At 51.2% G+C, this 115,343-nt stretch carries 106 protein-coding genes and 1 pseudogene (2 of these 107 only partly in view); 49 read left to right on the forward strand and 58 right to left on the reverse strand.

All coding sequences use genetic code 11. From position 1 onward, the window contains the following. Window positions 1-1,340: the 5' portion of a BamA/OMP85 family outer membrane protein gene (locus B0I18_RS01940; protein WP_181358300.1), read on the reverse strand. The gene continues 1,249 nt to the left of window position 1, outside the view; only the first 1,340 of its 2,589 coding nucleotides appear in the window; it begins with the start codon at window positions 1,338-1,340; its stop codon lies off the left edge, out of view. 95 nt (window positions 1,341-1,435) lie between these two features. Then, window positions 1,436-2,182, reverse strand: a complete 747-nt coding sequence (locus tag B0I18_RS01945; protein ID WP_106520959.1) for an undecaprenyl pyrophosphate synthase — start codon at window positions 2,180-2,182, stop codon at window positions 1,436-1,438. 291 nt (window positions 2,183-2,473) lie between these two features. Between B0I18_RS01945 and B0I18_RS01950 the strand changes: the two genes are divergently transcribed. From B0I18_RS01950 to B0I18_RS01960, 3 genes are all read left to right on the forward strand, one after another. Further along, a complete protein-coding gene (locus B0I18_RS01950) occupies window positions 2,474-4,006 on the forward strand; it encodes a helicase HerA-like domain-containing protein (RefSeq protein ID WP_106520960.1) in 1,533 nt (510 codons plus the stop codon). 164 nt (window positions 4,007-4,170) lie between these two features. Then, the gene (locus B0I18_RS01955; RefSeq protein ID WP_106520961.1) at window positions 4,171-5,613 is read left to right on the forward strand and encodes a DEAD/DEAH box helicase; all 1,443 of its coding nucleotides are present in this window, start codon (window positions 4,171-4,173) and stop codon (window positions 5,611-5,613) included. A gap of 235 nt (window positions 5,614-5,848) precedes the next feature. Next, entirely contained in the window at window positions 5,849-6,394 is a 546-nt protein-coding gene (locus B0I18_RS01960; RefSeq protein WP_106520962.1) for a GNAT family N-acetyltransferase, read from the forward strand. Here B0I18_RS01960 and porZ read toward each other — a convergent pair. The 5 genes from porZ to rny form a co-directional block, all read right to left on the reverse strand. Continuing rightward, window positions 6,391-8,691 carry a type IX secretion system anionic LPS delivery protein PorZ gene (gene porZ, locus B0I18_RS01965; RefSeq protein ID WP_181358301.1) on the reverse strand — a complete coding sequence of 767 codons (2,301 nt, stop codon included), beginning with the start codon at window positions 8,689-8,691 and terminating at the stop codon, window positions 6,391-6,393. The genes B0I18_RS01960 and porZ overlap by 4 nt on opposite strands. 66 nt (window positions 8,692-8,757) lie before the next feature. Further along, window positions 8,758-10,566: a pseudouridine synthase gene (locus B0I18_RS25275; protein ID WP_245882028.1), complete on the reverse strand. Its 1,809-nt coding sequence runs from the start codon at window positions 10,564-10,566 to the stop codon at window positions 8,758-8,760. A gap of 80 nt (window positions 10,567-10,646) precedes the next feature. After that, a complete protein-coding gene (gene rlmN, locus B0I18_RS01975; RefSeq protein ID WP_106520964.1) occupies window positions 10,647-11,687 on the reverse strand; it encodes a dual-specificity RNA methyltransferase RlmN in 1,041 nt (346 codons plus the stop codon). Between the two features lie 132 nt (window positions 11,688-11,819). Beyond that, complete coding sequence (locus B0I18_RS01980) at window positions 11,820-12,839, reverse strand: DUF1028 domain-containing protein (protein WP_146146628.1); 1,020 nt, start codon at window positions 12,837-12,839, stop codon at window positions 11,820-11,822. 153 nt (window positions 12,840-12,992) lie between these two features. Next, complete coding sequence (gene rny / locus B0I18_RS01985; protein WP_106520966.1) at window positions 12,993-14,591, reverse strand: ribonuclease Y; 1,599 nt, start codon at window positions 14,589-14,591, stop codon at window positions 12,993-12,995. A gap of 238 nt (window positions 14,592-14,829) precedes the next feature. Here rny and B0I18_RS01990 point away from each other — a divergent pair, with 238 nt between their 5' ends. After that, window positions 14,830-16,281 carry an ArnT family glycosyltransferase gene (locus B0I18_RS01990; RefSeq protein WP_106520967.1) on the forward strand — a complete coding sequence of 484 codons (1,452 nt, stop codon included), beginning with the start codon at window positions 14,830-14,832 and terminating at the stop codon, window positions 16,279-16,281. Between the two features lie 68 nt (window positions 16,282-16,349). Here the strand turns inward: B0I18_RS01990 and B0I18_RS01995 are convergent, their stop codons facing one another. After that, on the reverse strand, window positions 16,350-18,008 hold the full coding sequence (locus tag B0I18_RS01995) for a glutamine--tRNA ligase/YqeY domain fusion protein (protein ID WP_106520968.1): 1,659 nt from the start codon (window positions 18,006-18,008) through the stop codon (window positions 16,350-16,352). Between the two features lie 503 nt (window positions 18,009-18,511). Between B0I18_RS01995 and B0I18_RS02000 the strand changes: the two genes are divergently transcribed. From B0I18_RS02000 to argH, 8 genes are read left to right on the forward strand one after another with little or no spacing between them, the layout of a single operon-like run. Beyond that, the gene (locus tag B0I18_RS02000) at window positions 18,512-19,186 is read left to right on the forward strand and encodes a GNAT family N-acetyltransferase (RefSeq protein ID WP_245882029.1); all 675 of its coding nucleotides are present in this window, start codon (window positions 18,512-18,514) and stop codon (window positions 19,184-19,186) included. A gap of 27 nt (window positions 19,187-19,213) precedes the next feature. After that, complete coding sequence (locus B0I18_RS02005) at window positions 19,214-20,413, forward strand: argininosuccinate synthase (RefSeq protein WP_106520969.1); 1,200 nt, start codon at window positions 19,214-19,216, stop codon at window positions 20,411-20,413. Beyond that, on the forward strand, window positions 20,406-21,383 hold the full coding sequence (gene argC / locus B0I18_RS02010; RefSeq protein WP_106520970.1) for an N-acetyl-gamma-glutamyl-phosphate reductase: 978 nt from the start codon (window positions 20,406-20,408) through the stop codon (window positions 21,381-21,383). Before B0I18_RS02005 ends, argC begins: the two co-directional genes overlap by 8 nt. Window positions 21,384-21,402: 19 nt before the next feature. Beyond that, a complete protein-coding gene (locus B0I18_RS02015; RefSeq protein ID WP_106520971.1) occupies window positions 21,403-22,548 on the forward strand; it encodes an aspartate aminotransferase family protein in 1,146 nt (381 codons plus the stop codon). Between the two features lie 11 nt (window positions 22,549-22,559). Continuing rightward, a complete protein-coding gene (locus B0I18_RS02020) occupies window positions 22,560-23,513 on the forward strand; it encodes a Rossmann-fold NAD(P)-binding domain-containing protein (RefSeq protein WP_106520972.1) in 954 nt (317 codons plus the stop codon). Window positions 23,514-23,528: 15 nt separating this feature from the next. After that, complete coding sequence (argB, locus tag B0I18_RS02025; RefSeq protein WP_106520973.1) at window positions 23,529-24,317, forward strand: acetylglutamate kinase; 789 nt, start codon at window positions 23,529-23,531, stop codon at window positions 24,315-24,317. Continuing rightward, entirely contained in the window at window positions 24,310-25,383 is a 1,074-nt protein-coding gene (locus tag B0I18_RS02030) for a M20 family metallo-hydrolase (RefSeq protein WP_106520974.1), read from the forward strand. Before argB ends, B0I18_RS02030 begins: the two co-directional genes overlap by 8 nt. A 25-nt stretch (window positions 25,384-25,408) precedes the next feature. Then, window positions 25,409-26,710: an argininosuccinate lyase gene (gene argH, locus B0I18_RS02035; protein ID WP_106520975.1), complete on the forward strand. Its 1,302-nt coding sequence runs from the start codon at window positions 25,409-25,411 to the stop codon at window positions 26,708-26,710. On the opposite strand, the gene B0I18_RS02040 is transcribed toward argH, so the two are convergent. The 9 genes from B0I18_RS02040 to B0I18_RS02080 all read right to left on the reverse strand — a co-directional run bounded on the left by B0I18_RS02040 (window position 26,707) and on the right by B0I18_RS02080 (window position 35,811). Further along, window positions 26,707-27,072, reverse strand: a complete 366-nt coding sequence (locus tag B0I18_RS02040) for a response regulator transcription factor (protein WP_106520976.1) — start codon at window positions 27,070-27,072, stop codon at window positions 26,707-26,709. The genes argH and B0I18_RS02040 overlap by 4 nt on opposite strands. 46 nt (window positions 27,073-27,118) lie before the next feature. Further along, window positions 27,119-29,824 carry a sensor histidine kinase gene (locus B0I18_RS02045; RefSeq protein WP_106520977.1) on the reverse strand — a complete coding sequence of 902 codons (2,706 nt, stop codon included), beginning with the start codon at window positions 29,822-29,824 and terminating at the stop codon, window positions 27,119-27,121. 6 nt (window positions 29,825-29,830) lie between these two features. Next, window positions 29,831-30,028 (reverse strand): hypothetical protein, encoded by a 198-nt coding sequence (locus tag B0I18_RS02050; RefSeq protein WP_106520978.1) that lies wholly within the window; start codon window positions 30,026-30,028, stop codon window positions 29,831-29,833. Between the two features lie 94 nt (window positions 30,029-30,122). Continuing rightward, on the reverse strand, window positions 30,123-30,356 hold the full coding sequence (locus tag B0I18_RS02055) for a DUF6814 family protein (protein WP_106520979.1): 234 nt from the start codon (window positions 30,354-30,356) through the stop codon (window positions 30,123-30,125). Window positions 30,357-30,410: 54 nt separating this feature from the next. Further along, on the reverse strand, window positions 30,411-31,937 hold the full coding sequence (locus tag B0I18_RS02060) for an MFS transporter (protein WP_106520980.1): 1,527 nt from the start codon (window positions 31,935-31,937) through the stop codon (window positions 30,411-30,413). A 38-nt stretch (window positions 31,938-31,975) separates the two neighbouring features. Next, complete coding sequence (locus tag B0I18_RS02065) at window positions 31,976-33,370, reverse strand: porin (protein ID WP_106520981.1); 1,395 nt, start codon at window positions 33,368-33,370, stop codon at window positions 31,976-31,978. Window positions 33,371-33,492: 122 nt separating this feature from the next. Then, complete coding sequence (locus B0I18_RS02070; RefSeq protein ID WP_106520982.1) at window positions 33,493-33,915, reverse strand: IS1/IS1595 family N-terminal zinc-binding domain-containing protein; 423 nt, start codon at window positions 33,913-33,915, stop codon at window positions 33,493-33,495. 500 nt (window positions 33,916-34,415) lie between these two features. Continuing rightward, a complete protein-coding gene (locus B0I18_RS02075; RefSeq protein ID WP_106520983.1) occupies window positions 34,416-35,015 on the reverse strand; it encodes a Crp/Fnr family transcriptional regulator in 600 nt (199 codons plus the stop codon). A gap of 7 nt (window positions 35,016-35,022) precedes the next feature. Beyond that, entirely contained in the window at window positions 35,023-35,811 is a 789-nt protein-coding gene (locus tag B0I18_RS02080; protein ID WP_106520984.1) for a DUF3050 domain-containing protein, read from the reverse strand. Between the two features lie 163 nt (window positions 35,812-35,974). Between B0I18_RS02080 and folD the strand changes: the two genes are divergently transcribed. Genes folD through B0I18_RS02095 form a run of 3 tightly spaced genes read left to right on the forward strand, consistent with a single transcriptional unit; the run spans window position 35,975 to window position 38,341 of the window. Continuing rightward, the gene (gene folD / locus B0I18_RS02085) at window positions 35,975-36,850 is read left to right on the forward strand and encodes a bifunctional methylenetetrahydrofolate dehydrogenase/methenyltetrahydrofolate cyclohydrolase FolD (protein WP_342749494.1); all 876 of its coding nucleotides are present in this window, start codon (window positions 35,975-35,977) and stop codon (window positions 36,848-36,850) included. Next, a complete protein-coding gene (locus B0I18_RS02090; RefSeq protein WP_245882030.1) occupies window positions 36,850-37,479 on the forward strand; it encodes a 7-carboxy-7-deazaguanine synthase QueE in 630 nt (209 codons plus the stop codon). The genes folD and B0I18_RS02090 overlap by 1 nt, the downstream gene beginning before the upstream one ends. A gap of 43 nt (window positions 37,480-37,522) precedes the next feature. Beyond that, entirely contained in the window at window positions 37,523-38,341 is an 819-nt protein-coding gene (locus tag B0I18_RS02095; RefSeq protein ID WP_106520986.1) for an undecaprenyl-diphosphate phosphatase, read from the forward strand. A gap of 90 nt (window positions 38,342-38,431) precedes the next feature. Here B0I18_RS02095 and trxA read toward each other — a convergent pair whose 3' ends face one another. After that, window positions 38,432-38,752, reverse strand: a complete 321-nt coding sequence (gene trxA, locus B0I18_RS02100) for a thioredoxin (protein ID WP_106520987.1) — start codon at window positions 38,750-38,752, stop codon at window positions 38,432-38,434. Window positions 38,753-38,891: 139 nt separating this feature from the next. Here trxA and B0I18_RS02105 point away from each other — a divergent pair, with 139 nt between their 5' ends. The 3 genes from B0I18_RS02105 (at window position 38,892) to B0I18_RS02115 (ending at window position 40,764) form a co-directional block, all read left to right on the forward strand. Beyond that, entirely contained in the window at window positions 38,892-39,449 is a 558-nt protein-coding gene (locus tag B0I18_RS02105; protein ID WP_106520988.1) for a J domain-containing protein, read from the forward strand. Window positions 39,450-39,534: 85 nt separating this feature from the next. Next, window positions 39,535-39,747 carry a hypothetical protein gene (locus tag B0I18_RS02110; protein ID WP_106520989.1) on the forward strand — a complete coding sequence of 71 codons (213 nt, stop codon included), beginning with the start codon at window positions 39,535-39,537 and terminating at the stop codon, window positions 39,745-39,747. 195 nt (window positions 39,748-39,942) lie between these two features. Continuing rightward, entirely contained in the window at window positions 39,943-40,764 is an 822-nt protein-coding gene (locus B0I18_RS02115; protein ID WP_106520990.1) for a T9SS type A sorting domain-containing protein, read from the forward strand. 207 nt (window positions 40,765-40,971) lie between these two features. Here B0I18_RS02115 and dnaE read toward each other — a convergent pair whose 3' ends face one another. Continuing rightward, a complete protein-coding gene (dnaE, locus tag B0I18_RS02120) occupies window positions 40,972-44,601 on the reverse strand; it encodes a DNA polymerase III subunit alpha (RefSeq protein WP_181358302.1) in 3,630 nt (1,209 codons plus the stop codon). A gap of 180 nt (window positions 44,602-44,781) precedes the next feature. On the opposite strand from dnaE, the gene B0I18_RS02125 reads away from it, so the two are divergent. Continuing rightward, the gene (locus tag B0I18_RS02125; protein WP_106520992.1) at window positions 44,782-46,863 is read left to right on the forward strand and encodes a M48 family metallopeptidase; all 2,082 of its coding nucleotides are present in this window, start codon (window positions 44,782-44,784) and stop codon (window positions 46,861-46,863) included. Between the two features lie 350 nt (window positions 46,864-47,213). On the opposite strand, the gene rho is transcribed toward B0I18_RS02125, so the two are convergent. Next, window positions 47,214-48,962 carry a transcription termination factor Rho gene (gene rho / locus B0I18_RS02130; protein ID WP_106520993.1) on the reverse strand — a complete coding sequence of 583 codons (1,749 nt, stop codon included), beginning with the start codon at window positions 48,960-48,962 and terminating at the stop codon, window positions 47,214-47,216. Window positions 48,963-49,289: 327 nt separating this feature from the next. Here rho and B0I18_RS02135 point away from each other — a divergent pair, with 327 nt between their 5' ends. Then, on the forward strand, window positions 49,290-49,943 hold the full coding sequence (locus B0I18_RS02135; RefSeq protein ID WP_106520994.1) for a DsbA family protein: 654 nt from the start codon (window positions 49,290-49,292) through the stop codon (window positions 49,941-49,943). A 204-nt stretch (window positions 49,944-50,147) separates the two neighbouring features. On the opposite strand, the gene B0I18_RS02140 is transcribed toward B0I18_RS02135, so the two are convergent. The 6 genes from B0I18_RS02140 to B0I18_RS02165 form a co-directional block, all read right to left on the reverse strand. Beyond that, window positions 50,148-50,870 carry an RluA family pseudouridine synthase gene (locus B0I18_RS02140; RefSeq protein WP_106520995.1) on the reverse strand — a complete coding sequence of 241 codons (723 nt, stop codon included), beginning with the start codon at window positions 50,868-50,870 and terminating at the stop codon, window positions 50,148-50,150. Next, on the reverse strand, window positions 50,867-51,298 hold the full coding sequence (gene ybeY, locus B0I18_RS02145) for an rRNA maturation RNase YbeY (protein WP_106520996.1): 432 nt from the start codon (window positions 51,296-51,298) through the stop codon (window positions 50,867-50,869). Before ybeY ends, B0I18_RS02140 begins: the two co-directional genes overlap by 4 nt. A gap of 22 nt (window positions 51,299-51,320) precedes the next feature. Further along, window positions 51,321-51,560: a hypothetical protein gene (locus B0I18_RS02150; RefSeq protein ID WP_106520997.1), complete on the reverse strand. Its 240-nt coding sequence runs from the start codon at window positions 51,558-51,560 to the stop codon at window positions 51,321-51,323. A 102-nt stretch (window positions 51,561-51,662) separates the two neighbouring features. After that, window positions 51,663-52,499: a translation elongation factor Ts gene (gene tsf / locus B0I18_RS02155; RefSeq protein ID WP_106520998.1), complete on the reverse strand. Its 837-nt coding sequence runs from the start codon at window positions 52,497-52,499 to the stop codon at window positions 51,663-51,665. Window positions 52,500-52,748: 249 nt separating this feature from the next. Further along, window positions 52,749-53,741, reverse strand: coding sequence for an HmuY family protein (locus tag B0I18_RS02160; protein ID WP_106520999.1), 993 nt, complete (start codon window positions 53,739-53,741; stop codon window positions 52,749-52,751). Between the two features lie 63 nt (window positions 53,742-53,804). Continuing rightward, window positions 53,805-55,049, reverse strand: a complete 1,245-nt coding sequence (locus B0I18_RS02165; protein WP_106521000.1) for a hypothetical protein — start codon at window positions 55,047-55,049, stop codon at window positions 53,805-53,807. A 169-nt stretch (window positions 55,050-55,218) separates the two neighbouring features. Between B0I18_RS02165 and B0I18_RS02170 the strand changes: the two genes are divergently transcribed. The 5 genes from B0I18_RS02170 (at window position 55,219) to B0I18_RS02190 (ending at window position 60,927) form a co-directional block, all read left to right on the forward strand. After that, complete coding sequence (locus tag B0I18_RS02170; RefSeq protein WP_106521001.1) at window positions 55,219-56,238, forward strand: PorP/SprF family type IX secretion system membrane protein; 1,020 nt, start codon at window positions 55,219-55,221, stop codon at window positions 56,236-56,238. Between the two features lie 70 nt (window positions 56,239-56,308). Next, window positions 56,309-57,013 (forward strand): response regulator transcription factor, encoded by a 705-nt coding sequence (locus tag B0I18_RS02175; protein ID WP_106521002.1) that lies wholly within the window; start codon window positions 56,309-56,311, stop codon window positions 57,011-57,013. A gap of 515 nt (window positions 57,014-57,528) precedes the next feature. Continuing rightward, entirely contained in the window at window positions 57,529-57,750 is a 222-nt protein-coding gene (locus tag B0I18_RS02180; RefSeq protein ID WP_106521003.1) for a bacteriocin, read from the forward strand. 132 nt (window positions 57,751-57,882) lie between these two features. Further along, entirely contained in the window at window positions 57,883-59,346 is a 1,464-nt protein-coding gene (locus B0I18_RS02185) for a TlpA family protein disulfide reductase (protein ID WP_106521004.1), read from the forward strand. 6 nt (window positions 59,347-59,352) lie between these two features. Next, window positions 59,353-60,927, forward strand: coding sequence for a vitamin K epoxide reductase family protein (locus B0I18_RS02190; protein WP_106521005.1), 1,575 nt, complete (start codon window positions 59,353-59,355; stop codon window positions 60,925-60,927). Window positions 60,928-61,025: 98 nt separating this feature from the next. Here B0I18_RS02190 and B0I18_RS02195 read toward each other — a convergent pair whose 3' ends face one another. Continuing rightward, window positions 61,026-61,988, reverse strand: a complete 963-nt coding sequence (locus B0I18_RS02195) for a hypothetical protein (protein ID WP_106521006.1) — start codon at window positions 61,986-61,988, stop codon at window positions 61,026-61,028. 268 nt (window positions 61,989-62,256) lie between these two features. On the opposite strand from B0I18_RS02195, the gene B0I18_RS02200 reads away from it, so the two are divergent. The 5 genes from B0I18_RS02200 to B0I18_RS02220 all read left to right on the forward strand — a co-directional run bounded on the left by B0I18_RS02200 (window position 62,257) and on the right by B0I18_RS02220 (window position 66,746). Beyond that, a complete protein-coding gene (locus tag B0I18_RS02200) occupies window positions 62,257-62,820 on the forward strand; it encodes a LemA family protein (RefSeq protein WP_106521007.1) in 564 nt (187 codons plus the stop codon). A 65-nt stretch (window positions 62,821-62,885) separates the two neighbouring features. Continuing rightward, entirely contained in the window at window positions 62,886-63,812 is a 927-nt protein-coding gene (locus B0I18_RS02205; protein WP_106521008.1) for a M48 family metallopeptidase, read from the forward strand. Window positions 63,813-63,880: 68 nt separating this feature from the next. After that, window positions 63,881-64,699, forward strand: coding sequence for a porin family protein (locus B0I18_RS02210; protein ID WP_106521009.1), 819 nt, complete (start codon window positions 63,881-63,883; stop codon window positions 64,697-64,699). An 86-nt stretch (window positions 64,700-64,785) separates the two neighbouring features. Beyond that, window positions 64,786-66,120 carry a dihydroorotase gene (locus B0I18_RS02215; RefSeq protein ID WP_106521010.1) on the forward strand — a complete coding sequence of 445 codons (1,335 nt, stop codon included), beginning with the start codon at window positions 64,786-64,788 and terminating at the stop codon, window positions 66,118-66,120. A 119-nt stretch (window positions 66,121-66,239) separates the two neighbouring features. Further along, the gene (locus B0I18_RS02220; protein ID WP_106521011.1) at window positions 66,240-66,746 is read left to right on the forward strand and encodes a GNAT family N-acetyltransferase; all 507 of its coding nucleotides are present in this window, start codon (window positions 66,240-66,242) and stop codon (window positions 66,744-66,746) included. 67 nt (window positions 66,747-66,813) lie between these two features. On the opposite strand, the gene B0I18_RS02225 is transcribed toward B0I18_RS02220, so the two are convergent. From B0I18_RS02225 to B0I18_RS02250, 6 genes are all read right to left on the reverse strand, one after another. Next, the gene (locus B0I18_RS02225; RefSeq protein ID WP_106521012.1) at window positions 66,814-67,980 is read right to left on the reverse strand and encodes a proline dehydrogenase family protein; all 1,167 of its coding nucleotides are present in this window, start codon (window positions 67,978-67,980) and stop codon (window positions 66,814-66,816) included. 96 nt (window positions 67,981-68,076) lie between these two features. Then, complete coding sequence (locus B0I18_RS02230; protein ID WP_106521013.1) at window positions 68,077-70,962, reverse strand: M16 family metallopeptidase; 2,886 nt, start codon at window positions 70,960-70,962, stop codon at window positions 68,077-68,079. A 139-nt stretch (window positions 70,963-71,101) separates the two neighbouring features. Next, window positions 71,102-72,082 carry an NAD-dependent epimerase/dehydratase family protein gene (locus tag B0I18_RS02235; RefSeq protein WP_106522025.1) on the reverse strand — a complete coding sequence of 327 codons (981 nt, stop codon included), beginning with the start codon at window positions 72,080-72,082 and terminating at the stop codon, window positions 71,102-71,104. Window positions 72,083-72,204: 122 nt separating this feature from the next. After that, window positions 72,205-73,233, reverse strand: a complete 1,029-nt coding sequence (gene pheS / locus B0I18_RS02240) for a phenylalanine--tRNA ligase subunit alpha (protein WP_106521014.1) — start codon at window positions 73,231-73,233, stop codon at window positions 72,205-72,207. A 98-nt stretch (window positions 73,234-73,331) separates the two neighbouring features. Further along, on the reverse strand, window positions 73,332-73,652 hold the full coding sequence (locus B0I18_RS02245; RefSeq protein WP_146146629.1) for a hypothetical protein: 321 nt from the start codon (window positions 73,650-73,652) through the stop codon (window positions 73,332-73,334). Between the two features lie 186 nt (window positions 73,653-73,838). Continuing rightward, window positions 73,839-74,591 carry an NYN domain-containing protein gene (locus tag B0I18_RS02250; RefSeq protein WP_106521016.1) on the reverse strand — a complete coding sequence of 251 codons (753 nt, stop codon included), beginning with the start codon at window positions 74,589-74,591 and terminating at the stop codon, window positions 73,839-73,841. Between the two features lie 232 nt (window positions 74,592-74,823). On the opposite strand from B0I18_RS02250, the gene B0I18_RS02255 reads away from it, so the two are divergent. Then, entirely contained in the window at window positions 74,824-76,152 is a 1,329-nt protein-coding gene (locus B0I18_RS02255; RefSeq protein ID WP_106521017.1) for a DEAD/DEAH box helicase, read from the forward strand. Window positions 76,153-76,306: 154 nt separating this feature from the next. On the opposite strand, the gene B0I18_RS02260 is transcribed toward B0I18_RS02255, so the two are convergent. Both B0I18_RS02260 and B0I18_RS02265 read right to left on the reverse strand, forming a co-directional pair. Continuing rightward, window positions 76,307-77,461 carry a T9SS type A sorting domain-containing protein gene (locus B0I18_RS02260; RefSeq protein WP_106521018.1) on the reverse strand — a complete coding sequence of 385 codons (1,155 nt, stop codon included), beginning with the start codon at window positions 77,459-77,461 and terminating at the stop codon, window positions 76,307-76,309. A gap of 67 nt (window positions 77,462-77,528) precedes the next feature. After that, a complete protein-coding gene (locus B0I18_RS02265) occupies window positions 77,529-79,625 on the reverse strand; it encodes a hypothetical protein (RefSeq protein WP_146146630.1) in 2,097 nt (698 codons plus the stop codon). Between the two features lie 514 nt (window positions 79,626-80,139). On the opposite strand from B0I18_RS02265, the gene B0I18_RS02270 reads away from it, so the two are divergent. Next, window positions 80,140-80,799 (forward strand): response regulator transcription factor, encoded by a 660-nt coding sequence (locus tag B0I18_RS02270; protein WP_106521020.1) that lies wholly within the window; start codon window positions 80,140-80,142, stop codon window positions 80,797-80,799. 85 nt (window positions 80,800-80,884) lie between these two features. Here B0I18_RS02270 and B0I18_RS02275 read toward each other — a convergent pair whose 3' ends face one another. Further along, window positions 80,885-82,867, reverse strand: a complete 1,983-nt coding sequence (locus B0I18_RS02275) for an FG-GAP-like repeat-containing protein (protein ID WP_106521021.1) — start codon at window positions 82,865-82,867, stop codon at window positions 80,885-80,887. 466 nt (window positions 82,868-83,333) lie between these two features. Between B0I18_RS02275 and B0I18_RS02280 the strand changes: the two genes are divergently transcribed. Further along, window positions 83,334-83,972 (forward strand): LuxR C-terminal-related transcriptional regulator, encoded by a 639-nt coding sequence (locus B0I18_RS02280; protein WP_106521022.1) that lies wholly within the window; start codon window positions 83,334-83,336, stop codon window positions 83,970-83,972. A 40-nt stretch (window positions 83,973-84,012) separates the two neighbouring features. Here B0I18_RS02280 and B0I18_RS02285 read toward each other — a convergent pair whose 3' ends face one another. Together B0I18_RS02285 and B0I18_RS02290 are read right to left on the reverse strand one after the other, a co-directional pair. Then, window positions 84,013-85,269 carry a DEAD/DEAH box helicase gene (locus B0I18_RS02285; RefSeq protein ID WP_245882031.1) on the reverse strand — a complete coding sequence of 419 codons (1,257 nt, stop codon included), beginning with the start codon at window positions 85,267-85,269 and terminating at the stop codon, window positions 84,013-84,015. Between the two features lie 141 nt (window positions 85,270-85,410). After that, window positions 85,411-86,103, reverse strand: a complete 693-nt coding sequence (locus B0I18_RS02290; RefSeq protein WP_106521023.1) for an autotransporter domain-containing protein — start codon at window positions 86,101-86,103, stop codon at window positions 85,411-85,413. 242 nt (window positions 86,104-86,345) lie between these two features. Here B0I18_RS02290 and B0I18_RS02295 point away from each other — a divergent pair, with 242 nt between their 5' ends. The 13 genes and pseudogenes from B0I18_RS02295 (at window position 86,346) to B0I18_RS02355 (ending at window position 95,596) form a co-directional block, all read left to right on the forward strand. Beyond that, a complete protein-coding gene (locus B0I18_RS02295; RefSeq protein ID WP_106521024.1) occupies window positions 86,346-87,032 on the forward strand; it encodes an NUDIX hydrolase in 687 nt (228 codons plus the stop codon). Further along, window positions 87,032-88,513 (forward strand): nicotinate phosphoribosyltransferase, encoded by a 1,482-nt coding sequence (locus B0I18_RS02300; RefSeq protein WP_219905896.1) that lies wholly within the window; start codon window positions 87,032-87,034, stop codon window positions 88,511-88,513. Before B0I18_RS02295 ends, B0I18_RS02300 begins: the two co-directional genes overlap by 1 nt. Before the next feature lie 60 nt (window positions 88,514-88,573). Beyond that, window positions 88,574-89,422 carry a TIGR02452 family protein gene (locus B0I18_RS02305; RefSeq protein WP_181358303.1) on the forward strand — a complete coding sequence of 283 codons (849 nt, stop codon included), beginning with the start codon at window positions 88,574-88,576 and terminating at the stop codon, window positions 89,420-89,422. A 22-nt stretch (window positions 89,423-89,444) separates the two neighbouring features. After that, window positions 89,445-90,074 (forward strand): DUF4291 domain-containing protein, encoded by a 630-nt coding sequence (locus tag B0I18_RS02310; RefSeq protein ID WP_106521026.1) that lies wholly within the window; start codon window positions 89,445-89,447, stop codon window positions 90,072-90,074. 11 nt (window positions 90,075-90,085) lie between these two features. Beyond that, window positions 90,086-90,499: an ADP-ribosylation/crystallin J1 gene (locus B0I18_RS02315; RefSeq protein WP_106521027.1), complete on the forward strand. Its 414-nt coding sequence runs from the start codon at window positions 90,086-90,088 to the stop codon at window positions 90,497-90,499. Then, a complete protein-coding gene (locus B0I18_RS02320) occupies window positions 90,496-91,050 on the forward strand; it encodes a riboflavin biosynthesis intermediates N-glycosidase (protein ID WP_106521028.1) in 555 nt (184 codons plus the stop codon). Before B0I18_RS02315 ends, B0I18_RS02320 begins: the two co-directional genes overlap by 4 nt. Window positions 91,051-91,074: 24 nt before the next feature. Further along, window positions 91,075-91,590: an O-acetyl-ADP-ribose deacetylase gene (locus tag B0I18_RS02325; RefSeq protein WP_106521029.1), complete on the forward strand. Its 516-nt coding sequence runs from the start codon at window positions 91,075-91,077 to the stop codon at window positions 91,588-91,590. A gap of 100 nt (window positions 91,591-91,690) precedes the next feature. Further along, a complete protein-coding gene (locus tag B0I18_RS02330; RefSeq protein ID WP_106521030.1) occupies window positions 91,691-92,164 on the forward strand; it encodes a macro domain-containing protein in 474 nt (157 codons plus the stop codon). A 40-nt stretch (window positions 92,165-92,204) separates the two neighbouring features. After that, a complete protein-coding gene (locus B0I18_RS02335; protein ID WP_181358304.1) occupies window positions 92,205-92,339 on the forward strand; it encodes an RNA 2'-phosphotransferase in 135 nt (44 codons plus the stop codon). Window positions 92,340-92,395: 56 nt separating this feature from the next. Next, window positions 92,396-92,944, forward strand: a complete 549-nt coding sequence (locus tag B0I18_RS02340) for a prolyl hydroxylase family protein (RefSeq protein ID WP_106521031.1) — start codon at window positions 92,396-92,398, stop codon at window positions 92,942-92,944. A 2-nt stretch (window positions 92,945-92,946) separates the two neighbouring features. After that, window positions 92,947-93,915, forward strand: a pseudogene (locus B0I18_RS02345) (ADP-ribosylglycohydrolase family protein). A 2-nt stretch (window positions 93,916-93,917) separates the two neighbouring features. Continuing rightward, window positions 93,918-94,649, forward strand: a complete 732-nt coding sequence (locus B0I18_RS02350) for a metallophosphoesterase family protein (protein ID WP_106521032.1) — start codon at window positions 93,918-93,920, stop codon at window positions 94,647-94,649. 104 nt (window positions 94,650-94,753) lie between these two features. Continuing rightward, complete coding sequence (locus B0I18_RS02355; protein ID WP_146146631.1) at window positions 94,754-95,596, forward strand: phosphoribosyltransferase family protein; 843 nt, start codon at window positions 94,754-94,756, stop codon at window positions 95,594-95,596. Window positions 95,597-95,604: 8 nt separating this feature from the next. Here B0I18_RS02355 and B0I18_RS25020 read toward each other — a convergent pair whose 3' ends face one another. From B0I18_RS25020 to B0I18_RS02440, 17 genes are all read right to left on the reverse strand, one after another. Next, window positions 95,605-95,766 carry a hypothetical protein gene (locus B0I18_RS25020; protein ID WP_181358305.1) on the reverse strand — a complete coding sequence of 54 codons (162 nt, stop codon included), beginning with the start codon at window positions 95,764-95,766 and terminating at the stop codon, window positions 95,605-95,607. Between the two features lie 42 nt (window positions 95,767-95,808). Next, window positions 95,809-96,114 (reverse strand): hypothetical protein, encoded by a 306-nt coding sequence (locus tag B0I18_RS02360; RefSeq protein WP_106521034.1) that lies wholly within the window; start codon window positions 96,112-96,114, stop codon window positions 95,809-95,811. Between the two features lie 45 nt (window positions 96,115-96,159). Beyond that, window positions 96,160-96,465, reverse strand: coding sequence for a hypothetical protein (locus B0I18_RS02365; protein ID WP_106521035.1), 306 nt, complete (start codon window positions 96,463-96,465; stop codon window positions 96,160-96,162). Window positions 96,466-96,513: 48 nt separating this feature from the next. Continuing rightward, entirely contained in the window at window positions 96,514-96,819 is a 306-nt protein-coding gene (locus B0I18_RS02370; protein ID WP_106521036.1) for a hypothetical protein, read from the reverse strand. Between the two features lie 315 nt (window positions 96,820-97,134). After that, on the reverse strand, window positions 97,135-98,052 hold the full coding sequence (locus B0I18_RS02380; RefSeq protein ID WP_106522028.1) for a phosphatase domain-containing protein: 918 nt from the start codon (window positions 98,050-98,052) through the stop codon (window positions 97,135-97,137). A gap of 22 nt (window positions 98,053-98,074) precedes the next feature. Further along, the gene (locus tag B0I18_RS02385; protein WP_106521038.1) at window positions 98,075-99,280 is read right to left on the reverse strand and encodes a DNA ligase-like domain-containing protein; all 1,206 of its coding nucleotides are present in this window, start codon (window positions 99,278-99,280) and stop codon (window positions 98,075-98,077) included. Between the two features lie 7 nt (window positions 99,281-99,287). Beyond that, window positions 99,288-100,616: a class I SAM-dependent methyltransferase gene (locus B0I18_RS02390; protein ID WP_106521039.1), complete on the reverse strand. Its 1,329-nt coding sequence runs from the start codon at window positions 100,614-100,616 to the stop codon at window positions 99,288-99,290. A gap of 146 nt (window positions 100,617-100,762) precedes the next feature. Continuing rightward, window positions 100,763-101,635 (reverse strand): phosphatase domain-containing protein, encoded by an 873-nt coding sequence (locus B0I18_RS02395; RefSeq protein WP_106521040.1) that lies wholly within the window; start codon window positions 101,633-101,635, stop codon window positions 100,763-100,765. A 4-nt stretch (window positions 101,636-101,639) separates the two neighbouring features. After that, window positions 101,640-102,293, reverse strand: coding sequence for a hypothetical protein (locus B0I18_RS02400; protein WP_106521041.1), 654 nt, complete (start codon window positions 102,291-102,293; stop codon window positions 101,640-101,642). Then, complete coding sequence (locus tag B0I18_RS02405; RefSeq protein ID WP_106521042.1) at window positions 102,290-102,997, reverse strand: nucleotidyltransferase domain-containing protein; 708 nt, start codon at window positions 102,995-102,997, stop codon at window positions 102,290-102,292. Before B0I18_RS02405 ends, B0I18_RS02400 begins: the two co-directional genes overlap by 4 nt. A 13-nt stretch (window positions 102,998-103,010) precedes the next feature. Beyond that, window positions 103,011-104,036 carry a T4 RnlA family RNA ligase gene (locus tag B0I18_RS02410; protein ID WP_106521043.1) on the reverse strand — a complete coding sequence of 342 codons (1,026 nt, stop codon included), beginning with the start codon at window positions 104,034-104,036 and terminating at the stop codon, window positions 103,011-103,013. Window positions 104,037-104,046: 10 nt separating this feature from the next. Beyond that, entirely contained in the window at window positions 104,047-105,111 is a 1,065-nt protein-coding gene (locus B0I18_RS02415) for a DNA polymerase beta superfamily protein (RefSeq protein ID WP_245882032.1), read from the reverse strand. Next, window positions 105,095-105,859: a nucleotidyltransferase domain-containing protein gene (locus B0I18_RS02420; protein WP_106521045.1), complete on the reverse strand. Its 765-nt coding sequence runs from the start codon at window positions 105,857-105,859 to the stop codon at window positions 105,095-105,097. The genes B0I18_RS02415 and B0I18_RS02420 overlap by 17 nt, the downstream gene beginning before the upstream one ends. 33 nt (window positions 105,860-105,892) lie before the next feature. Next, window positions 105,893-106,600, reverse strand: a complete 708-nt coding sequence (locus tag B0I18_RS02425) for a hypothetical protein (protein WP_106521046.1) — start codon at window positions 106,598-106,600, stop codon at window positions 105,893-105,895. Between the two features lie 12 nt (window positions 106,601-106,612). Then, window positions 106,613-107,158, reverse strand: a complete 546-nt coding sequence (locus tag B0I18_RS02430) for a 3'-5' exonuclease (protein WP_106521047.1) — start codon at window positions 107,156-107,158, stop codon at window positions 106,613-106,615. Further along, entirely contained in the window at window positions 107,155-107,487 is a 333-nt protein-coding gene (locus tag B0I18_RS02435) for a S24 family peptidase (protein ID WP_106521048.1), read from the reverse strand. The genes B0I18_RS02430 and B0I18_RS02435 overlap by 4 nt, the downstream gene beginning before the upstream one ends. A gap of 64 nt (window positions 107,488-107,551) precedes the next feature. Next, window positions 107,552-108,649, reverse strand: coding sequence for a slipin family protein (locus B0I18_RS02440; RefSeq protein ID WP_106521049.1), 1,098 nt, complete (start codon window positions 108,647-108,649; stop codon window positions 107,552-107,554). A gap of 877 nt (window positions 108,650-109,526) precedes the next feature. Here B0I18_RS02440 and B0I18_RS02445 point away from each other — a divergent pair. Together B0I18_RS02445 and B0I18_RS02450 are read left to right on the forward strand one after the other, a co-directional pair. After that, window positions 109,527-110,306, forward strand: coding sequence for a hypothetical protein (locus B0I18_RS02445; protein ID WP_106521050.1), 780 nt, complete (start codon window positions 109,527-109,529; stop codon window positions 110,304-110,306). A gap of 53 nt (window positions 110,307-110,359) precedes the next feature. Then, window positions 110,360-110,722, forward strand: a complete 363-nt coding sequence (locus tag B0I18_RS02450; RefSeq protein WP_106521051.1) for a DUF4180 domain-containing protein — start codon at window positions 110,360-110,362, stop codon at window positions 110,720-110,722. Between the two features lie 379 nt (window positions 110,723-111,101). Here B0I18_RS02450 and B0I18_RS02455 read toward each other — a convergent pair whose 3' ends face one another. Continuing rightward, window positions 111,102-112,679 (reverse strand): TROVE domain-containing protein, encoded by a 1,578-nt coding sequence (locus B0I18_RS02455; RefSeq protein ID WP_181358306.1) that lies wholly within the window; start codon window positions 112,677-112,679, stop codon window positions 111,102-111,104. A 249-nt stretch (window positions 112,680-112,928) separates the two neighbouring features. Between B0I18_RS02455 and B0I18_RS02460 the strand changes: the two genes are divergently transcribed. Further along, window positions 112,929-113,960 carry a helix-turn-helix transcriptional regulator gene (locus tag B0I18_RS02460; protein ID WP_106521053.1) on the forward strand — a complete coding sequence of 344 codons (1,032 nt, stop codon included), beginning with the start codon at window positions 112,929-112,931 and terminating at the stop codon, window positions 113,958-113,960. On the opposite strand, the gene B0I18_RS02465 is transcribed toward B0I18_RS02460, so the two are convergent. Both B0I18_RS02465 and B0I18_RS02470 read right to left on the reverse strand, forming a co-directional pair. Next, window positions 113,955-115,271, reverse strand: a complete 1,317-nt coding sequence (locus B0I18_RS02465; RefSeq protein ID WP_106521054.1) for a hypothetical protein — start codon at window positions 115,269-115,271, stop codon at window positions 113,955-113,957. The genes B0I18_RS02460 and B0I18_RS02465 overlap by 6 nt on opposite strands. 3 nt (window positions 115,272-115,274) lie before the next feature. Continuing rightward, window positions 115,275-115,343, reverse strand: the 3' portion of a protein-coding gene (locus B0I18_RS02470; RefSeq protein ID WP_106521055.1) for a hypothetical protein. Its footprint extends 1,959 nt past the window's final position; the window shows 69 of its 2,028 coding nt (coding positions 1,960-2,028); the start codon falls outside the window, past its right edge; the stop codon is at window positions 115,275-115,277.

A 115,343-nucleotide genomic window follows, 5' to 3' on the forward strand; every position in this document is an offset into this window, starting at 1 on the left:
CGGATAGAACGGATAATGTCGGTACGGCTGAACTTGTTGCCCGGCAGGGTAAAGAGTTCCCTGCGGATAACGTGATCGTTGGTACGGTCATTACCGAAGATGCTGATATTTTTGATGGTAGCCTGCGGCCCTTCGCGTACGGCGATCTCGTAATTGATCGTATCGCCTACAATCGACTTTTCGGTAGGATCTACCTGGAAGAACAGGTAGCCGTCGTCCATATAGATACTGCCGATGTCTTCGCCGCCATCCATGCTCGGCGCCGCGCCCAGGCGGTTGTCCAGCAGTTCCTGGTTAAATACGTCGCCCTTTTTGATACCGAGCACACGGCTCAGTACAGAATCGGAGTATTTGGTATTGCCCCGCCATACGATATCGCCGAAGTAGTATTTGTGTCCTTCGTTTACTTTGATATCGATATTAAGGTGGCCATTCCTGGTTACGTATGTGGTATCTTTTTCGATCCTGGCATCGCGGTAACCCTGGGAGTTATAATAGGCAAGAATGCTGTTTTTATCTTCTTCGTATTTTTTGCGGTTAAATTTAGAACCGGCAAAAATGTTCCAGCGGAAGTAAGGATCAAGCGCATCGAGCGTTTTGCTGAGCGACAGGTATCCCTGGTTACGCATATAAGCTTTAAAGGACCGGTCTTTATGTTCGAATACGGAAGAATTATCGGCCGGGTGCAGGGAGATGCGGGCCATCTCTTTCGATCCTTTCATACTTTTCTTCAGGCGGCCATCGCTTACGTGTTCGTTACCGGCATAGCTGATCTGGTTGATGTGTACCTTGCCGCCTTTGTCCACTTTGATCAGTAACGCTACCGAGTGCGTTGCACCGGTATCCCGCTGTTCTACGATGTCGACATGGGTATTCATAAAACCCTTTTCGCCAAAGTATTTTTTGATCCGCTCTTCAATATCCTTTTTCATCGCCTCGGTTACCATACGGTTCGAAACGATAGATAATTTTTCCTTGATTTCTGTTTCCTGGCTTTTGCTTACGCCTTTCATGGAAAAGCGGCTAAGCCTGGGACGTTCTACGATAGCGATATTGAGAAAAACCTTGTTGTCTACAACTTTGGTTACCGTAATGCTTACATCGGAAAACAGCTGCTGCTGCCACAGGTTGCGTATCGCTTTGGATATCGCCGGATCGTCCTGCAGCTTTATGGTTTCACCTACGGTAAGCCCGGAAACTGTTTTAATGAGGTCGGCATCCAGGTATTCGTCGCCGCTTATTGTAACCCCTCCAATAACATAGGGAGCGGACTTCGAAAAGCTGCTGCCCGTACCGGCCAGGCTCTGTGCATGCACGGCAGTTCCCCCGACTTGGAGCATTAAAAGTGTGCTAAGGAAATAGCGAAATTTTAAATTAGGCATTGAAGTTATTGCACTATTTTATCTAAAACCCGGGCGCGCCGGCCTTTTAGGTGTTATTGGGGTTTTACTTGTTCACTTGTTTGGCCGAACCTTCTTTCCCGTTGCTGGTAATTAAGAATGGCATCGAATAAATGGTTTTTCCTGAAATCAGGCCAGTGTATATCGGTAAAGTATAATTCGGTATAGGCCATCTGGTACAGCAGGAAATTGCTGATCCGGTGTTCGCCACCGGTACGGATCATCAGCTCCGGATCGGGGTAGGGCGCCGTACACAGGAATTGCTCAAATTGTTTGGCATCCATGCCGGCAACATCCAGCTTACCCGCGGCAGCCTCAGCGGCTATTTTTTTAACGGCATCAAGAATTTCCCAGCGCGCGCTGTAGCTCAATGCCAGAACAAGATTCAGCCCCGTGCCCGAAGCAGTCATTTCCATACCTTCCTTCAGTTCCTTCTGGCAGATCTCGGGCAGCGAAGCAAAGTCGCCGATAACATGCAGGCGTACATTATTCTTCTTAAGGTCGTCTACCTCCCTGCGTATCGTACTCACCAGCAGTTCCATCAGCGCATCGACCTCGTACTTGGGCCGGTTCCAGTTCTCGGTGGAAAAAGCGTACAGGGTCAGGTATTCCACACCTATTTCACCGCAGCCTTCTACAACTTCGCGCACACTGATTACCCCTTGCTGATGGCCGTGAATACGGTCTTCGCCTTTTTCTTTAGCCCAGCGGCCGTTGCCATCCATAATAATAGCAACATGCCTCGGCAAATGTGCAATGTCGATCAAAGATTTGCTGTCCATTTTAGGTTTTCCTGATTCCAAAAGTGTGCAAAGTTACAAAAATAGCTTCATCAAGTTACTACGAAAGCTTACGTATTTATTTTTTAGCTATCCCGGGGAAACCTAAACCGCCGGGTAGATGGGGATAAACGCGTTATTGCGGCAAAAATTGCACGAAGCCGGAAGATTTTTAACTTTCTGCAAGACATCCCGGAGCCTGTTTACCCTTATCGAATATTTAATTGTGCCTTTAAACGATAAAATATAATTTTGAAAACAATACCTGTAAAATATAAAAATCTATTTCACGCTATGGCCGACACAGCGCAGTTTACAAGCCAGATTCAAAACGGATACACATTTAAGGGAGAAAGCCTGAAACTTGGCGTCGCCATGCTCGACGGGCAGGTGGTACCGGGTTGCGACATCCGCATACCCCTGCGGACCATGAACCGCCACGGACTGATTGCCGGCGCCACAGGTACCGGCAAGACCAAAACCCTGCAGGTAATTGCCGAAGCATTGAGCGATGCCAGCATACCCGTGCTCCTGCTGGATATAAAAGGCGACCTGAGCGGTATCGCCGCTCCGGGCGCCGAAAACGACAAGATCCGGGAGCGCTACCAACTGTTGCAGGAAACCTACAGCCCGGCGGCCTACCCGGTCGAACTGCTTTCGCTGAGTAAGGAAAAAGGTGTGCGCCTGCGGGCCACCGTAGCCGAATTCGGCCCCGTGCTGCTCGCCAAAGTACTGGAACTCAACGATACGCAGGAAGGATTTGTAGCCATGCTGTTTAAATACTGCGACGACAAAGGCCTGCCCATCCTGGACCTTAAAGACCTGAGCAAAATACTGCAATATGCCGGCAACGAAGGCAAGGCAGAGATCGAAAAGGAATACGGCAAGATATCGACAACCTCTACCGGTACCATCCTGCGTAAGGTGATCGAATTGCAGCAACAGGGCGCCGATCATTTTTTCGGAGAAACCTCCTTCGACGTCAACGACCTGATGCATATCAGCAGCGACGGCCGGGGCATGATCAATATCCTGCGGGTAACCGATATGCAGGACCGGCCCAAACTGTTTTCGACCTTTATGCTGCAAATGCTGGCCGAAATGTACGCCACCCTGCCCGAAGAGGGCGACCTGGACAAACCCAAACTGGTATTGTTTATCGACGAAGCCCACCTCATCTTTAAAGAGGCCAGCAAAGTACTGCTGCAGCAGATCGAAACCATGGTAAAACTGATCAGGAGTAAAGGTGTAGGCGTATTTTTCTGTACGCAGAACCCCCAGGACGTACCGGCCCCGGTGCTGAGCCAGCTGGGCCTGAAAGTGCAGCACGCGCTCCGTGCCTTTACGGCCGGCGACCGCAAGGATATTAAACAAACGGCGGAGAACTACCCCGAAAGCGATTTCTACAAAACGGAAGACCTGCTGACCCAGCTGGGTATAGGCGAAGCCCTGGTAACGCTGCTGAACGAGAAGGGCGTACCTACGCCGCTGGCGCATACCTACCTGGTATCGCCACGTTCGCGTATGGACATCCTGAGCGAGGTAGAGCTGGACGCGCTGGTGGCCAACTCCCGGCTTACCGCCAAATACAACCAGGACATCGACCGCGAAAGCGCCTACGAGATCCTGGCCAGCCGGTTGGAGCAAACGGCAGCACCGGCAGCCGGTTCGCAACCCGCAGGCGGCCCGGCCCGCACAGCCGCCCCTAAGCCGGCCAAAGCGGAGCAATCGTGGGTGGAACAAGCCCTCAACAGCTCGGCAGGCAAACAGGTACAACGGTCTATCGTGCGTACCCTGTTCGGCGTTATTCAAAAGATGTTTAAATAATCGTATCTTTGCCGTCCGGGAAGGCAATATTACAGTTCCCGGCCCCGCGCTTGATTACTGAAACTTTCCTTTTATAACCCTTGTTATTTGACAGAAGCACCGGTAACGATGAATCGGTAACGGATCGAGTGCGCTGATAGTATGTACCGTTATTCATTTCGTAAATGACCCCAAAACAATTTAATCAGCTTGGCCTGATTGACCCGATACTCAAAGCCCTCGAAGCCGAGGGATATACCCACCCCACACCCATCCAGGAGCAGGCCATACCCATAGTACTGCAGGAAAAAGACCTGCTGGGCTGCGCCCAGACGGGCACGGGTAAAACGGCAGCCTTCGCGATACCGATGCTGCAACTGCTGAGCGCCAAACCGGCGACCCGTGGCCCGAAAAAGATACAGGCCCTTATTCTTACGCCTACCCGCGAACTGGCCATCCAGATCGGCGAGAGTTTTACGGCTTACGGCCGCAACCTGAGCGTGAGCAACCTGGTAATATTCGGCGGTGTGCCGCAAGGCCCGCAGGTAAAGGCGCTGCGCAGCGGCGTCGACATCCTGGTAGCCACACCCGGCCGCCTGCTCGACCTGATCGGCCAGGGCTTTATCTCCCTGCAGGACATCAATATTTTTGTACTGGACGAGGCTGACCGGATGCTCGATATGGGCTTTATACACGATGTAAAAAAAGTGGTGCAAAGACTTCCGGCCCAACGCCAGAGCCTGTTTTTCTCCGCCACTATGCCACCCGAGATCCAGAAGCTGGCCAACACCATCCTGGTAAAACCGGAAAAAGTAGAAGTTACCCCCGTTTCTTCTACCGCAGAAACCATTACCCAATCCCTTTATTTTGTAGACCAGAAGGAGAAAAAGAAACTGCTGGTCCACATTCTCCAGGATAAGAAAATAGACCGCGTACTGGTATTTACCCGGACCAAACACGGCGCCGACCGCCTGGTAAAGGACTTGCATAAAGCCGGCATCAGCGCAGAGGCCATACACGGCAATAAGTCGCAGAATGCCCGCCAGCGTGCCCTGAGCAATTTCAAGAACGGCGCTACCCGGGTACTGCTTGCTACCGATATTGCTGCACGCGGTATCGATATCGACGACCTGGCCTATGTTATTAACTACGAACTGGGCGATGTGCCCGAAACCTATGTGCACCGTATCGGCCGTACCGGCCGCGCGGGCAATAGCGGTACAGCCATCGCTTTCTGCGATGTCGAGGAGCTCGATAACCTGAAAGGTATCCAGAAGCTGATCGGCTTTAAAATACCGGTAGTGGAGGCACACCCCTTCCTGCCGGCCGACTCGGACGTAGTACAATTCCGCGCACCTAAAAACAAAGAGGTAGTACCACGTGCCAATGCCATACCGGCTCCGGTACAGGGCAACAACAACAGGCGTAATCATCAAAAAAAGAAAAAACCGCAACAGCAGCAGGCAGCAATGGCGACAGCAGGCAGCGATAAGCCCCGTCAGGAGCAGAACCGGCCGGCAAAGCAGCAGGGACAAAAACCCCATAAGCCCGCCACGGAACAGGCCGAGCCCATGCAACAGCAGGCCGGCCGCAGGAAGCCCGATCCCAGGAACGACCTGGATTGGTAACCCCGCCACCGCCACACCGGCAGCAATATTTCCCGCAGCTCGTTAAAAAACATAGATCGCCGGCTCCCGATATAAACGGGAGCCGGCGTTTTTTTGCCCTGCCCTGCCTGTTACCTTATTGTACCTGTTTTTATTTTTAAGTAGCAACCGCTATCTTGCGATAGCCCTTACCCTGCCCATTCCAGCAGGAACGGGTAAGGAAAGACCGCTAACTACAAAAAAATAAAGACCGGCTATGCTCAAACTCGAAGTATCTGCAGCGACCGAATTAAGGACGTACCAGGCCGAAGACGCCGCCATGCTGTATCGTACCGTAGATGCAAACCGGGCACACCTGCGGCAATGGCTGATGTGGGTGGACGCTACCCGCCGCGAGGAAGACTCGCTGGCCTTTATACGGCAGGCGCAACAGGACCGCTACGACCAGAAAGGCCTGGCCCTGGGCATATTCCGGGATACGACGCTGATCGGCGGCATCGGTATGAGCGAATGGAACCACAACCTGAAGAAAGCCAGTATCGGTTACTGGCTGGTAAAAGATGCGGTGGGCAAAGGCGTGATGCAGGCTTGCGCCCGGGTGTTTATCGGCTTCCTCTTCGAAAGCGTGCAGCTCAACAAGATCGAGTTGCACCACCTGCCGGGCAATAAACGCAGCGCAGCGGTTGCCGGCCGGCTGGGTTTCCGTACCGAAGGCATTCTGCGCGACAGCACGCTGTTGCACGGCGGCTACCAGGACCTGGTCATTACCGGCCTGCTGCGCAGCGAATGGAGGGGAGCTTAGTTGTGAATAATGAATTTACCGGTCGCCTTCTGCGTGCCGTCTTTATTAACGACAAATACCAGGTATACACCGCTCTGTACTTTATGGCCGGTATAGTCCTTGCCATTCCATACGGCCTGGCCGCCCAGGGCCTGGGTACGGTATACCATCTGGCCTGCGATATCGGTAAAGCGTACATCGGCATTGTCGGCCACACCCCTTACGGCGATCATGCCGTTAAAGCCAGCCGGTACGGGATTGGGATAGATAACAAGCGGGTCGTCGTTTTGCGCTTTGCCATCTGTTGCCGTACTGCGGAAGGCCACCACACCTTTTGAGGTAGAGAAGTAAACATCACCCGTAACCGGGTCGATATTGATACGTTCGATATAACTGGAGGGAAGCGGGCTATTGTCTTCGTTGAAACGGTAGATGATCTTCTCGGCATCTTCGGAGATCAGCCATACCCCGTTGGTAGTACCAATCCATTTGCGGTTGGCGCCATCCACGGCCATAGCCTTTACGGCCTGGTTCTGGAAGAGGTAACCACCGATCTGGTCGCCAAAGGTTACGACTTTAAGCGATGCTTCGGCAGTACCGGCAAAAGCCCCGTCGGGATCGTTAACGATAGCGATACCATTGGATGTGCCGATCCAGATCACGCCGTCTTTATCTTTTACCATCGACAGGGTATTGTTATCGGGCAGGTTGCCACTGCCGCCGCCCATTCTTAACCAGCGGTAGCGGTCGTCGGACGAATTGTCGAGTGTACCGTTATCATCATACACCACGGCTCCGCGACTGTATAAGGTAATAAACCATTTCCGGCCATTGTCATCCACCAGTACATCGGCTGCGGAGTGTTCCTGGTTTTCTACGATACTTCTCCCGTTGTACCAGTTACCTTCAGGCGTTCTTACACTCAGTTCGTTAGGCGTACCGGAATTGCTGACCCAAAGGTTGCCGTTGGCATCCTGGGCCAGGCCGGAAACTGGGAAAAGCTTGCCCTCGCTGTTGACAGAAGGCAATACGCCTTTGTTATAAACATTCGTTGCACCACCCGGATCGATAATGGCAACCCCGCCGGAATAAGAGCCCATGTATACTTTGCCGGTACTCTGGTCGCGCAGCACCCGGATAAAGTCCTGTACCCACTCATCGTCGGAGACATAGGGATAATTGGTCCATTTGTCGTCGTGGAAATGAGAGTACATCGCGCGGCTTTTGGTAGAGCCCCAGCCCTCCGTTTTACCGCCATGCGCCATCCACAGGTCACTGTCGTACGCCGATATATCGAATGAAGACGCCGTTACCGGTCCGTCCGGGAAATAAGGATCGGCATGCGTTACATCTACTTTTTTACGCAATCCGCGTTGATTGGGAAAACTGTAATTGCTGTTGTCGGTAAACCACACTTCCCCGTTGCCCAGTTCTATGATCTGGGTGGGCGATACGGTGCCGAAAGAGTCCGTTACCATGCCATCGGAATTTATCCGTTTGCCATATCCTTTAAAAGAATCGGTATTGGCAGCACTTACCCACAGTCCGCCTGGGCCCGCATCGAGTGCGGTAACGGGATAGGTGGTTTTGCGGAAAAGGCTGAGCGCCCCGTTGGAAAACCGGTACAGGCTATCGGCATTGGCCGTATATAAAGTGCCGCCGGCATAACATACATAACGAAAAACACGGTCGTCCAGTTTTTTCCAGGTAGCATAGTTCAGGATAAAGCTGTTGTTGACCGAAGTACCGTAAAGCCCCATGCCGGTTACGGCATATACCGAATCGTTGGCAATGGCCGAAGCATACACGGGCATCGTCAGGCCATTATCGGTAAAGGTTACGGTTTCTTTTATTTCCCTTTTGGTAAGATTGAGGATAAACAGGCCGATCGTAGAGCTCAGGTAGGCTTTACCTCCGCCCGCGGTAATGTGGTGCACCGTTTTATCGCCACCCACATTGGTCCGTTTCACTTCGGGAATATTGTAGAAGGCAAGGTCTTTGAAGAGATCGATATTACTATTGGTATAGACCAGGATGGCCGTTTGGGTCAGCCCGTCGTAGGCTACGCCCGAAAGCCCCACATCGCTCATACCATTGGCCTTACTGTAAGGCGTCAGGGTACCCTCGTTGCGGTTATAGGTAAAAAAGCCGGAGGAAGTGGCACAGAAAAAAGTGGTTCCGTCCGAGGCAACACCTTCACCCTGGTTATAGGGCAAAAAAGATTTCCATTGCTCAACAGCGGGACCTCCGTGTTGGGCAATGGAATCAGTTGTATAAAAAATCGCCGAAAGCGATAAAAAAAGCGCTGCTGTCTTCATGTTAAGCTTATTCATACCTTCTTCAAAAGTACTAATAAAACGTAATTCAGGGACAGATTAGTATGGCTATTTTAAATGCTTGATATTGATAACTTCCTGCTTGGTAAGGAAACGCCATTTGCCGCGCAGGACGTGTTTTTTGGTCAATCCCGCATACATAACACGGTCCAGTTTAACCACTTCGTAGCCCAGCGATTCGAAGATACGGCGCACGATACGGTTTTTGCCGCTGTGGATCTCCATACCGACCTCGTTCTTGGTCTCGAGGTATTCCAGCTCGTCCACTTTAGCTTGCCCGTCTTCCAGGATCACACCTTCCAGGATCTTGTCAAAGTCTGCTTTAGACAGGTTTTTGTCGAGGGTGGCTTTGTACACCTTGCGCACTTCATATTTAGGATGAGCCAGTTTCTGTGCCAGTTCGCCATCATTGGTCAGCAGCAGCAGACCGGTTGTATTGCGATCGAGCCTGCCCACCGGGAATACGCGCTCTTCGATATGGTTCTCGAGCATCTCCATTACCGTACGCCTTCCTTTCGGATCGTCGGTGGTCGTGATAAAGCCTTTGGGCTTATTCATCAGGATATAGACCAGGTTTTTCTGAACCACTAACTGTTTGCCGTTCAGTGCAATAATATCTTCGAGGGTTACTTTAAAGCCGGGTTCGGTTATCAGTTCGCCATTTACCGTTACTTTACCTTCTTTAATCAGGGTTACGGCATCTCTGCGGCTGCATACATCGCAATGTGCAATGTATTTGTTCAGCGGCATGGGTTTGCTGGCATCCAGATTTTCGGGAGCCGTCTGGTTGGCCTCGTCGTGGTTGCCTTCCGACCAGGTTGCATAAGCTTTCTCCTGTTCTTTTTCGTTGTCGAAATGCTTTTTGAACCTGGATTTAGGTTCGCGCGGTTCGTCTTTATCCCGCTTCTTCGGTTTGATATCGCTCTTGCCAAATACGCGTTCCACCGGCTCATCCGACCATTTGTCCAGCTCCCTGGAGAACGTGATCTCGTCGCCCTGGCTTTCCTGCTCGCGTTTCTGCTGCATTTTGCGCTGGTGCTGGATCAGCTCTTCGTCATCCAGTTTGCCAAAGGTATTTTTATAACGGTCGACAGGTTTGTCCTCTTTCTTTTTAAAATCGCGGTCGCCTCTGTCCTCGAAAGATTTTTTGAAGGGTTTATCCCCTTTATCAAAAGATTTTTTAAAAGGGCGGTCTTCTTTATCTCCGAACGACTTTTTAAAGGGACGGTCTTCGTGGTTACCAAATGACTTGCGGAAAGGACGGTCTTCCTTGCCTTCAAACGATTTCCGGAAAGGACGCTCTTCTTTGTTGTCAAATGATTTTTTGAAAGGACGGTCTTCTCTGTTGTCAAACGACTTCTTGAAAGGGCGGTCTTCTTTATTATCAAAAGATTTGCGGAAAGGGCGGTCTTCTTTGTTGTCAAACGACTTTTTAAAAGGACGCTCTTCTTTATTATCGAAAGATTTACGGAAAGGGCGGTCTTCTTTGTTGTCAAATGACTTTTTAAAAGGACGCTCTTCTTTATTATCGAAAGATTTACGGAAAGGGCGGTCTTCCTTGCCTTCAAATGATTTTTTAAAAGGGCGGTCGCCTTTGTCGTCGAATTTCTTTTTGAAGGGACGATCCTCATCGTGGCGGAACGGCTTTTTAAACGGCCGGTCTTCCGGCTTGCCGGACGCCTTACGGAAAGGGCGGTCTTCGTCGTTACCAAACTGCTTCCGGAAAGGCTTATCATCCTTATCGCCGGTTTTCTGCCTGAAAGGCCGGTCTTCTTTCCTGTCTGAAGATTTCCTGTAAGGCGCATCATCATTGTTGCCGAAAGCCTTTTTACCGGAATGGAATGGTTTCTTGTGCATCAGTATATTAATAAAATAGGTTGTGGAATAAATTGAAAAAAAGGCCGGCAATAGCTGCGGCCTGCAGGATCGCTCCTGTATTATGCTGTGCGGGTAACATTGGCCAGCTGGCCGCATGCCGCATCGATATCTTTACCGCGGCTCCGGCGCAATCTCGCATTCACACGATTGGCAGCGAGGTATTCCATAAACTGGTCCACCACGTTTTCTTCCGGCTTTTCGAAGTCGGCATCATCGATAGCATTATATTCGATGATATTGACCAGGTCGGCCGGTACCTGGCGGTATATTTTCACCAGTTCTTCGGCGTCCTTGCGGCTGTCATTAAAATTCTTGAAGAGGATGTATTCGAAGGTGATCTCGTTGCCGGTTTTCTGGTAGAAGTAAAGCAGCGATTCGATCAGCGTCTTGAGGTTATTGCTTTCGTTGATGGGCATAATCTCGTTACGCTTCTGGTCGTTGGCCGCATGCAGCGACAGTGCCAGTTTGAACCGTACTTCATCGTCGCCCAGCTGTTTGATCATTTTAGCCACCCCTGCGGTAGACAGGGTAATACGGCGCGGGCTCATGCCCAGTCCCTCGGGCGAGGTAATGCGCTCGATGGCTTTGAGTACGTTTTTATAATTGAGCAGGGGTTCGCCCATACCCATAAAAACGATATTGCTGAGATGCCGGCCGAAGTGGGTTTCGGCCTGCTGGTTGATCAGGGTTACTTCATCTACGATTTCGTCGAACTCCAGGTTACGTGCACGGGGCAGGTAACCGGTAGCGCAGAATTTGCAGCTGAGGCTACAACCCACCTGCGAGGATACACAAGCGGTCATGCGCTTTTCGGTAGGGATCAGCACCCCTTCGATAAAGCGGTTATCATGCAGTTTCAGCCGGCTTTTAATGGTACCGTCGTTACTGAACTGGCTGTGGTCGATCGTGACTTTGGGAATCTGGTAAACTTCGAGCAGTTGCTCGCGAAGTTTTTTGGAGAGGTTGCTCATCTCATCGATCGAGCTGGCGTGCTTCTTCCAGATCCAGTCGTGGATCTGTGCGGCACGGAATTTGGGTTCGCCCAATTCTTTCATCAACTGTTCTATCTCCGCTAGAGGGGCATGTCTCAGATTTTTCATCTGTGAATAAATTTTTGCAAAGGTAATGTTTTTACCCGCTTAGTGGCATAGGTTTTTTCAATCATGCGTTTCAGCGGCAAATTGCACAGCCCATACCTCATTCCAAAGCGAAGGTTCCGCCCCGCTATCCCCTTATTGCCTGTGCTTTACCACAAACCGGCTCCGGATGCTCTTTTGCCTGCCCTGCAGGTATATTTCTGCAATATACAGGCCGTCGGGCAAATGTTGTACCCCTATCGACCTGGCCTTACCGCTACGGATCACCACACGGCCCAGCGTATTCCAGACCAATACCCGGGTAACCGGGTAACCGGTATTATTGACCAGGGTTACCTCGTGGGAAGCCGGGTTGGGCACGATCCGGATGTTTTGCCCGCCTGGCGGCTCGTCGATACCGGTTGTAGTACAGATTCCTTTGGCGGTCGCGATCTTTTGCAACGAATCTATCGGTTCGATACCATCGTTGTTCCGGGTGCGTACGCTTATGTTCAGGTAGGGGCTGTTATATGGGTCTGTAGGTTTTGATACCTTCAGGAAAGCAAAAAGCGAAGAAGTATTGTTGGTTGCGCAGCGGCTGTCGGCGCCAACCATTTTAGCGCCCTGCATGGCGGCCATCAGTTTACAGGCAAGCGACCCCGGCGTGTTGTTGAAGCGGGCTTCCATAGAATCCAGCACTTTCTTCCCCAGCAGGATATTGCCCTGTATGCTGTAATTTTTCCCGGTAATGTGGTTGGCATAACTCATATTGCCGCTCCCGGTATGCGCTGCGGTCTGCGGTACCTTATCGACCAGTGCGGCAATACCGTACTGCCGGGAGCCGAAGAGTTGCGCGCTTTCGCTGTTGCCCAGCCAGGTAATGATCTGTTGCGGCGTATCGCCGGCCAGCATCCGGGCACGGGCATTGGCCTGGTTGGTCTCCAGGTAAAAGGCCTGGGTATTGATCGCTCCTTTACCCGGAATCAGGTCGCCCAGGAATGAGGGGTCATTGATAGCGGACATAAACAGGTCGACACAGGAGGCGCCGGCGCTGCCTACTTCGCCGCTGGCGCTGTCTACAGCTACGATAGAGAAAGTGTCCTGGGCATGGGAGCGGGCAGGAAGCAGGAAAGCAGGACTGGTCAACAGCAATATGCTCATGATCTTCGTTTTCACAGGCAAAAAATTTAAAAAATTATACTTTAAAAATATATACAAAATACCCGTTTCTTTATTTGCAGCATACCATTCCGCGTTAATTTGTGCAAATGAGGCACAAAAAAGCCAGCCCCGTTGGAGGCTGGCTTTGCAGGAGATATACCGGTTGGATTAGCGGGCTACATTCACCGCACGTTTTTCGCGGATAACGGTTACCTTGATCTGTCCGGGGTATTGCATTTCTTTCTGGATCTTGTCGGCGATCTCGAAGCTTAAGCGGTCGCTGTCGGAGTCGCTTACTTTATCGGCTTCAACAATTACACGCAGTTCCCTGCCTGCCTGGATCGCGTAAGCTTTTTCCACACCGTCGTAGGCAACGGCCAGGTTTTCCAGGTCTTTGATACGCTGCAGGTAGCTTTGCATAATCTCGCGACGGGCACCGGGACGGGCGCCGCTGATCGCATCGCAGGCCTGGATGATCGGGGAGATGATATAGGTCATTTCCATTTCATCGTGGTGCGCACCGATAGCGTTGATGATGGCAGGATGCTCGCCACATTTCTCGGCCAGCCTCGCGCCCAGCAGTGCGTGGCTCAGTTCGGTTTCCTCATCTGGCACTTTACCGATATCATGCAGCAGGCCGGCACGTTTTGCCAGTTTTACCACTTTCTGTCCCAGGCCCAGTTCTGCCGCCATAATACCGCAAAGGTTCGCGGTCTCTTTGGAGTGCATCAGCAGGTTCTGACCATAAGAGGAGCGGAAACGCATTTTACCGACCATACGTACCAGGTCTTTGTGCAGGCCGTGGATACCCAGCTCGATAATGGTGCGTTCGCCGATTTCCATCACCTGGTCTTCGATCTGTTTCTTGGTTTTTTCCACAATTTCTTCGATACGTGCCGGATGTATACGGCCATCCTGTACGAGGCGTTGCAGGGAGAGGCGGGCAATTTCGCGGCGCAGCGGATCGAAACAGCTCAGTACGATCGCTTCGGGAGTATCGTCGATAATCAGGTCCACACCGGTAGCGGCTTCCAGGGCCCTGATATTACGGCCTTCACGACCAATGATCTGGCCTTTGATTTCGTCGCTTTCCAGGTTGAATACGGTGATGGCGTTCTCGATCGTTTGTTCGGCGGCTACACGCTGTATGCTCTGGATCACGATCTTTTTGGCCTCTTTGGAAGCGTTCAGTTTTGCTTCTTCCACGATCTCCTGGATGTGGGCCATAGCGCCGGTACGGGCTTCCTCCTTCATGGCGTCGATCAGCTGGTTTTTAGCTTCTTCGGCGCTCAGGTTCGATATTTTTTCGAGTTGTTTGATGTGCTCTTCCTGGTGTTTTTCAAGCTCCTGGCGTTTCTGATCCAGTTCCTGGCGTTTTTCCAGGGTAATTTCCAGTTGTTTATCCAGGTTGGCCTTATGCTGTGTATTCTCGTTGATCTGTTTCTGTAAAATCTGGTTCTTGTCGCTCAGCGATTGTTCTTTCTGGCGCAGTTTATTTTCGGCATCCTGTACTTTCTGGTTACGCTGCGATATTTCCTTTTCGTTTTCCGACTTCATCTGGAGGAATTTCTCTTTAGCCTCCAACAGCTTTTTTTCTTTTAAGGTTTCTGCAACTATTTTGGCATCTTCGGCAATCTTGGCAGCCTGCATTTCTGCATCTTTGATCTTTTGTTCGGTGTTCTTGGCAAATATTGCTTTGCCCAGGAAGATTCCGATTACTAATGCCGCCACTGCCACCAGCGCGGAAACGATCATTGCTAAATCCATAATATATACTGTATTATCATTTTTGTTTGTGAATAAATAAAAACCTCCCGCCCCCTGCCCTGAGGAGGGGGTGCGACATTAACCGGCGAAGTTAGTATTTATTCCTGTAAATCCTACGAGGGCGAAAAAGCACTTCTTTTTTATATAAGTTTGCAGCAATCCCGCGTTTCTAATATTTTACCCGGGGTCTTTCATCTTTTTACAAACAACGGAATTCTATACTTTTCCCCGTTTACCTATGAACCGCAACAAATACCTGCCCTTCTGGCTGATCACCCTGGCCGTTATGATCGGGTTGCCCTTAGTCACACTCATCCAGGATGGTATGTTTATGGATGCGATGTTGTATACCAGTGTGGCGCATAACCAGGCGCATGGCTTCGGCACCTTTTGGTTTCCCCAGTTCAGCAAGCTCAACCTCGACCTGCCGGGCTTCAATTCCTTCCACGAACAGCCGCCGCTTGCATTCGGCATCGAATCGTTGTTTTTCCGGGTACTGGGCAACAGTATGTATGTAGAACGCTTTTATGTGCTGGTAACGATGTGTTTAACCGCCTGGCTTATTTACCGGCTGTGGCAGGAAGTTTATAAAAACGAGGTTACGTTGCGCCGGTTGGGCTGGCTGCCCCTCCTGCTCTGGATTACCATTCCGACCGTTTTCTGGGGCTGTTCCAATAATGTGAACGAGAATACGATGGGCATTTTCACCCTGGCTTCCGTACTGGTTTCGTTCCGGCTGCTGCAGCGCGATGCCCGCAACCTGTTTGCATGGATGCTGGTGGGCTTGCTTATTTTCCTGGCCACCTTCACCAAAGGATTTCCCGGCTTTTTCCCCATTGTTGTCCCCGTGGTGTACTGGTTCGCTACGCGCCGCATCTCCGCAGGCCGCGCTTTCGGCTATAGCACCCTCCTGCTGGCGGTACCCTTGGCCATCTACGGTATCCTGTTCCTGGTACCGGAGAGCAGGGACAGCCTCTCTATTTACCTGTTTAAAAGAGCCCTGCTGCGTATAACCTCCGATCCTACTACCAGCAACCGTTTTGCTTCGCTGGTCAACCTGTTTATGGACCTGCTGCCCCAGTTGGGCCTGTTGCTGATTATCGTGCTGGTGGCCAGGGCTAAAAAAATAAAAGCGGCCTATACCGGCGGACAGGGCGGGCTTATCCTCTTTTTCCTGCTTACCGGGCTTTCGGCCACGGCGCCGCTTATGCTCACTATGGTACAAAAGGCGTTTTACCTGCTGCCCGGCTTCCCGTTTTTCGCAATCGGCACGGGTATGCTGCTGGCGCCCTATATATCGCGTTTTACGGAAAAGATGCAGACCGGCAGCAAGGGTTTCCGCATCTTCAGGGGCATCAGCGTGCTGCTGCTCTGCAGCGCCATAACCGTGGTAGGCCTGCAAGCGGGCAAGGTAGGCCGCGAAAAAGATGTGCTTCACGATGTGTATGCGATCGGCAAACTGCTGCCGGAACATTCGGTTATCGGTATCAACCAGCGGGATTTTTATATCGACTGGGAATTGCAATGTTACCTGATGCGCTATTTCTTTATCAGCGTGGATTTTAAACCGGGGAAACCACTGACCTATTTTATCCTCGACAAATCGCTGAAGACCGATACGGACCTCAGCCGCTATAAAAAAATGGAACTGGGTCTTGAAAAATACGACCTGTACAAACTGGAACCTTAACGAACAGGGGCCGGAAGTTAAAACTTCCGGCCCCTGTTGCATTATCACCAGGCAGCGGACTGCCTCATTTATTTTTTAGCTTCTTTAGCCCAGCTGTCTTTCAGGCCTACCGTACGGTTAAACACCAGGTGTCCGGGTGTACTGTCTTTATCGGCGCAGAAGTATCCTTTGCGCAGGAACTGGAAGCGGTCGCCCGGCTGCGCCTGGGTCAGCGCCGGCTCGATATATGCGTTTGCTACTACCTGCAGGGAATCGGGGTTGATATAATCTTTAAAATCGCCGTCTTCGTTGGCGGGGTTCTCCACGCGGAACAAGCGGTCGTACAGACGCACTTCCGCAGTTTGCGCATGCGGCACGCTTACCCAGTGGATGGTACCTTTTACCTTAAGCCCGCTGGTATCGTTACCGCTTTTGCTTTCGGGCAGGTAGCTGCAGTAGATCTCGGTCACTACACCCTGCTCATCTTTTTTAAAGTCGTCGCACCGTACAATGTAAGCGTACTTAAGACGTACCATCAGGCCGGGGGCCAGGCGGAAGAATTTCTTGGTCGCTTGTTCCTGGAAGTCCTCGCGCTCGATCCAGATCTCGCGGCTGAAAGGCACTTTACGGCTACCACCCTGTTCGTCTTCCGGATTATTTTCGGCATCGAACTCCTCGGTCTGACCTTCGGGGTAATTGGTGATTACCAATTTCACCGGGTCCAGCACCGCCATCACCCGGTTGGCTACCTTGTTCAGGTTTTCGCGGATGCAGAATTCGAGCAGGCTTACGTCGGTAATATTATCGCGCTTGGCAATACCGATCGTATCGGCAAAGTTGCGAATGCTCTCGGGCGTGTAGCCCCTGCGGCGCAGGCCGCTGATGGTAGGCATACGCGGATCGTCCCAGCCGGCTACATGTTTTTCATTAACCAGTTGCAGCAATTTACGCTTGCTCATTACCGTATAGGTCAGGTTGCGGCGTGCAAACTCGTACTGGTGCGAGGGGAAAATGCCCAGCTTCTGGATAAACCAGTCGTACAGGGGACGGTGGTGTATAAACTCCAGGGTACAGATCGAGTGGGTGATCTGTTCGATGCTGTCGCTCTGCCCATGGGCAAAATCGTACATCGGGTAGATGCACCAGGCGTCGCCGGTACGGTGGTGGTGTGCATGTTTGATCCGGTAGATAATGGGGTCGCGCATCAGCAGGTTGGGATGCGCCATATCCACCTTGGCACGCAATACCTTGGCGCCATCGGGATATTTGCCGGCACGCATCTCTTCAAACAGTGCCAGGTTTTCGTCTATGCTGCGCGAACGCCAGGCACTGTCGGTGCCCGGTTTGTTGATATCGCCCTTGGTAGCCGCCATCTGCTCGGCAGTACTGTCGTCCACATAGGCATCGCCCTGCCGGATCAGTTGTACGGCATAGGCATACAGTTGTTCGAAATAGTCGGAGGTATAACGCAGCTCGTCCCAGTTAAAGCCCAGCCATTTCACATCGTTCATGATACTCTCTACATATTCGGTCTCTTCGGTTACGGGGTTGGTATCGTCGAAGCGCAGGTTGCATTTTCCCTGGTATTTGATCGCCAATCCGAAGTTGAGGCATATAGAGGCCGCGTGGCCGATATGCAGGTAGCCGTTGGGCTCCGGTGGAAAGCGGGTATAGATACTTTTGTATTTACCCTCGGCGAGGTCTTTCTCAATGATCTCTTCTAAAAAATTAAGGGAACGTTCTTCCATTTTATAATGATATAAATAGCTGTATTTACTTGCGTTATAGCCTGTATTACTTTCGTTTGAAAGCATACGGGAGGGGCAAAGTTACGGAGAAATAGAGAGTTCTATTTATTCCCTTTATGAATTGATAATATAATCTTTACAAAAATTTACAATCACTATTGGCTTTATTCTGTAGTTTTGCCCCAAAATGTTTATACAAGACTCCGGATATATTTCCGGAAACCAATTTCATTATTAACTGAAATGACAAAAAAAACTAACCTATGGTCAGCTCCGGTTACCGCTATTACGCGGTATGCTGACGGCGTTTTTTTTACTGCACCTCCTGCGGTTTTTTGCCCGGTCCCGGTACACACTCCTTTTATAGTACGACGTTGAGACCGGATAGGGTTTACCTTGATTGGTAAATGATACTCCGGCAAATTCCATTCCTACAGACTATCATTTTATTTTGACAGAACGCATACCGCGTTCCTGTTTCACATGCTAATTGTCTTTTGAAAATGAACAACCATTTTCAGATAATGGTAGCTGATGCTACGCATTATAGCTTCGCGCAGATTATCTGCGACGAAATGGCCTCTTCTGCCAAAGTAAGAGGCACAGGCATTGCCAAGCGCTCGCCCGAATACATCGTTCAAAAAATGCTGGAAGGCAAAGCTGTTATCGCTTTCAGCCCCGATGGCATATGGGCCGGCTTCTGTTACGTAGAAAGCTGGAGCCACGGCGGCTATGTAGCCAACTCCGGTCTTATCGTGGCGCCACCCTTCCGTAAGTTCGGTATTGCCAAGGCCATCAAAACCCGTGTATTCGAACTGAGCCGCGAACTGTACCCTGAGGCCAAGATCTTTGGCCTGACCACCGGCCTCGCCGTAATGAAGATCAATTCGGACCTGGGTTACGAGCCGGTTACCTATTCGGAGCTCACCCAGGACGAAGCCTTCTGGGCCGGTTGCAAAAGCTGCGTCAACTTCGACATCCTTACCGCCAAAGAGCGGAAGAACTGCCTGTGTACCGCCATGCTGTACGATCCGGCCGAGCACCAGGACCAGCAGGCCCTGCCGGCAACAACACAGGCTATGGCCCCGGCCCCCGCTCCTGAAAAGCCGGACAGCCCGGCCAAACAGGGTTTCAGACCACTGCGTTTTCTTCGAAAACGTCCTGGCAAAACTGCGTAATCATCTTAAAAAACATCCAACCAAAAAATGAAAAAAGTAGTGCTTGCGTACAGTGGCGGTCTCGATACCACCTATTGCGCTTTATACCTGAGTAAAATACAAAACCTCGAAGTACATGCCGTAACCGTAAACACCGGCGGCTTCGATGAAGCAGAAATAAAACAGATCGAAGCAAGGGCGCATACCCTGGGCATTGCTTCGTACCGGAGCATCGACGTAACCGAAGCTTATTACGACGATTGTGTGAAATACCTCATCTTCGGTAATATGCTGAAAAACGGCACCTATCCCTTAAGCGTAAGCGCCGAAAGACTGGTGCAGGCCATGACCATAGCCCGTGCGGCCCTGGAGATCGGCGCCGACGCTATCGCCCACGGCAGCACCGGGGCCGGCAACGACCAGGTACGCTTCGACGGCGTATTCCGCACCATGGCGCCCGACCTGGAAATACTTACGCCTATACGCGACCTGCAACTGAGCCGCGAAGCGGAGATCAGCTTCCTGAAGGAACACGGCGTGGATATGAATTTTGAAAAAGCGCAATACAGCATCAATAAAGGTCTCTGGGGTACCTCGGTGGGTGGTAAAGAAACCCTGACCTCCGGCCAGTACCTGCCCGAGGCGGCATGGCCTACGCCCATTACCGCCACCGGTACCCGCACCATCGAACTGCGTTTCGAAAAAGGCGAACCGGTAGCCCTCGATGGTGAGCACTTTGCCCACCCGGCGCAACTGATACAAGCGCTGCAGGCGCTGGCCCAGCCCTACGGCATTGGCCGCGATATCCATGTAGGCGATACCATTATCGGTATCAAGGGCAGGGTAGGCTTCGAAGCCGCTGCCCCCCTGATCCTGATCAAAGCCCACCACCTGCTGGAAAAACATACCCTTACCAAATGGCAGATCTACTGGAAAGACCAGCTGAGCACCTGGTACGCCAACTGGCTGCATGAAGGCCAGTTGCTCGACCCGGTTATGCGCCATATCGAAGGCTTCCTCGACGATGCCCAGCAAACCGTAAGCGGTACCGTAAGCATACAGCTCGAGCCCAAACTGTTTACCCTCCTGGGTATCGAAAGCCCGCACGACCTTATGAGCAATGCCTTTGGCAGCTACGGCGAAATGAATAAAGGATGGAGCGGAGACGATGTAAAAGGATTTACCAAAATATTCGGCAACCAGACCTCTATTTTCCACCAGGTCAATAAAGCAGTACAACATGATTAAAGCAGGCATAACCGGGGCGGCGGGTTATACGGGCGGCGAACTGATACGCCTGTTGCTGCGTCACCCCGAAGTAACCATCAGCTGCGTACACAGCAATAGCCAGGCCGGCAAACCCATATCATCCATACACCAGGACCTCTATGGCGATACCGACCTGCGTTTTGATGCCGCATTAAACGAAGATATCGATGTGCTGTTTCTTTGTGTCGGTCATGGCGATGCCCGTACCTTCCTGGAAAAACGGCCGTTAAAAGATACGGTAAAGGTGATCGACCTTTCCCAGGATTTCCGGCTTGGCGCACAAAACAGCATCGGCGACCGGCAGTTTGTATACGGGCTGCCCGAGTGCAACCGGGATCAGATCCGGACCGCTGCGAACATTGCCAACCCCGGCTGTTTTGCTACAGCATTGCAACTGGGCCTGCTACCCCTCGTGGCTGCAGGTTTCGCGGGCGAGGTGTACACCACGGGCATTACCGGCGCTACCGGCGCAGGACAGGCCCTGGCCCCAAGTTCGCATTTTGCCTGGCGCAGCAACAATATCCAGGCCTATAAAAGCCTTACGCACCAGCACCTGAAGGAAGTGGGCGAGCACCTGGGCCACAATAACCCCGGGCAGCAGCAACCCCATATCCGTTTCATACCCTGGCGCGGCGATTTTGCAAGAGGCATTTTCGTATCGCAGCAGTTACAGACCGACCTCAGCTTATCGCAGCTCGAAGACCTGTATACCGCCTTTTATAAGGACCATCCTTTTACGCACCTGTCGCAGGAGGCCATACACCTGAAACAGGTGGTGAATACCAATAAGTGTATGATCCAGATCGAGCAGCAGGACGGGCAAACCGTGATCCACAGCGCGATCGACAACCTGCTGAAAGGCGCATCGGGACAGGCCGTACAAAATATGAACCTGGCATTTGGACTGGACGAGCAGGCTGGCCTGGACCTGAAAGCCTCCTTCTTTTAAACCACAAGAAAAATCGAACATGAAACTATTTGATGTATATCCCCTGCAGCAGGTGAGCCTGGAAAAAGCGGCCGGCTCCTTCCTCTGGGACAGCGAAGGCCAGCGTTACCTGGACATGTACGGCGGCCATGCCGTTATCTCTATCGGGCATAGTCATCCGCATTATATCCACCGCATTACAGAACAGCTGCAGCAGATCGGCTTCTACAGCAACTCCATACAGATGCCGCTCCAGGAAGAGCTTGCAGCCCTGCTGGGCGAGGTAAGCGGCAAACAGGATTACCAGCTTTTCCTGTGCAACTCGGGGGCCGAAGCCAACGAGAATGCGCTGAAGCTGGCCTCCTTCCATACCGGCAGGAAACAGGTCGTAGCCTTTACAGGCGCCTTTCACGGCAGGACCTCGCTGGCCGTAGCCGCCACCGACAATCCATCAATCATAGCGCCGGTTAACGAAAGCGGCAATATCGTATTCCTGCCCTTCAACGATGAGGCTGCATTGGAAGCCCATTTTAAACAACACGGCGACCAGGTGGCCGCGGTGATCATCGAAGGCATACAGGGCGTTGGCGGTATCCGTATGGCCAGTGACGCCTTTCTGCAAAGTATACGCAGGCTGTGCGACCAGTACGGTGCCGTATTTGTAGCCGACAGCGTACAATGCGGGTATGGCCGTACGGGCAGGTTCTTTTCGCACGATCATGCCGGTGTACAGGCCGATATCTATAGCATGGCCAAAGGCATGGGCAATGGCTTCCCTATAGGCGGTATTATTATCGCACCGCATATACAACCGAAGAAAGGCATGCTGGGCACCACTTTCGGCGGTAACCACCTCGCTTGCGCCGCGGCGCTGGCTGTGCTGGAAGTGATCCGCGATGAAAACCTGTTGCAACATGCAGCCGATATGGGCACTTACCTGATGGATGCCCTGCAGGCTACCGGCGCATTGGAAAATGTACGCGGCCGCGGTTTAATGATCGGCTTCGATGTACCGGAGCAGCATAAAAACCTGCGCAAGGACCTGCTGGAACGCTATCGCGTATTTACCGGCGAGGCCAAACCCAATGTTATCCGGCTGTTGCCTTCGCTGGCTTTACCCAAAGCCGAAGCCGGTCTTTTTCTAAGTGCATTACAGGAAGCGCTGGCGCTTCCCGTTGTGGTATAAAAAATATAATCTTGAAACAGTTTATCTCCGCCCTTGATGTGCCCGGTATCCCGGCACTGGTACAAGAGGCTTTACACTATAAAAACAACCCGCTGGCCGACCGGCAGCTCGGCCAGGGCAAGAGGCTGGGTCTTATGTTCTTTAACCCCAGCCTGCGTACACGGCTCAGTACACAGATCGCAGCGCAGCAGCTGGGTATGGAAAGCATCGTGTTCAATGCCGGCCAGGATGGCTGGGCATTCGAGTTTGCCGACGGCGCCGTTATGAACGGTAGCACCGTAGAACATATCAAAGACGCAGCGCCGGTACTGAGCAGCTATTTCGACATCCTCTGTATCCGCACCTTCCCCGGCCTTGTTGACCGGGACCAGGACTATGCCGAGTTTGTGCTGCAGCAGTTTATAAAACATATCCGTATACCCGTAGTAAGCCTGGAGAGCGCTACGCTGCATCCGTTACAGTCGCTGGCCGACATTATTACCCTCGAAGAACATAAGCCCGCCGCACGCCGGCCCAAAGTCGTGCTGAGCTGGGCCCCGCATATCAAATCCATTCCGCAGTGTGTGAGCAACAGTTTTGCCCAGTGGGTTAATGCCTGGGGCCAGGCCGACTTCGTGATCACGCATCCCGAAGGTTATGAGCTGGCGGAGGATTATACGCGGGGTGCACAGATCACGCATAACCAGCAGGAGGCCCTGCAGGATGCAGATTTTGTGTATGTAAAAAACTGGAGCAGTTACAACGACTATGGCAAGGTGCTGCACGATGGCGCCGGTTGGATGCTGGACGAACAAAAGCTTAAAGCCGCACCTGCTGCAAAAGTAATGCATTGCCTGCCGGTAAGACGTAACCTCGAACTGAGCGACGAAATCCTGGATGGCCCGCGCAGCCTGGTATCCCAGCAGGCTGCCAACCGCGTATGGAGCGCACAGGCCGTATTGAGCCGTATCCTGAAATCGTTGTAAAAGATAAACCATAACATGAAAGAACAACTCAGCGTAATCAAGATCGGGGGCAATGTGATCGACGATACCGCAAGCCTGCAACGCTTCCTGGACCAGGTAAGCAGCCTGAACGGCCCCTGCATACTGGTACATGGCGGCGGCAAACTGGCCACCAGCCTGGCTGCCGACCTGCAGGTGCCACAGCAGATGGTAGAGGGCAGGCGCATTACGGACGAAGCCACCTTAAAGATCGTAACCATGGTATATGCCGGTTATATCAATAAAAACATAGTAGCCCTGCTGCAGGCCCGGGGCTGCGCTGCACTGGGCCTCTCGGGCGCCGATGGCAATTTGATACAAGCGCATAAGCGTACCGGCACACAGCAGGACTACGGCTTTGCCGGCGATATCGACGCGGTAAACGAAACTTTATGCACCGGGCTGTTGCAGCAGGGTTATACCCTGGTGGTGGCGCCTATAACCCACGACCGGGAGGGACAATTGCTTAATACCAATGCCGATACCATTGCCCAGGAACTGGCACAGGCCCTGAGCAGGCAGTATAGCGTACGGCTCATCTATTGTTTCGAAAAAAGCGGCGTGCTGCGCGATACCGAAGACGAAAGCAGCCGTATTGCCGCCATCAATAAAACAACTTTCAGTAGTCTCAAAGCCGAAGGGGTAATCTATGCAGGCATGTTGCCCAAGCTGGACAATGCCTTTGCCGCGCTGGACAAAGGTGTGGACAGGGTCGTGATCGGTAAATGGAGCGACCTGCCGCAACTGGTTTCGGGACAAAACGGCACCACCATCAGTCATGAATGAACAAACGCAACTCTATGAAGAGGCGCTGGACCTGTTGCGGCAAATGATCCGCATACCTTCCTTCAGCAGGGAGGAGGCGGGTACTGCCACCTTATTGGAAAACTGGCTGCAACAACGGGGAATACCGGCATCAAGAGCGGGCAATAATGTATATGCCCGCAACCTGCACTTCGACGACGGCAAACCCACCTTATTGCTCAACTCGCATCACGATACCGTAAAACCCGCCAGCGGTTATACCACCGATCCGTTTGGCGCATTGATTATGGATGGCAAACTCTATGGCCTGGGCAGCAACGATGCCGGGGCCAGTGTGGTATGCCTTACAGCCGCCTTCCGGCATTTTTATGCTATGCCGGACCTGCCCTATAACCTTATCCTGGCGCTTACTGCCGAGGAGGAGATATCGGGCTATGAAGGCATAGTCGCCCTGCTGCCCTTGCTGGGCCGTATAGACTGCGCCCTGGTAGGCGAACCGACGCAAATGCAGATGGCCGTGGCCGAAAGAGGACTGATGGTGCTGGATGTAACGGTAAAAGGGCAATCGGGGCATGCGGCACGCAACGAAGGCGTCAACGCGATATACGAAGCCTTAACGGCTGTAACATGGTTCCGCAACTATCATTTCCCCGCGGCTTCGGACCTGCTGGGCCCCGTGTCGATGCAGGTAACCAGTATCCATACCGACAACAAAGCCCATAACGTAGTACCCGATACCTGCAGCTTTGTCGTGGATATCCGGATCAACGAGTGTTATACCCACGAGGCCATATTGGCTACGGTACAACAACATGTAAGCGGCAGCATAACGCCGCGCAGCACGCGGCTGCGCAGCAGCAACATAGCCGCCCAGCACCCGCTGGTACAGGCAGGCGCAGCCATGGGCCTGCGAAGTTATGGCTCACCCACGCTTTCCGACAAAGCGCTGATGCCTTTCCCTGCGCTTAAGATCGGTCCCGGCGACTCGGCCCGCAGCCATACCGCCGACGAGTATATCCGGCTCGATGAGCTGGCATCGGGTATCGATCAATATATAAGCCTGCTCGGCCGCGTACCGCATCTTTAAACTAAAATACCTAAGTTAATTAGATATGAAACTCTGGCAAAAAGACAATACAGATATAGCACAACGGGTAGAAGCCTTTACCGTAGGTCGCGACCGCGACTTCGACCTGTTACTGGCCGCCTGCGACGTAAAGGGTTCGCTGGCCCATACCGAAATGCTTTGCAAAGCAGGCCTGTTGACCCCTGCAGAAAAAGAACAGGTACACCACGAATTGCATGCCCTGCTGGAGGAGATTGCAGCCGGGCGCTTCCGTATCGAGGATTATGTGGAAGACGTGCACTCCCAGGTGGAGCTGATGCTTACACGCAAGATCGGGGATGCAGGTAAAAAGATCCATAGCGGCCGTAGCCGCAACGACCAGGTGGCCGTGGATCTGAAGCTGTTCCTGAAACAAAGCATACAGGAACTGAGCCAGGCAGTAAAAGGGCTGTTCGACAAACTGATCGCGCTTAGCGAAAAACATAAAACGAAACTGCTGCCCGGTTATACCCACCTGCAGATCGCTATGCCTTCATCATTCGGGCTGTGGTTCGGGGCGTATGCCGAAAGCCTGGTCGACGACCTGGAACTATTGGCTGCGGCCTATGCCGTTACCGACAAGAACCCGCTGGGCAGTGGCGCCGGTTATGGTTCCTCCTTCCCGCTCGACCGTACGCTGACCACCTCGCTGCTGGGCTTCGCCGCGCTGCACCATAATGCAGTATATGCACAGATGAGCCGGGGTAAGACCGAAAAATTCGTAGCAACGGGTATTGCCGCCGTAGCGGCCACACTGGCCCGCCTATCGATGGATGTATGCCTGTTCCTGAGCCAGAATTTCGGCTTTATCAGTTTCCCCGCGGCCCTGACTACGGGCAGCAGCATTATGCCGCATAAAAAGAACCCCGATATATTCGAACTGGTACGAGGCAAATGCAACCGCCTGCAAAGCGCACCCAACGAACTGGCGCTACTGCTCACCAACCTGCCCTCCGGTTATCACCGGGAACTGCAGCTGACCAAAGAAATTATTTTCCCGGCCCTGGAAACCCTGCAGGATTGTATCGGTATCCTGGATTTTGCTTTACCCCAGATCGAAGTGCAGGAGCATATCCTGGCGGATAAAAAGTACCAGTATCTTTTTACGGTAGAAGCGGTAAACGACCTGGTGCATAACGGCGTACCCTTCCGGGAAGCCTACCAGGTGGTGGGTAATGCGGTAGAAGCGGGCAGTTTCAGCTACGATCATTTCGATATAACACGGCATACCCACGAAGGCAGTATGGGCAACCTTTGCAACGAAGCCATAACCGGGGCCATGGAACGGGTGATGAAGCGGTTTGCTTAGGCCTGTAAAAGGCCGTTGATCTTTTTCATCAGATCGCGGGTAGAGAAAGGTTTGCTTACATACAGGGCAGCGCCGAGGTCGTAACCTTCGCGGATATCGGCTTCGGCGGTCTTTGCGCTGATAAAGACCACGATAATATCTTCGAGTGCAGGCGTAGCTTTGATATGCCGGCAAATGGAATAGCCATCCACATCCGGCATCATAATATCGAGCAGCACCAGGTCGGGCTTGTTGCTTTCCAGGAAAGCCATAGCCTCTGTCCCGTTACGGGCCACCATCACCTCGTAGCCGTTTTTCTTCATCAGGAATTCAACGGACATCAGGATATAGGGATCATCGTCTACAACAAGCACTTTCTTCATACAAGCAAAGATATAAGGTGTATCCTTAATAAAAAAGTGCGTGGGCTTAGGTCTTGATTTGTGGCAAAGCGATGACAAAACAGGCCCCCGTACCGGCCGTATCCTCCACCCCAATGCTGCCGCCGTGCATTTCCATAATACGCTTGCAGATGGTAAGCCCCAAACCGGTACCCACGGGCTTTTTCAGCGTCTGGTTCTTAGCCTGGAAAAACTTATCGAAGATCTGTTCGCGCATCTCGTAAGGCACGCCCGGCCCGTTATCCGCAACAGCAAGCCTTATCCCGCTCCCGGTCTGCTCCAGCGCAATTACGATACGGCCGGTACTTTCGGGGGCAAACTTGATGGCGTTGGCGATAAGGTTATAGATCACCTGTCTTACCAGGTCGATATCGCATAGAACCGAGACTTCCGCATGCGGCAACTGGTGTACGATAGCCACGCCGCGTTCCTCGGCCAGGGGCAGCAGCGCCTCTGTAGCCTCGGCTATAAGCCTGCCGAAAACCACGGTAGCATAGTTCAGCTTTTGCCTGCCAGATTCGTAACGTTCCAGGTTCAATACCTGCGAGATCAGGTGGCTCAGGCGTTCGATCTCTTTAACCACCGCTTCCAGGTAATGCTGCCGCTGTTCCTCTTCCATATCCGGGTTGTCGTATACAATTTCCGACAGGGCCCGTATCGAAGTTAGCGGCGTGCGCAACTCGTGGGTAACGGTATACAGGAATTCATCCTTGAGCACATCCATACGCTTCAACTGCTCGTTGGCGCGGGTCAGCATATCGGTGGCACGGGTCAGTTCTATCGATTTTTTCTTGAGCTCTTTATTCAGCTCCAGCACCTGCTGCGATTCTTTTACGATGGCCAGTACCTCCTGGATCGTGATCTCCTCCTCCTTTACGATATTGGCGATCATAAATTTGGCCGAGGCCGAACCGATCACCCCGGAGAGCATACGTTCGGCAAAATGTACAATGCGCGGATCGGCGATCACCGTATCCAGGCCGATATCGTTGCGCCGCGCATAAGCCGTCAACAACAGGCCCGACCGTTCTTTACCGATAAAATTATCGAGCAACGCCCGGATATCGGCGTACTGTGTATTGCCCCGCCATACGCCCTGTCCTTCGGTAAACTGGTTGGCATCTTTATCAAAAATATCAACAAACACGCGGGCCTGGTACATCTCGGAGGCGCTCAGCCGCGAATAGCTGGAGATAACCAGGTAACAAATGCAATTGAAGAACATACTCCAGAATACCGAATGGGTAAACAGGTCCCAGCCATCAAGCCCGAACAGGGCCTGGGGCCGCAACCATGACAAGTGCCAGGGACCGCTATCCATAAGGCTCTTATCGATAAAACCCGCATCTACACCCGCCGGTACGATAAGGGTGTAAAACCAGATACCAAAGCCTACGATAATACCTGTTACCGCACCCTTACGCGAAGCATTGCGCCAGTAAAGACCGCCGAATACCGCCGGCCCGAACTGGGCCACTGCCGCCATAGAGGCCAGGCCTATGGATACCAGCGAAAAGTAAGGCGCCATAAAACTATTGTAGGCATAAGCGGCAAAAAGGATCACGGCGATAATCACCCGCCTCGATAAAATGATCTTACGGGTAAGCGAGCCTTCGCTGCTGGTCTTAAACCGGCGGGAAGATAATACCAAGGGCAGGAACAGGTGATTGCTGACCATGGTAGACAAGGCGATGGTGGCTACGATGATCATACTCGTGGCCGCCGAAAAGCCCCCGATGTACACCATAACACTCATCAGGTGCTGATTGAAGTGCAGGGGCAGCGACAGTACGTAGTTATCGGCATCGGTATTGTTACCCAAAATCACAGAGCCGCCCATCGCGATCGGCAGTACAAATATATTAATGGCCAGCAGGTACAGCGGAAAAAGCCATACGGCTTTACGGATATGTTTTTCGTTGGTATTCTCCACCACGCTTACCTGGAACTGGTGCGGCAGGATGACGATGGCCATCATGGATACGAACAACATCGATAGCCAGCTGCTATAGGCATTGTCGCCGCTAAGGGTAAAAAACTGGGTAAGCCCCTTATTGGCCACAGCATCGAACAAGGCGCCATAACCATCGAATACGAAGAAGGTGACAAAGATACCCACTACCAGGAAGGCAAACAGTTTGACCAGCGACTCGAAAGCCACAGCCGCTACCAGGCCCTCGTGCCGCTCCGTAGCATCGACCGACCGCGTACCAAACACGATGATAAAAAAGATAATGACACAGGTAATATAAAACTTATCGTCGCCCGGACCGGGAATGATACCCTGCGGCAGACCGGTAATGATATGAAAGCTGGTCGATATGGCTTTCAGCTGCAGAGCGATATAAGGTATGATGCCGATAATACAACACAACGTAACAATGATACCCAGGGTAAAATTCTTACCATACCGCGAAGCGATAAAGTCGGCAATGCTATTGATGCGCTGGGTCTTGCAAATACGGATGATCTTTTGCAAGACCGGGATAAACAGGGCGCACATGATCGAAGGTCCCAGGTAAATGGTAATAAAATCCATGCCGCTGTTAACCGCCCGGCCCACGCTGCCGTAATAGGTCCAGCCGGTACAGTATACTGCCAGCGACAAGGCATACACCCAGCCATTACGCACCACGCTCTTCTTCTGCCGGCGCCGGCGCTCTACCCACCAGGCCACCCCGAAGAGCAGGGCCAGATAGGCCAGCGATACCAGTATGATCAGGAGTTTGTTCATACCGGCCTATTTACGTTTTAATGGGTTGACCGTAAAGTACAGGACCAGGATGGCCAGCACCCATACCACACCAATATAAACATACAGCAAGGGCAGCCCGCCCACCATCACCCGTTTATTGGCGGTAGACAGCAGGGGATAGGTAAACAGCACCAGCATCAGCAATGCGATCAGCAGGAAGCGGATGGATTTGGCAGGATTCATATTCGGGTATTATCCGGTAAGATAAGTAATAATTGCAAAACGTTGCCGGGCGCACAGGCCCGGCAACGTAGGTACAGCTCGCTTTATAACCGGTTTACTCCAATTGTTTATCGTCATTGTATTCGCCCATCAGCGCATAAACGCCGAAGGTAAACAGGCCGCCTACAATAATAGGCGTCAGTACAAAAAGGATCACGATACCGAACACGAGGTCGTCCTGCTGACCGCTGGTAAACTTCGGGATACCGAATATAAAAATGCAGAAGTAGGCTGCGGCAAGGGCCAGCGCGATCCATACGAGGCCCAGTATTTTTTTGATTGCATCCATAACGGGATAATTTTTTAATGAAGAAAATAGTTGCGCGGGAAAGACAGGTACAGCCTATTCCAGTTTGCGCTTACCGCTGATGTACAACAGGCCGATCACGAAACTGATGGCCGCGATAATAATGGGATACCACAGGCCTTCAAGATACCAATCGCCCTGGCCGGCATCTTTGGCCTTGGAAGCCAGGTATACCGCCACCGTAGGCAACAGGCCGCCGAATATGCCATTGCCCACGTGGTAGGGCAGCGACATCGATGTATAACGGATCTTTACCGGGAACATCTCCACCAGGAAAGCCGCAATAGGACCGTATACCATCGTTACGAAGATCACCTGGACAAATACCAGCAGGATCATCATCCACTTGTCGTTACCGTTCAATAGGGTAGCCTTTGCAATTTTAGGTTTGGTGGCCTCCGCTGCTTTATCGGCATGTACCACCACGGTGCTATCGTAGCTGTAGCGGGTGGCATCGCTGTACTGCACTACCGTAGTGTAATGATACACCGAATCGCCGTTGGCCGCCGCGCTTACTTTCAGGTCGTGCTTCGTATCTGCCACCAGCGCCGCCTTCTGTTTCAGGTCCGAAATATTATACATCGTCCGGTAGATGGGGCGGTAGCAGATAATCGCCAGCAACATGCCTGCCAGCATAATATGTTTACGGCCTATCTTATCGCTAAGCCAGCCAAACACGATAAAGAACGGCGTGCCCATCAGCAGGGCAATCGCCAGCAGCGAGTCGGTCTGTGCACTTTCGATATTACAGGTTTTCTGGATAAAGCTGAGTGCATAAAACTGGCCCGTATACCACACGACACCCTGGCCCATAGCCGCGCCAAACAGCGCCAGCAGTACGAATTTCAGGTTATACCGGTTGCCGAAGCTTTCTTTAAGCGGGTTAGTACTGGTCTTACCCTCGGCCTTGGCTTTGGCAAACAGCGGCGACTCCGACATTTTCCTGCGGATCAGGTACGATACCAATACCATGAGTATCGATAACCAGAAGGGTACGCGCCAGCCCCAGAGGTCGAAGGCTTCTTTACTCAACACCGTTTTGGTAATCAGGATCACGATCAGGGAAATAAACAGGCCGACCGTAGCGGTGGTCTGTATCCAGGAGGTCCAGTAGCCACGCTGGTGGGCAGGCGCATGTTCGGCCACATAAGTGGCAGCGCCGCCATACTCACCGCCCAGCGCCAGGCCCTGCAGCAGGCGCAACAGCAGTACCAGCAGGGGCGCCAGGAAACCGATGGTTTCGTAACCCGGTATACAACCAATGAGGAAGGTGGCCCCGCCCATCAGCAGCAGGGTGAGCATAAAGGTGTACTTACGCCCGATCATATCGCCCAGCCGGCCAAATACCAATGCACCGAAGGGCCGCACCACGAAACCGGCAGCAAATGTGGCCAGGGTGGAGAGAAAGGCCGCTGTAGGATTGCCCTGCGGGAAGAATTTGGTGGCGATAACCACGGCAAGGCTGCCGAAAATATAAAAGTCATACCACTCGATAAGGGTACCGGCCGACGAAGCGAAGATGACCTTCCAGATACCCTTCGGCGCTTTTGTTACTGTACTCATGGGCTATAATTTTTTTGAAGATGAAATAAATGCGCAGCCTACAGGGCCACCTGGAATTGAACGATCAGTTCGCCTTTACGGTCTTTCAGCAATTTGGTACCGGCATCGTATAAAGGCCGGGAAGCATACTGCGCCGTAATCTTGGCGTTATGGGCATCGATAAACAGGTTACAGCCCACATCGAAAAAGCTGCCTCCGGCGCGCAGCGCCTCAAAGTTTTTGTAGGCATACGAAGCAATAGGCTGCAAGCGGAGCTTGGTGCTGAATTTAGGCAGGAGAAAACCGGCTTCGGCATAATAGATACTGCCGGTGCCCATAAGCGCACGCGCATTGCCCGGGCCTTCGAGCACCTTATCTGCCGCCGGGAAATTGGGATCGGCGGTGCCCGTATTCATCGTACCGCTGGTACGCAGGTAATTGGGTCCGAAATTGTAGTTGTAATAAACACCGTAAGCAGTAACAGCCATGCCTTTCGACTTATCGCCCACAGGCAGGTCGGCAAATACGTCTACCCCAAACAGGTTGATCGGGTGCTTTTCTACCACGCCCAGTGCATTGGAGCTGCGGGTGCCATTAGCCTGGTGGTAAAACCCAGCACCGATATTGAATACCCTTTTGCTACCGAGATAGGTACCTACGCGGTAAGGCAGGAAGTTGCTTTCCTGGTCGAGGAACTGGTAGTCTACATAACCCGCATACGATGCTTCCGACTCGCCGTTATTGTCTACGGCAATATTGGCGCTGTCTTTAGGAACGAGGTTGGTGGCAAAGGGTTTGTTGATGCTGAACTGGTAATGCAGTTTTGCGGCATTGCCTTTGATAAAGAGGCCAAACTGCCGGGCAAACTGGTCGCTCATTTCGATAGTGGGCCAGTTAAAGATCGTGGCATCGATCATCATAAAGCTGATGGTGCTGGCTGAACTCTGCCGCGATACACCGTTGAAGTAATGCAGGCCTGCGCCCAGCGATAAGGTGAATGTATTGGTTTGGCCGGTTACCGGTTTTTTGGCCGGTACAATGGCAAACTCGTTATAGGCATCGTGGAAGAAGAGTTGTGGTTTTTTGCCCTGGCCGTAACCGCCGGTACCGGTGGAGCCGCTGCCCCCGCCATTGGTAAAGGTCTGGTTGTTGATCCCGAAGTGGGTAACGATCATATACCGGGGCGAGATCTGTGCATAAGTAAGCAGCCTCAGGCGGCGGGCGCCAAAATCCATACTGCTTTGCGAAGGCGAACCGTTGACCAGGGTGCCGGGATTATTCTGGTTATACCTGGCCCAGATCTGGCTCCATACCAGGAAACGCACATACTTGTTCCCTTCGGGGTTCAGGTTCAGTTTCAACCCGGATCCGTATTGCTCCGAATTTTGTGCAAAAGTGGGGAAAGCCAGCAGCGAGCAACAGGATAATGCTATCAGGATTTGCTTACGAAACATAGCAGGTAGCTTTTGAGGTGAAAAAATTATTTTCTTATTTCTTTCCTCAAATGTTTACAAATAACTGCCGTTTCGGAAATACGGTATATATCTATGCTAAGGGTATAGCTTTTATGGCCTGTTTATTTTCTTTTGAAACGCTCCCATTTGATCACCATAAACTTGTCGCCGAGCTCGGTAACCATACTGCCGGTACCCCGCAGCGATTCCCTGTCGGCAAAGAATTCGGCCAGTTCGGCGTGGTTCAGCACCTGGTAGGTAGGGTGGTAATCCAGGTTTTCGGGCGCCTTCACATTGTACTCCTTTACCCAGTTGATCACCGATACATGGCTTACGCCCAGGATGCGTTCGATCTCGCGGAATGTTACCCCCTCGATATACAATTGCAGGGCCTTGATCACGTAATACGGGTCGATCCGTTTACCATCTTTCATCACGGAGAAATGATAATTGCAGGCATGGCATTTATACCGCTGCTTTCCTTTTACCACACCGCTTTTCACCACTTCCTGGTTCTTGCATTTGGGACAAAAAATATCTTTCATGTCTTAAAAGTAAGCAATCACTCCTGATTAATTATACCAAATTAGCATAAATATACCAAATGACCAATATTGACTATTATCAACACAAATATGCCATACTGCTGAATGTCAATACGCTACAGATTATGGCGTGCAGATACCTATTGACATTGCTCAAATCCAAATCTTGATGCTTGTCCATCAATACGATAGTGGAGTTAACCGTTACTCGCCAACCTGTTGCCCACCTGGGTCTGAACGATAGCCGGAAGTCCCTTTCGCAAGGTCCCTTTCTGGAGACCTCGCGACGAAACAGGATATCTTTCCCACAACGGGCATCTCTGTCCGTAGCGAGGCGTTACGAACAGGCGCGACGACCAGGTGCGAACGGGCCTCGCGACGCAATAGCGTATCTACACACAACTGCTCCTGCAAAGGGAGGCCTGGGAAAACAAAATACCCGGCTGTAATGCCGGGCCTTTTATCAGCACGCAAGGTGCTGCAATCAATAAGGTGTTGGACTATAATTCGGGCTCTTCCTTTTTACGGGTCGCCATCTTTTTACGGTTGCGGCTCAGGGTTTCGGGTTTGATACCCAGGTAGGAGGCAATCATATGTTGCGGTACCCGCTGTACGATCTCGGGATAGGTTTCCACGAACATCTTGTATTTATCTTCCGCAAAATGGGTCAGGTAATTAATGACCCGGAGGTGCAGCGCGTTAAGCCTTTTCTGCATCACCTGGCGGAAGTATTTTTCCAGGGCCGGTACCCGCTGCAGCAATTGCTGGAACACTTCGCGGTCGATCAGCAATACCTCTGCATTTTCTAACGCATCGATATCGTAGAGCGCGGTATCGTCTTCCGAAAGATTAAAGCTGTCGGGGATCCAGGTACCTTCCGGTGCAAACTGCATAACATGTTCCGCGCCTTTTTCGCCTTTCAGGCAAGCGCGCAGCATACCCTTGTTCACGAAGGCGATTTCACCGAAGTGTTCCCCGTGCTGCATCAGGTATTGCCTTTTGCGCAGTTTGCGCGGGGTAATAGCAGCCTGCACCAGGGCCTTATCTGCTGCCGTCAGCTCCACTTCTTTGGCAATCTCGGCGAATAGTAGTTCCAACATAGCGGAATCATTTTTGTTCTTTATTTTTTTCTATCGCATCGGCGATAGCATCCCACAGGCGTACCCGGCTTTGTAAGGCCGCCACTACGGCTTCGGTAGCTTCTTCCCAGCGTGCAGGATCGGTACCGCAAAGCGATTCGGTCATTTCGCAGGCCAGTATCGAGTGATGATCGCCATCTACTTCGATATGACGTTCGAGGTAATATTTAAAAATACTTATTTTTTCCGGAGTTTGCTGGTGCAGGGCCCTTACAAAGCTGATGAACATACCGGGAATGAGGTCTTCGCGGCCAAAGGTGAACACGGCGGCCTGCACATGGGCCTTGCCTCCGTCTACCACTTCAAAAGTATTGTGCACGAAATCGGTTACGGCCGCCGGCGCCCCACAGGCGGTCAGCGCTTCGGTTACCGTTTTGCCGGTTTCCAGGGCTGCCAGCAGGCTATTGGCCTGGCCGGTGCTGCAACCCGCCTGTTCCATCGCCTGTATATACAGTTCAAAATGGCTGCTGCGGTTGCCTTCCTCATCCACATCACTTTCTTCGCCGGTTACGATTTCATTGATCAGGTAACGGGTATTGGCGTTTCCTTTGGGTACCCAGGGCAGGGTTACGCAGGTCAGGTTACGTTGCAGCGCTTTCAGCAGCGACATAAAATCCCATACGGCAAATATATGGTGCTGCATAAAGACGTGCAGGTCGGCAATACCCGCGATCTGTTCGTACACGCGATGTTGCGTGAGTTGCTGTTTAAGCGGCGCCACTGCTGTTTTCAGGGCTTCAATTGGGCTTGATTGCATAAAAGAAAGGAGGTTCGGTTAAAGGAGCCACAAAGTTAGTACAAACCGGATTCAAAATTTTGCCCCCGTTTTGATCAAACGTTACGCACGGGATAAATAACAGGCTTTTTTCAAAAAACATGCTCCCCGGCCCCGCAGCTACCGGTTTTCATTTTACCTTTGCATGATGCAACTATTAGATGGGAAAAAAGTATCGGAAAGTCTGCTCGCCGAGATTGCAGTTTCTGTAAAGGAGCTGAAAGAAGCAGGAAAAAAGACGCCGCACCTCGCCGCTATACTCGTGGGCAATAATCCCGCCAGCGAGGCCTATGTAGGTTCGAAAGTAAAAACCTGCGAACAGATCGGGTTTGCATCCACGCTGCTGCGCCTCGAACAAGACATTACCGAGGCCGCATTGCTGGAACATATCCGCAACTTTAACGATAACCCGGATGTGGACGGCATACTGGTGCAGCTGCCCCTGCCTGCGCATATTTCGGAAAGCCGGGTGATCAATACGATCGACCCTGCTAAAGATGTAGACGGTTTCCATCCCATCAGCCTGGGCCGTATGGTGCTGGGCGAGCCTACCTTTATTTCGGCTACCCCCAACGGCATTATGATGCTGCTGGATTATTATAAAATAGAGACCGCTGGCAAAAACTGCGTTGTGATCGGCCGCAGCAATATCGTGGGAACGCCTATGAGCATCCTGCTGAGCCGCAACAGCAACCCTGGCAACTGTACCGTTACCCTCTGCCACTCCCGCACGCAAAACCTGAAAGAGATCTGCCTGGGCGCCGACATTATCGTAGCCGCCATAGGCCGTCCTAATTATGTAACGGCCGATATGGTAAAAGAAGGCGCCGTGGTGATCGACGTGGGTATTAACCGCATCGACGATCCTTCGCGTAAAAGCGGGTCGCGCCTCGTGGGCGATGTGGACTTCGACCAGGTAGCCCCCAAATGCAGCTATATTACCCCGGTACCCGGCGGTGTCGGTAAAATGACCATTTGTGCATTAATGAATAATACCCTGCTTGCAGTAAAAGGAATATAATGACAGCAATAGAGGCGCAGGATATAACCCACACTTCCTATCCCGTAATGGAACACTTTTACACCCTGCAGGGTGAAGGCGCCTATTCGGGACAGGCCGCCTATTTTATACGACTGGGCGGCTGCGATGTAGGCTGTGTATGGTGCGATGTAAAGGAAAGCTGGGATGCCAATGCGCACCCGTTGATGAGCACCGGAACGATGCAGGAACTGGTAAGCGCCCACCCGGGTAAGATCGTGGTGGTTACCGGCGGCGAACCCTCCATGCACGACCTGGTACCCATTACCCGCGCGCTGAAGGCCGCAGGTAAACGTACGCATATCGAAACTTCGGCATCGAGCCCGCTTACCGGCGACTGGGATTGGGTAACCTTATCACCCAAGAAGTTTAAAGCGCCGCTGGCACAGAATATGCCACTGGCCGACGAACTGAAGATTATCGTATTCAACAAATCGGATTTTAAATGGGCCGAAGAGTTTGCCGCGCTGGTAAAACCGGAATGCAAACTGTACCTCCAGCCCGAATGGGACAAGCGGGACAGTATGACGCCGCTTATTATCGAGTACATACAGGACCACCCGCAATGGCAGTTGTCGCTCCAAACCCATAAGTACCTCAATATTCCTTAACAGTCCCCATCTCAAAAGCTCCAAACTTAATCCAACCAACAACATGACCTTATTCCAGGCTGTAATTATTGCCATTATCGAAGGCCTTACCGAGTACATCCCGATTTCCTCTACGGCGCATATGATCTTTACCAGTACCTTTTTGGGTATCCAGGAGGATGAGTTCGTAAAGATGTTCCAGGTATCTATCCAGTTCGGCGCTATTCTTGCCGTGGTCGTATTGTATTGGAAAAAGTTTTTCAACTTCAGCAATTTCAACTTTTACATCAAACTGGCCAGTGCGGTGGTACCCGCGCTGGTGCTGGGTTACCTGTTCGACGACGCGATCGAGAGCGTACTGGGCAACCCGCTGCCCATTGCGATCGTGATGGTGATAGGCGGTATCTTCCTGCTGTTTATCGATAAGGTATTTACCCGCCCCCGTATTGACGATGAAAAAAACATAACCATACCCAAAGCCGTGGCCATCGGTTTCTGGCAATGCCTGGCCATGATGCCCGGTGTGAGCCGTTCGGCGGCCTCTATTATTGGCGGTATGCAGCAAAAGCTGAGCCGTAATGCCGCTGCTGAATTCTCGTTCTTCCTGGCGGTACCCACCATGCTGGCGGTTACCGTTTACTCCGTATTGCTGAAGCACTGGCATGTAAACGGCGTGGAGACCAAGGGTTACGAAATGATTATGGCCAGCAAGGAGCACATGAGCATTTTCCTGATCGGCAATGCTGTGGCCTTCGTGGTCGCTATGATCGCCATCCGCTTCTTCATTACTTTTTTAAAGAAATATGGTTTCCGTATCTGGGGTGTTTACCGTATCGTGGTAGGCCTGGTTATTATCGGCCTGCTGCTGAGCGGCAAAGTTTAACCCGGATGCCATCATCCGCTATAACATAAAAAGCCGGACCATATGGTCCGGCTTTTTATGTTTGATCCTGCAAATGGACCGGCTATTGGATTAACCGAGGTGTTGCTGGATTTTCTTTTCGAATGTAGATCTGGGGGCAGCGCCAACTTGCTTGTCTACTACCTGCCCGTTTTTAATGAACAGTACGCAGGGGATGCTGGTTACACCGTAATTCACGGATAAATTCGGATTTTCATCCACATTTACCTTACCCACATTTACTTTCCCCTCATATTCTTTAGAGAGCGCATCGATGGTTGGTCCTAAAGCGATGCAAGGTCCGCACCATGGTGCCCAGAAATCGACCACTGATAAATTTTCAGATTGCAATACTTCGTTATCAAAGTTAGCATCGGTGAATACTGCTGCCATTTTATTTTTGTTTTATTTTTACAATGAAAAGACAAAGGTAAGGGGAAACTCATACCGCAACAATAGTGGAATCAAATACTCTTATAGTTACCCACTATTTATTAACCTAAATTGCGCAGAGAAAATAAGGCACCAAGCAATGTATACCGGCTTTAAAGATTACTACGAGGTACTCAGGATCGCATTCGCAGCTACGGAAGCGGAAATTAAAAATGCGTACCGGCAACTCGCCAAGGAGTATCATCCCGACCTTCATCCTGTTGATACGGAATTATTTACCGAAAAGTTCAGGGAAATAACGGAGGCTTATGAGACGCTGTCGGACCCGCTTAAAAAAGAGAACTACGATTTCCTGTACCGGAGGGTAGTGCTGCAGGAGTTCCCGCGGGAGGACTACTATCCCGAAACCTATTACGAAGACCCCACACCGCCCGACGAGACGGTATACCGGCATAAATACACGGCGAAGCGCCAGCGCGGCACCCTGAATGTAACCGGGGTACTGGTCGGCATATTGCTGGTACTGCAGGTAGGCGCCCTGATCATTAAGGCCGCACCGGTAGGCGACCCCGAAAAGGCCTCCAGCAGGCGGGCCGCATTTCCAGGCGAGCTGTTCCGGGAGCGCAGGAGCAATACTACACCACCGGCCGACACTTCGATCCTGTTTATTAACCGCCGGCCGGCCCCGATAGATTAAGAACAGCCGGAATTTGTTAATCATTAGGAAATATTACATCTATCCGCTAACTTTACCGGGCAGTAAAATATATACGCACTATTTTATGCCAGGCAAAACCATCTCTTCAAAATCACGCAGTACAAAAGCAGTATACCTGCTGGTAAGTTGTATCTGTTTCTTTGTTGCCGGCGCACTGGTATTACTTATAGGCGCACTGTCTCATGCCAACCCACAGGTCGGTAATTTTGCAGGCCTGTTCCGCTGGGAACCGCTCATGAATCTTGTGGCCAGCATTACTATGCCTTTTACACCTTAGGCACTAGCCTCCCTCCCATTTGCTCCAAAGACGATTTACCTGTTTACAGGATAAATTAAGCCCCCCGTTACAAGGTTTACGGTAGTCATTTGTTACCTTTTTTTTCACTTTCTTTAACGCTTCTTAACGTTTTTTGGGTGAAATTTCTTAATTTCAGCACGGAATTGAAATCTTACCATTAAAAAAACGACGATCATGAAAAAAATCTTGACACTGATGGCCCTGGTTTTGGGCGGTCTGACAGCTACAGCGCAGACACGAACTATTGACTTGAAGACAGTATTGCTGAAGCCTGTCGACGGTACAGTGATTAACTGTACAGACTCCTTTCCTGCTGCATGGCTGGTAATCAACGGAGGTCCCGATCCGATCTACCCAACCGATACTGTAGGTATTGCAGATTATGAAAACCTGTTTGAACAAAGCGGTACCGATGTAAGCAAAAGCTTCTTCGCCACACCGATGACCGATACCGTTTTTGCCGGTGATACCCTGCAGATCGACGGTCTGAGCTGGAACTCACACTATGCAAGGATTAAAACCCTGGTTGATACCAGCACCGGTGAATTTGTAAACACATTCGTAAACGGTCGCGGTTACCTGGCTTACTCCAATGTACTGGGTGTTATGAAAAACATCGCAGGCGCATGGCAAAGCGACCCTAACGTTACCGATCCTAACGATACCAACAACTACAGCTTCAGGGCTGTGATCATGAACTGCGGAACGGGTATCAAGGATGCCATCACAGGTCTGGCTAAACAAACCATTTCTGTATATCCTAACCCGGCTAACAGGGATATCAATTTCGAATTCGAATTCCTGAAAGCAGCTAACGCCAGCGCCCGTATCTCCGATATCACCGGCCGTACCGTACTGGTAAAAGACTTCGGTAAAAATGCTGCCGGTATCCGCAAATTCAACCTGGATATCAGTGCGCTGAACGCAGGCACATACTTCCTGGAACTGGTTACCGATGATAAACGTGGATTGAGTAAGTTCACGGTACAGAAGTAAACCAACAACCTAGTTTTTATAAAGCCCGGATCGATGATCCGGGCTTTTTCTTGCTTTGCACTTTCTGCCGCCCCTCCTGGTTTTACGATTAAACGAACATAAGGTGCTTACAAGCGGAACAAAATTTAACAGGCCCCGTAACCAATGGTTACGGGGCCTGTTGTATATACCTTTACCCGCTATTTAATTTCATCTCAGGGGGTAGGCCTAGCTTACCTCTACTTTGTACCGGATATCGGCGGTCTGCAGGTATTCGATCAGGTCGTCGTTGACCAGCAGCCGGCCGTTATTGGAGCGCAGCTGCATCGAACGGTCGCTCTCCTCGTCGAAGACCTGGAAATTAAGTTCACAACCACCGGGGTTTTGCTGCACATTGCGCTGGAGGAAATTGACGAAGTCGTAATCCAGCTTTTCGAGCGGGAATGCAAGCAATAGCTTTTTCGTCAGTTTGGTTTTAACGTCGCCCAGCAGCATTACGCTTTGCACTTTAAACTCCATTTGTCCGGGCCGGAAGCGGTTCTCTTCGTAGATGCCCGTCAGCATCAGCTTTTGCGATTCCTGGATATAATCGCCGAAGTGCACATAGTTTTCCTTCCAGAACATGAGCTCGATACTGCCCGAGTAGTCGTTGACCGTCATCTTGCCAAATTTGTCGCCCTTTTTGGTGAGGGCATGGCGCGGATCGGATACATAACCGGCAATACGCAGCTGGCGTCCTTTGAAGCTATCCAGTTCCGCAATCGGGATGATGTTGTAATTGTTCATCTCGAACTTGAAACCGTCGAGCGGGTGGCCGCTCAGGTAGATACCGATCGTTTCCTTTTCTTTTTCCAGCAGGTCGTGCAGGGTCCAGGGTTCGCATTTGGGCATATCCGGCGGTTTGATCTCCGGCATTTCGGCATCGCCAAACAGGCTGTTGACCGTATTGTTGAGCGCGGCATTGTACTGGCTGCCGAAGCGGGTAATCCGCTCCAGGCCGGTAACAGGGTCGGTTGCCGGCGCATAGAAATATTGGGCCCTGTGTATTTCGGGATAACAATCGAATGCCCCGCCGAGCACCAGGCTTTCCAGTGATTTTTTATTTACCGTACGCTGGTTGACCCGGGTAATGAGGTCGAATATCGTTTTATACACCCCGTTCTTTTCGCGCTCTGCAAGAATATCTTCTACCGCGGCCTCACCTACGCCCTTGATGGCGCCGAGCCCAAAGCGTACCACGCCCTCTTTGTTTACCGAGAAGCCTTTCAGCGATTCGTTGATATCGGGGCCGAGTACCTTGATGTTCATCCGCTGACACTCTTCCATAAAGAAGGTGATCTTTTCAATACTGTTGGCGTTATTCATTACCGCCGCCATAAATTCGGAGGGGTAATGCGCTTTCAGGTAAGCGGTCTGGTAGGCCACGAAGGCATAACAGGTAGAGTGCGATTTATTAAAGGCGTATTGGGCAAAGGCTTCCCAGTCGGTCCATACTTTCTCCAGCTTATCGGCGGGGTGTCCTTTTGCGGTTGCCCCCTGGATAAACTGTACTTTCATTTTGTCCAGTACGGATTTCTGCTTTTTACCCATGGCCTTACGCAGTACGTCGGCATCGCCTTTACTAAAGCCGCCCAACGATTGCGACAGCAACATCACCTGTTCCTGGTATACGGTAATACCATAGGTATCGGCCAGGTATTCCTCCATTTCCGGAAGATCGTAGGTGATGGCCTCTTCGCCATGTTTACGCTTAATAAAGTTAGGGATGTACTGGATGGGCCCCGGGCGGTACAGGGCGTTCATCGCGATCAGATCCGCAAATTTATCGGGCTTCAGATCGCGTAAGTGCTTCTGCATACCCGGGCTCTCGAACTGGAACGTGGCGTTGGTATCGCCGCGTTGGTAGAGCTTGTAGGTCTCCTCATCGTCGAGTGGTATATAATCGATATCGATATCGATGCTATAGTTACGTTTGATCAGGTCGAGCGCATCTTTAATAATGGTCAGGGTCTTCAGACCCAGGAAGTCCATCTTGATTACACCGGCATCCTCGATCACCTTACCCTCGAACTGGGTAATCAGGAGGTTTACATCCTTCACGGCGCTTACGGGCAGCAGCTCCGACAGGTTGGTCGGTGCGATGATGATACCCGCGGCGTGGATACCGGTATTACGCACCGAACCTTCGAGTTTTTCGGCCTCGCGCATTACCTCGCCCTGCACCGTGCCCTGTTCTACCAGTATTTCGCGTAAGCGGCGTACGCCGATCAGGTCTTCTTCCTGCAGGCCTTCTTTTTCTTTCAGGCTTTTCTCGTCGGCGGTAGAGGAGTCGATGGGTGCGCGCAGCAAGCGTTTGAGCGATATACCGGGTTTATCGGGTACCAGTTTGGCCAAAGCATTGGCATCGGGTAGCGGCAGATCCAGTACACGGGCCACATCCTTGATACTCATCTTAGCCGCCATGGTACCATAGGTAACGATGTGCGCTACCTGGGTTTTACCGTATTTATCTACTACATAGTCGATCACCTTTTGCCGGCCCACATCATCGAAGTCGGTATCGATATCCGGCATCGATTTACGGTCGGGGTTCAGGAAACGTTCGAACAGCAGGTTATACTTGATCGGATCGATATTGGTAATGCCGATACAATACGCTACCGCACTACCGGCAGCCGAACCACGGCCCGGCCCGATAAATACACCCAGGTCGCGGCCTGCCTGGATAAAGTCGGATACGATAAGGAAGTAACCCGCAAACCCCATGGTACGTATCGTAAACAGCTCGAAGTTGAGGCGCTCTTCGATATCGGGCGTTATTTCCTTATACCGTTCTCTTGCCCCGGTCCAGGTAAGGTGCTCCAGGTAAGCATCCTGGTTATCGTTAAATTCTGCGGGCACCTTAAAGTGGGGCAGCAGGATTTCGCGTTCCAGTTTCAGCGGTTTGATCTTATCGACGATCATCTGGGTATTGTCGATCGCCTGGGGTATATCATGGAAGAGTGTTGCCATCTCCTCCGTTTTCTTAAAATAAAACTGGTCGTTGTAAAAGGCGAAACGCGAATTTTTCGGACGGTTTTCGTCATCGTCCGCAAATTCCTTATTGGTAGGTGTGCTTTGTTTTTCACCCGTATTGATACACAACAGGATGTCGTGTGCATTGGCATCTTCCTGCTCTACATAATGCGAATCGTTGGAGGCAATGATCGGTACATTATACTTTTTGGCAAACTTGAGCAATACCTCGTTTACTTTGATCTGTTCGGGGATCTCGTGGCGCTGCAGCTCTACATAATAATCGTCGCCAAACAGGTCGAGCCACCATTTAAATTCTTTTTCGGCTTCCTCCTCCGATTTGCGCAGGATGGCCTGGGGTACCGAAGCGCCGATACAACAGGTAGTGGCGATCAGCCCTTCGTGGTATTGCAGCACCAGCTCTTTGTCGATACGGGGATATTTACCGTACAGGCCTTCCATAAATCCCAGGGAACAGAGTTTTACCAGGTTTTTATATCCCGTTTCATCTTTAGCCAGGAACAGCTGGTGGTACCGTTTGTCTTTACCTTCGTCGCGCGAGAACTGGCGTTTATGGCGGTTTTCTACCAGGTACACCTCGCAGCCTACAACGGGTTTTACTACAGGTTCTTTAATTTCCTTACCCTCCGGCGTAGTGCCTACCACCTTCGTATTCTTCCAGGCCTGGGCCACAAATTCAAACGCGCCGAACATATTGCCGTGATCGGTAATGGCCACGGCGGGCATGTTATCTTTTTCCGCTTTTTTATACAGCCGGGAAATGGAAGAGGCCCCGTCGAGGAGCGAAAACTGGGTATGATTATGTAAGTGGGAGAATTGCATCAGGATCTTATTTTACACGAGCCAATCAGCCGTCAGGCGTATACAAAGTAACGAAAAAAAGGAGGGCCGGCGGGCAACGATTTTTCCACAACAGGGTGTCTTCTGTTTTTACCGGGCCCAGCTCTTGCCTGGTAATCCAGTTTCTGATATATTGTGTTGCCTAGCTTAATTTAATACACCATGAACCAACCTGTTAGCATATCGCCGGCCTTCCGCAAATCGGCCATAAAAGCGGTCCTTTCTATTGTGCTCTTTATTGCCTTCTACCTGCTGGTATTTGCCTGCACCATCGGCCTGATCCTGCTTTGCGGTTATTTTGCCGTAATGCTGGTTACCGAAAAGCTTTCGTTCATTACCCTGGTAGCGGCCGCAGGCCTGATCGGATTCAGCTTCCTGATCCTGGTATTCCAGGTCAAATTCCTTTTTAAAGAAAGTGTAACCGACCGTTCGGGTATGACCGAGATCAGCGCCGCCGAACAGCCCGAGCTCTTTGCCTGTATACAGGAGCTGGTAACTGCGGTCGGCACCCGGTTTCCCAAAAAGATCTATATCACGCAGGATGTAAATGCGTTCGTATTTTACGACTCCAGTATATGGAGTATGTTTTTCCCGGTAAAAAAGAACCTGGCTATCGGGCTTGGCCTGGTTAACACCGTAACGGTCACCGAGCTGAAAGCCATACTGGGTCATGAGTTCGGGCACTTTTCACAGCGCAGTATGAAGATCGGCAGTTATGTATACAATGTGAACAAAGTGATCTACAACATGCTGTTCGAAAACGACGGGTATGCCGATATGGTACGTGGCTGGTCGGGTATCCACAATCTCATTACCCTGTTCGTAATGGGCGCCGTAAGATTTGTGCAGGCCATCCAATGGGTGCTGTCGCGCATCTACCGCCTGATCAATATCCATCACCTCAGCCTGTCGCGGGCTATGGAGTTTCATGCCGATGCAGTAGCCGCTTCGGTAACGGGCAGCCGCCCCCTGATCACCTCGCTGCTGCGCCTCAACCTGGCCGAACATGCCTATACCCAGGTACTCAACTTTTATGGTCCACGCCTGAAAGACCGCATACATTCAGCTAATATTTATCCTGAGCAATGGCAGGTGATGCTCTTTGAAGCGCAGGAGAGCCGTATACCGCTGGTTGCGGGCTTCCCGGAGGTAACCCCCGAAGAGATGGGGCGCTTTAACCGCTCCAAACTGGTGATCAAAAACCAATGGGCCTCGCACCCGGAAACAGAAGAGCGCATAAGCCACCTGCAACAACTGGACCTGCCGGAGCGGGACAATAACCAGGCACCCGCCTGGACGCTGTTCCGGGATAAAGAGGCATTGCAGGAACTGCTGACCCGGCAACTATTCGCCCGTGCCGTGGCCGGGACCGGCGGTAGTGGCGGCGCTACCAGCCTCATGGACCTGCCCGCGTTTAGCGCGGCTTATGAAGAAGCGTACCGCGACAGTAATTTCCCTGCGCTGTACCATGGCTACTACGACCATCATAACCTGGCGCCATTTAACCTGGAAGCCGGCAGCAACCATAACCGCAGCACAGTGGTCTTCAACTCAGCACTGGGCGAACAGGCCGCCGCGGCCTATGCGCTGGAACAGGATCTGCAGGTATTGCGCCAGATCGCTACCGGGACAACTACGATAAAATATTTCGATTATGACGGTCGTAAGTATATGCAGGAAGAATGCAGCGCCCTGATCACAAAGCTGGAAGCAGACCTGGAGCTGGCAGCACAACAGTTGCACGAAACCGACCAGGCCGTGTACAGGATGCTGGCCGGCAAAGCCGCGGCAGAAGGCGGACTGGAAACGCTACAGCAAAAATACCGGAACCTCTTTAACCTGGAAGCAGGCTTCGAAGCGCTGAAAACCGCCTATGCCCATATGCGCCGCGATACGCAGTTTATGTTCGAAACCCTGGAGCCGCATCGCATCCGCCAACACTTGCAAGACCTGTACCAAACCGAGCTTTTGTTCCGTAAACAGGTACGGCTGATGTTGGACGGCCCCGAACACAAGGCTACCCTTACGCCCGAAGTACAAACCGACCTGGAAGCCTATATGGCCGGGCAACATGTTTACTTCGACGGCAGCAATTACGATGATGCCGGTACAAAGATCCTCTTCACTGCCATCAATCAATATGAATACCTGGTAGGCAACAGCTATTTCCGTAACAAGAAAGACCTGCTGGAATTCCAGGCACAACTGATCGCACAACCTGCCGGCCTTACTGGTGCGGCATAACCCGGATATGGCGGAATTCCTGGGGGGCGTTAAGAATCGAGCCTGCTGCTATGTTCCCCTGTTATTTATTCAAGGAAAATAAACAGGGAACACTTAAGCCATCCGGTATAGATAACTATACTACAATACAAGGTCCTGGCGGGTGAATGTGATCCCGTGAAATTCATTTTTTCCCGCAACGAGAAAATAAACCAGGACCAGATTAAAAAGGGAATACAAGGCACCTTTGATCTGCCCTCCGGCTTTTCTGTGCTTGATCCCATAAACCGGTCAAACGCTTTGCTACAGCATAAAAGCGGCCCGCCAGGATATCCAGGCGGGCCGCTTTCTATTTTCAACTGCAATTTCATTTATTTATTCATCGTAGCCAGGAACTCTTCATTGTTCTTGGTACCTCTCATCTGGTTCATCAGGAAGTTCATGGCTTCGTCGGTGTTCATGCCGCCGATATGGTTACGCAGCACCCACATTTTACCCACCACTTCTTTATCCAGCAACAGGTCGTCCCTGCGGGTAGAGGAGGAGGTAATGTCTATAGCCGGGAAGATGCGCCTGTTGGCCAGTTTGCGGTCCAGCTGCAATTCCATGTTACCGGTTCCTTTAAACTCTTCGAAGATCACCTCATCCATACGGGAGCCGGTATCGATCAGCGCAGTAGCCAGGATGGTGAGCGAGCCGCCGTTTTCGATCTTACGGGCGGCGCCGAAAAATTGTTTGGGTTTCTGCATGGCATTGGCTTCCACACCACCACTCAATACCTTGCCGCTTGCAGGGGCTACGGTATTGTGCGCACGGGCCAGGCGGGTAATGGAGTCGAGCAGGATCACCACATCGTGGCCAACCTCTACCAGGCGTTTGGCTTTTTGCAGGGCGATCTGCGATACTTTTACGTGTTTGTCTGCAGGCTCGTCGAATGTAGAAGCGATCACTTCCGCATTTACGCTGCGTTGCATATCGGTAACCTCTTCCGGGCGCTCGTCGATCAGCACGATCATCAGGTAACATTCCGGGTGATTGGCTGCGATAGCGTTGGCCACTTCTTTCAGCAACATGGTCTTACCTGTTTTAGGCTGGGCCACGATCAGGCCACGCTGTCCTTTACCGATCGGTGTGAACAGGTCCATGATACGGGTGCTGTAGTTATTGGCAGTAGAGCTGAGGTTCAGTCTTTCGTTGGGGAAAAGCGGCGTCAGGTAGTCGAAAGGCACGCGGTCGCGTATCTCTTCGGGCAGGCGTCCGTTAATATTTTCTACTTTAAGTAAGGCAAAGTATTTTTCTCCTTCTTTGGGCGGGCGCACATTACCGGTTACGGTATCGCCGGTTTTTAACCCGAAAAGTTTGATCTGCGATGGCGATACATAGATATCATCCGGCGAGCTCAGGTAATTATAGTCGCTGCTGCGCAGGAATCCGTAGCCGTCGGGCATCATTTCCAGTACGCCTTCGCCCGGTATAATACCGTCGAATTCGATATTGAAATTAGATTCGTTGTGTTGCTGGCGGTTAGGAGGGCGTTGTTGTTGCCTGTTGGCATTTAATTCCCGCTGGTTGATCGGAGCTTTTCTTTCCGGTTGCTGTGCCGGTTCTGCTTCGGGTTGTTTCTGCTGCGGGGCTTCTTCTTCGGGCGTTGGCGCCGTTTCGGTAATTACTGCTGGAGGGGTTATCGCTACCGGTTCTTCATCTTCGGGAGTATCAAAATCGGGAACATTGTCTTCTGCTTTTTTAGCCATATGGCTGTTTGCCTTTGCGACTCTTTCTTCACGTGTGGTTGTCGTCGGTTTTCTTTCGCGTTTGGCTCTTACCGGCTTTTCTTCTTTTACAGCGGCGGCTTCTGTTGCGGGCGCTGCTTCCGGTGCGGGTGGAACAATTTCTTTTTCTTTTGCAACCGGCTCTTCCTGTTCCTTTGGTTTTCTGCCTCTTTTCTTCTTCGGTTCTTCCTGGGGTGCTTCACCTGAAGCATTTACGGCCTGTTTGTCTAGTATCCGGTAAACCAGATCCTGTTTACCAATTTTCTTTGCATCAGCTATGCCAAGAGAATCGGCAATATCCAATAGTTCAGGAACGATCATATCGTTCAGTTGCGCAATGTCGTAAGCCATTAATTGGGGGAATTTACTGTAATGATGAGGGCCGTATCATCCTCGATTTGAAATATGGTTATTAAAAAATAAAAATATTCGAAATAAACGTGCCTATACCTATTCTTTTTGAGGGGAAACAGTATGCGGAGTTGTAGCTATCCAGCTAAAGGTGGGGAATTAGCGGCTTTGCCATGCAAGTTTACGACAGTTTTCTGACAATTAAAAAATTTTTTGAAAAAATAAGGACAAGTCCGAAAAATATTCCTATAGATATTTACTCCCCGCTTTCACCACATCTCTAACCTTTGTTCCCTAATTTTGCCGCTCATTCAAAGCAATGTAAAAATGACGCTTATCTATTGTTACGATGCCTGGTGTGGCTGGTGTTACGGGTTTAGCCCGGTGATGCGCGAGATCGAAGCCACATTCGCCGGCCGGCTCCAGGTAGAGGTTCTGAGCGGCGGTATGATACTGCCCGAAACACCACAGCCCATAGGCGCTACCGCAGGTTATATCCAGAAGGCATATAAAACGGTAGAAGAATATACCGGTATAAAATTCGGCGAAGACTATCTCTGGCATATCTTCAACCCCGAACAAAGCGATTGGTTTCCCGACTCCCGTAAGGCTGCCATTGCCCTCTCTATCATTAAGACCTATAACCCCGACAAGGCGCTGGCCTTTGCCTCCGACCTGCAACATGCCCTGCATGCCGAAGGCCGCGATCTTACCGACGACGAAGCGTATCGCCACCTGCTGCCTATATATGGCGTAGATGCAGAAACGTTTTACCACGACCTGCACAGCGAAGCCTTTGCCGAAAAGGCGAATTATGACTTCGCCCTGGTAAAACAGCTCCAGGTTAACAGCTTTCCTACCTTGCTGCTGCAGGCTTCGCCCAGCAAGTTTTACCTGGTAGCCAAAGGTTATACGCCTTACGAAACCGTAAAAGAGCGCCTGGACAATATTCTCCGGGAACTGGACAGCGAAGCGCAATAGGCACGGCCGGCGTACGAACCTGCAACAGGTTTCATGATCTGTTGCTCAGGATGACGTCAGTTAGCTGGCCATACCAGGCGTACAGCTTATCATTGATACTTCAAACACGCAAGGGATACGGGCGCCCGGAGGGGTTGCATGCAAGAGGGGCCGCAACAGATGCGGCCCCTCTTTATATTTTATACAAATCACTCCTGGCTTCGTTTACTGCGGCGCCGCCCATTTGTTCAGCTGCTTGATCGTTACGGCCATGTCTTTGGGCAGGGGTGCTTCGATCTCTATCCTTTCGCCGGCGGCACTCTTCATTACCAGCTTCGTAGCATGCAGGGCCAGCCTGCTGATCAGCGGCCTTTCGGCTTCTTCATTTTCCGACAGCTTGAATTTCTTTTTAATGGTAGAAAGCAACAACGAGCTCCCGTTGCCATAGAACGGATCGCCCACAATAGGATGGCCTAGGTGTTGCAGGTGCACCCTTATCTGGTGGGTACGTCCCGTATGGATGCGCAGCTTCAGCAAGGAGAATCCGTTCCATTTGTCCAGCACTTCATAATCGGTATGGGCAAAGCGGCCTTTCTTCTGGATGCTCATGCGGCCTTTATGATTCGGGTGTTCAGCTATCGGCGCTACAATGCTGCCCGATTGCTTTATGGGCCTGCCATGCACAATGGCGAGATAATATTTTTCTACATCACGCCCTTCGAACAGTCCGGATATATACTTATGGCTCTCTTCGTTGCGGGCAAAACAGATCACACCACTGGTATCTTTATCGAGGCGGTGTACGACAAATAATTTGTCGAAGTGTTTGGCCGCTTCATGATAAAGGCAGGGTATGGTATCGTTGTACCGGTCTGGTATACTCAGCAGGCCCGAGGGCTTGTTGTAGGCTACCAGGTCGTCATTTTTAAATATAACTTCTAATTTCATTGTTCTGTAAAATAGGCTTCGAGGCACTGCTGCTCCATATCGCGCATCAGCGCCTTGTCTTTGGCCGACTTGTCTTTAAAGCCGCAGAGGTGCAGTACCCCATGAAAGATAACCCGGTGCAGTTCTGTATTGTAGCTTACTTTAAACTTACCGGCGTTTTCGGCTACACGTTCTACGCTGATATAAATTTCGGAAACCAGCTCATCATCCGCAGCCGACAGGTCGAAGGTAATAATATCGGTAAGCGTATCGTGGTTCAGGAACTGCCGGTTCTTTTCCAGCAGGTATGCGTCGTCGCAAAAAATATAATTCAGATCGATTGTCTTAACGTCGAGATGCCGCGCTACAAGCGCTTTCAGAAAAGCGGAGAGCTTCCGTTTATCCTTTAACCCCGACTTTACGCTTTCTTCAAAATAATGGATCGCCATGTATACCAGGTGTTATGGATCTTTAAAAACCTTGACCTTTCATTTGCTTAAAGCCGCGGTAGATCCTGAAGATACCGTAAGCAGCCATTAATGCAGCGATGATATAGGAAAGCGCATCGCCGATATTGATCTGCTTGGCCTTTTGCATATAGATCACGGCAACAGAAATGATGATATAAATAACGCCCATAGACATACCCATAATACCACGGATATGATCGAATGACTTGCGCTGCCTGTTGTTATCTGGTCGGTAACTCATAGCTGAACTGAATTTTTAGGAACTGTAAAAGTACCTGCAAAGATTTAGTAAAAAAAATCCCGCTTTTTGCAAGCGGGATTCGGGAAGTATATCGGGAATAGCTTAGCCGATTGCAGCACGACGGAAAGTAGTAACCGTCAGACCGCCTTCGATGCCATTCAGGTAATCGGCAACAGAAACACCGTTGTCTTTTACGAAAGGCTGAGCCAGCAGGGTATTGTCTTTAAAGAATTTGTTCAGTTTACCGGCGGCAATTTTTTCAGCCATATCAGCTGGTTTACCTTCAGCAACGATCTGCTCGATAGCAATTGCTTTTTCGCGCTCGATCACTTCAGGAGCGATGCTGTCTGCATCAACACCCAGCGGGTTCATAGCAGCGATCTGCATGGCCACGTCGCGACCGGCAGCAACGATCTTCTCGCTCTCGGCTTTGTTCAGACCAACCAGTACACCGATACGGTAGTTACCGTGGATATAAGGAACAACGGCATCAGCATTTACCTGCTCGTAACGTACGATATCGATTTTTTCACCGATTTTGGCAACCATTTCCAGCAGTTTGTCGTTGATGGTAGCACCACTCAGCGGCAGGGCTTTCAGGGCCTCGATGTCGTTAGGCATATTGTGCAGGGCAGCTTCGGCGATATCGTTAGCGAAATCTACGAACTCCTGGTTTTTAGATACGAAATCTGTTTCAGCAGAGATCTGAACAATGATACCGTATTTAGCGTCAGGTGTTGCTTTAGCAACAGCTACACCTTCTTTTGCATCACGGTCGCTACGGTTAGCAGCAACTTTCTGACCTTTAAGACGCAGGTAGTCGATCGCTTTTTCAAAATCACCATCGCTTTCAGCCAAAGCCTTACGGCAATCCATCATACCAGCGCCTGTAATTTGGCGCAATTTGTTTACATCTGCAGCAGAGATAGTAACGCTCATTTTTATCTATTTTATGGAGTTATTTAAATATTTTTCGCCGTATAACTATCCGGATTCGGATTAGAAAACGAGCGCAAAGGTAAGCTTTTTATAAGAAAAAGCCTAATACTGCAATCAATAGCTTTTATTAATAATATAATTTTAATGTGCCCGGGCCGGCGCGACTTTTCGCGGTTACTGGCCCCTTCCCGGTTTATGCAAAAACCCCTCCTGTACAGGAAGGGTCTTGCGGATTTTACCGTTTATGGTCTAATTAAAATTCTGGTATTCAAACTGTGGATTGCCTTTTTTACCCTGGGCATCGTTAAAGCTTACAAAATGGATCTTCCACAATACATCTTTCTGATCTTTAACTACAAATACCGCTTTCGGATTAACCGTGTACTGGCTGGTATTGATATTAACCTGCTTCCAGTCGAAGCCGATCACATCGACATTGGGGTAGAGCGTGAAGCTTTCGGCATCGGCCTTGCTGAATGCGTTAAAATCGTAGCTCTTGGTGCTGTCGTCGCCGGCTACCGTTTTATAAGGATTCGTCAGCACACCGTTTACGGCATATAACATATCGGAGCCGTCGGGGTTATACTTATAATATACATGGCGGTAACGGGTAAAGAGAAAGTCCCAGTCGGTTTTGAGCGGCTCTACCTGTATCGCGCCTTTGGCAAAGGAATAATATACATGGTTATATTTATCGTCCTTGGTAAGCGTAACGGCAGTACCGGTTGTTGCGGCCAGGGGCGCTACCTGGAGTTTGTATTCCGTTGCGGAAGCCGAGGTAACCTGCACTTTATATAAATTGCCTTCCCCGTCGTTTACCACCAGCACTTCGCCTATATGTCCCTTGTCCTGCAGCAGGCCCAGGCCGCTGGCGCCGCTAAGGCCCGACGGATTATCATAAAGCCAGGCATTACCCGGTATCGTGTTCTTATCGATGGCGGCAGCGAAGTCCGTTTTACCCGAGGCATAGATCAGGGTGCCTTTGCCGCCGTTCATCCAGAGTTCGGAGTTTTCGGCGCCCGTGGTAAAAGCCAGGTCCCAGTCCCGGTATTTGTTCGACGCCACCTGCCCGCTGGTCAGGCTGAAGTATACCTGCGTTTCATAATCTTCGCCGATAGATACCTGGGCATTCAGGGCATTTCCTTTGGGGGGCACAGGATAGGCCTTCTCCTCTTTCTGGCAGGATGAAAAGAGCAGGGCGGCAGCTAATACGGTCAAAAGCCTGGGTAATATCGCTTTCATAGCTTGCAAATTTCCTACAAGCTGCTTTTATAATTGTCATGGAATTGTAAGGAAATGTGATGATTAGCGTTTAATAAACTTGAAAACACGGCTTCGAGGGCCACTGCTGAGCCGCAGGTAGTAGAGTCCGGCGGGCAGGTCGCCCACTTCGATCACGCTCAGCGCCGGGCTACCGGGCAGGGCAGGCGGGCATTTTACCATTTGGCCCGGTGTATTAAAGATCCTGAGCACCAGGGGCTCCCTGCTCTCGAAATCGGTCTGCAGCACCAGTTGGCTGCTTACAATATTGCCGCTAAGCAGCCGGGCAGCCGGGACAGGCGCCGGGGCGGCGGCGCCCAGCGGCAAGGCGGGGTAGGCCAGCTGCATCACTACCGGGGTATGATCGCTCATATTGTGCAGGTTGCGCCGCAAGGCAAAACTGTAGGGGCCGGTACAGGCCGTATCGTCGATACGCTGGTTGAAACAGTTACCGTTATTGCCAAAGGCCTTATATGAGCCATCCACATAATACAGCCGCGGCGAAGACCGGAAACTTTCAGACATCAGGATAAAGTCGAAGCGGTCGTCGAGGCCACCGGTAGCGCCACCGATGCCAAAACCCGCAGCCGACAGGCGGGTAGCCTGGGTATGGATGGCCGCAAAGGCGGGGTTATCGCTCCAGGCGCCGGGTTTATTCAGCGGATCGGTCATCCTTACCGGCCCCGTGGTATCAGTAAGGGTAAGGTAAGCCGGCTCGGTACCGTATAGGTTAAAATCGCCGGCGAGCAATACAGCACTGCCTGCGGGCAAGCCGGCCAGGGCCTTTTTAAAGGTGTCGGCCATGCCGGCCCGGAGCCTGCGGTTGACGCTGCCCGTGCCCGCCTTAAGGTGTGCCACGAAGACCTCGAACCTAACGGTATCGGCAAGATTGTTGCGCAGCCGGAAACTGTACCGGTTAATATCCCTTACCTGGGTTTGCAGGTAGGTTTGCGCGGTCAGTTCCAGCTTGGCCCGGTTATAGAACACCATTTGCTGCAGGGTATCCGTCGATTCGGAATGGTTGTACCAGAAGGGCGCCCGGGCAAAATCGCCGCGGCTGGTCTGCAGGGCAGAGTCCAGTATACGGTCGGCGCCGGCCTCCGATACCAGTTCGCATACCATAAACAGGTCGGGACGGTATACCTTAAAGATATCGGCCAGTATCATTTCTCTTTTTTCGGGCGGCGCTACCGGGAAGCGGTACAGGTTATAGAACATCAGGTTGAGCGTGTCCTGGGCTTGCGCCTGCAGGGCAACCAGCAGCAGGATCAGGATGAATTTATTTTTCATGTGATTTAATTTTTATAATTAAAAATACAATTAATTATATAAATAAATTATTTATTAAAAATAAACTTCGTATAATTCCCATACCGGAAAGGGGGGCGGGTATTGCAAACTGTAGTAAAAATTCCTATCTTTATGCGTGCGGGCTTTGTTTCCGGCAAATCGGTCATTCATGAAAAGAAATCTATCCTGTTTTTTAATGCTCCTGTTTTGTACTGCTGCGTACAGGTCGCAGGCACAGGGTTTGCATTTCTCCCAGTTTTACAATGCCCCCTTGCTCCTAAGCCCGGCCAATACGGCGCTGATGCCGGAGAGCGACTACCGGGTAGGCGCCAATTACCGCAATCAATGGTCTTCCATACCGGCTCCATTTACGACCATATCCGCTTTCGGCGATTTCCAGGCATTCCGCAACCAGAATAATACCAACTGGCTCGGTATCGGCGGCGCTTTCTTCAGCGACCGCGCCGGCAATGGCGACCTGGCGCTCACCAAGGTACAGTTATCCGCCGCCTACCATGTGCAGCTGGGTTCGTATAATATGTTGTCGGTGGGCCTGGGCGCAGCTTTTGTACAACGCAGCGTCGATTTTTCCAAACTTACATTTGATACCCAGTGGGATGGCTTTACCTTTAACCCGAGGTCGGCCAACGGGGAGAAATATGCGTTCCAGAAGACTTCGTATGCCGACATCTCGGCTGGCCTGAATTATGCCTACTTTCCTAACGAGAACCTTTATATCAAGGTAGGCGTAGGCCTGCTGCATATCAACCAGCCCAATGAGAGCTTTTACCGGCAGGACAATAAATTGGGTATGCGCCCAACGGCCAATGTGGATGTGTTATATAAATTAAGCGATACCTGGATCGCCGATATCTCCGGGTATTATACCCAGCAGAAAAGCGCTTCGGAGTTTGTGTTTGGCGGCATGTTTACCTGCAATGTAACCCCCAAGGAGCATCGCCCCAATATCTTTATCCTGGGCCTGTACTACCGCGCCAGCGATGCCATTATCCCGGTGGTCGGGTTTGAATGGAACAAAATACGCGTTACCGCATCGATGGATGCTACCACCAGCAACCTGAGTTCAGCGACGCGGGGTAGCGGCGCATTCGAGCTTTCCATTCTGTATCAGGGACTTTATCATTCCGGCTCCAAAAACAGGGATGCCTACAACTGCCCCCGGTTTTAACAAAAACTTTTGTACTTTAGTACCCGTATTTGCCCACGGTATAATACATTTGGAATCTTAATAAATATTTATGGAAGCTGAAAAAGCAAAAATCTTATTGGTTGAAGATGATACCAATCTGGGTCAGGTCCTCAAAAACTACTTAGAACTTCATGACTATATTGTGGAACTCTGCCGGGACGGTATTCTTGGTCTGGCTGCGTTTCGCAGGGAAAAATTTGATCTTTGCCTCCTCGATGTAATGATGCCGAATATGGATGGCTTTGCCCTGGCAGAGGAAATCCGGAATGCGGATCCCGATGTACCCCTGTTCTTCCTGTCTGCACGCAGTATGAAGGAAGACGTGATCAGCGGCTACAAACTCGGCGCCGACGATTATATTTCCAAACCATTCGACAGCGAAGTGCTGTTGCTGAAGATCAAAGCTATCCTGAAACGTAACCAGGAGATCCAGGAGAAAAATCCTTCGCAGATCGAGTTCGAGTTTGGCAGGTTCCATTTCAACAGCAAACTGCGCATCTTATCTATCGACGGCCGTCAGTATACGCTGTCGCCCAAGGAGAATGCCCTGCTGCAAATGCTCTGCGAATTCAAGAACGACCTGCTGCCACGCGACCAGGCGCTCAAGCGCATCTGGGGCAGCGATACCTATTTCAACGGCAGGAGCATGGATGTGTATATCGCCAAACTGAGAAAATACCTGAGCGACGACGAAAACGTAAGCATCGTCAATATTCATGGTAACGGTTTCCGCCTGCTGGTTCAGGGCGCATAATCGTAATACCGGCTATTTTTAAAAAGCTGCGGCAACACTCCTGTTGCCGCAGCTTTTTTATGTTATCAGGCTATCGCGGTAGGTGTTCGCCATCATGTATTTACATGTATTTATTTATCACTTCATCCTGCTAATCGTTCATTTTATGTAGGGTTTGCCATCTTTGGAATAAATTATACGGCAACGCTACCGGGTTATCCTACTTTTGTATTCTGCCGCCGAATATTAAGCCCCCGAATTCCATTAAAAGGCAGCAGTTGTTCTTTAAGGAACAACACAACCAGGTATTACTTAGCCCTATCAGGAGTCGCCACCCCATGGCTCCCGGGGAACATCAACATATTTTTTGCGCAAAAAAATGCGGGCTTTCCTTTGCTTTACCCAAAGAAAAAGAAACGAAGGACAGGAAGACACGTCTGCCACCTGGATAAACCGACGTACGCTGATATCACGGCCTCACAGCGTTTCCCTACAGGAAAAAGAGAGAGGTTACACCCATTTAAATCATAATTACGATGTTACAAACAATCAGCTTCGGCAAAACTCTGACTAAAAAACAAATGCAGGAAATTAAAGGTGGCGGTACATGCGCTGCCTATATGCCAAACGGTAACGCCAGCGGCGGTCCGGTTGCCACTTACAACGTTAGCATCAAAGAAGCCAAAGAAATGGCAAATGTACCTGGTGGTCACTGGTGTTGCGACAGCTGTGGTTCTGCTTCCTGGTACGGAATCTAATTCAGGCCACACAACTTGCTGTATACCTGAAACCCTGAAGACAGGCGGCTCCGCTGCCTGTCTTCTCTCCTGTTTCCGGCACCGGCCGGCACCTTTGACCCAAACGATGCCCCGCCTGCATCCCCTCTTTTTATGCAGTTGAACCCTAAATACCTGTTAACCCTGAGCCTGCTCTGCCTTACAGCACTCCTTACCTGCTGTAGTTCCGGCAGTGGGCAAAATACCCTTGCGGCTCATCGCGACAACGCCACACAAGCGTTTAAAGACACCGGCAACTATGCCGTTTATTTTATCAACGAATCCGACTTCGCCCAGGCCGGCTTCGTACGGCAACCGCTTTTCGCAGGCGCCTTCGAACCCAATTTATTTGTATCCAATAAAAAAGGCAACAACACCTTAAGGGTAAGCCTGGACAGCGAAACAGAATTGTTTTACTCCGGCGACTCCCATGTAAAATATTACCTGCAGGCCGGCGATACGCTGTACCTGCACAATAACCCGCAGCAACAACAGCGCGCGCCTTATGTACTGGAAAGCCGGCATGCGGCAAGGAATGCCGTTATCGGCTTTTACCAGCAGGCGCGGCAGGAAAGGCTGCCCCTGCTGTATGCCGAGATGAGCAACCAACTGAATGGCTTTATCGATAAAAAGAAAATGAACAACTTCGCCGCGCTTCAGGCAGTATACACGCAAAGCCTGGCCTTTGCGGATACGTACTTCAGCAAACATAAACCGGAAGCCGGTTTTGACGATTTTATAAAAAACGATCTGCGTTTTGATCATTACTGCAAAGTGTTCAGCTATGCCCCCGAAAAGCAGATCGACTCCCTGGTACGCCATCATTACTTTTCATTCGATGCCGATGCCGGCAGCCTTTTCTTTAAGGCCGAAAGCGCCTACCAGGGCGCCCTGTACAGTTACCTGATGTACACCCTCCGGAAAAAGAATGGAACCGCCGACCCGGCTTTATCCCTGGTGCTGCATACCGCCGATTCGCTGTACGCCCCGGAAGCCGCAGCGCTAATCAAATTTATCTACCTGCGCAATAATATAAACCGGCTGTATCCCGCACAGGACAAGGAATTGCGCCAGGCAATAACCGCACTGGGCCAGCGGCCTTTTGCCCGCATCTTATCGGATAAAATAGCACAGATCGGGTATAGCAGTGTAAATGCCAATAAAGTGGTTGCGCCCGATGGCCAGACGTATACCCTCGATCATATCATCAAAGCCAATACCGGCAAGGTATTGTACCTCGACCTCTGGGCCAGTTGGTGCGTGCCCTGCCAGCAAGCCTTTGCACAATACCCCTCGCTTTTTGCAGCGGTCGATACCAGCAAAGTCCGTTTCGTACTGCTCTCCATCGATCAATCGAAGGAAGCCTGGATCAAGGCGGTGGCCCGGAACAAGCTGCCGTCCCATGTGCAGCATTACCTGTTGGTAAACCCAGACAAAGCAGTATTGAAATCGATGGATGCCCTTACTATACCCCGTTACAAGATTTATGATAAAACCGGCCGCATCAGCAACAACGACGCACCCGGCCCCGGCGACCAGGAATTGCCGGCTTTATTAAAAGACCTGATTAAAAAATAAGGACCTGTGAATGTATTCTATAAATTCCTGGCGTTAAAAGAGATTCCGTTTAACCGCCGTACCGCCCGCGATTTTTTCGACACGCACCCCTATCACCCCAGCATACTGAGCTTGAGCGACCTGCTCGATACCTTTAAAACGGAAAATGCAGCAGTGGAAGTGGAAGAAGAAAACCTGCCGCTGGTGCCGCTTCCCTTTATTGCCAAAACCAGTTCGAAAGAAGGTGATTTTGCGCTGGTAACGGCGCTGAACGGCGACAGGATTACCTACATGAATGAAAAAGGCAAGTGGCCTACCACTTCGCTCAGCGAGTTTAAAAAGCAGTTTACCGGTGTCGTATTGATCGCCGAAAAGGGGGCTGCCTCGGGTGAGGAAAACTATGAACTGCGCAGGAAAGCCCAGCGGTATAACCGCCTGGGACAACTCCTGCTGGGAGCGCTGCTGCTGCTTATGCTCTGCGGTTTGTTCCTGACCTATACCTGGCCTTATGCGCCGGTTTCCGCTATGCTGCTGTTCCTGCTTAAGCTGGCCGGCCTGGGGGTATCCTTGTTATTGCTGGTACAAAGCTTCGATGCGCAAAATCCATTACTGCGCCGCCTGTGCAGCAGCTCTTCCGGTAATGGCTGCAACCATGTGCTGAGTTCGGCCGGCAGCAGTATCCTGGGCGGACGCCTGTCCTGGAGCGAGGTTGGCTTCTTTTATTTCGGCAGTACCCTCATCAGCCTGTCGGTAAACGGCGGGTCCAACGGTTTTGCCCTGTTGCTTTGGCTTACTATCGCCTGCCTGCCCTATAGCTTTTATTCCCTGTGGTACCAACGTTATGTAGCCCGCTCCTGGTGCCGCCTTTGCCTGGCGGTGCAGGGAATTTTCTGGCTTGAGTTTTTGGCCGGCATGCTATCGCCCACCGCCTACACAGCCGTACCCACGCCCAAGGATATCCTGATCACCGCCGGTATTACGGGTGCTGTTATTGCCATATGGTTGCTGATCCGGCCGCTGATTAAACGCTCGGCGCAGGTCAATAGCCTGATGCAGGTGTCTAATAAATTTAAGAAGAACGATTTTGTATTCCACACTTTACTGCAGCAGGAAGCGCAGGTGGAGGTATTGCCGGCGGCGCCTTTTATCATGGGTAGTCCCGATGCCCCTTTTGAAATTACCATCGTGTCCAACCCCTTTTGCCAGCCCTGCCGGCAGGCGCACCAGGAAATCAAAAAGCTGTTGGATGCCAGCCCCGGCAAGTTAAAGGTGTCCGTTATTTTTAATGCCACCGGCAATGATACCGACCCGAGAGACCAGGTGATTCAAAGCCTGATGGCTGTTTACCTGGAGCATGGGCCCCTGCCGTTTAAAGCCCTGCTGGACGACTGGTATGCCGCCGAGCGCCGCGAGGTGAGCGACTGGTTACAAAAGCAAGGCCCCGTAAAGCGCAGCGAAGCACTGCAAAGCCGGCTGAAGGCCCAGATTGAATGGTGTTTCTTTAACCGGGTTAGCCATACGCCGGCAATTTATATCAATGGTTATAAAGCCATAGCTGAATATGAGCTGGCCGATTTAAACAATTTTATCCGGACATCCTGAAGCCGGCGCTGATTTTTTACCGCCCATAAAAACGGGGGAGCAAACGCATGTGTTTGCTCCCCCGTTTCCGTGCCGGCAGTACCGGTTATATTTTTTATTTACAGGTTTTGTAAGGCATCCCGTACGCCGGCCTGGGTAGTCAGGGCCGGTGTATAATTGAGCGACATGCCATTGGTTACCGTAATATTCTTTTGCACGTCCATATAATAACTGTTGTTTTTGGCACTGATAATTACAATATGGATCGAGGAGCCCACCGGGATAAAATAACCGGGCATACCGAAACTGAAAGTATGGGTGGTGGTGTTATACGTATACATGGAAGCTACTGAGTTGATGGCCGGGAACACTACGAATACCTGGGTATTGTTCCGGTTGAAGGTGCTGTCGGTGGCCACCAGCGATACATCGGTCTTGGTTCCGGGGCTATTGTAGAAATAGTCGCAGTTGATCCAGTTAAAGCTGGTGCAGGTATCGAAAGCGTAGAAGAACAGGTTTTCGGAAGCCGTATCTTTTACCGTATTCCGTACCGTGCCGGAGGTATCGTTGCCCCAGATAATGGTCGGATCTTCGGCCGAGAGCGGCGCACCTTTAAAGAGGGCCATCGGGTTACCCGAATAGGCAGGCTGCTTAAATTCGATTTTATAGCTGTTGGCCTGCACTTCGTTATTGCCCTGGGTTGCCTTGATGTGCACCGAGCCGCCGCTGGTCAGCAGTTGCGTGGGGGTAACGGTATTTACCCGGTTGGCGATCATCTCGTTGGGCTTATATATTTCCACCAGTTCTATTTTTATGGTGCCGGATGTAATAATGGCGCCGGAAGCATCTTTAAAAGATTGCGGGCGGAAAGTGATCCGGGTGCCGGAGGCGCCGGTAATGGTCTGTGTCTGGCCGGCGCTCACCATAAACACCTGGGGTGTGGTAGCCAGGTTTTCAAACAATTTTTTCAGGGTAAAGATCTGGCTGTTACTGCCCAGCGAGGCATCGTCTTTGCTGCAGCCCAGCAATCCGGCAACAAGGGTCAACAGTAATAAGGGGGCAAGTAGCTTTTTCGTGCTCATAATTTCGCTTTTGTCGTTAATGTAATATGACCCGGCCTCTGAAAGGTTGCGGGCTGTGTGTTGATTATAAAGATAGACGAAAAAAAGATGTGGCCCCAGGGGCTAAGGTCCCTAAATAAATCATAAAGAAGCCCTGCGCCCGGAATCCGGTTCCCGGCCTGTATTTTCGTGTATTTACCGGCTGCCGGGGCCCGCCTGCCGATTAAGCATTTTTTTAACGGCTTACAAATTACGGAAAAACTTATTTTCGTTAGTAAATTTCTCCACCATGATCGGACTGATTATAGTCATTGCAGTGATCATACTGCTTGTTTTCTGGCTTATAGGTTTATACAATAAGCTGGTACGTTTTAAGAACAACCGCGAGAATGCCTTTGCGGATATCGATGTGCAACTGCGCCAGCGCAACGACCTGGTACCGCAGCTGGTATCGACGGTTAAGGGTTATGCCACGCACGAACGCGAGCTGCTCGAAAGGATAACCCAGGCCCGTTCGGCGGTAATGAACGCCGGTACTGTTAACGATAAAATGGCCGCAGATACCCAACTTACCCAGGCCCTGCAGGGACTTCGAGTAAGCGTGGAAGCTTATCCCGACCTGAAAGCCAATACCAATTTCCTGCAGCTGCAGGGCGAGATATCGGATATCGAAAATAAACTGGCGGCAGCCCGCCGGTATTTTAACGGCGCCACACGCGAACTGAACAGCGCTGTAGAGTCTTTCCCGGCCAATATGATCGCGAAAAACTTCGGCTTTAGCCGTCAGCCCATGTATGAGCTCAGCGCCGAACAGCGTACCACGATGGAAGAACCGCCGCGGATCAATTTCTAAAAAATATTTTTTGTAACCGGGCAGCAGGCATCAGCAGGGCTGCCCGGCTTATTATTGCTCGTTTTATGGCTTATGTAGGTATCCAGACCCAGATCCTCCGCAACAACCGGAACACGACCTTGTTGCTGCTGGCTTTCCCGGTATTGCTGCTGGCAATGGTGTATGTATTTCTTTATTTTATCAACAAGGACAAAACCCAGGTAGGCCCTGCATTTGTTACAGCGGTACCCTTTGTACTGGCCGGCACGGCCATCTGGTTTGCGATCGCCTACTTTTCGCATACCAGCCTTATCCGTATGGCCACGGGAGCGCAGCCGCTCGAGCGCAGGGAGCACATGCGGGTCTATAACCTGGTGGAGAATCTCTGCATCTCGCAGGGCATGCCCATGCCCAAGGTATACCTTATCGAAGACGATTCGCTCAATGCCTATGCCAGCGGTATCAACGAGGCCAGTTATGCCGTTACCCTGTCGAGAGGCATTATCAACAAGATGAACGATGCCGAGCTGGAGGGCGTAATCGCCCATGAGCTTACCCATATCCGCAACAGGGATGTGCGCCTGCTTATCATCTCGATCGTGTTCGTGGGTATATTCGCCTTCCTGGCGCAGATCGCGATGCGCAATCTTTTTTATGCCGGCGGCCGCCGCCGCGACAAGGAAGACAACAGCGGCGTTATTATTATTGTGGCCATCGCGGTTACGGCCATCGCCTACCTCATTTCCCTGTTGCTGCGTTTCGGCATTTCGCGCCGGCGCGAATACATGGCCGATGCCGGCGCCGCCGAAATGACGCGTAACCCGCTGGCCCTGGCCAGTGCCCTGCGCAAGATCTCCGAAGACCCGTACATAGAGGCGGTACGCAACCAGGACGTGGCCCAGCTGTTTATCGACCACCCCAGTGCAGAGGATAAAAGTTCCTTTTCGCTGGAATCGCTTTTTGCCACGCACCCGCCGATCGACAAACGCATAAAAGCCCTGGAAGCCTTCTGATAGCCGGGGGGTAGCAACCGGGGCACACGCGAATAATCGTTACCTTGCAGGCGAAAAAACCAATACACATGAACCGCAACTTCGTTATATGCGGCCTGCTTACGGCCGGCCTGGCCTGTGCCACGCCCCGGCTGCAGGCCAGGGACAAAGACCTGTTTATCGGCGTAAAGGGAGGTATCAGTATACCCAGCCTGCGGGCCGGCGAGAGCCAGAATGACTGGAATAAAAATTACGAATCGCGCGTGGGCCCTTATTTCGGGGCATTTGCCGAGATCCCCGTATCGCGTTATTTTTCCTTCCAGCCGGAAATAAACTATGCCGCACAGGGAGGCAAACGCAGAGGCATACAACCCATGACGATACCAGCCGAGTACCTGTCGGTATTCCAGCAGGTATTCGGTACCGACAAGGACTATCTCTATGCCACGCTCAATAATGTATCCCGGATCAATTACCTGCAGGTACCGCTGCTGCTCAAGTTCAGCTACCCCGTAGCACTCCGGGGCAGGCTGAAGGTGTTTGCCCAGGCCGGTCCCTATGCGGGCTACCTGGTGGCGGCCAAACAGATCGTAAAAAGCAATAACCTGCGGGTATACTTCGATGGCGACGGCAACAAGGAAATACCGCAATCGCTGGTCGCCCAGTTTTTCGGCACCACGATCGATACCGCTATTGCCGCCCGCAGCGACCTGCACCAGTTTAACTTCGGCCTGCAGGGTGCAGCCGGCATCTCGTACGACAAGGGCCGCAGCCGGTTCTTTGTAGAGGGCGGCGGCAACTACGGCCTGTTGTATATCCAGAAGGGCGATGAGCATGGCAAAAACAATATCGGCGGCGCTACTATCCTGGCCGGGTATGCCTACAACATCAGGAAGAAGAAAGCCTGATAAACCGGCAAGAGCCGGGGCCCGGCGATCCGGGCAAATTGCGTTACTTTTGTATGCTTATCTTTTTTATCCCCTCATTTTAATTTATGTCAGCTCCCATACTTATTAAGAATGCAACACTGGTAAACGAAGGCAGAAAATGGAATGCCGATGTTTACATCCGTAACGGCAGGATCGAGCAGATCGCCGGCCAGATCAATCCCGAAGGCAGTTTTACCGAGATCGATGCCACCGGCAAATGGCTGTTGCCCGGTATTATCGACGACCAGGTACACTTTCGCGAACCCGGGCTTACCCATAAAGCGACCATAGGATCGGAAGCCATGGCAGCCGTGGCAGGCGGCGTTACCTCCTTTATGGAAATGCCCAATACCAATCCCCCGGCCACTACACAGGAGTTGCTGGAACAGAAATACGACCGCGCAGCGGCTACCTCGGTAGCCAACTACTCGTTCTTTATGGGCGTAGCCAACGACAACGTGGAAGAGGTGTTAAAGACCAATGCGAAGAAGAAAGACGTATGTGGCATCAAGATCTTTATGGGCAGCAGCACCGGCAATATGCTGGTCGATAACTATGTTACACTCAACAAGATTTTTTCGGAAACCGAAATGCTGATCGCCACGCATTGCGAAGACGAACGCGTGATCAAAGCCAATAAGGAACTGTATCCCGATGCGGACAACGCTTCTTTCCACCCGCTGATCCGTAATGAAGAAGCCTGTTTCGAATCTTCTTTCTCCGCGGTACAGTTGGCCAAGCAACACGATACCCGCCTGCACATTCTCCATATCTCTACGGAAAGAGAGCTGCAGTTGTTTACCAATATGCTGCCCCTGAAAGACAAGCGGATTACCTGCGAGGTATGTGTGCACCACCTGCACTTTACCGCCGACGACTACGCCGAACTGGGCAACCTGATCAAATGCAACCCGGCCATTAAAGCGCCGCACCACAAAGAGGCCTTATGGAAAGCCCTGCTCGACGACCGGCTCGATATTATTGCCACGGACCATGCCCCGCATACCTGGGAAGAAAAGCTGAAACCCTTTGCCGAGGCGCCATCGGGACTGCCCCTGGTACAACACTCGCTGCAAATGATGCTGCACTATGTACAGGAAGGCCGGATCAGTATCGAAAAGGTGGTAGAAAAAATGTGCCATGCACCTGCCGAATGTTTTAACCTGGAAGAGCGCGGTTATATCCGCGAAGGTTATTGGGCCGACCTCGTGCTGGTAGCACCGCAGGAGATCTATACGGTAGACAAGAGCAATATCCTTTACAAATGCGGCTGGTCGCCACTGGAAGGCAAACAATTGCCGGGCTCGATATCGCATACCCTGGTAAACGGTACCGTGGTATTCGAAAACGGCAGGGTAAACGAAGCCCACCGCGGTATGCGCCTGCAGTTCAAGGCTTAAATGACCCCCGCTTAAATTTATAAAGTATCCTCCCGGAAACGCTACGGCTCCCTGCCGCAACCGTTTCCGGGTTTGTTGTTTACCGGCCAGAGCAGCCCATTACCCCAAAGAGATACCACATGCATTTTATACCCAGCACCCCGGCCGATATGCCACAGATCTTTGCGCTGTACGACAGCGCCATTGCCTACCAGAAGACCAAATTCAAACGGCACTGGCAGCCCTTCGACCCGGCACTTATAAGCCGCGAGATCGCCGAGGGCCGCCAGTGGAAAATTATGATAGACGGGCATATTGCCTGCATCTTTGCCATAGCGTTCGAAGACCCGTTTATCTGGGGCGAGCGGGGCAGCGATCCCGCGGTGTACCTGCACCGTATCGTTACCCGTCCCGGCTTTAAGGGCAATAACTATGTGCGGTCGATCATTGCATGGGCCAAAGTTTTTTGTGCCGGCAGGGGCCTGCGATATATACGCATGGATACCTGGGGCGACAACCAGGAGCTTATCGACTATTACACGCAATGCGGCTTTAACTTCCTGGGCCGTATCACGCCACAGGCTACCGACAGCCTGCCCAGCCATTATGCAGGCATTACGCTCAGCCTGTTCGAAATACCCGTGTGATTACAATAAAAAAAGGACCGCTGCCTGGGCAGGGTCCCCGATTCCGTTACCGGTATATCTTTACAGGCTATAAGCCTCTTCTTTTCATTTCTTTTTTGATCAGGCCCAGTTCCCGGCCGGTCTGCCCGGCTACCGAAGTATTTTCCTGTGCGCGGCGCATCAGGTAAGGGATCACATCCTTAACAGGACCGTAAGGCAGGTATTTGGAAACATGAAAACCGGCATCGGCCAGGTTAAAGGTAATATTGTCGCTCATGCCAAAAAGCTGGGAGAAATACAAGTGGTCGTTTTGCGGTGCAATACCTTTTTGCTGCATCAGGGCAGCGGCTTTAAAACAGCTGTCCTCGTTATGCGTACCGATAAACAGGGCAATGGTGTCGAGGTGGTCGATGCAGTAAGCGGCGGCGCTGTCGTAATCGCGGTCGGTGCTTGCTTTATCGGGTTGTATAGGCGATGGGTAACCCATTTCTGCCGCACGTTTGCGCTCTTTTTCCATATAAGCGCCTCTTACGATTTTAGCGCCCAGTATATATCCTTTTTCGAGGGCCAGCTGGTGGGATTGTTTGAGGAAGGCGAGGCGGTCGTGGCGGTACATCTGGAAGGTGTTGAATACCACGATGGCGTTGCGGTTATATTTGTCCATCATGGTATCGCTCAGGTCGTCTACAGGTTGCTGTATCCAGCTCTCTTCGGCGTCTACCAGGATCATGATGCGGCAACGGGCGGCGGTTCCGCATATCTTGTCGATACGCTGTTCTACCCGTTTCCATTCGGCCTGCTCTGCTTCGCTCAGCGGCGTTTGGGCATGTACTTTTTCCAGCAGGGCAAAACGGGCAAAGCCGGTAATTTTTATGGGAATGAATGGTATATTTTTTTGCGTGGCCGCGTATTCGATCGCTTTGATAAATTCCGGTACGGCATGGTCGAATTCGGCTTCTTCATCTTTGCCTTCCACGCTATAGTCGAGCGCTACGCCTACATTGTATTTGCCCAGTACAGCTGCGGTACCGGCCGCCTCTTCTATCGTTTCGCCGCCGCAAAACTGGCTGAATATGGTTTTTTTGATCATACCCTTTACGGGCAGGCCCCAGCTCATGGCCAGCTGGGTAAACTTCATACCCGTTTTTGAAAGGAACGGGGAGCTCATGGAAGAAAAGAGAAAATGGGCGCGCTTCAGCTCTTTATTATCGCGGTAGCGGAAAGCGATCTCTGTATTATCGAACGACAATGCCATAGGAATGTTGCAAAAAAATTGTTGGCAAAGATAGTGCGGATTCCGCTCTTTTACCGAAAAAAGAAAGTTCCGCCGGGTGCGGCGGAACTTTTCCTGTTATGGTTTTGCTGCCGGACGCTTAGCCGGGGCCGGCCCCGTGGCCGTTGGCTTTGCCGGGTATAAAATGGCATCCAGTTGGTTGCCCTGGTCAAACAGTTGGGTAGCGGCCTCTTTAATCGCCGTCACGGTCTGCGCGGCTATTACAGATTCCGCATTCAGGAACCGTTCTTTGCTGCGGTTCCAGAAGAGTATGCCCTCCAGGCGGGAAGCCCAGTAACTGTTGTCCTGCCGCTTTTCCTTTAGCTTTTCTGTTTGCGCCAGTTTTACCTTATCCAGGTCTTTCTGCGAAGGTCCTTTGCTTTTAAGCTCGTTTATTTCGCGGGCCGCCTCTTTCAGTATTGCATCCACGCTTTCGGGGCCGCAGGGAAACTGGCCCTGGATGGAATAATGGGCATAAGGATACTGGTCCATGCCGCCGCTGTAGCCGCCGCTATAGATCAGGCCCAGCTTTTCCCGCATCACTTCGTCCACTTTAATGGAGAGCAGGTCGCCGATCAGTTCCGTACGCAGCGCCATATCATAGCTATACGGTATTTCGCCGCTGTAAAAGGAGAGCACCAGGCTTTTCTGTTCCTGTCCGCGGTAAAAAGCGAACCGGTTTTTGCCTTTGATTTCGCGCAGGCCATTGTCCTTAAATGCAGGCTGCGTGCCTTTAACCGGCAGGCTGGCTATGTATTGCTCCAGCAGTGGCCGGATATCGCCCTTTACATTACCCACGATAAAGAAATGGAAACCGTCGGCATTACTGAATTCCTGTTTATAGATGTCCAGTACGCGGTCTATATTGATCTGCTCAATATCTGCCACGGTCGGTATCATAACCGGGGCGCGCGGATCGTTGTTGTACATCACCTTGCCCAGGGTATCGATAAAGGCCAGCTGCGGGTTACTGCCAGCAAACTGCAGGCGGGTTTTCATGGTTGCGGCAAAACCGCTGAAGAGCGCTTCGTCGCGACGTGGCTCGGTAAGCTGCAGGTAGACGAGTTGCAGCAGGCTTTCGAAATCTTTTACGGTCGACGATCCGGCCAATTCGGTGCTGATGTCCTTCATAGCGGGCAACAAGCCTACCGCCTTGCCGGCCAGTGCGTCGGATATAGCGGTGGGTGTAAACCTGCCGTACCCCATAGCCTCCACTACATCAGGCAGGAAGTTTACGTTCGACCGGTCTGCGGGTCCGTAATTATTGGTACCTCCTTTTTTAACGGCCGTCAATATGATTTCGTCGGTTTTAAAATCGGTGGGCTTTACAGTAACCTTTACCCCATTGCTCAGGGTATAGGTTGTTGCGCCCAGTTCCTTATCGCTGGTTTCGGAAACGATCTTACCCGGCGCCGGCGCTTTTTCCAGCAGGTCTTTCAGGATTGTTTTTTCGGCATTGGCGCTTACTTCCTGGTCCAGGGCGGCATTTACATGCTCTAGCAATTCCTTGTCGGAAGGCACCTGCGTCTCAGCATTATCGGGCGCGGTGATCAGGGCAAAGTAATGCTCCAGGGCCGCTTTGCCAAGCCAGGCGCCGGCTTCGGCATTTACCTCGGCTACTGTAATGCCGGGCAGCAGTTGTTTGCAATAGTTGTACTCGTTTTCGATACCGGGTATAGGCTCGCCGGTCAGGAAATTGGCGATATATTCCTCTACCAGGTCGGAAGAGGCCGTGGTATTCCGTTCGTTAAACGCCTTTTCGGCGCCGCTCAGCATATTATTTTTACCGATCTCCAGTTCCTGGTTATTAAAGCCGTAGCGACCCGCCTTTACCAGTTCGGCCACCGCAGCCGTAATCGCAGTCTGCATGCTATTGGTTGGGATAGCCACCAGGTTCAGGTTTTCGTAGCCGCGCGCTTCGCCGCCGATATAGACGCCTGCCCCGCCAAATGGCGGATTTGCATTTTGGGTAAGCTCCTGGTACCTGCGGTTAAGCGCAGTTATAAACAAGTTGCGTACGAGCATCTGGCGGTAGTCGCCCAGGGTTTTGTGCCCGGGTTCTTTACGTGCCGGGAATACCAGCTGGAAGCGGGAGCTGGTGGCCTCCTTATCGGTTACCACCATCGCCGAGGCTTTGGTATAGGGTTGTACTTCGAACTGTTTGCGTTCCCGCGGTTGTGCCGGGTTTTTAATAGCGGCAAAGTGTTTTTCGATCTGGGCTTTGGCCTCCGCCACGTTCACATCGCCCACTACGATCACGGCCATCAGGTCGGGCCGGTACCAGTCGCGGTAAAAGCTGCGTATGGTTTCCGGTTTAAAGGTCTTCAGTATCTCTTCTTTACCGGCAGGAAGCCTGTCGGCATAACGCGAACCGGCGAGTAGTTGGGGCAGGTATTTTTTCTGCATGCGTTCCTGGGCATTTTTGCCCCGGGCCCGCAACTCTTCCAGCACCACATTACGTTCGCCGTTGATATCCGCTTCGGTGATCAATGCGTTATGCGCCCAGTCTTCGAGTATCTGGAAACCGTGCTCCAGGTTACCGGTCTTGTCGGTAGGTATGGGCAGGATATAAATGGTTTCGTCGAAACCCGTAGAGGCATTCAGGTCGGCCCCGAATGCCACACCGATAGACTGCAGGAAATCGATGAGTTTATTTTTAGGATAATTGCGGGTGCCGTTAAACTCCATATGCTCCATAAAGTGGGCCAATCCCTGCTGGTCGTCGTTTTCGAGAATAGAGCCTGCGTTAAGCACCAGGCGCAGTTCGGCCTTTTTTTCCGGCTTGCTGTTCGGCCGGATGTAGTAGGTAAGGCCATTGGCCAGTTTACCGGTTATTACTTTAGCATCTACCGGCACTGCCTCCTGCATCTTGCCGGCATCCTGGGCATAAAGTGCCGAATTGCGCCCGGGAGCCACGGTCAACAGGGCCGCCAGGACGATTATTGAAAACCTGCGTTTCAACATAAACGATATGGATTATAATATTTTGATGAAAATAGCGAATTAGCATGGTTTACCGGCTTAGCATACGGGGAAACCGGTGCACGTAGTATGTCGTTGGGATACAAATCCCCCGGGGCGGGGGAGTACCGGCGCAGCGGTCCTATGCCTGCCGGTCGCGGAGAAAAGCTGCGGCCATACGGCTTACGGTATCCTGCAGCGTATGATAGGTAAAGCCCGGGAAGTCGCGCAGCAGTTTCTCGTTGCTGTAGTAACAACGGGTCTGGGCGGTGCGCGCCGATTCCTTACTGATGGTAACCTGCCGCTTGGCTATGCGGCTTTTGAGCACTTCCATCCGCCATACGATTTCGGTCATCCAGGGGGAGGCGTGCTTGTAGGGCGGCTTGCGGTTTAAGGCATGGGCCATGGCCGTAAATACTTCTTTATAGGCAAAGTTGCCGGCGCTTATGATATAACGCTCGTCGCTGATGTCGCTGCTCATGATCGCGATCATGGCGGCCACTACGTCCTTTACATCTACCCAGGCATTTACGCCGTCGGTATACCAGGGAAATTCTTTGTACACGATCTGCATCAGGTTGGCCGAACCACTGTCCCAGTCGCCTTCGCCGAGGATGATGGCGGGGTTTACGATCGCGGCGTTCAGTCCTTCAGCCATGGCTCGCCATACCTCCATCTCGGAGCGGAACTTACTTTCGGCATAGGCCGAGTTATCCTTACTCTCTTCCCAATGGGTGTCTTCATTAATGCCGGCGGCAAGCGCCTCGGCGGTACGGCCCAGTGCGGCTATGGAGCTTACGTGGACCAGCTTTTCCACACCGGCTTCCAGCGCTGCATTCACCAGGTTGGCCGTGCCCTCCACATTGGCCTGTATCATGTCTTCTTTTTTACGCGGGTCGAAGGATACGATGGCCGCGCAATGATACACCTGCGTGATACCTTCCATGGCAGCTGCTACCGAGAAGATGTCGAGCAGGTCGCATTGCTTCCAGGTAAGGCCCGGCGAAGCAGGACCTTCGGGCCGGCGGCTGTTGTACAGGGCAATTACAGGCAAGGGCTGCCCGGCCAATGCCTGCAGCAAATGCTGACCAAGAAATCCGCTGGCTCCCGTTACAAGTATCAAAGGAAGAATCTGAATTTTTATGCGGGACAGATGCAGGGCATCCGCTGCGCTATGAATGATGGAATCCGTATGGTTAAAGAAAATGTCCCGGGCCGAGGTATCGGTCATCCCGGGACATACACTTAAGTATTGGTTGTAAACTGCCGCAGGAAGCGAACGTCGTTCTGGGAATATAAACGAAGATCGTTTACCTGGTAACGGATCTGCGTAATACGCTCCACACCCATACCAAAGGCAAATCCACTGTATTTTTCAGGATCTATGTTAAAGTTGCGCAGCAGATCGGGGTGTACCATACCGCAGCCCAGTATCTCTACCCAGCCGGTATGTTTGCAGAGGCTGCAACCGCTGCCACCACATACGGTACAGCTGATATCCATTTCGGCGCTGGGTTCGGTAAAGGGGAAGTAAGAAGGACGGAACCGCACGCGGATATCCGGTCCGAACATCTCGGTTACAAACGCATAAAGGGTTTGTTTGAGGTCGGCGAAAGAAACATTTTCATCGATATATAATCCTTCGCACTGGTGGAAAAAGCAGTGAGCACGCGCACTGATGGTTTCATTGCGGTACACGCGGCCCGGGCATATTACCCGTACCGGCAGTTTGCCTTCTTCCAGCACGCGGGCCTGTACCGAAGAGGTATGGGTACGCAGCAGCCAATCGGGGTTTTGCGCTACATAAAAGGTATCCTGCATGTCGCGCGCCGTATGGTCTTCCGGCATATTGAGCGAAGTAAAGTTGTGCCAGTCGTCTTCTATTTCCGGACCTTCGGCAACGGCGAAGCCCAGGCGTTCGAATATTTCGACGATCTTATTTTCGACGATCCGCAGCGGGTGCCGCGTGCCTAAAGCGATATCGGCGCCGGGCAGCGAAAAGTCGGCAAACGATGCATTCCCGGCATTGCCTTGTTGCAGGTGGCTAAAGCTTTCGTAATGCGCTTCGGCCAATTGTTTGAAGGCATTGAGCAGTTGCCCGGCTTCTTTTTTCTGTTCAGCCGGCACATCTTTCATACCGCCAAATACATCACGCACCAGGCCTTTAGTACCCAGAAAGCGGATACGGTAGGCTTCTAGCTCTTCTGCATTGGCAGGCACAATACTTTTAATTTCCTGGGTGAGCGTCTCGATGCGCGCTTTCAACGATTCCATAAGGTTGCAAAGATAAGCGACCTCCGGCACAGATGAAAACGGAATTATGAGGGGAAGAAATACAGGATCAACCCGGTATAATCGTGGCAAAAGGCCTGCTAATGGGCCATATTGGATCCGTCGGATTTTTGCCGGTTCCTCAGGCTTTCGTATTTCCTTTTGGCAAGATGCCACATAACAAGGGCAAACAGGAATGCGCCTCCAAAGTATTTGAGCCAGGTAAGCAGGAATTCGTCGTCAAATATTACCTGGAACAGGTTACCGAAGGATAGTTCGCCATTCCTGGCCAGGTAGAAACTTGTAATGATAACAGGTAGCAGGGTGCCCCATATGACTGCTGTAAGCAATATATGTTTCCATTTTCCTTTACTTCTCCTGGATTCCCATTCGTACATATATTTCTGATCTCGCGGTATCATACGCCTTAAATTCTAATGCAGCCGGTAAGTGGTCGCTGTTTAAATAATAACTCACGACCTGTTTTGTTTAAAAAAAGTGTGGAATTTTTTTTACACCAGGCGCGCCGGTAGAGGGCCGGAGCTGCCTGCCGGCTTAAATCGTTTTTAGGTTCACAATATTACGGATTATCATTTTTGTAAATAAGGCTACTTGGTACGCACATAAAAATGAGCGGTATTGTTTTTGCCCGTATGCCGCTCTTCGATCTCGAGGGCGGGCATACTTTTAATCAGGTCCAGCAGCTTTTTAAACCCGAAGTTACGCGGGTCGAAATCGGGTTGCTTTTTAAGGATAAGGTTGCCCAGCACACCGAGAAATACCCAGCCATCTTCTTCCGCAAGATCATTTACACTATTGGTAATCAGCTGTTCCAGGGTTTTTCGCTGGGTAGCTACCGGGTCTTCCTTTTTCAGCTTTTTCTTGGTTACCCGTACCGGGGCTGCGGGTTCGCGGGCTTCTTTCTGCAGGATTTCGAGGTATATAAATTTATTACAGGCGGCAATAAAAGCGGCGGGCGTCTTCTTTTCACCCAGGCCAAATACTTTTTTGCCGGCTTCACGCAGGCGGGTAGCCAGGCGGGTAAAGTCGCTGTCGCTCGATATAATGCAGAAGCCATCTACATTACCGGTATACAGGATGTCCATGGCATCGATAATAAGTGCCGAGTCGGTCGCATTTTTACCCGTGGTATACCCATACTGCTGGATTGGGGTAATGGCATGCGCCTGCAGCACACTTTTCCAGCCGGCCAGGTTGGGCTTGGTAAAGTCGCCGTAAATCCTTTTAAAGGTGGGGGTGCCGTATTTGGCGATCTCCTCCAGCATGCCCTTTACATTGGAGGAGGGCACATTGTCTGCGTCGATCAGCACGGCAAGTTTGAGTTCATTATTAGCATCCATAAGATTGCATCAGAGACCGGTTGCGGGGTCCTGGTGTCACAAATATAAGAAAAGAAAAATGCACATAGCGGGTAAGCCTGCCGGGGGCTCCCGGAATTCCCGGTCCCGGTAGCGCTTTCCGGGGTCCGTTTTGCCGGACCAGACAGGCTATGCCGCAGTTTTCCATGCGGTATGCAGAAAGGCCCTGAGGTTAAAAACCCAATGCAGCACAAACTTTCGTAATTTTGCGCCGATGCAGACAAAAAACTACACGGTCGAACAGATACTGGCCAACCTGAATATAGAAGCCCTGAACGAGATGCAACAGGCCTCTGTTGCCGCCAACGAGCAGCATAACGATGTCATGCTGCTATCGGCAACCGGCTCGGGCAAGACCCTGGCCTTTCTGCTGCCCATGCTGAGCCGCCTCGATCCCGAAAGCCGCGACAGCCAGGCACTGATCATCGTGCCTTCGCGCGAACTGGCCATGCAGATCGAGAAAGTGTTCAAACAAATGGGCACCGGCTTTAAAATTACCTGCTGTTATGGCGGTCATAAAAGAGAAATTGAAGAGAACAACCTGATCCAGCCCCCGGCCGTGATCGTGGGTACACCCGGCCGGCTGGCCGACCACATCCGCAGGGGCAATATCAAAACCGGTCATATCCGTACCCTGGTGCTCGACGAATTTGACAAATCGCTGGAACTGGGCTTTACCGGCGAGGTTTCGGAAATTATAGAAGCCCTGCCCGCGCTGGAAAAACGCATCCTTACCTCTGCTACCGAGGCTGTAGAGGTACCGGAATTCGTAGGACTGCAAAGTGTTGCGGAGCTCAATTTCCTGGATGAAGCCAACGAATCGGACAATGGTCTTGCGATCAAAAAAGTATTATCGGGCAATAAGGACAAACTCGATACCTTGTTCCAGCTGATCTGTTACCTGGGCAACCGGTCCACCATCGTGTTCTGCAATCACCGCGAATCGGTAGAGCGCACCCACGAGCTGCTGCGCGCCAAGGGTATCCTGTCCGAGTTTTACCATGGCGCTATGGAGCAGCGCGACCGTGACAGCGCCCTGTGCAAGTTCCGCAACGGCACCAGCAACCTGCTGGTTACTACCGACCTGGCGGCACGCGGCCTCGACATTCCCAACATCCGTTATATTATCCATTACCACCTGCCCCTGGGCGAAGATGTGTATACCCACCGCAACGGCCGTACTGCGCGTATGGACGCCAGCGGTACCGCCATCCTCATCCTCTCTGCCGAAGAGCGGCTTCCGGCCTATATTACGGAACCTGTAGAGGAGATCAAACTCGAAGGCCCTTACGAGATCCCGGAAAAACCCAAGTGGAGCACCTTGTACATTCCCCTGGGCAAAAAGAATAAGGTCAACAAAATCGATATTGTCGGTTTCCTGTCCGCCAAAGGCGAACTGAAACAGGAAGATATCGGCCTGATCGAGGTCAAGGATTTCTTCTCTTTTGTAGCGGTGCGCAAAACCAAAGTCAGTCATATGTTACAGCTGGTCAAAGAAGAAAGGATCAAAGGCAAAAAAGTGAAAATAGAAGTAGCCAAGTAAAACATAACGAACGATATTCCAAAACAAAGCAGCAGGCCCCCCAGGGAGCCTGCTGCTTTGTTGTAACCGGGCGGTATTGCCCGGCCTGATCTATAAAGGAAGGGCAAAAGAAAAAATCTCTTGCCCTTCGTTTGGTCTGGGTACGTATGCTGTATTAATGCTGCACTACCAGTTTGTGGTTGCTCACCATACCTTCTGCCTGTACACGGATCGTGTAGCTGCCGGAGGCCAGGCCTGAAGCGTTGAGTACGTTTTCAGTAACACCATAAGTTACCGGTACTGCGATCTGCTGACCGGCCATATTATACACGGCAACATTGCTGATGTTATTCCCTTTTACACGCACGGTTGCGCCGCTAACCGGATTAGGATAAAGCGCTACGCTTGTAGTAACGCCGCCGCCGAAGCTTACACGGGTGGTTTTGCTATAGCTTGCTTTTCCATCGCGGTCGGTTTGTTTCAGGCGGTAGTGGTTATCACCGTTCAGCGGTTTGCTGTCGGTAAAGCTATACGCCAGTTTTTCGTTGCTGTTACCCGCAACGGCCAGGGTATTTACAAAACCGATCTTGCTGAAGGTTTTACCGTCGGCGCTGCGTTCTACTTCGAAGCCGGCATTGTTGGTTTCGTTTGCTGTAGCCCAGTTCAGCAGCGCATGATCGCCTGCTTTTTCTGCAGTGAACGACAACCAACTTACGGACAGTGGCACGGAGTTAAGACCTACTACTTTAGGGTTAGTGGCGTTGTTCAGACCTACAGAAGAAGCCGAAGCATAGAAAGAGCTGTTGATTTCTGTTTTATCGCCGCTGATAAATACATAGTATTCCATCTGGTAGTTAGGAATAGCAGGTGCGCCCGGAGGGTTACCTCCCTGGAAGGTGATCATCTCTACGGATGGGATAATGGCAGTGGTACCGCTTGTACCGTGGAAGGCCAGGCCCAGTAAGTCTTTCTCCTGGTTAATGGTCATCGCGAAAGGAGAGTTATTGAAGTTAGGCGCTACGAGGTAGTAAGCATAACCGCCGAGTACCACGGCTGGTGCGATATTGCTGGTAGGACCGCCTGCAGTTGCGCCGTTCAGACCGCTGATATCGAGCGTCGGGTTATTTGCGCCCTGGTCGGGAATACGGATACCAACGGTAAAACTGGAGATATTACCGGTAATGGCGCCACCGGTGCTGTTTTTAAGACGGATAACTGCCTGATAGTTCTGACCGGATGTGGCCGGGGTCAGGGTTGCCTGTACATTTTGCGCAAACAGGGCGGCCTGAGCAGCCAGGAAAGCAGTAATAGATAAGAAAATCTTTTTCATAATTAATATTTTCAACTTTATGAGTATGGTGTACAACCGGGAAGACTGTGGTCCTCCCGGTTAGGTATTATTTAATTTGCTCGGCGGTAAACCCGGTTTCGTTAAAGTTCAGCGCCTCCAGCAGGAAGTCGCGGTCGTTGTTGCGGCCATTGTAACGCACTACACCGTCGAGGTTTACATCGGCAGGAGTATAAACGTTGTACGTAATGCCGGTTTCGGCAAAGCCCAGGAAGGCCAGGATCGCATCGCGATCGTTAGCGGTACTGTTGTACCTTATATTGCCATTGCCGTTGGCATTACCACCGATCAGGCACACTTTGCCGCCAATAACGGTAAACGCCGCAGCTGTTCCATACAGGGTGGCATCGGTAGCGCTTCCGAAATTGAAGCCGTTGGAACCGGGAACGAAGGTCATCAGTTCGGTGCTCAATCCCAGGTGGTTGCGGTGACGTACCGTCAGGTGGTAACGGCCGGCATTTGCTTTAAAAGCAATACCCGCGGTTTTATCGAGGTTCACAATGTTACCGTTTTCCAGCACGAAGGCCACATGGCGATCTACCAGGTTACCGGTGCTGTCTTTCAGCTCCAGCAGTACCCAATCCAGGATATCGTCGGTACCAGCCGTATTGGTAAATACGGACAGCGCAACAGACTCGGTACCGGTGTAGTTAAACGGCGCTACGTTATAAGGCTGGTTGGTTGCATTTACCTGCAACAGGGTAGCCCAGTCATTGGTCACATCTTTATGACGGCTCAGCGAAGTGCTGTAAGCGCCTGCCAGGAAAGCAACCGGGGCAACGGCTACACAGGAACCCGCAACTGCGCTTACGGCAACTTTGGAAGGAGCAGAGAACAGGTCGGTACACCTTGAAGCAGCAACCGTATAGTTATTGGTTAGGCCATTAGCCGGGGCAACAACGTTGAGGGTGGTACCGGTTCCGGCTACCGTGTTATTGCTGTTGTACCAGGTATAGGTAAGATCGCCGGCCGGGTTGGTTACCGCCAGTTGCAGACCGGTGCCCGGGCAGCTGGAGATTGCGGCAGCGGCAACCGTTGGTGGTGCGGGTACCCGCTTAACGCTGTACAGCTGCAGCAGCTGTGAGGCATTCAGGTTCAGCAACTGGGTCATGGAAACACGGATCCTGTCGAACTGTACGGTATTGTCGCCGACAGAGATAGGTACCTCGCCAGGCAGGTTATTGTTGAGGCTTGCAGACAGCAGGCCCAGCAGGTCTACAGACAACAGCGAATTCAGATCGCCGCTGAACACCTGTATATTGCCTTTATAAGCGCGGATATTGATATTCTGCAACAGCGACACGTTCAGCAGGGCCGGCGGCACGCGGAACTTGATCTTTACCTGGTCGCCCGGGCTGGATAAGTTGGAGAAATAGATGTCCTGGATATAAGTGGCGCCAACGTTTACATTGGCAACACCGTAACCGAAGGTAGAGAAGTTAGTCGTATCGGCATCGATAGCGAACTGGGGGTTCTGTACCGGGTTACCATTGGCCGTCAGCAGCGACAGGGTAGCGCCGGTCGCATCAAAAGCAGTGGTTTGTGTTACGGAACATGGTGTGGCCGGGCCGCTCAGGTAATAGGCGTCCTGTACCTTCAGTGTGTAGGATGCACCCACCAGGCCTCCCGTACGCGCATTCACCCGCACACTGCGGATATCTGCACCGGCATTGGGAATAAAGGTGATGTACAGCTGGTTGTTCGCGTCCCTTACGATATTAAAATCGCCGCCGGAAAATGACTTGGTCTGGCTGGCCGTTGTATTGTAGGAAGCCACGATGTTGCCATTGGCTTTCTTTACGTCCACGATAAAGCTCTGGTCGCTGAGCAGGGAGGAAAGAATATTACCGATGCTGCCGCTCAGCAAGGTATTCAGGATACCGGTGCTCGAATTGTCCTGTACCGGGATATAGATCATAGATCCGGCAGGCACATTGGCGCCAAAGCCAATCTCTACAAAAGAGTGGGTAGGAAAAAGACCGGCCACTGCAGTGGTGGACTCCAGGGTAGCGCTGGTGCTCTCGTTGCCATCAGAAGCATTGAGGTAGTCCGGCACATTATAGGAACCCAAGCCTGCGGTACTATGCGCAACGGCAGTGGTCGCATAGTTTTTTGTTGTCTGGGCGCCCGCTCCCATAGACAACATCAATCCCCCTGTTATCAGGCAAAGGGATCTTTTCCATGCTGGAAAGTGTAATTTTTTTGCATTCATTTGGTTTCTTTTTTGTGATGAAGAAAAATTGGTTATGATCCGTTACATACATTTAACGGAGAAAATTCATATATAATTCACATTTCAATTTTCAGGGAATTATTCATGAATTTCCATAGCTTCCGCATTATCCTGCAAAGAGACGCCAAATTCGCTATATGTAGAATATGTGATCTACTAAAAAAATTTAGTAGATTTACTAGTTTGGTCAAAAACTCCTATATTTACATCATGATTATTATGAAAGAACAATACATTATAACAATATAATAATTAAATATGTATTACAAATACTTTTGATGTTTTATTTATAATTTCCTTTTTATTTTTTATTTATTTTTGCAGTAGATGCAATAGGGGATATCAATTGCGGGGAGGGTTATTATAGATAAAAAATATAGACTTTATACATTTACAAAAGCATAGATGTATCAGATAAGCGTATAAAATGGTAAATATTTTAGTTGTCGATCACCATCCTATTTTCCGGTTAGGGTTGAAACACCTCCTTTCCCAGGTCCCGGAATATAACGTACTGGCAGAAGCCGGGAACGGAGCCGAAGCTGTAGATCTGGCTAAAAAGCTATCTCCCGACCTGGTAATACTGGATATGCAGCTGTCTAAACTGGACGGTATAAAAGTGACGCGCCAGATCCTGGCGCACAGCGACCAGGTCAGGATCATCGCCTTATCCAACTTTACCATGGAAGACCAGGTAATCGATATGATCAATGCCGGCGTGAAAGGATTGCTATTTAAATCGGATGATAACGACCAGATCCTGGCAGCCGTACAACAGGTACTGCGCAACGAAGAATACTTTTGCAAGGGGGCGGTAGAAATCCTCGTAAACCGGTTTGCAAGGGGCAACCCCGAAGTACGCAGCCTCATCAATACCTCGGTGTTTTCCAAAAGAGAGCTCGATATCATCAAACTGATCTGTAAGGAAAAGACTGCCAGGGAGATCGGCGCAATCCTGTTTATCAGTGAGAAGACGGTCGACTTCCATCGCAAAAAGATTATTGAAAAAATGGAGGTCAAGAATATGATCGGCCTGGTAATCTATGCCATTAAAAACAAAATCGTCAATATTTACGACACGCTTTAACGGGAGTCATACCTAATATATATATAAGATAAGGGGCCGCGTTGTATAACGCGGCCCCTTATCTTATATGTTTTTTTGCAGCAGGTTATTTTGCCTGCTCCTGTATAAACCCGATCTCGTTGAAGTTCAGCATTTCCAGCAGGAAGTCGCGGTCGTTGCGCATACCATTGTAACGCACCGTGCCGTCGAGGTTGACATCGTTTGGTGTGTAAACGCCGGACACGAAGCCTACCTCGTTAAAGGACAGGTAAGCCAGTATCGCATCGCGGTCGTTGCCCTGGCCGTTGTAGCGCACATTGCCATTGCTGTTGGCGTTACCGGCAATCAGGCATTTCTTACCATTTAAGGTCGCAAAAGCGCTGCTGTTGCCATACAGGGCTGCGTCGCTGGCCGTGGTAAAGTCGAAGGCATTGTTGCCCGCGTTAAAGGAAACCGGTTCTGTGCTCAGTCCAAGGTGGTTGCGATGACGGATGGTAAGGTGATAATTGCCCGGTGCGGCTTTAAGCGATACCTGCGCCGATTTATCAATGTTTACGATATCGCCGTTTTCCAGGATCAGTGCAGCAGTACGGCTTACCAGGGTACCATCGGTTTTTTTCAGTTCCAGCAATACCCAATCCACCACGTCATTGTCGCCCGAGGTAACGGTAAAGGTTGCAGCCGTAACCGACTCTGTACCGTTATAGTTGAACGGAGCGCCGCTGTAAGGCTGGTTCAGGGCTTTTGCTTTCAGCACATTGGCCCAGTCGTTCGTTACATCTTTATGCCGTGTACCATTGAATGCGCCACGCAGGAAGGCTTTCAGGCTTACTTTTACCGGTTGTCCCACCGTCATGGTTATGGTCTTAACGGCAGAGCGTGTACCGGCTTTGTTGGCAATGGTATAAGTAAATACGTCGTTGCCGGAAAAACCATCGGCCGGTGTGTAAGTAACAATGCCCGTTGCAGGATCTACAGTGGCCGTACCATGTGCTGGCTGGGCTACCACAACTACCGACTTAGGATCAAGCGCATTGGTATTGCCGGTAGCGCCCGCTGTAGCCGAGGCCGCAACATTGATGGTCTTCGGTGTCTGGAAGGCGGTAGTGGCGGTAATGTTCGTGGCATTAGGCGCTACTGCGCAGTTGGTGTACAGGTATACCCTGCCGTTACCGGCGCCTACGACCAGGTCCAGGTCGCCGTCGCCATCCACATCGGCAAAAGCCGGATGCGCATCGCCCGAACAATTGCCGGGGTGTACATTGTAGAAAGGATTGGTGGTCGATGTGCTTCTCTTCACCACGGTATTAGCGCCCGTTCTTTCGTAGTATACCACGTAGTTCTTTCCGTTGCCGCTACCGCTTTCATTGCCGAGTACGGCATCCAGGTCGCCATCGCCGTCTATATCGGCAAAGGCAAGTGCGCCATAGCAACCCGAATAACCTGCGCTGAAGGGATTATCGGATCCTGTTTTTTGCGTAAAGCCGGTATTGTTGCCGTTGTTGCGGAAGTACTTGATCGTTCCGTTACTCAATACGACAAACATGTCGGTATTACCGTCGTTGTCCCAATCGGCAAAAGCCACATTGGAATGCGTGCCCAGGTCGCCGAGGTTGCTGAAGACATTGGGGGTAGGGGCTGCGCTAAACTGCGGTACAGCAGCCGACCCTGTGTTGCGGTAGTAATACAAGCGCCCGTTGGCATCGCCCGACACCATATCGAGATCGCCGTCGTTATCCCAATCGATAAAGGCTACCGAGCCATAACTCCTGCTCAACCCGTTAAAGGGATTGTTGGAACCGGTACGGTTTACATAAGCCGGGCTGGTTGCTGTTCCTGTATTCCGGTAGTAAAAGAAATTGTTGCATTTGGAACCGGAAGCCAGGTCGAGGTCGCCATCGTTATCGAGATCTGCCAATGCCATCTGTGCATCGTTACCAACATCTACGCAAGCGAATGGGTTTACCGAGGCTGCCTGCCAGGGCTGTGCTGTTGCGGCTGTAACGCCGATTGCAGTGATTGCGGCATATAAGCCGGCAGACAGGCAGATTTTACGAAGGCTTTTAACGGGTAAATTTATTTCGTTCATGAGTCAACTGGTTTGAGAGATGTTGAGGCCCGCAAAGCTATCCTTCAACCATATTTTATGCCTACCTCATTTTACTCATAAAACCCACCAATTTTGATGTATCATTTTTACCACGAAAATACCGGTATAACGAAGATGGGCCACAGGAAAGGATTACAGCTATGCTTAATACATATCTCGCGTTAATTTTTCTTTCTGTTAATCAATACAAAAACTATCCGTTTTACTGCTAACCTTACAGCTATACACATATTTTATCAAGGTAAAAACAGCGACATTAGCGGTAAACCGGCGGATATTTACATAATGGAGATGAAGAAGCGAATACAGTATGTTCCTTTAATTGATAATGAGCTTATTAATCCTCATATTAAATATTTTTCCGCTCCGCAAAGTTTTATTTGAACAGGGCAATTGTAAACCCGATAGGCCCGACAGAAATGACGCTTAAAAAACCGACGCACGAATGAACATCTTATTAATCGACAGCCAGGAATTATTTTCGGAAGGCTTGAAAAAACTGTTGCTGCAATGCGACGATGTTACCTCTGTACATATCGGCAGTACCAGTTCCTGTATCGATGATGTAGCCACGTTTAATATCGATATGGTGATCTGTGACATGAATACGCACAACCAGGGCGCCTTCCGGATCATCGACGAAATACGCGGCAGCTTTAAACAAAAAATACACATTATCATCCTTTCTGCCATTACGGATATGCAGACGGTAAGGCAGGCCATACGTACCGGCGCTAATGGTTATATATCGAAAGACACGAACGTGGACGAACTGATGCAGGGCATTTACGAAGTACAGGACGGGAAACGGTATATCAGCCGCAAGCTGCGCACCATGCTGATGAATAATATGATCCATGAAGACCAGGTAGTGCACCACCTGTCGCGGCGCGAAAAAGAAGTACTGCGCGAGATCTGTACCGGGCAAACCATTAAGGAGATCGGCTACAAAATGGGGCTTAGCCCCAATACGGTGCAGTATTACCAACGCAACCTTATGAAAAAACTTAAAGTCTCGCGCACCATCGACCTGATTATTTACGCTATACAACACGGACTGTACGTATTGCCGGCCCGGTATTAATACAATAAATAAAAACGGGGCCCGCGGGCCCCGTTTTTATTTATTCTGTTTTGGGTTTAGGTTTGGGCTTTGATTTCTTTTGCCCGTTATTCCCTTTCCATTTTTTCTTTTTATCACCATGTCCGTGGCCATGACCGCCTCCACGCCGGTTGGGGTCATACTCCGGTGCAGGGCCGTAACCTTCCGGCAAGGGCAGCTTATCGATGCTACGGTCGATCAGTTTCTCGATCGAGGCAAAGCGGCGCTGGTCTTTATCGCTGATAAATGTTATCGCTGTCCCCATACGTTCGGCCCTTGCGGTACGTCCTATGCGGTGTACGTAATCTTCAGGATCCGGCGGCACATCGTAATTGATCACCAGGTCGATGCCATCGATATCGATACCCCGCGAAAGCACGTCGGTACCTACCAATACGGTTACCTTCTGGTTGCGGAACTGTTGCAGCAGCTCTTCGCGCTCTTCCTGTTTCAGATCGGAGTGGAAGGCTTTTGCATTGATCTTTGCCCGGCGCAATTCTGCTTCCACGCGTTTTACTTTGTCCTTGCTGGAGGAGAAGATGATCACCGATTTATAGGTTCCGGGTTTCAGCAGGTGCAGTACCAGTTTATGTTTCTGCTCGTCGTGCGCCATATAGGCCTGCTGGGTAATACCGGTCGCGGGTTTGGATATGGCAATGCTGATCTGTTCGGGGTCGACCATCAGTTTGGCGGTAAGCGCCCTGATCTTGGGCGGCATGGTCGCGCTAAAGCACAGTGTTTGCCGTTTTACCGGCAAAGCGCTTACAATGCGCAGCAGGTCGTCGTAGAAGCCCATATCGAGCATACGGTCCGCCTCGTCGAGCACCAGGTGCTTCAGCTTCGAAAAGTCGAGGCCTCCCATCTGCATTTGGGCGATCAGGCGGCCCGGGGTGGCGATAATAATATCGGTGCCGGTCGAAAGCGCCTGTTTCTGCTGGGTCCAGCTTATACCGCTTCCTCCGCCATATACCGCTATCGATTTTACATCGATATAATAGCTCATCGCTTCGATCTGCTGATCGATCTGTATGGCCAGTTCGCGCGTAGGCACGAGGATCAGGGTATTGATGCCTTCTGCAGGCATGTTCACGATCTTGTCGAGCAAGGGCAGCACAAAGGCGGCGGTTTTACCCGTGCCCGTCTGGGCGCAGGCGATCAGGTCCTTACCGTCCATAATAATGGGGATAGCCTGCTGTTGTATAGGAGTAGGATTACGATAGCCCATAGCCTCTATGCCATCAAGCACATCGTAATCCAGTTTAAAATCATCGAATGTCAAAGTCGGGTTGTATTTATTAAATGAATAGCTATATGCAAAACTACATGTTTGCAACGAAACTATTTCTATCCGGCCCGCTTTACCTGGTCGCAAACCCCGGATAAGGCCGCCGGGCCCGCCTGTCGCATGCCCAAACGACGGTTACAGGCTGATCCGGGCGCCCAGGTCCATATTGATGAAATAAGACCGCTCAGAAGCCTTGTAAGGGGCATTGGCCGGCGTTTTCATGAAATTGGAGAACATATATTGCATCGAGGGACCGGCAAATAGGGTAACCCGTTCGCCTGCCTTGTAACCCGCTTGCAGCGCCACACGCCCCCATACGGAAGTAGCCTGCCTTTCTTTCTTAAACTTATCTGATGTCCAGGTGCTATCGATTTTTAAAACGCCGGGAAAATCGGCACTATAACGGGTGCCGGTATTAAAACTCAGCAAAGCACCTGCCTGGGGCGAAAAGCTCCAACGCGAGCCCAGCGGTATCGTATAGGCTACTGTTAACGGGATAGACAAGTGCCCATACCGGGTTTCTGATTCCCCGTTTGCTGTGTTCGGATAGTTATTCACAATCACCAGGTCTTTATACTTGTACCCCGTAAGGGTATACTGCAGACCCGTTTCCAGGCGCCAGCGGCCATACCTGTACCCAATACCCAATTGAGCGTTGTAGTTGAATATCGCCGACGTTTTTAAACCGCCGTTGGGATCTAATTTAAATAAATCCTGTTTTACATTGCTGATACCGGCGCCTACCGAGGGCGCAACATAGAAACCATCGCGGGCAAAGGCCTGCAGGGCACACATGCTGAGGCCCAGTACAAAAAGTTTTTTTTGCATAAAATGAGGGTTTATAATTTTTCAAAAATAGGGGTCGCTTGAAAAACGCCTGTTCCTGTTTTTTTATTGCCGGCCATTTTTTTTACTTACCGCCATTTTCCTGTCTTTCTTGCCATTATGCACCTGGAAAAGGAGCAAATCCACATCACTCCCGATAGTTTTTTGTTAAAATCAGGTCCCGGATTTGGGAGTAACCGGTTTTTTGTTTTTACTTTGTGTCATAATTACGCAAAGTAGAAAAAATGAGCAAAGCATTTCATAGTTATAAAAACCCTTCGCTGGCTGTCGACCTGGTGGTGTTCGGTTACCACGACCGAAAGCTGTCTGTACTCCTGCTGAACCGGAAGGAAGAGCCCTTTAAGAACAGCTGGACCTTGCCCGGGGGCTTCCTGCAGATCGAGGAGTGCCTGCTGCAGGTATGTAACCGGATCATGAAAACCAAGACCGGCCTCGAAAATATATACCTGGAGCAGTTGTACAGCTTCGACGAACCCGGGCGCGACCCGCGGGGCAGGGTGATCTCGGTAGCCCATTACGCCCTGGTCAACCCGCAAAGGTTCGAGGTTGTAGCCGGTAATATGGCCAACGATGTGCAGTGGTTCCCGGTAGATACTGTACCGCAACTCGGCTTTGATCATGACCAGATATTCGGACAGGCCTTGCAAAGACTCAAGTCAAAAATCCTGTATTATCCGGTGGGCTTTGAACTGCTCGACGAAACCTTTACCATGACCGAACTGCATGAACTGTATGAATGCATATTGGGTATAAGCATCGACCGGCGCAACTTTCGCCGCAAGATCCTGGACTCGGAATACATTATCGCAACCGGTACCAAACGCGAAGGCCTTAAAAACCGCCATCCCGACCTGTACCGTTTCAACAAACAACTGAAACAAAACAATTTTCAACTTCATATTCCTTCCTGATGAAAACGATAACACCTATTCTGCTGAAAGACGGCTATAAAGTCGGTCATAAGTTTCAATACCCTGCCGGTACTACGCTGGTGTACGCTAACCTGACACCGCGTAAGTCACGCAACGAGGCCATACAGGAGATTGTCTTCTTCGGCCTCCAGTATTTTATCAAGGAGTACCTGGTACGCCAGTTCGACGAGCATTTTTTCAGCCAGCCCAAAGCGGCTGTACTGGAAGCCTATGCCCGCCGTATCGATAACTATCTCGGTAAAGATGCGATCACTTACGATCATATCGCCGCGCTGCACGACCTCGGCTACCTGCCGCTGGAGATCAAAGCCCTGCCCGAAGGCACGCTGGTGCCGGTAAGGGTGCCGGTGTTCACGATCAAGAATACGCTCCCCGAGTTTTTCTGGCTCACCAATATGCTGGAAACCCTGTTGAGCGCTATTACCTGGAAACCCTGCACCTCAGCCACTACGGCCTTCCAGTACCTGCGCACCTTTACCCGGTATGCAGCCGAAACCGTAGGCGACGATCGCAGTTTTATACCCTGGCAGGGACACGACTTCTCCTTCCGGGGCATGAGCGGGATAGAAGATGCGGTAATGAGCGGCGCCGGCCACCTTTTGTCTTTTGCGGGCACCGATACCATACCGGCCATCGACTTCCTGGAGACTTACTACCATGCCGATTGCGCGCAGGAGCTGGTAGGCGGTTCCGTAGCCGCTACCGAGCATAGCGTAATGTGTATGGGTACGCAGGACGATGAACTGGGCACTTTCGAAAGACTGATCACGGAGGTTTATCCCAAAGGCATCGTGTCTATCGTAAGCGATACCTGGGATTTCTGGCAGGTGATCACCGACTTCCTGCCTGCTTTGAAGGAGACCATACTGGCCCGCGAGGGCAAGGTGGTGATCCGTCCGGACAGCGGCGACCCGGTTAAGATCATTGTAGGCGACGAGGATGCCATACCCGGCAGCCCCGAATACAAAGGCGCTATAACCTGTATGTGGGAAACCTTTGGCGGCGCCATTACCGAAAAAGGATATAAGCTGCTCGACAGCCATATTGGCCTTATTTACGGCGACAGCATTACCACCGAACGACAGGAGGCCATACTCGAAGGCCTAAAACGTAAAGGTTTCGCCAGTTATAACGTAGTGCTCGGTATCGGCTCTTATACCTATGAATATGTAACCCGCGACACCTTCGGTTTTGCCATGAAAGCGACCTATGGTGAAGTAAACGGTGTGGGCCGTGCCATTTTTAAAGATCCTAAAACCGACGATGGCACCAAAAAATCAGCCAAAGGTTTGATGCAGGTATACCGGAACCCCAACACCGGCAAACTGGAACTGAAAGACGAATGCAGCTGGGAAGAAGAAGCGCAGGGTGAACTGAAAACCGTATTTAAAGACGGTAAGATAACGATAGACCATACACTGGCGGAGATCCGCGCGCGCCTTACGGCGCAGCTGGAATAAGCTACTCTATAAAACAAATAGAAAACGGTTGCCGCAAGAGCAACATAAAAAAACAAAATTGTGAACAGGAATAAAAGAGCGGAGGCAGCACAAGAAACACTCCGCATCATAGAACAGGGCTATTACCAGGCCCCGGGAGGCAGGCGCATCGACCTGCAGGCAGATATCGACAAAGCCCTGGAGGATACCCTTTATTACCGCGAAGATGCCTTCGGAACCGTGCTGGAGCAGGTAAAGACCAAAGCCGCAGACCTTACTTTTAAAACAGAGATCGCGGTCCGCAATACAGGCGCATTGGAAGCCGCCGCAAAAATGGCCGCAACAGGAGCACCGACCGGTTGTCTCAATTTCGCTTCGGCGAAAAATCCGGGGGGCGGTTTTCTCGGGGGCGCACAGGCCCAGGAGGAGAGCCTGGCTTTATCGTCGGCGCTGTACCCTACGCTGATGAAGCATTTTGAAATGTACACCTACAACCGCGCCAGGTCTACCTACCTCTATGCCGATCATATGATCTATAGTCCCGGGGTACCTGTGTTCCGCGATGATAACGGCGCCTTGCTTACGCAGCCCTACCGCTTATCGTTCGTGACCAGCCCGGCGATCAATATCGGCGCTATGCAGCAGAACAACCCGGCGGAGCTGGCCTTTGCCCGCGAAACCATGCTGCGCAGGATGGATAAGGTATTGAGCCTTTTTGTATACCATGGCATAGAACATGTAGTGCTGGGCGCCTGGGGTTGCGGGGTGTTTAAAAACGATCCCCGCGATATCGCGGCCCATTTCGCCTCCTTCCTGAAGCCGGGCGGCAAGTACAGCACCTGTTTCAAAAGTGTGGTGTTTGCTATACATGGCGCTGCCGACAGCCCTAACAGCACCGCGTTTAAACAAGCATTCGATTACCCGCAGTAAACGGCCCCACAGGCCCTGAACCATGAAAACAATACCCTATGCCCAACTCCTGGCACAATTGCCGGAAAACGGCAAACACATTACCGGTTACCAGGATAACGACCAGATCGTGGTATACCAGGCCTATAAACCGGCCATCGCGGAGTATGCCGTACGGCATCAGCAACTGGGCGGACCCGGTTTCAGTTATGAGCGCATGTCGTGGATAAAACCCGGCTTTCTCTGGATGATGTACCGCTGCGGCTGGGCCACAAAAGAAGACCAGGAAAGCGTACTGGCGATTACGATCGCTAAAACAGATTTTTTGCAGATACTCGCAGAGGCCGTGCCCACTACTTTTAAGCCCAAACAATACTCCGACAGCAATGCCTGGAAAGCGGATATGAAGGCGAAGGCGGTACGGCTGCAGTGGGACCCCGATCATGATCCCTTTGGCCGCAAACAAGAACGCCGGGCCATACAGCTCGGGTTGAAGGGCGACCTGCTGAAAACCTTCGGGCAAACCTATATCCGCTCGATAGCAGATATAACCGGTTTCGTAAAAGAACAAAAGGTACATGTAGACCGCCACCGGCTCGAAGCCCTGCTGGTACCCGCCGAAAGCGTAATGACCCTGGAAGACCCGGCACTGCGACAAGCCGCCGGTTTGTAAAAAAGGAAAACATGAACACACAAACATTGTACCGCCCGGTAGGGCTGAAGGAACTGGAACTGATCGCAGATAGCGGCTGGACGGCATTTCCGCCCAGGCTCGACTGGCAACCCATATTTTACCCGGTGCTCAACCTGGCCTATGCCGAACAGATCGCCCGGGACTGGAATACCGGAGACGCCTTTTCGGGTTATTGTGGCGCGGTAACCAGCTTCGATGTCGACACCGGTTACCTACAACAGTTCCCGGTGGAAAATGTCGGCGCCGAAATGCATAACGAACTCTGGATACCGGCCGCAGCGCTGGATCAGTTCAATAAACAGATCCGGGGCGGGATAAGAGTGGTGAATGCCTTTTTCGGCAGCGCCTTCACCCTGCCGCAAAACGAAACCATAAGAAATACCCTTTTAAATTTTATACCATGAAATACGATATCAACTGGCTCAGCGATAAATTCCAAAAGAAAGAAAATTTAAAGTTCCTGCTCTTCTGGGGGCTCCGGGCGGCAAAAGACGGCGCTGTTACACAAAGCTGCTTCAGCCAGTGGTGGCCGGCCGCTTTCGAAACCGGCGGACACCGGTATGCCAGTGCCGAACATTGGATGATGGCCGAAAAAGCAAGCCTCTTCGGAGACAACGATACACACCGCCGCATCCTGGAAGCCCGCAGCGCCGCCGAGGCCAAACAACTGGGCAGGGAGGTACAGCATTTCGATGCCGCCACCTGGGACCAGCATAAGTATGCCATCGTGGTACAAGGCAATTACCATAAGTTTAGCCAGAACCCGGAACTGGCAGCCTACCTGTTGCAAACCGGCGAACGTGTAATCGTTGAAGCCAGCCCGGTAGACCCGGTATGGGGTATAGGCCTGGCCGCCGACGATGCCCGGGCCGAAAATCCCCTGCTCTGGAAAGGAGAGAACCTGCTGGGCTTTGCACTGATGGAAGTACGCGATCAATTAAAAGAAAATGAATAAGGACACGCAAACCATTTCAGACACATGACCATCGAACTGATAAAAGGAGATATTACCACGTTAGCCGTAGATGCTATTGTAAATGCCGCCAACAGCTCGCTGCTGGGTGGCGGAGGCGTGGACGGCGCCATACACCGTAAAGCAGGCAAAGCGCTGCTGGAAGCCTGTATCGCGATCAGGAACAAACAAAGCGGTTGTGCTACGGGTAATGCGGTGATCACAACGGCAGGCGAACTGCCTGCAAAATATGTGATCCATACCGTGGGGCCGGTCTGGCAGGGTGGCCAAAAAGGAGAAGAAGAACTGCTGGCCCGTTGCTACCGCAATAGCCTGGCACTGGCGCTGGACCAGGGTATAAAAACCATTGCTTTTCCGAATATCAGCACGGGTATTTATCATTTTCCCAAAAAGCTGGCCGCCGCTATTGCCATACAGACCATCCGGGATTTCAATCCCCGCGATGCTTTCGAGCGGGTTGTATTTATTTGTTTCGATGAGGAGAACTACAGTCTCTATCAAACCCTATTGAACCAGGAATGAAAAAACAATACCTGAACCCCCTTTTGCCCGGCCTGCCGGGTATGCATAAAGTGCAGTGCTGAGCATCGCCGGACACCTGGGGGCTAATAAAATATCTGTAATGAAACCTATAAACTATCTCAAAGGTGACGCCACGGTTCCGCAGGCGGGCGGCACTAAAATTATAGCCCATATCTGCAATGATATAGGCGGCTGGGGAAAAGGCTTTGTTCTTGCGCTATCCAAACGATGGCCCGAACCGGAAGCGGCGTACCGCAAATGGCACCGGGAAAGAAATCGCAACGACTTCGCGCTGGGTGCCGTACAACTGGTACCGGTAACGGCCTATATACAGGTTGCCAATATGGTTGCCCAAAGGGGCACCAAAACAGGCAGCAACGGCGTACCGATAAGGTACGATGCCGTAGCCCAATGCCTGAAGACCCTTGCCGGTAACGCAACGGCCTCAAAAGCCTCGGTACATATGCCCAGGATAGGATGCGGCCTGGCAGGCGGGAGCTGGGATAAAATCGAACCGCTGATCATCAACGCGCTGTCGGCGCAGGATATCGATGTATATGTGTATGATTTTTAGTCGCCGCCGCCCGGCTAATACATCAAAAACCTATTGAACCATGAATGAAAAAGAATTAAAAACCTTCAGTAAATTCCTGGGCCTGGTACTCCGCCACAGTCCGCAAACCATAGGGCTGGAGCTGGATGCAGAGGGTTGGCCGATGTGCCCGGGCGGCCAGGCAGCAGGCGGGTAGTACAAGGGAAGTGGCCAGACTGGTGGTTCATACCAAAACTTTTAAAAAATATTACCATGAACAACATTAAAGAAACCTCCGAAATCTATACCATCGATCACTTTCTTTCCGATACGGAATGCGACGAACTGATCGCCAAAAGCGAAGCTATCGGTTACGAAGAAGCCAAGGTAAACATGGACGGCGGCCAGCGGATGATGAAAATGATCCGGGATAACGAACGGGTCATGTACACCGACCTTGTTTATGCTTTCCGGTTGTGGAAAAAGCTGAAGCCTCATATCCGCCCGTTTATCGGCAATACTTACGCCATAGGCCTCAACGAGATGTTACGTTTTTATAAATACAGCCCGGGCCAGCGTTTCAAAATGCACCGCGACGGCAGTTATATCCGCAACGAAACGGAGTTCAGCTATTATACCTTTATGGTTTATCTCAACGCCGACTATGAAGGCGGCCAGACCCGGTTTGAATCCGGCGAATATGTAACGCCGAAAAAGGGTACGGCCCTGATCTTCGAGCACAGCCTGCGGCACGAGGGCGCGCGGCTCACAAGCGGCAATAAATATGTACTGCGTTCAGACATCATGTATAAAAAAAGGTAAGTATGCACAACAGGGATTATTATGCAGCGGCGCTGCTGGGCCTGGCCACAGGCGATGCACTGGGAGTGCCGGTCGAATTTATGACGCGCAAAACGCTGGATGCCGACCCGGTAACCGGTATGCGCGCCATGGGCACGCACCGCCAGCCTGCAGGCACCTGGTCGGACGATAGCTCGCTTACCTTCTGTCTTGCCGAAATGCTTTGTACCGGTTACGATATCAAAGACCTGGCCCGCCGCTTTGTAGCCTGGAAATAGGAAGCGTATTGGACGGCCCATGGCGAGGTATTCGATATCGGCATTGCCACTTCGGCAGCTATTTACCAATTACAGAAAGGTGCAGATCCCCTGCTGGCCGGCGGCGATACGGAAGACAGCAATGGCAACGGTTCGCTGATGCGGATCCTGCCTTTGCTTTTTTACATCAGGGATAAAAATATCGAAGAACGGTTCCGGATCGTGGAAGCGATATCGTCGCTGACACACCGCCATATCCGTTCGGTAACCGGTTGTTTTATTTACCTCGAACTGGCCCTGCAACTTATACAGGGTAAAGAAAAATTTATGGCTTACGAAGACATGAAAACGGAAGTAAACCGTTTCCTATTGCGACATCCCTCTTGCCCGCAAAGCGAGATCGACAAATATCACCGGATCCTGGGCAACCCGGTTGGTCATGATGAGGTCCGGCCGCTTTACGAACTTGGTCGGGATGAGGTCTATTCTTCCGGTTATGTACTGCATACGCTGGAAGCCAGTATATGGTGTATTTTAAAAACAGATCATTATAAAGATGCCGTATTGATGGCCGTAAACCTGGGCGACGATACGGATACAACCGGGGCTGTAACCGGCGGACTGGCCGGACTACTGTATGGCCGGGAAGGCATACCGGCATCCTGGCTCGAGGTATTGGCCCGTAAAGCGGATATCCTATCGCTGGCACAACGGCTCCGGGAAAAATGGAATTGATTATGGCAAAAACATATGTAATCGGCGATATACATGGCGCACTGAAAGCGCTCGAACAGATCGTCGCACGGATCGACCCGCAACCCGGCGACAGGCTCATCTTCCTCGGCGACTATGTCGACGGCTGGTCCGAATCGGCCGGGGTGATCCGCTACCTGATGGCTTTGGATGAGCGGTATCATTGTATATTTATCAGGGGTAACCACGACGCCTGGTGCGAAGACTGGCTGGGCGGTCAGGCGCCGGCCACTACCTGGCTGTTTCATGGCGGAAAGGAAACTGTCGAGAGTTACAAACACCTCACGAAGGCAGAGCGGCAGGAGCATCTTGCTTTCTTCAACCGCCTGCATACTTATTTCGTAGACGACCAAAACCGGTTGTTCATCCATGCCGGCTTCTCTTCGATGCACGGTCCCGATCATGAGCATTACGCCAGCAATTATAACTGGGATCGCACGCTTTGGGAAGTAGCGCTCACCATGGATAAGCGCATTAAAAAGGACAGCAAGCTCTACCCCAAAAGGTTGTTGCTGTATAAAGAAATTTATATCGGTCATACACCCACGCTCAACTATGACGTAACCGTGCCGATGAATGGCTGTAATGTGTGGAACATCGATACCGGCGCAGCGTTTTATGGCAGGATATCGGCCATGGATATCGATACCAAGACCTTTGTGCAGAGCGATATCGTACAGGAGCTCTACCCGCAGGAGAAAGGCAGGAACAAGTAAGACGGCAGGAATGCCGTACTTTGCTTTTATTATACAGGGGGAAGTGAACGTGGAAATGTAAATGGTTGCCCTTTTTTGCTTACCGGAAAAAAAATCAAAAAAATATGCATACGCTCAACCTGGTTTATCCCGAACAGTCCGATCTTCTATTTAAAACCATGGTTTTCCCCGACGGGCAACCTCATATCAAAATAGATGCGGAAAGCGCCGGCAGGCTGGATAAAAAAGCGCCGCTACGGATCATGAGCCGTATCGCCGGCCCCGCCGACCTCTTACTGGTTTTGCTGGTAAAAAATACGCTCGATTATCTCGAATTCGAACATATAGAGCTGCATATCTCTTACCTGATGGCGGCGCGTATGGACCGGGTGATGCTGGAAGGCGAGCCCTTTTCGCTGAAGGTGGTGGCAGCAATGCTCAACCAGGGCCGGTTCAAAAAAATAAAGATATTCGATCCGCATTCGGAAGTAACCACTGCATTGGTCGACCGGTCCTATACCGTAACCAACCATGCTTTTGTACAGGATGCTGTGCAGCATTATCTTTCGGCGCATACCCCTGCGGCATACAGCCTCGTGTCGCCCGATGCAGGCGCACTTAAAAAGATCCACAAACTGGCCCAATACCTGGGTATAACGGATGTGGTGGAATGTATGAAAGAACGGGATCTTAAAACGGGCGCCTTAACGAATTTCCAGACGGCGACAACGGACCTGGGCGGACAAACCTGTTTCCTGGTAGATGATATATGCGACGGGGGAGGAACCTTTGCCGGCGTGGCCGCCCTGCTTAAAGAAAAGGGCGCTGCTGAAGTGGTGTTGATCGTAAGCCATGGTATTTTCAGCAAGGGTACTGCTATACCGGGAGTAGACCAGATCTATACTACTGACTCTTATCGCGGGGTAACCGGGGTCAATTGCTTTGCCATAGACCGGTACCTCAGCTAAACGGTGCATCAGGCGCCGGTTTCAGCCTTATAACTTTTGTATGCCTTAAACAGTACCGCCACCAGCAATACGCAAAGTACCAGCGAAACCAGGGCTACGATCAGGTGAAGGGTATAGTAAAGCAGGATGCCTGCAGCAAGCGCAAGTATAACTTTAAAGAGATGGGTCATGATGTTGTTTTTTAAAGGATGAATATGTTACTTGTTTAAGACTTAGCGGATCACAAATTCCTGCCATACTATATTGCCGATCACGAAACGGTAAACGCCTTTGGCCAGTTTTCCGGTAGGGATGTAAAAGGTCTTGTTGCCGGTAATCGTGCCACCCAGTATGATATTGCCTTTCTGGTCGGTGATGGTATAACCTGCGCCGGTTACATTTTCTACTTTGATACCGATCGAAGGGTTAACGCTGCGGTCGTATACCGGCCGACCCTGCGCATAGGTATTGAAAGAGGCGGCTGCAAGCGTCAGCAGTAAAGATGCAGCGATAACGGTTTTGCGAATAATGGTTTTCATAAGATTTGTTTTAATTGTGTTGGGGATATGTTTTGAAGGGATGATTTATTTGATCACGAACTCCTGGAATACATTGCCTGCAACCAGGAAGCGGTAGGTACCGTTGCTCAGCTTACCGGTAGGGATATAGAACGTTTTGTTGCCGGCGATCCTGCCATTAAATACCACATTGCCTTTCTGGTCGGTGATGCTGTACCCTGCACCGGCTGCGTTTTCTACTTTAATACCGATCGATGGGTTAACGCTGCGGTCGTATACCGGGCGATCCTGTGCGAAGGTGTTGAAAGAAGCGGCTGTAAGGCTCAGCAGTAAAGATGCAGCGATAACGGTTTTGCGGATGATGGTTTTCATAAAATTTGTTTTTGTTGGTTTTGAAAAATGTTGCTGTGAAAAGGATACTTATTTAATGATGAACTCCTGGAATACATTGCCAGCTACGAGGAAGCGGTAGATGCCTTTAGCCAGTTTACCGGTAGAGATGTAAAAGGTCTTGTTACCGGCGATCGTACCGTCAAGTACTACATTGCCTTTCTGGTCGGTGATGCTGTAACCGGTGCCGGTCGCATTTTCTACTTTAATACCGATCGATGGATTTACAGAGCGGTCGTATACGGGGCGGCCCTGTGCATTGGTGTTGAAAGAAGCGGCGGTAAGGCTCAGCAGTAAAGAAGCAGCGATAACAGATTTGCGGATGATGTTTTTCATAAAATTTGTTTTTGTTGGTTTTGAAAATGTTGTTGTTTCGATTTCTGATGCAAACATACTATCGCCCCGGAGCCTGTTCCGGCACTATTAGACCTATAGCCGCAACTATTCGACCAAAGGGCTTTTGACGTTTGTCGAAAAAAAGAGCAGTTTCGTCGATAAAGCCAGTAAAACCGGGGCTTCCGGCGGGCAGGAATACCCTGATAACGGCAGCTGGGGGCGGCCTTACCGGCCCGGAAGCTGACCTGCACAATGGCCGGGCTACGACAAAAAAAAGCGGCACCGGTTATGTACCGGTGCCGTTTGCCTGATCTGCTAAAAATCGCCGTAATAAACCTGGAAACAGGGAAGCTTCAATTCATCCCGCCACATCTGCACCACCTGGTCCCGGTCATCCAGTACGAACTCCACATAATATTTATCCGCGATCGCGTCCCGGAACAACTCTTTTTTAATGATCGCATCCTTACGGCTATCTCCCGCGGCACGCATCAGCAATTGGTCATATACGATACCGTGTTGTTCCAGGAAGCCCAGGGTAGGCGCTTTATACGTATCCTCCCGGCCCGATACCAGGATCACCCGGTAACCCAGTTGTTGATAATTACGCAGCACATTGGCCACCGGCGTGTTCAGCAGGTCGGCCCCGCAACCCGACGCATTATAGGGATCGCGCCCGTTCAGCAAAGCCAGGGTACCATCCAGGTCGCACAGGATCGCTTTTGGCAACGTAGTATCCTGTTCCCTGTTGCTGTTTACCCGGGCCTGTTTGATCCGGGTATCGAAGCTGAAGTCCTTTTTCAACCCGGCAAGCAGGCCCTGGTGCTTTTCTATAGCCGATTGCGGCATAAAGCGCCCAGTTTCCTCGTAGCGCAACCGGCAGCGCCGGATCAGCACATCGGTAGGCGGCTCGAATAGCTTAAAGGAGATATCGGCCAGGTGCCCGAATTTTTTGATATATACATCCAGGTATTCTTTCTTGGTATGGGTCGCATCGGCTATTACATTCGTTTTCGCGATAAGCAGCGCTTCCACCGCGGCATCGATCATTTTTGTGATCATCTCTTCGCCCCGCTCCGGCATAAACGATTGCGCAAAATGCATCGTCCTGAAATCGTCGCGGCTCACCCTGGCCCAGTTCAGATGCGTACGCAGGTGGTATTTGGCAAAGGTCGTTTTACCCGATCCCGGCGCACCGACAAGCAGGAGCAATTGTGGATTCCTCTTTTTCATATACATTATTTTATCCGGGTTATTACAGTCTTGTATCGAGCAGGGCCTCTGTTTTTTCGCCCATAATACGGTCGTATACCAGGTTTTTAAGATAATAGTTCTCTTTGTGCAGATCGGCGTAAGGCACGGATAACAGGTTATAATTAAGTGCCCAGTCGTTGACCGAGCAGGCCAGTTTGGCTTTTATATTCCGCCGCGTTATATGATGATCCAGGTCGGGTATAAAGTCGATGCCATAGATCATGGTCAGGTAATGATTGTTCCTCACCTTAAGCGCCGGTGGCAGCCCGGGCAGGAAAGCCTGCCTGGGTTTGATCACGACACCTTCTTCACAGGCGGCACTCAGTGCGGCAAACCAGGCACAGGCCCGTTCCGATTCGCGCTCCAGCGCGGCTTCGTCGGGTATATGCAATTCCAGCATCGTATCATCGTTCAATACCGAATAGCTGGCATTATCATTCACGATCTCTTCGCGGCCATCTTCGTATACTTTCTTCAGCACATTAAAGGGCTTGAAGTGCAGCGGTACCTCTTCACCAAAATGCCGGATCTGCTTCGCATAGATATCCGTTCCCTGCCGGTAGCGCTCCAGGTCTGTCAACACGAAGGCTTCCATGGCGGTATATTGCCGGATAATATGACCCGGGTATCGTTGTTTTAAGGCTTTGGCGCTGAGCGCCGCTTTGTCCCGCACAAAATCGCAGAAGGGTTGCCCCGCTTTTACCTGCCTTATTTTTTCGTAAAGCGCCGAACCTTCCAACCAGGCCAGGTGCTGCTGGTGCGCATCCAGGTAGCCTTCAAATTCGTTATCGATCAGGCCCTTGCCCAATATGCTCCAGGGCATCATTTCGGCCTGGATGATAACCAGCTGCACACCGTCCCAGTCCAGGCGGGCATGCATTGCCTGGCAGGCCTGGCGCGCGGCCTCAAGGTCTATATGCTGGATCAGGTGCCCGTTACGGCTTACAAAATAAGTGGCGTCCAAGTCGCGGTGCAGGTAGATATCGCAATAGGAGCCCATATACTTTTTCTGAACCAGGAGTTCGGTTACACCGCGTTTTACATAATAACGGATGCCTTCGTGCAGGCTTTCTATTTCGCCGCGCTCCTCCGATTTAGGTGCCGGCGATATGGTGGGTGAAAAGGCGTTGATCTTATGATCGCAGAACCAGTTGATCCTGCTCCTCAGCTTTTTCAGGTCTTCTTTTTGTTGTTTAAGCTCGTTCATGTTCTGTTTAATTCGTGGTGAATGGGCTTTTAGATCGTGTCAGTATACAGGCCTGTGTGGGCTGAATGCCATTGAGCCGGTCGCCGATCTCGGTAAAGGTGATCTCAACCGCTGCGTTGCATTGGGCAACACAATCCCGGATCAGTGCGCGGAAGGCTTCCTGTCCCAGTTCGAAATGATGGTCCTCGTGCCGCAACATATCGCCTTCAAAATAGAAGGCATTAAAGTCAGCATTGGGCGTGGTGACCAGGATCTTGTTAAAGTTGTAGGTCAGCGCTCTGCAGATCAGTTGCCGCGCGGCTTCAGGCGTATTATGCTCGATCACTTCACTCATGATAATGTTTACCGGCTCCTGCGGCTGATCGAAATCGTCGAGGCTTTGGTAAAAGAACAGGTTATCCGATTCGTAGCGGTGGGCCAGGGTTTCGGCCGCTTTCCCGAACTGTTCATCTTCATCTACCGCATAGTAAGCGGCTTCCAGGCCCAGGTTCATCATCCTTTTATAATAGCTGAGCGGACCGCAACCGATATCCAGCACCGGCATATCCAGGTCGAGCTGGCCGGTAATAAAATGCTGGCGGTCCTGCTGGGTACCATAATAGGTAAGCTGCGCCTGTATACCGCGGCCGGCCAGGTAATCTTCCATAATGGGTTTTACCTGTTCAAACTGTTTCTGCGACTTTACGGTACGTTTGATATACAGGTAAAAAACGAAATACGGTACCGCCTCGATATTGGTCAATATCCTTACATACTTGGCCGCAAACGAATCGTCGATATAGGTAAACAGGCCATATTCATTGGTCATATGGGTAAACAGGGCTACCAGGTTGAGCAGGTTAAAAGCCTCGAATACAGAAGCCGCTTCGATGTTAAGGCTAAAGTTGCGGCCCTTGCGGTGTATTACCGACACACCCGCAAAGTACTTGCTCAGCAGGAATTGTCCATCACGGTACCAGGACGAATGGATATAAAAGGTCGGGATATAAATCGTGCAGGGTTCTATGTCAGCAGCTCCCTGTGTTATGCCCAGCCAGTCTATAGCCGTATTGCCATAGGTTTCGCGGTCTTTTAAAATGTGCGCAAACAATTCGGTGCAGATATTCATAACCGCCAGCGGGCTGCAATAGCTCTGGAAGTCAAGCCGGTTGCTCTCCTCGGGCATATAGCTGTTTTTCCTGTCCCGGAACACTACTTCGTATTCATTTGCCGACACGGCATGTCCTGCAATGATCCCTTCGCGCAGGGGTTTAAAGTAAAGCCCCATGTCGGTTTCGGGATTTTTAAACAACAGGTCGAGCAGGTATTTATTGGCACTTTTAATCTGGATTATCATCGTGTTTTATCATTATGGTACAAAGGTGTACCTCCAACTGCGCAGCATACCTGCGCAGTAAAAAATTTTTTTTATAAAAAAGAAAAAAGCCGCAGCCCGGGCTTATCTGTTCCCCGGCTGCGGCCTTGTATAGCGCGTGGTTACGGTTAAAAATCGCCGTAGTAAACCTGGAAGCAAGGCAGCTTCAAATCGTCGCGCCACATCTGCACTACCTGGTTCCGGTCGTCCAGGATAAACTCAATATAATATTTACCCGCGATCTCCCGGTCAAACAATTCCCGTTTAATGATCGCATCTTTACGGCCGTCGCCTGCAGCACGCATCAGCAATTGATCATATACGATAGCGTGTTGCTCCAGGAAGCGCAGGGTAGGCTCCTTATACGTATCCTCCCGGCCCGATACCAGGATTACCTGGTAACCGAACTGCTTATAATTACGCAGCACATTGGCTACCGGCGTGTTCAGCAAATCGGCATCGCAACCCGATGCATTATAGGGGTCGCGCCCGTTCAGCAGGGCCAGGGTCCCGTCAAGGTCGCACAGGATCGCTTTCGGCAGACTGGCGTCTTGTTCGTTGTACATCATAGCGGCATCTAAGAACTGGCGATGCATTCTGCGGATCACGTTTTCGCCCACGGGTTTCGCACGGGCTTCATCCCGCTCGATGCATTCGCTTATGGAGGTTTCCATCATCTGCACTTCTACCAGCACCTCGTCTTTATGTTCTTTATTGAACTCCTGCACCAGCTGGCGGATACGTACCAGGCTTTTCTCCGACAAATTGGTATCGTCCACGATCACGTGTTTCCCGTCCGACAGGGCTTTCAGGATCAGCATATCCCTTACCTGTTTTATAAATTTCTCGTTGCCATTGCTTACATAACCATTATCGAACATCTGGCGCAGCTCATCGCGGTTGATCCGTTTATAGCTGTTCGGATTTTCGGTTACCAGTTGTTTCGCCCAGGTCGACTTTCCGCTACCCGGTAGTCCGCGCATCACAATTACTTTTTTCATATCGCTAATATCTGAATGCTTTGTTGTTGTTACTTGCTAATAATTTTTGCCACAAAGGGTGGCTTGCTGTTTCGATTGCGTAGGTTTTCAATACACCGGCATCATACAGGCTGTTGGCCATGGTCCGTAGCGCCTGCTCCTGGTGTACGAGTTGTGCACGATCCTGCCTTTCACTATATATCCGGCGTACCTCGTCGAGCACCGGCAGGCGGTTGTCTAGCAGTGAGGACGCACAATACAGGCTCCTCGCCGCATGCCATAACTTAGGGCCATTGTCTTCTTTAAGATCGCGCCGGGCAAAGCCAAGGTAAGCCTTAATCACTTTATAGGTACGGCACAGTTCCATTTTCCGGTCGGTATAATCGGTAAACAGTACGATATCCGCATGAATAACCGATTCGCCGCTATACAGGTTTTTCCGGAACTGCAATTCCGAACAATAGTTCCAGTCTGTATTACCGGCCTTATCCTTATACTGGAACTGGTGCATATTGGGCAACCCGGAATACAACTCTTCTGCCGATGTGCGGTATACGCAAAGATAATCGGTATCCGAGGCCGCATGCGTAGTGCCATACAGGCGGCTACCCACCAGGAACCGCCTCTGGGTCAGCTCCTGCAGCATCCTGTGTTCCGCTTCATCGATGATAATATTCATAAGTCATGGGTGTTGTGTACCAGTTGTATAATCTTATCCACCAGTTTGCGCTGTACCACTTCAGTCGTATAACAATCATTTTCGCGGAACAGGCCGATCAGCTCCAGTTTCAGCCGGTGTTGCGGGATCCCGGTCTTCGGACAAAGTTCGCGGAACTGCGTCTGCAGTTTATGATACAGCTTCCGATACCGGTCGTCGATCCGCTCCCAGAGCCTGTCGGGCCCTGCTGCGGCCAGTTTGCAGAGCGCTTCATACAGCCAGTTGCAGGCGCTGTAATCATTGATCCGGGCCGTTTGCGCCAGCTGTATACCCAGTTCGAGTATACGGATTGCATGGAACACCGATTTAATGCCCTGCCGCTCGTCGTAATCTCCGGGCACGGTCAGTTTCTTTTTCCCTTTCACCCAGCTGTTGGCGCTCATCGTCGATATACTTACCCGGAGGCGGCCTTTATCCAGGTTAAAGGTAAAGCCGGCATAGGATTGCCTGAGTATAAACCGGTCGGGCAGGAAATAACACTCCAGGGCCGCTATCTCGTGGTGATCGAGCAAACGCTGGAATACCTCCCGGGTATAGTATTGTGTATCGGGTTCGGCTTCGGCGCCCGGTTTATCGGTAATACAAATAAAGTCTTCGTCCGAGCCCGGCTGCCAGGTACCGTATACATAACTTCCGAACCGGTATTTATTAAGGACCTGCATCATGGTATTTTTTAGATCAGGAATCTGTTTGTATAAAAGGTTTTTCAAATTTCGGCCGCAACTGTTTCCAGATCACCGGCGCATAATTTTTCCCGTTCAGCATAGCGAACAGTACCGCCGGATAAGTGCATTGTAAAAAATACAAAGCGGTATCCTTACGGCTTTCCAGCAATTTAAAGTCGGCACGGCATCGTGTTTCGATAGCGTCGTACTGCTCCTGCAACCGGTCACGCACTGTTTTTACCCATTGGTAAAACTCATCGGGTACTTTTTCCAGGATCTCGGTAAAGGACTGTCCCGTGCTCAGGTATTCCCAGATATCCACAGAGGAGATCTGGGTAATGATCCGGTGCAGGCGCAGGTACTCCTTAAACTTGACCTTAAGCCTGAAGTTATTGGCGAAGCGGATCACAAAACCTTCCCTGGTATCGTCGTCCAATGCCCTGATAGCCGCCAGGTCGTTGATGCCATCGTAGCGTTTCACCAACGGGAACCCCAGCTCTTCCAGCGGAAACTCTTTTCCCGTCTGTGTTTCAACGATTGCGAGCAATACCAGTTCCTCTGCATCGCCATAGTCCAGTACAATCCTGTTTTCGGGATAGATGATCTCGAACAGGTAGGTTTTATCCCGCTCCAATTGTGTTATGGCCTGCCGGTAGCGGCCGTATAACAGGGCATTGGCCTTTTGCGCCTGTACACTATTGAAAGAGCCGCGTGTAGCAATATAAGGCTGATCATTATGCCAGTACAGGATACCCAGCGAACCGTCCATTTTTTCGAACACTTCGAAGGCCAGGGGCGGTATTGCAGCCGCATCGAGCTCTTCCAGGTTAAAGAATTTCGGGAAGGGGCGGGCAACAATATGGTATCCCGCGTCCAGGATCAGGCCGCGGCAGGCCAGGGTAATCTCGTTCCAGGTACGCTCGTACTGCACCTTTGCAGTATAGTTATAGATATACAGTTCCAGCTGCGGATGCTTCTGTACCGCCACCAGGCCATCGGCGATGTGTTGCTGCAGCAGGCTTATATTGATCGTTGACATGTTTTTTATTTTAACGGGCGTACAGCTGGTCTCTTACGGCCACCAGTACTGCTTCTATTTTTGTTTTATCGGGTTGCGGTGGCAGCAGGGTGTGTTGTGCTGCGGTTTCGATACGCGCCATTAACCCATCGGCCATTTCCAGCAATTGTTCGTAATCGTAAAGGCCGCGTTTTATCGCCAGCAATTCTTCCCGGTTGTTTCTTTTTACCCGGATCGTTCCATCGCGCAGCAGCTCTTCCGCTACCTGTAGCAACCGGATGGTATGCATCATATTCTTGGCATCGTAATCTTTGCCGTGTTCTTTATTGCCCAGGTAACGCGTTTCGTTACGCAAGGCCACCCAGTCCCAGTATTCCCGGTACTCGCGGCAGTAGGCCGAATAGCTTTCCCGGTTAAAGAAAAGATAGGCCAGGGGTAGCTCGCCCTTAGGTACCGGCGATAAACAGACATCGTTGGCATCCGGCCCGCTGGTAATACCCCGATAGCCGTATTCGCTCCCGGCATCGTAATACAAAGCATACATGCCTTTGGTATGCGCTATGGCAGTGAGCCCGCAGGAGGCCCCGGTATAACCTTTGCCGGTCAGCCAGCCGCTAAGCGGCACAGCGCCGTTATCCTGCAGGATATAGCAAAAATCCACCGGGGTTTTGCGTTCAGGCGCAACAGGGTTTACCGCCTTTTTCTTATAACCCCGGGCCTTCTTTACCTGGCTATGGGCATAACCGGCAAAGGTTTCTTTACACAGGCCGGACAGGAACAGTTCGGGTGTGAAGTGGTCCATAAGCGGGTGCCGGTAGCGGATACAATCCCTGGGGGTAGCCAGCAGTTCCAGTATATTCGGGTTATTGCGCAACAGCAGTTCCACAAAACGGCCCAGTTCATAATACACTTCGTCATGACTTTCGTTATGCACCTGGGCAATATATTCCAGGCCGTAGAACTGCTCCCTGGGTAGATAGAACACGCCTTTTATATCGGTATCCGATTGCTCGGTATCCAGGCCGTAGGCCCTGCTTCCGCTAACACATTCAAAGAGGATTAATCCTTTCTGTTTCAATTCAGCGATCGTCATCATCGTATATCATTTTTTTAAAGAAAAGGTCCAGGGACGCTACGGGCCTGGCTTCCGTCTTCAGGGTTCTTGCTTCGGCAATACAACTGTCTGTAACCGCATTGATCCATGCATGCAGCGCCTCGTCTACATGGATCACAGCGCCTTCGGGCGCCAGGGCCTTCTGCGCGATCAGGTCTTTTACGGTATGCTGTAACGACCGGGGTAACAGTTGCGACAGGGTACCGATATCCATGGGTGCAATTGTTTTGCGGGTGGCACACCATTGGGCTGCCAGCAAAGGCCGCAGGATATAAAACAGCTTTTTTATCTTCAGGCTGCCATCGGCTCCGAGCGCTTCCATAGCGCCTTTGGCGATACCCAGGTAATGGTGGATGGAGGTACGGGCATCGAAGTACTGTGCACATAAGGGCCATAAGGCCTCTTTAAAGCCCGGCGTCTCGCGGTATACCACCGGCGATTGCAACCATTCCAGCGGTGTGGCATTCGAACGCGCAATCAGTCTTAAAGTTTTCCGCAGGTCCCAGCCGTTGCTATCCAGATCGCCGTTGATGGCGAGATCCAGGTTTTCGGTCGCCTCATAGATCTTCAGGTAATGATCTAAAGGTTGCTGGTATATGAAACGCAAATCGTAGTCGCTGTCCGGCGAAGCAAAGCCCCAGCCGCGGCTTCCCGACTCGCAGGCATACAGTATTTTCACGTTGTGTTGCCGTTCTACCTGTTCCAGGTGTTGGGCTATTTCCTTTTGCATGGTCTCATTTTTTACCCGGGATTTACCCGGTTGCTATTCTTCGGTTGTGGTCATATGCGGTACCCGTTGTTCCAGCCGGCTGATAAACCTAACCAGCATATCGTTCAGGGCATGGGTCTGTACCGGTGTTTTACGCTGCAGGTAATCGCTTAACTGCGGGTAGTAAAGGGCAATCCGGTTTTTGGTATAAAGTTCGATACCGGTATCCAGCGCCAGGGTCTGTCCCAGTTGAAAGGCCGCCAGTTTCCGGATATCTTCCGGCTTATAGCCCTTCGCGGTTGCTTCGACCTGTCCGAAATCGATGGTCTTTAAAGCCGCTATGCGCTGGTGTATGCCGCGCTGTAAGGCCTGCTTCACGGTTGCGCGAAAAACCGTCCGGGTCAATGCGCTAAGCAGCATACGTGTGCAACGTATAAACTTCAGGTCGGTATTACGCGGCAGGCGTTGCCGGATCTGGGGTTCAAAATCCTGCTGGTGCAGGGCATAGGTAACGTATAATGCATTGTTCAGTTCGTCGGTAGTGCCTTTATATACCTGCAACAGGCTGCCATGGGCTGTTACAGCAAGGTTGGCATTCAGGCGCCGGTGATCATGGGTATTGTGCCGATGCGCTTCTGCCAGCGATTTACACCATTGACTCCTCGCTTCGATAGTTGCCGGCAATTCCGGCACGAAAAACACAATGTCCCGGTCGCTCGAATCTTCAGACCCGAAATATTGGTAAATGATACGGGTTTCCATGTTTCCTAAGATTTAATGCTGCAGGCACCACCACAATATTTTAGCAATGTTGCGGGCATCGTCCACACCGCGGTGATGCGTGCCTTCGAGCGGCATACCCAGCTCCTCCAGTGCACCGTTCATGCCCAGCTTCCGGCTTAAGCCGCGGCGTTGCACAAACAGCTCTTTTACATTAATATGATCCTGCGACAGGGGATAGTCCACATTGCGCATACGGCATTGCCCGCTCATCATCTTCAGATCGTAGGCGCCATAACTTGCCCAGGTATATTGTTGGGCTTCGTAGGTGCTGCGCAAGGCTTTGCAGGCCTGGTCGAACGGAATGCCTTCTGCAGCCAGCATAGCGGGGGTAATAGTGGTAAGCCTGGTACAGAACCCGCTTACTGCCGAACGTTCGGGCCGCACGAGTATGCCTTTGTTACCGGTAATATCACCCGTAACGGTATCCAGCACACAAATGCCGATCTCGATGATCTCGTTGACCTGGCCTTTGGGCGGCTGGCCTTCCCAGCAGGTCGCTTCAAGATCGATAACGATTATCTTATGGGTCGTCTTCATCGTGTTCCTCCTCTTTCAAATATAATTTTCTGTTGGTATTCGGCTTGTATTACCCGGCCGTAGATCAGGCGGGTCCAGCCATTTTCATAACCATGGTTATTCGCAATGAGGAATCCTTTATTCGCATCGGTCTTCACGATCTTATGCGCATCTATATAGCGGCCTTTTACTTTACAGAATACGATATCGCCGATATCGTACTGTTCGGCCTTTTCGAAGGTAAGCAGGCTCCCGCTTTTCAGGATCGGCAGCATGGAACTGCCAAAGGCTTTCATTTTACCGGTCCCGGCGCTTTCGAGCGCCGCTTTCAGTCTTTCAAATTTATTCATTTTATTTCTGTTCGGGCATACCGGCGGGTGTGCTTGATCAACCCGCCGGCAACCGCGTATTATTTTATTGTTTTAAAAAGATCTGCCGTAACTGATCCACGATCTGTCCACCTCCCGACAAACTGATCGTATTGATCTTCTCGGCTATTTTTTCCACGTACTCCATTTCCTTCAGTTTATACAACATCGTATTCTCTTCCATCAATTTGGCGGTGTTCAGCAAGCTACGGGTCGAGGCTGTTTCCTCTCTACGCGTAATGATATTGGCCTGTGCCTTTTTCTCAGCGATCAATACCTGGTTCATGATCTCTTTGATATCGCCGGGCAGTATGATATCCTTTACACCGCAGTGCAGCAATTCAATACCCAGCTCTTTGGCCTGTACCGCGCAGTTGGCCAATACCGCATCAGCGATCTGCTCTTTGCTCTCCATCAGTTCGTCGAGCGATAATTTACCGGTAAAAGCCCGCAGGGCAAGCTGCATCAATACGTACAATTGTTTATCATATTCTTTATTGTCCATCAATGCACGTTTGATATCGGCCACCCGGTACTGTATGGTAAAGTTTACCCGCAGCTGCGCCTTATCCCGGGTCAGGATCTCCTGGCCATTCACCTCGAGCTGCTGCTGCCGCATATCCGCTTTACCGATATGCAGGGTAATGCTGTTTTTCCACCAGTAATAATTACCCGGCTCCAATACCTGTTCGAAATTGCCGCCGATAAACAGCAAGGCTTTTTCATAGGCTTCTACTTTGTAGCTACGTACCCAGGCCGCCAGCGGCGCCTTTTCCAGCAGGTTGCGGTCGATAGTGACATCGATTTCAAGCGCAGCTGTATGCGCATGCACGAATGTTTCGCGGTTAATACCGTTCCAGTACATATACTTACCCGGCGCCAGCACCTGTTTAAAATTCCGGTTCTGGTATACCAGCACGATCCCGTTATCCGGCACTTCCACCACGGTAACGGCTGCGGCAAAGTCTTCATGTTGCAGCAACACATCGGCGTTGGCTTGGGTGTAGAATGGCTTGGCCATATCGTACACTTCCAGCTGCTCGCCAAAGCCCAGCCGGTATTTGCCTTCTTTTACTACGTTTTTTAAGGCGCCGTTCTTAAAGATCAAACCGATATGGTTGGCGATGATGGTTACTTTTTTCATGATATTGTTTTTTTTACGATTAATGGTTGTTTTAATAAAGCACGGTATAAGTCTGTCTATTCCTGTTATGCGGAGACGAAGCGCGAAGCGGGGCGTGACCGCGGTCCGGAGCCGTTCCTTTTCTTTTCACCTGTTGCAACCGGGGTTGCGCAGGTTAAGGTAGCGGAACAGCGCTTTGCCGGGAACGTCCTGGTCTTGCTGGTCTGCAAAGCATCAAGCGAACTACCTTGTTAAAGACCGGGGTCTTTAACCGGGCTGGACGGGCTTATACCGTGCCGGTTAATGGGTGCCGGCCCGGGGCCGGCTTGCTTTGAAGTGGATCCTCAAATCCAGTGCGTCTACCACTTTCGCCATCCGGCTATGACACCGGGCAGGAATCGAACCTGCTGTTAAGGCTGTGCTCTACCAGTTGAGCTATCAATCGCGAGCAGGACTCGAACCTGCAACCTCAGCATCCGTAGACAAGCCACTTATCCCTTTCCAGCATATAACAGCGCAGGGCGCTGCCACACTATGTAGCCCTACAGAAACTACCAACAAAGGGGCGGGGTATAAGCGCACCTGCCATTCCCTCCCGGGAATATTATGAAGCACTCCTGTGCATTTATGTAAAGAACTTTAGTACCGTTGCCGGTAATGCAAAAATGGCCGCAGTGCTACGCAGCACATTTGCGCAGCGAAAAATTTTTTTTGCTTTTTCTTACAGATAATTGATAACCAGCAAATAAAATTTATTAATGGTTTAAAAAAGACGACTGCCGCAAACAACTACGCAGCTACAATGCGTAGTTACAAAGAGCCTTGGTCTTTGCCGCGCTCTTTTTGCATTGTCTTTAATAGCTTTGAACACCGGAATTCACCATTTAAACCCATTGCGATGTACTCTTTTCGTCTTCCTGTTTTTCCAGGTGTTAGCGCTGTGCTCTGTTTCCTTGCCCTGTGCACGACGGCCTGCAAACAGCAGTCCGGCACCGGCGATCTTCCCTCATCCGGGAAGCCCGGGGTTACGGATACCACAACGTTACCCACAGGAAAAACCGCGGTAGCCGATACCACGACGGCAGGCGGTAAGCCTTTTCCCCTGCAAGGCAAAACGCCCGGAGATTTCATTCCAGCGGGTTACGAAGCCGCCCTGGAGGCCGAAGGCTTTCTGGATAAGGATCCCTTACCCGATTATGTGATGGTATTGAATAAGAAAAGTGAACCGGCGGCAGCCCGGGCCTGCCTGGTATTAACCGGGGCGCCGGGTGGCGGCTACCGGCTCGCCCATACTTCTTACCGGGCCGTACAACCAGCCTTTACACCCGATGGCTATCCCATCTACGATACGGAAGACATGGGCATCAAAGACCATACGCTGTTATTCGACAGCTATAGCCCGGGGCCGGCGGGTAACCTCAGCGCCGAATACCGGTACGAAAACAACAGCCTGGTACTAGTCGCTATTCATACCTATAATATGGGTGCAGGCAGTCATACCGAAATCAGCTATAACCCGGCCAGCGGCCTGTATGAGCAAACGGTAACCAATACCATGACGGATAGCATGAGCTCCGAAACCACTACGGGCAACTACCGGCAACCTAGACTGCTGTTTGAAGACGCCAGCCCGCTGGATATTATACACCAGGCCTACGACAAGGCCAATGTGCAATAAGGGGTTTACGGTGCCGGAGAAACCCTACATTTGCGGGTGTTAAATACAGGATCATGAACATAAGCCTCCATAAGCTACAGGACATAAATATAGCAGAGATCACGGCCGATGGCATACTGGTACAGGAAGTCCAGGACGGCCTCGACCTGCTGGGCAACCTTTACTACCAGGATGTAGAACGGGTAGTGCTCTATGAACAAAATATAACACCCGCCTTCTTCGATCTGAAAAGCGGTATCGCCGGCGAAATACTCCAGAAGTTTACCAACTACCGGGTAAAGCTGGCGATTGTAGGCGCATGGGCAAAGTATGAAAGCAAAAACCTGCAGGACTTCTTTTATGAAAGCAACAAAGGCCGCCAGGTTAATTTTGTAGGCACGCTGGAGCAGGCGCTGGATGCGCTTTCCAGCAAATAACACATGTCCCGTTTTATCCAAACCCAAAAGAGCCTGCATCAAGCAGGCTCCTGTTTTCAAGGGATGGTGGGGGCTGTTCTTTAAAAAAGGTACAGGGCAATGGGCGACTAAGCGATCCTGCTCTACCACTGAGCTACAGCACTATAACGGGTATAGTCCTGGCGGGATTCGAACCCGCGGCCCGGCGTTCCCTAAACGAAGTAACACTTGTCTACGGCACCTGTATATTTGTATGTTATAAAAAGCCGGGCAATAGCCGACAAACGACCATCGTTGTTTTGTTTAAACTAACCGGGTGCTACCCGGTGCAGGTTCAGCCTGCATCTACGGCGTTAAGGGTGCGAAGTAACGCTTGCCTACGGCACCGGCTTTCTTTATCTTATCCTAAATCGATCGCGTTAATGGTTTCCACTACGCCTTGACCCGCCTCTACTGCGGCGATCATATCGAAGATCCGTTCGTTCCAGCCGCTTACCAGCACGGCGCCCTGTTCTACCATGGTATTGCCATAGCCTTTCAAATCGATGCTGTAGACCTTTACACCGGGGTTGATCAGGCGGTATTGTACCAGCAACTGGTTGAAGTTATCGCCCCGGTTACCGGCATGGTCGAACCATTTGCAACCCTGGCCCACCTGGCAGTCGGAGAAAATAATGATCCTGTCGACGATTTGCTGCGTCCTGATCAGTTGGCTCATATAATCGAAGATGCCGCGTTCCGTTGCAGGGCCACAGTTTTTGGCAGCCTCGTTGATCCGGGTAAAATTTTCGAATACACGCTCCTTACGGCTCAGCTGCGGGTTTACGAGTTTGTCGCCAAACAAACCGATATACGCGCCGGGGCTCTGGTTCCAGTACAATACGGCAAACAGGTTGGCAATATCGGCCGTGGTTCTTTTGCTCATAGCGCTCACCAGCGATTTACCGCCAAGGTCGCCGAACATGCTGCCCGAGTTATCGGAGAGGATCACCGTGGTACCGCGCTGCACCGGTATATTGGCACAAGAGGTAACCAGGGCCTGTTCCAATGCAACCATAGCCTGTTTTGCTTTTTGCTGCAACAGCTTCGGCACACCTTTTTGCTGCTGTATCGTTTCCAACTCTTTAAAAGCGGAGAGATAGCGGAAAGGCAGCTGGCGCGAGGCATTGATCTGTTGTTCACTGGTAAGCTGCGCCAGGGCCTGTGTGAATGCTACGGTTGAACTATAATACACCAGGTTACGCAGGTTACGCAACAGGGCCATATAACCCAGGCGTTTGCTCAGCACCAGGGCATCCCAGGTTTCGGTAAAGGCCATTGCTCTTGCTGCCTGAGTAGCAAAATGCTGTTTACCCAGCGCCGACAATTCGGTTTCCCAGGTATAAGGCGTGGCCAGCGTACCGGTCGCGATCTTATTAAAGAGCTGTTGCTGCGCTTCGTCTTTGGCTTTGGGGTGTACCAGGAACAAGGCATCTTTCAGTTTTATTTCAGATGCGGTATTGTATTTGGCAAACTGGTACTCGTCGAAGCGGTTAAAAGCCTGTGCCAGTCCTTTCTGTACCTGTTTGGATAGACGGTTCAGTTTTTTGGTAGCCTCGCGGCTATTGCTCAACTGGTAACAGGCCAGTACTTCCTTGATCTCGTCGGCACGCAATACGATATTGCGGATCACATTGCTCACCAGGTTATCGCCGGCGTGTACGCGGGCCAGTTCTACAGCCAGCAGTACGGGAATCGAACGCAGGTTCAACTCTTTCCGGGCATATACAGCCAGCCGGGCCGTAAAGGTAGCCGGGCAACGGCTTACCAGCGAGCGGATACGCTCCAGCCGGGCTGCTGCTTTTTCGTAATAAGCATCGTCGACCACACAGGTGGCTACCGCGGTATACAGTTCCATTTCCGCACTCATAACATAGGCTTTTGCACCCATATAATTGGTGGTGGTACCGTTCTCTTTTGCACTACGATTAAATTTCATAACCCTTGGTTTTAAAGCGTGATCTTTTGTGTTGCTTTCGATAATGCAAAGATGGCCCCCGGTATACGCAGCGTATTTGCGCAGTGAAAAATTTTTTTGCACGCGAAGGCTCAATTCATTGAAATACAACTGCTTTTGCTTCAAAAAAAGTTTAAAAAGAAGGGATAAGGATACGAACTGCGCAGCTGTATTGCGTAGTATAAGTAAAAAGCGCTTATCTTCAGCCTGCATTTAACCCTGCATACCACCATGGCTGTAAACAAACTGGCGCTGCTGCGCTACAAAACGATCGATGATTGCCTGCGCAACCGCTTCCGCAAATGGACGCTGGATGATATTATAGAGAAAGTAGCCGAAGTACTGTACGATCGCGAGGGTATTGCTACCGGGGTAAGCCGGCGTACCATACAGGCCGATATCCAGGTAATGCGCAGTGATAAGCTGGGTTACAATGCACCGATCGTGGTAACGGATAAAAAGTATTACAGCTACGAGGATCGCGACTTTAGTATTACCAATGCGCCGATCAACAATGCGGATGTGGAAAAGATGAAGGAGATCGTGGGTGTGCTGAAACAGTTTAATGGCTTCAGTTATTTCGAGGAGATGAGCGATATGATCGCGAGGCTGGAAAACAACCTGTATAAGTCTACACACGCCGGCAGGAATTATATCCAGTTTGAAAGCAATCAGTTGTTGAAAGGCCTGCAATACATCAATCCATTGTACCAGGCTATACTCAACCAACGGGCCTTGCTGATCGAATATAAATCGTTCAAGGCCCGGGAAGCGCAACAGAATATATATTTTCCTTACCTGCTCAAAGAGTACCGTAACCGCTGGTTCCTGATCTGCAAACCCAAGAAGAACGCGCAGCTGATCACCCTGGCGCTCGACCGTATCCTGGAGTTCCAGGAGTTGCCCCAGGAAAAATTTATAGCCCCTGTGATCGATTTCGATACGTATTACAACGACCTGCTCGGCGTTACCAAAACGGAGAAGGACCGTGCCCATAAGATCGTACTGGAAATAGACCGGTTCAATGCCCCCTATGTACTGACCAAACCCCTGCATCCCAGCCAGACGGTGTTACAGGAGACCGAAGAGAGCATCATTATCCGGATCGATGTAGTGCCCAACTTCGAGCTGGAGCGCGAGATCCTGGGTTTTGGCGAATGTATGAAAGTGCTTGGCCCACGCTTCCTGGCTTCGCGCATCAGGAAAAGGCTCGAAAAGAGCGCCGCCCGTTACCAACCCAAACAGCAGCAAACGGAATTATAACGCGAGCAATTGCAACAGCGCATGCCGCGCCGGATCCTGCAATTGCAGTTTAGCCCTGGCCTGTACCATATGTTCCGGAACCAGTGTTGCCGAGGCATCCAGTTGCTTCAGCACCCGGGTATAGGGTTTCAGCGGTACGAACTCCTTTTGCAAACCCAGTTTTTCGAAATCGATAAACAGGTTAAAGAAATTGGTGGTAGGCACGAGGTTACCCACCGGCGCATGTGCGACTGTACCCAGGTAAAGACCTTCGCGCTGGGACTGCGCATATAAGCGGTATAAAGGAAAAACAGCGGGGTTGACAATACTGCTATCGCTGCGCAGCCAGTGGCATTGTTTCAATTGTGTGGCCAACGCGGGACCATTGCCATACAGGGTAGCATAGATACCGGGCACGCTGTCCTCTTTGATCGTTACGGTTGCTACTTTTTCAAAATCGTCGTTGTACTCATAAGCAACTATGGTATCCTTCTGGATTACCGAACCGGAAACCGTGAGCGCTATACCGGTAACACCGGCGGCCAGCAGGCTGTCGCCCTGCAGGGTAAGGGTGTCCAGTGTAAAGGTTTTATGCCGTAGCCAGGCATCGGCGCCGGCCAGGTACCATAAACGCAGCGCGGCATCGGAAGCCGGGCGCCGGTATTGCATCAGGGCGGGTACCTGCAGTTGGGGCGCCGGGATGACGGCCTCAGCCAGCACCTGGCCTCTTTCAAAATCGATATGACCCTGCATACTACCATCGGTAAAGCTGATATGCCCCGGTAACCGGTTAACCGCCGACAGGCGGCTGTCCTTCAACGGTTGCGTATTTTTTTGTTGCAGGATCTCCGTAAGCACCACAGCTGTGTTTTCTTTACGGGGCGACCAGGATACGGCGAAGGTCGTTGCGGTATACGCTATAGTCCAGGTACGATCGGGGCTCTGGCGGATATACACGCCCGCTGCCGAAGCCTGCATTACGGGCTGCCAGGAGCCGGTATGCCGGGTCAGCGAACGCACCAGGGCTGCGCTATCTTCCACGGGCAGGGTAGCAAACAGGGTAGTTGGCTGCCAGCCCTGCAGGTTATAGATATAAACATCAGAAGGGATGCCCAGTCCTTCTACCAGGCGGTCCTTTTTCTTTTTTTCCAGTTTGAAATAATCACGCAACAGGCTTTTATAGATGTCGTATACATCTACCCTTACGATCATCGCCGCATCTTTACGCACGGGTGTACTACGCGCTGTGCTGCGCTGGTATTGTACATAAGCCCAAAAAGAAACAAACAGCAATACGAGTATTGCTGCTGTTATACTTAGGAATTTTTTCATCGCTTAGTCGTTTTTGGATGCGCTCTCGATCAGCGAGAAGAAGTACTTCAGCGCATTCTCTTTGCCCTGTGG

Source organism: Taibaiella chishuiensis (assembly GCF_003014535.1).
GTDB lineage: Bacteria > Bacteroidota > Bacteroidia > Chitinophagales > Chitinophagaceae > Taibaiella > Taibaiella chishuiensis.

Bases quoted from the DNA above. Each gene is read 5' to 3' on its own strand.
- B0I18_RS01945 (WP_106520959.1), bottom strand. From the start codon at position 2,182: ATGGACAGCAAATCTTTGATCGACATTGCACATTTGCCGAGGCATGTT.
- B0I18_RS01950 (WP_106520960.1), top strand. From the start codon at position 2,474: ATGGCCGACACAGCGCAGTTTACAAGCCAGATTCAAAACGGATACACA.
- B0I18_RS01955 (WP_106520961.1), top strand. From the start codon at position 4,171: ATGACCCCAAAACAATTTAATCAGCTTGGCCTGATTGACCCGATACTC.
- B0I18_RS01960 (WP_106520962.1), top strand. From the start codon at position 5,849: ATGCTCAAACTCGAAGTATCTGCAGCGACCGAATTAAGGACGTACCAG.
- porZ (WP_181358301.1), bottom strand. From the start codon at position 8,691: ATGAAGACAGCAGCGCTTTTTTTATCGCTTTCGGCGATTTTTTATACA.
- B0I18_RS25275 (WP_245882028.1), bottom strand. From the start codon at position 10,566: ATGCACAAGAAACCATTCCATTCCGGTAAAAAGGCTTTCGGCAACAAT.
- rlmN (WP_106520964.1), bottom strand. From the start codon at position 11,687: ATGAAAAATCTGAGACATGCCCCTCTAGCGGAGATAGAACAGTTGATG.
- rny (WP_106520966.1), bottom strand. From the start codon at position 14,591: ATGGATTTAGCAATGATCGTTTCCGCGCTGGTGGCAGTGGCGGCATTA.
- B0I18_RS01990 (WP_106520967.1), top strand. From the start codon at position 14,830: ATGAACCGCAACAAATACCTGCCCTTCTGGCTGATCACCCTGGCCGTT.
- B0I18_RS01995 (WP_106520968.1), bottom strand. From the start codon at position 18,008: ATGGAAGAACGTTCCCTTAATTTTTTAGAAGAGATCATTGAGAAAGAC.
- B0I18_RS02000 (WP_245882029.1), top strand. From the start codon at position 18,512: ATGAACAACCATTTTCAGATAATGGTAGCTGATGCTACGCATTATAGC.
- B0I18_RS02005 (WP_106520969.1), top strand. From the start codon at position 19,214: ATGAAAAAAGTAGTGCTTGCGTACAGTGGCGGTCTCGATACCACCTAT.
- argC (WP_106520970.1), top strand. From the start codon at position 20,406: ATGATTAAAGCAGGCATAACCGGGGCGGCGGGTTATACGGGCGGCGAA.
- B0I18_RS02015 (WP_106520971.1), top strand. From the start codon at position 21,403: ATGAAACTATTTGATGTATATCCCCTGCAGCAGGTGAGCCTGGAAAAA.
- argB (WP_106520973.1), top strand. From the start codon at position 23,529: ATGAAAGAACAACTCAGCGTAATCAAGATCGGGGGCAATGTGATCGAC.
- B0I18_RS02030 (WP_106520974.1), top strand. From the start codon at position 24,310: ATGAATGAACAAACGCAACTCTATGAAGAGGCGCTGGACCTGTTGCGG.
- argH (WP_106520975.1), top strand. From the start codon at position 25,409: ATGAAACTCTGGCAAAAAGACAATACAGATATAGCACAACGGGTAGAA.
- B0I18_RS02040 (WP_106520976.1), bottom strand. From the start codon at position 27,072: ATGAAGAAAGTGCTTGTTGTAGACGATGATCCCTATATCCTGATGTCC.
- B0I18_RS02045 (WP_106520977.1), bottom strand. From the start codon at position 29,824: ATGAACAAACTCCTGATCATACTGGTATCGCTGGCCTATCTGGCCCTG.
- B0I18_RS02050 (WP_106520978.1), bottom strand. From the start codon at position 30,028: ATGAATCCTGCCAAATCCATCCGCTTCCTGCTGATCGCATTGCTGATG.
- B0I18_RS02055 (WP_106520979.1), bottom strand. From the start codon at position 30,356: ATGGATGCAATCAAAAAAATACTGGGCCTCGTATGGATCGCGCTGGCC.
- B0I18_RS02060 (WP_106520980.1), bottom strand. From the start codon at position 31,937: ATGAGTACAGTAACAAAAGCGCCGAAGGGTATCTGGAAGGTCATCTTC.
- B0I18_RS02065 (WP_106520981.1), bottom strand. From the start codon at position 33,370: ATGTTTCGTAAGCAAATCCTGATAGCATTATCCTGTTGCTCGCTGCTG.
- B0I18_RS02070 (WP_106520982.1), bottom strand. From the start codon at position 33,915: ATGAAAGATATTTTTTGTCCCAAATGCAAGAACCAGGAAGTGGTGAAA.
- B0I18_RS02075 (WP_106520983.1), bottom strand. From the start codon at position 35,015: ATGTTGGAACTACTATTCGCCGAGATTGCCAAAGAAGTGGAGCTGACG.
- B0I18_RS02080 (WP_106520984.1), bottom strand. From the start codon at position 35,811: ATGCAATCAAGCCCAATTGAAGCCCTGAAAACAGCAGTGGCGCCGCTT.
- folD (WP_342749494.1), top strand. From the start codon at position 35,975: ATGATGCAACTATTAGATGGGAAAAAAGTATCGGAAAGTCTGCTCGCC.
- B0I18_RS02090 (WP_245882030.1), top strand. From the start codon at position 36,850: ATGACAGCAATAGAGGCGCAGGATATAACCCACACTTCCTATCCCGTA.
- B0I18_RS02095 (WP_106520986.1), top strand. From the start codon at position 37,523: ATGACCTTATTCCAGGCTGTAATTATTGCCATTATCGAAGGCCTTACC.
- trxA (WP_106520987.1), bottom strand. From the start codon at position 38,752: ATGGCAGCAGTATTCACCGATGCTAACTTTGATAACGAAGTATTGCAA.
- B0I18_RS02105 (WP_106520988.1), top strand. From the start codon at position 38,892: ATGTATACCGGCTTTAAAGATTACTACGAGGTACTCAGGATCGCATTC.
- B0I18_RS02110 (WP_106520989.1), top strand. From the start codon at position 39,535: ATGCCAGGCAAAACCATCTCTTCAAAATCACGCAGTACAAAAGCAGTA.
- B0I18_RS02115 (WP_106520990.1), top strand. From the start codon at position 39,943: ATGAAAAAAATCTTGACACTGATGGCCCTGGTTTTGGGCGGTCTGACA.
- dnaE (WP_181358302.1), bottom strand. From the start codon at position 44,601: ATGCAATTCTCCCACTTACATAATCATACCCAGTTTTCGCTCCTCGAC.
- B0I18_RS02125 (WP_106520992.1), top strand. From the start codon at position 44,782: ATGAACCAACCTGTTAGCATATCGCCGGCCTTCCGCAAATCGGCCATA.
- rho (WP_106520993.1), bottom strand. From the start codon at position 48,962: ATGGCTTACGACATTGCGCAACTGAACGATATGATCGTTCCTGAACTA.
- B0I18_RS02135 (WP_106520994.1), top strand. From the start codon at position 49,290: ATGACGCTTATCTATTGTTACGATGCCTGGTGTGGCTGGTGTTACGGG.
- B0I18_RS02140 (WP_106520995.1), bottom strand. From the start codon at position 50,870: ATGAAATTAGAAGTTATATTTAAAAATGACGACCTGGTAGCCTACAAC.
- ybeY (WP_106520996.1), bottom strand. From the start codon at position 51,298: ATGGCGATCCATTATTTTGAAGAAAGCGTAAAGTCGGGGTTAAAGGAT.
- B0I18_RS02150 (WP_106520997.1), bottom strand. From the start codon at position 51,560: ATGAGTTACCGACCAGATAACAACAGGCAGCGCAAGTCATTCGATCAT.
- tsf (WP_106520998.1), bottom strand. From the start codon at position 52,499: ATGAGCGTTACTATCTCTGCTGCAGATGTAAACAAATTGCGCCAAATT.
- B0I18_RS02160 (WP_106520999.1), bottom strand. From the start codon at position 53,741: ATGAAAGCGATATTACCCAGGCTTTTGACCGTATTAGCTGCCGCCCTG.
- B0I18_RS02165 (WP_106521000.1), bottom strand. From the start codon at position 55,049: ATGAAAAATAAATTCATCCTGATCCTGCTGCTGGTTGCCCTGCAGGCG.
- B0I18_RS02170 (WP_106521001.1), top strand. From the start codon at position 55,219: ATGAAAAGAAATCTATCCTGTTTTTTAATGCTCCTGTTTTGTACTGCT.
- B0I18_RS02175 (WP_106521002.1), top strand. From the start codon at position 56,309: ATGGAAGCTGAAAAAGCAAAAATCTTATTGGTTGAAGATGATACCAAT.
- B0I18_RS02180 (WP_106521003.1), top strand. From the start codon at position 57,529: ATGTTACAAACAATCAGCTTCGGCAAAACTCTGACTAAAAAACAAATG.
- B0I18_RS02185 (WP_106521004.1), top strand. From the start codon at position 57,883: ATGCAGTTGAACCCTAAATACCTGTTAACCCTGAGCCTGCTCTGCCTT.
- B0I18_RS02195 (WP_106521006.1), bottom strand. From the start codon at position 61,988: ATGAGCACGAAAAAGCTACTTGCCCCCTTATTACTGTTGACCCTTGTT.
- B0I18_RS02200 (WP_106521007.1), top strand. From the start codon at position 62,257: ATGATCGGACTGATTATAGTCATTGCAGTGATCATACTGCTTGTTTTC.
- B0I18_RS02205 (WP_106521008.1), top strand. From the start codon at position 62,886: ATGGCTTATGTAGGTATCCAGACCCAGATCCTCCGCAACAACCGGAAC.
- B0I18_RS02210 (WP_106521009.1), top strand. From the start codon at position 63,881: ATGAACCGCAACTTCGTTATATGCGGCCTGCTTACGGCCGGCCTGGCC.
- B0I18_RS02215 (WP_106521010.1), top strand. From the start codon at position 64,786: ATGTCAGCTCCCATACTTATTAAGAATGCAACACTGGTAAACGAAGGC.
- B0I18_RS02220 (WP_106521011.1), top strand. From the start codon at position 66,240: ATGCATTTTATACCCAGCACCCCGGCCGATATGCCACAGATCTTTGCG.
- B0I18_RS02225 (WP_106521012.1), bottom strand. From the start codon at position 67,980: ATGGCATTGTCGTTCGATAATACAGAGATCGCTTTCCGCTACCGCGAT.
- B0I18_RS02230 (WP_106521013.1), bottom strand. From the start codon at position 70,962: ATGTTGAAACGCAGGTTTTCAATAATCGTCCTGGCGGCCCTGTTGACC.
- pheS (WP_106521014.1), bottom strand. From the start codon at position 73,233: ATGGAATCGTTGAAAGCGCGCATCGAGACGCTCACCCAGGAAATTAAA.
- B0I18_RS02245 (WP_146146629.1), bottom strand. From the start codon at position 73,652: ATGATACCGCGAGATCAGAAATATATGTACGAATGGGAATCCAGGAGA.
- B0I18_RS02250 (WP_106521016.1), bottom strand. From the start codon at position 74,591: ATGGATGCTAATAATGAACTCAAACTTGCCGTGCTGATCGACGCAGAC.
- B0I18_RS02255 (WP_106521017.1), top strand. From the start codon at position 74,824: ATGCAGACAAAAAACTACACGGTCGAACAGATACTGGCCAACCTGAAT.
- B0I18_RS02260 (WP_106521018.1), bottom strand. From the start codon at position 77,461: ATGAAAAAGATTTTCTTATCTATTACTGCTTTCCTGGCTGCTCAGGCC.
- B0I18_RS02265 (WP_146146630.1), bottom strand. From the start codon at position 79,625: ATGTTGTCTATGGGAGCGGGCGCCCAGACAACAAAAAACTATGCGACC.
- B0I18_RS02270 (WP_106521020.1), top strand. From the start codon at position 80,140: ATGGTAAATATTTTAGTTGTCGATCACCATCCTATTTTCCGGTTAGGG.
- B0I18_RS02275 (WP_106521021.1), bottom strand. From the start codon at position 82,867: ATGAACGAAATAAATTTACCCGTTAAAAGCCTTCGTAAAATCTGCCTG.
- B0I18_RS02280 (WP_106521022.1), top strand. From the start codon at position 83,334: ATGAACATCTTATTAATCGACAGCCAGGAATTATTTTCGGAAGGCTTG.
- B0I18_RS02290 (WP_106521023.1), bottom strand. From the start codon at position 86,103: ATGCAAAAAAAACTTTTTGTACTGGGCCTCAGCATGTGTGCCCTGCAG.
- B0I18_RS02295 (WP_106521024.1), top strand. From the start codon at position 86,346: ATGAGCAAAGCATTTCATAGTTATAAAAACCCTTCGCTGGCTGTCGAC.
- B0I18_RS02300 (WP_219905896.1), top strand. From the start codon at position 87,032: ATGAAAACGATAACACCTATTCTGCTGAAAGACGGCTATAAAGTCGGT.
- B0I18_RS02310 (WP_106521026.1), top strand. From the start codon at position 89,445: ATGAAAACAATACCCTATGCCCAACTCCTGGCACAATTGCCGGAAAAC.
- B0I18_RS02315 (WP_106521027.1), top strand. From the start codon at position 90,086: ATGAACACACAAACATTGTACCGCCCGGTAGGGCTGAAGGAACTGGAA.
- B0I18_RS02320 (WP_106521028.1), top strand. From the start codon at position 90,496: ATGAAATACGATATCAACTGGCTCAGCGATAAATTCCAAAAGAAAGAA.
- B0I18_RS02325 (WP_106521029.1), top strand. From the start codon at position 91,075: ATGACCATCGAACTGATAAAAGGAGATATTACCACGTTAGCCGTAGAT.
- B0I18_RS02330 (WP_106521030.1), top strand. From the start codon at position 91,691: ATGAAACCTATAAACTATCTCAAAGGTGACGCCACGGTTCCGCAGGCG.
- B0I18_RS02335 (WP_181358304.1), top strand. From the start codon at position 92,205: ATGAATGAAAAAGAATTAAAAACCTTCAGTAAATTCCTGGGCCTGGTA.
- B0I18_RS02340 (WP_106521031.1), top strand. From the start codon at position 92,396: ATGAACAACATTAAAGAAACCTCCGAAATCTATACCATCGATCACTTT.
- B0I18_RS02350 (WP_106521032.1), top strand. From the start codon at position 93,918: ATGGCAAAAACATATGTAATCGGCGATATACATGGCGCACTGAAAGCG.
- B0I18_RS02355 (WP_146146631.1), top strand. From the start codon at position 94,754: ATGCATACGCTCAACCTGGTTTATCCCGAACAGTCCGATCTTCTATTT.
- B0I18_RS25020 (WP_181358305.1), bottom strand. From the start codon at position 95,766: ATGACCCATCTCTTTAAAGTTATACTTGCGCTTGCTGCAGGCATCCTG.
- B0I18_RS02360 (WP_106521034.1), bottom strand. From the start codon at position 96,114: ATGAAAACCATTATTCGCAAAACCGTTATCGCTGCATCTTTACTGCTG.
- B0I18_RS02365 (WP_106521035.1), bottom strand. From the start codon at position 96,465: ATGAAAACCATCATCCGCAAAACCGTTATCGCTGCATCTTTACTGCTG.
- B0I18_RS02370 (WP_106521036.1), bottom strand. From the start codon at position 96,819: ATGAAAAACATCATCCGCAAATCTGTTATCGCTGCTTCTTTACTGCTG.
- B0I18_RS02380 (WP_106522028.1), bottom strand. From the start codon at position 98,052: ATGAAAAAGAGGAATCCACAATTGCTCCTGCTTGTCGGTGCGCCGGGA.
- B0I18_RS02385 (WP_106521038.1), bottom strand. From the start codon at position 99,280: ATGAACGAGCTTAAACAACAAAAAGAAGACCTGAAAAAGCTGAGGAGC.
- B0I18_RS02390 (WP_106521039.1), bottom strand. From the start codon at position 100,616: ATGATAATCCAGATTAAAAGTGCCAATAAATACCTGCTCGACCTGTTG.
- B0I18_RS02395 (WP_106521040.1), bottom strand. From the start codon at position 101,635: ATGAAAAAAGTAATTGTGATGCGCGGACTACCGGGTAGCGGAAAGTCG.
- B0I18_RS02400 (WP_106521041.1), bottom strand. From the start codon at position 102,293: ATGAATATTATCATCGATGAAGCGGAACACAGGATGCTGCAGGAGCTG.
- B0I18_RS02405 (WP_106521042.1), bottom strand. From the start codon at position 102,997: ATGATGCAGGTCCTTAATAAATACCGGTTCGGAAGTTATGTATACGGT.
- B0I18_RS02410 (WP_106521043.1), bottom strand. From the start codon at position 104,036: ATGTCAACGATCAATATAAGCCTGCTGCAGCAACACATCGCCGATGGC.
- B0I18_RS02415 (WP_245882032.1), bottom strand. From the start codon at position 105,111: ATGATGACGATCGCTGAATTGAAACAGAAAGGATTAATCCTCTTTGAA.
- B0I18_RS02420 (WP_106521045.1), bottom strand. From the start codon at position 105,859: ATGCAAAAGGAAATAGCCCAACACCTGGAACAGGTAGAACGGCAACAC.
- B0I18_RS02425 (WP_106521046.1), bottom strand. From the start codon at position 106,600: ATGGAAACCCGTATCATTTACCAATATTTCGGGTCTGAAGATTCGAGC.
- B0I18_RS02430 (WP_106521047.1), bottom strand. From the start codon at position 107,158: ATGAAGACGACCCATAAGATAATCGTTATCGATCTTGAAGCGACCTGC.
- B0I18_RS02435 (WP_106521048.1), bottom strand. From the start codon at position 107,487: ATGAATAAATTTGAAAGACTGAAAGCGGCGCTCGAAAGCGCCGGGACC.
- B0I18_RS02440 (WP_106521049.1), bottom strand. From the start codon at position 108,649: ATGAAAAAAGTAACCATCATCGCCAACCATATCGGTTTGATCTTTAAG.
- B0I18_RS02445 (WP_106521050.1), top strand. From the start codon at position 109,527: ATGTACTCTTTTCGTCTTCCTGTTTTTCCAGGTGTTAGCGCTGTGCTC.
- B0I18_RS02450 (WP_106521051.1), top strand. From the start codon at position 110,360: ATGAACATAAGCCTCCATAAGCTACAGGACATAAATATAGCAGAGATC.
- B0I18_RS02455 (WP_181358306.1), bottom strand. From the start codon at position 112,679: ATGAAATTTAATCGTAGTGCAAAAGAGAACGGTACCACCACCAATTAT.
- B0I18_RS02460 (WP_106521053.1), top strand. From the start codon at position 112,929: ATGGCTGTAAACAAACTGGCGCTGCTGCGCTACAAAACGATCGATGAT.
- B0I18_RS02465 (WP_106521054.1), bottom strand. From the start codon at position 115,271: ATGAAAAAATTCCTAAGTATAACAGCAGCAATACTCGTATTGCTGTTT.